This is a genomic window from Campylobacter concisus (assembly GCF_002092855.1).
GTDB lineage: Bacteria > Campylobacterota > Campylobacteria > Campylobacterales > Campylobacteraceae > Campylobacter_A > Campylobacter_A concisus_AI.
This window is the reverse complement of sequence record NZ_LVLC01000001.1, coordinates 403,700-519,042: the sequence shown is the minus strand read 5'-3', so window position 1 is coordinate 519,042 and position 115,343 is coordinate 403,700. Positions and strand designations below refer to the sequence as shown.

Genomic DNA, 115,343 nt, shown 5'->3' with positions numbered 1-115,343 from the left:
GAAATCACAGTTACCAGCTATTAGGCATGCAATGTATGAAGTGGCAAATCACCCAAGAGGCACGGCAAATAGGCATTTTATTGGAAGCTTAGTTAAAGTTGCTGCAAAGACCGGTACTGCCCAGGTCGTTGGAATTTCTCAAACTGAAAAGAAACGTATGAAAGAAGAGGATATGGCGTATTTACAAAGATCTCATGCGTGGATGACTACATATGCGCCTTATGAAGATCCGCAATATGTCATTACAATGGTTATCGAGCATGGTGGCCATGGTGGAAGTGCGGCTGGGCCAAAAATCGCTCAAATTTATAATAAACTCGTTGAAATGGGATATATAAATTTAGAAAAAATCCAAAGCGATCAAAATAAGAAACAATACGATAAGAAAAAATAAGATCACTAAAAAGTCGTGGTAGTGACCACTCACTTAGAAATTTTTACCTTGTGCTTGGTACGTTTTTAGCTAAATTTATTAACTACTTTTTAATCCTCTTTATTAAATTTTGGTAAGTTTGACTGAGAATTTATGTTTTTAGTAGCTAGCAAGAGTCTAAGCGTTGATATATCTTTAAATTCGTTAAATGCTCTTGCTTAATAATTTGCCACTTTTAGAGGCCCATAAGGAAAATTTTTGATTTTTATATGCGATTTTATCAGTAGCGTTTGCCTTTTTAAAGCCATTTAGCCTTAGCCTACAACTATCACAAAGTCCGCATGCCTCGTCATCGCTTTCGTAACAGCTCCAAGTAAGCTCTAGTGGCGAGCCAAGCTCAAGCGACTTTGCTACGATGTCAGCCTTGCTTAAATTTACAAGTGGAGTAATTATCTCACATGAAAAACTAGGCGATGTGCCTAAATTTATAGCCTCGTTTATGCTTTTTATGAAGCTTTCTTTGCAGTCAGGATAGCCTGAACTATCTTCTTCTACGACACCGATATAGATAGCTTGTGCATTTTCTTTTTCCGCAAGGGCGGCAGCAACCGAGATAAAAATACCATTTCGAAAAGGCACATAGGTATTTGGCACATCTTTTTCCACTCCATCTTTTCTTATTTGCAAGCTTTCATCAGTTAAAGAATTCCCGCCTATTTGGGCAATAAAACTAACATCTAAACTCATCTTTTTTGTAATGCCTAGTCTTTCGCAAATTTCGTTAAATGCACGTTTTTCACGTTTCATCGTTCTTTGGCCATAGTCAAAATGAAGCGCTACGATATCATATCCAGCCCTTTTTGCCATTACAGCACAAAGCGTGCTATCCATACCGCCACTCATTATACAAACTGCTTTTTTCATATTTTGCCTTTTATTTTTGCTAGAATTATACAAAAAGTTACTAAGGAAAGAGCCTAAAATGATACTTTGCGAAGAGAGCTATCCAAAAATTTTAGATGAAATTTGCGAATATTTGACACTAGGAGAAATCGAGCTAGTCTTTGTTGATAAAGAAGAAATGAGAGAACTAAATAAAACTGAGCGAGGCATTGATAAAACGACAGATGTTTTAAGTTTTCCACTTGAGCTTGTCATTCATGCCCCACTTGGTTCAATCGTTATAAACAAAGATATGGTAAAAGAGAAAGCTGCTGAGCTAAATCATAGTGAAGAGGCCGAAACCGCACTACTTTTTACACATGGATTACTTCATATCTTGGGATTTGATCATGAAAAAGATGATGGCGAAATGAGAGAAAAAGAGTGCGAGGTTATCAAGAAATTTGAGCTGCCTAAAAGTCTAATCGTAAGAAGCGAGGATGTTAGGCTAATTGATCTTATAAATAATAAAAATTTAAAAGAGTAGATTTTCTTCAGATATTTTGTGAAGCTCTTCTAAAAGCTCCTCTTTTCGGCATAAAATCAATATATAGATAAAATTTTTAAGCTTTTTTATCTCACTTAAATTTTGAAAGTAGATTGCGTTTTGTACTTTTAACAGAGAGCCTTCTGGCAAACAAATTTTTATCTCATCAGGGCTAAATTTTTTATTTAAAAATATACTTTGGCTTATGAATAAATCTTCATCACTTTCAGTAATTATGGCTCTAAAGCTATTTCCAAAACTAGTAGGAATAAAATTTTTATCTATAAAAATCGGGTCAAAATGCCCGTGAATCCTACCTTCGTAAGGTTTAAATGAAATTTTATTACTATCAAGAAATTTTAAAAGCCCATAAAACATCCCAGCAAAAACTCGTGGTATGTTTAAGTTTTGATAGTATGTTTGCTTAAAGACTGTGTTTGTAAAAAAGATCGAGCTTGGATTTATCTCGTGCATAGTTGTATCTGTGTAAATGGTCTCAAAAAGAGGCGATATTCGCTGAAGTGTTCTTGTATCATTGCCGAAAAAGATATCAAAGACTTTTGCGTGAAAAATTTGATTAAAAAGCTCAGTAATATTTTTTGACATGACGTGTGCGTTAGAGCCAAGCTTTGATTTTTCTAAAAAGTCATTTATAAAAGGATTTACGGCGCAAAATTTTAGATCTTTGTGAGTAGCCTCAAATCTCATGAGCTTTATCATGGTAGTTTGCAAGCTACTAACTTTTAAAAAGGCGATCTCTTTGTCGATAATTGGCACATTATCTTCGCTAATTATGGCATATGCACCTTGTTTAATCGCTGTTTCTATGTCACTATCGTTTGCGTTTAAGCAAATATACGCAAAGCCACGTCTTACATACTTTAGCTCGAAAACAAACTCGCTTACGCTAGTTATCGTCGGTGCGTTTAGAGCCTCGGCATTTATTAGACGAGTTAAATTTTCTATTGTCATTTAGCCAACGATCGCGCCGTTTTTAACTTTGCCTTGCGTACCAAGAAGCGTTAGCGAGCCGTCTGATGCGCTTAGGATCATGCCTTGAGAGACATATTTTTTCATCATCGTTCGCTCTTTTAAATTTGCTAAAACGCAAACTTGTTTGCCCACAAGCGAGCTAGGCTCGTAGTATTTGGCGATACCAGAAAGAATTTGACGTGGCTCATCTTCACCAAGATCTATCTTAAATTTAAGCAGCTTCTCGCTACCTTCAACCCTCTCGCACTCGAGCACTTCGCCTACTTTTATCACTACCTTGGCAAAGTCATCAATGCTAATAATTTCGTCCTCTTTTTTATCCTCTTTTGGCTCAGCTTTTGCCTCAACCTTTGGCTCATTTGCCTCGCCCATTAGCTCTTTTTCTATCCTTGGGAAAAGTGGCTCGGTAGCTTTTGCCACAAAATTTGAAATTTCATTTTTTAAGACAAGACTTTCATAAGAAGCCGTATCTATGCTAAAACCAAGTGTGTCAGCTATCTTTTCACAAGTTTTTGGCATAGCTGGACTAAGTAGCGTCGCCACTTTTGCAAGCAAATTCGCGCAAAGTGCCACAAGTGCATTTGCCTCGTCAATTTTGCCAGCTTTTACGAGTGACCATGGCTCATACTTCGCAATGGCTGCGTTTGCTAGGGTTACGACCTTCCAAAGATCCTCTAAATAGCGGTTTGTTGCTAAATTTTCTAAATTTTTTATAGCTTCATTAAGATAGCCCTTTGCCTCGTCAAGTTCAGCTTTGTGAAATTTGATCACGTCTTTTGAACCAATTTTATAGTCGCTATACTTTGCGCTCATGCCAACAATGCGGCTTAGCAGGTTGCCAAGTCCGTTGCCAAGTTCTGAGTTTATACGCTCGATCAAAGCCTTTTGGCTGTAATCGCCATCTTGTCCAAACGGCACCTCTCTAAGCAAAAAGTATCTGAAATTTTCAAGTCCATAAGCGTTTGCAACCTCTCTTGGGTTTATGACATTGCCCTTGCTTTTGCTCATTTTTTCACCATTTATCGTCCACCAGCCGTGAGCTGCTACGTGTTTTGGTAGTGGTAAGCCAAGACTCATCAAAAATGCCGGCCAATAGACCGCGTGAAAGCGTAAAATATCTTTGCCAACGATGTGAGTAGTGTATGGCCAAAGATTCATTCTAGCGTCATCTCTTGAATATCCTAGTGTTGTTAAGTAGTTTATGAGTGCATCAAGCCATACGTACATAACGTGCTTTTCATCGTTTGCGCTTTTTGGTAGCTTTATGCCCCAGTCAAAGCTCGTTCTCGTTACCGAAAGATCTTTTAGTCCACCTTTTACAAAGCTTACGACCTCGTTTTTCTTACCTTTTGGGATGACGCAAAGCTCGTCATTTTCGTACCATTTTAAAAGCGCGTCTTCATATTTTGAAAGCTTGAAAAAGTAGCTCTCTTCTTTGACTAAAGACGTCACGCGGCCACAGTCTGGACAGTGATTGTCTTCTAGCAGGTCTCTTTGATTAAAAAAAGTTTCGCAGCTAACGCAGTAAAAGCCTTCGTATTCGCCTTTGTAAATATCGCCATTTTCTTGCATCTTTTCAAATACATTTTGTACGGTTTGCTTGTGCTCTTCGTCGGTCGTTCTTATAAAATGATCGTAGCTTATCTCAAATTCATCCCAAAGTGATCTAAATTTCGCACTGATCTCGTCGGCGTACTCTTTTGGAGTCTTGCCTCTAGCACGAGCTGCCTGCTCGATCTTTTGTCCATGCTCGTCTGTGCCCGTCATAAAATAGGTCTCTTTGCCTTGCAAGCGGTTAAATCTAGCAAGTGTATCAGCGATAATGGTTGTATATGCATGGCCAATGTGTGGCACGTCATTTACATAATATATTGGGGTCGTTATATAAGCTTTTTCTTTCATATTTTTCCTTTAATTTTAAAAATCAAATCCGCCATCGCTGCCAGTATTGCCTTTTGACATCGAGTTATAGCAGCTATTCACGTACTCTTTTCTTGTCTCGCAGTCAAAAAATACTTCGCAGTTAAAACAGCTTTTTTGCCCTTTTTGGCTTTGGCACTCTTGCAAAATTTTTGCTTTTTGCTTTAAGGCTAGTTCAAATGCGTCAAGTGACTCGCTTGCTTGTGTTTCTTGCATTATTTTTGCTCGTAAAATTTATGTAAAAGTGAAATTTCATCACGTGAGCCAAAAAAGCATGGCGTTGTTTGGTGAATTTTTTCTATTTTTATATCAAAAAGCGTTCGGTTTTTGCCGTCTGTCGTTGCGCCCTTTGCGTTTTCATATATAAAGGCAAAGGGCAACACTTCAAAGACTACTCTTAGTTTGCCATTTGGATGATCGCTCGTTGCTGGATAGCTAAAAAGACCGCCACCTTTTAGCAAAATTTGATGCAAATCGCTCACCATCGCACCTGAGTATCTTAGTCTGTGGCCTTGGTTGAATAGCTCATTTATGAAATTTCTATGCGTTTGGCTCCAGCCCTTTTGCGTGGCTCCCGTGGCATTTAGCTTGCCTTTTTCTTTTAGCTCAAGCTCTTTTACAAATTTAAACTCGCCATCTTTGCCAAGTCTATAAAATTTAGGCAAAGCGCCCTTTTTCTCAGCAATTACAAGCTCAAGCCTTGGACCATAGATGCTGTAAGCTGCGGCTATTAAATTTTCTGGTTTTACTTCGTTTTCGTAGATACCAAAGATCGAGCCAACGGCAAAATTTACATCAACTAGGCTTGAGCCATCAAGTGGATCGTAAGCGATTATAAATTTAGCATTTTTATTTATCTCAAGCTCGTCCTCTTTCTCTTCGCTAATTAGTGCTTTTACGCATGAAAGCTGCTTAAATTTAGCCGTGATGATCTCGTCGCTTTTGACATCAAGCTTTAACTGTGTGTCGCCTGTTGCGTTTTCGTGAGTTGTGTAGCCAAGATCGGCGTATTTTATCACTTCGCTTATCTCTTTTGCGATCTCTTTTATAGTGTTAAAAATTTGATTTAATTCTTGCATTATACAGCCTTTGCATTTTTGATTATCCACGCACAAATAGCGTCTATATCGTCTAAATTTATATTTTTTATCTCGTAAGGAATTTGTTTTTTATATGTTGCGATCGCGTCTGAAAAGCTAAGATAAGATTCGTCGATCTCGCCTTTAAAAACGCTTAGTCTTGGCAGTGGAAGCGTCTTTAGTCCTTCAACCAAGAGCATGTCAAACTCGCCGAGCATTTTAATAACATCGCTAATTTCTTGTGAATTTTGTGAAAAATAAGTTGTTCTAGTTGGACTCATCACAACAACGTCGGCCCCAGTTTGTGAAAATTTAAAACTATCTTTGCCTTCGACATCAAATCTTGCCTTATCGCCAGGGTCGTGTTTTACTATCGCAACCTTTAAACCATCTTCTATAAATTTCTTTGCAACTTTTAAAATAAGGGTCGTTTTTCCGCTATTTGAAGGACCAGAAAAAGCGATAGCAAGTCTTTTCATAAGAGCCTTTTTTATTAAAATTTCTTGCGATTATAGCTTATGTTGGCTTTAAAATTTATGAGTGAAATTTAAAAATTAAAATGCTAAAATGCAAGAAATTTTAAAAATTTAAGAGTTTTTATGAGTAAATTTATATCATTTTTTGTGCTGATTTTGATGATGTTTGGCTGTGCTGGTGAAAAAGTAATCGTGCATGAGCCATTAAAAAATGAGCTTTTGGCTTACACAAGTAAGAGCGAGATCATTGACGGCACCGATAGAACGCTAGTTGTAGCAACTTATCTAAATCCTATTTATAACTCAGATTTAGATGCAAGCAAAGAGCACTTTTTGGTGGCCATAAATCCAAAAGAGCACGCTAGTGAGCTAAATAATATCAAGGTAAACAACGACTCAAATGCCACAAATGCAAGGCTACTTGATGAAAATGACGAGATGCTAAAATTTGCTGGGTTTTCGATGCCTTGGGCGCTCTATTATGAAGTGACCGCACCAAGCAAGCAAAGCGATGATCTCACTCTTAGTTTCGAAATTTATCAGTCAAGGCCGGTTTTGTTAAATTTTCGAAAAGTTGCGAAATCTTTATATTGGAACCAGTAAGCGCCATATAGATCACGTAGTTGGCAAGCACCTTTTTGCCGTAGTTTCTAGTCTCTGCGACTGGGACAAGCTCGATCGATAAAAATGGCTCAAATTTTCCCTCTTTAAACATATCATCTCTTGTGATGAGCTTTTTGGTAAAGCCGATACCGCCATTATATGCGTAGGCTGTAAATAGCGGGTGATAGAGAAATTTATCAAGATAGTTTAAGTGGTGATTTGCAAATTTAAATGCAATATCTGTTTTAAAAAGATCATCCTCATCAAAATTTGGGATTTTTAGCTCTTTTTTACCGATCGCATTTGCTAGAAATGGCATAAACTGCATCATGCCAAGGGCGTATGAAGTAGAAACCACGCTTGGGATAAAGAGACTCTCTTGTCTAGCTAGGGCGTAGATCATCGATTTTCTTTCGTTGCTGATACCATTGAGCTCAGGAGAGCTTGGCATCAAGAAGTATTGCTTCTCCCAGCCATGCGCCTTTTGCATGAAGTATGCATAGGCACCGATACTTTCGTTTGTATAAAATTTCTTCGCAAATTCGCTTGCTTGCGTGGCGTTCATATCCTTTGCAAGGGCTACAGTTTTATTCCATAAAAATGGATCGCTCACATCAAAATTTTCAATGTTTTGTTTGCTTGGTCTTGGCACTATAACCTCAAGCGGCTCACCACCTACCACATCTCTTGCGTAAAGCGAGTAGATATTTGCGTCCTTGCTGGCACTTAGCTCTTTTAAAAAGCTTTCGTTTTTGCTTATCTGGTACTGCCAAAAGGTCGCATTATCTCTTTGCCATGCCCTTTCAAATGTACTCTTGGCTCTTGCAAAAAGACTAAAAGCGATATCGTCTTGTCCTAGTAAAATGGCATTTAATCCAAGCGTAAAAGCATCATTTTTTTCAGTGACAGCTGGATCGATACTTAGCAAATTTCTCATAAAACCTTCATATTTTTTATTAAAAACAATATCGTTTAATAAATTTGTAAAGCCCTTTTGTGAGTAGAGCTTGGTCATAAAATTTGCATCAAAGCTTTCGCTAAAAAGTATACTTTTATTTTGCGGGCTAGAGGCGTTAAATAGCTCTAAAAAGCTCTTTGTATCGTTTAAATTTGCAAAAACTTTAGCCGGATTTGGCTCATTTAATGCGAGTAAAATTTTTGATTTTTCTGGATTTGTCTTTGCAAGATTGGCTGCTAAAATTTCACGAGTATGATTGTCAAGCTTTAGGCTAAAAGCAATAGATGTTAGCAAATTTTGGCAGGTTAGATTTGCCTGGGTGATATTTTTTGCATTTATACCAGGACATTTGCTAGGAGCTGCTTTTGGAGGTAAAATTTTATCGATTGATTTTTGAACAAGGCCTGCTTTTCTAAACACATCACGCGAAAGATCTGCGATCTGCTCTTTTGTGTAACTGCCCTCGTTAATAAGACGGTTGATGTAGTAGTCTTTTGCAAGGCTTTTTGGCTCGTTTTTTAGCTCTTCATAGGTATAAATTTTAGCTAAAAGAGCAACACAAGCAAGAGAGAGAATACTAAAGTGACGCAGCAAAACCAAATAAAAGCCTTATTAAAAATTGATCTAAAAATTGAAGTGCTAAAAGCACAATAAGCGGAGTAAAGTCGATACCACTAAAATTTGTTTTTATGTAGCGCCTAATAAAGCTATAAACTGGCTCAGTTAGCCTATAAAGTAGCTGCACGACTGGCGAGCCAGGATCAGGTCTGACCCAGCTAATCAGAGCTGCTGCGATGACGATCCACGTATAGACCGTGATGATAAGGTGCAAAATGTTTGCGATCGCTGAAAATAGGGTGGAAAGTATCATTTTTGCTCCTAGATTAAAATTTTAGCCAGATCATCTTTGATAAGAGGATAGAGTTCACTAAGCTCAGGACCGTGAAGGTCGTTTGTAAGAAGCGCACGTAGCGGCATGAAAAAGTTTTTACCTTTTAAATTTGTAACGCTCATAAGCTCTTTTTTAAACTCATCAAACGTTTCGCAAGCTTTTAAATTACGAGCTGCTTTTTTGATGATCTCAAATTCGTTTTTGTACTCATCTGGAGCTATTTTTGGTGAGTATATAGCCTCTACTTTTGCTTTTATCTCAGGTACTAGTGAGCTTTCTTGAGTGTAAAATTTAACTAACTCAGCCTTGCTCTCATCTACGCCAAAAATTTCTTTTATGCGCTCCTTTGAAGCAAGCTTGATGTGTTCTCTATTTATCTGCTCAAGTTTTTTCACGTCAAATCTAGCAGGTGAACGTGAAATTTTGGTTATATCAAACCACTTCACCGCCTCCTCGATCGTAAAAATTTCAGTTGGAGTTTTGTTTCCAAGAAGTATCAAATAGTTTGCAATCGCCTCAGGTAAAAATCCCTGCTCAAAGAGCCATTTTACGCTTGATTCGTTCTCGCGTTTGCTCATTTTTTTACCTTCAATATTTAAAAGTATAGGCAAATGGGCGTAGTTCATCTTACCGGTATAGCCAAGGCCCTCGCGTATGAGGTCTTGCTTTGGTGTATTGCTCACGTGGTCCTCGCCACGTATGACAAAGGTTACGCCCTCAAGCATATCATCGACTGCGCAGGCGAAGTTATAAGTTGGTGTTTTGTCTGCTCTCATGATGACAAAGCTATCAACGGCGTCTGGTTCGAAGCTTAGCTCGCCTTTGATCGCATCTGTAAAGCTCATAGTGCGCGTTGGCTTTTTCATACGGATGACAAATGGCTTCTCACAGTTTAAAACTTCAGCATCGCTTAGTCTCTCGCAGGTACCGTCATATCTATATGCCACACCTTGCTCTTTTGCTTTTTGTTTTTTTGCCTCGAGTTCTTCTTCGGTGCAAAAGCAAGCAAAGGCCTTTTTGTCAATGAGGAGCTTTGAGGCTAGCTGTCTGTGGAATTTTAAATTTTCACTTTGGATGTAAATTTGCTCTGGCTTTATACCAAATTTGCTTAAAATTTCTAAGATATCTTTCTCTTTTCCCTTAATATTTCGCTCTTTGTCGGTATCTTCTATGCGTAAAATAAAGCCACTTTTATCTTGCAAAGAACAAATATAATTAAAAATAGCGGCACGTAAATTTCCTATGTGCATATCTCCTGTTGGAGAGGGTGCAAAACGATACATAAGCTCATTCCTTACGTTAAATTTTGAGTTTGGATTATAACACCAGCTTGATAAATTTAAAGTTATGTAATTTGATTTTTTTAGCCGAAGCAAAGCATTTCTTGAATAAAATCCGAACAAAAATTTAACATTTTTAGGAGAAACAATGAGTTTTATAAGCGAATTTAAAGAATTTGCGATGCGTGGAAATGTCATAGATATGGCTGTTGGTGTTGTTATAGGTGGCGCGTTTGGAAAGATCGTTTCATCACTAGTTGGTGATGTCATCATGCCAGTTGTTGGCGTTTTAACTGGCGGTGTAAATTTTACTGATCTTAAGCTTACACTAAAAGAAGCGGTAGATGGCGTACCTGCTGTTACGATAAACTATGGCTCATTTATACAAACAATGGTTGATTTTTTAATAATCGCATTTTGTATTTTCTGCGTTATCAAAGCTTTAAATACACTTAAAAATAAATTACCAAAAGAGGAGCCAGCTCCAGCAGAGCCTGAAACTCCAGCTGACATAGCACTTCTAACTGAGATTAGAGATCTACTTAAAAAATAATTTCATAAATTCAAAGGGAAAATTCCCTTTGAAAATCTATTAAAATTTATCTTATTTTTATATGCTAAAATATTTTTATTTTAAAAAAGCGAGTAAAAAAAGGCGAGTGAAAATATGATAGAGAAAATCCCATTTTTTCAAGGCTTAAACGAAGAAGATTTAGCCAAACTTGAAGCCATAAGTGTTGTAAAAAAGTATAAAAAGGGCGAATTTTTATTTATAGAAGGCGAGGAGCCAAAATGGTTAATATTTTTGATAAGTGGCTCTGTTAAGCTTTATAAAACCACGGCAAACGGAAAAGAAATTTTTATTCATCAGTTAGCACCTATGAATTTTGTAGCTGAAGTCGTAAATTTTGAAAATATTGTCTACCCGGCTAGTGCCATTTTTACCATATCTGGCGAGGTATTAAAGATAAATTATGAAAAATTTGCAGCAGAATTTTTAATAAAACCAGAAATTTGTATGAAATTTTTAAAATCAATGTCTGAAAAGATAAGAATCACAACAAATCTACTTCATCAAGAGTTAATTTTAAGCTCAGAAGAAAAAGTGGCTAGGTTTATTTTAGATCATGAAGATTTATTTAATGAGCTAAAACATACAAAAATTTCATCAATACTTAATATGACTCCAGAAACTTTTTCAAGGATTTTAAATAAATTTAAAACAAATGGTTTGGTTAAACTTGACGAAAAGAACCAAATTTTGGAAAAAGATGTAGGTGGACTGCAAGAAATTTATTCTTATTGAAAGTTAATATCAAATAAATATTTTTATTTACTTAAAGAAAAAATTTATATATTTTTTGATAGTATTCACTTAAAATTTTCGTAAAAATTTACGATATATTGATAAATTCAGGAGGAGATTTTGGCTGAAGTTAAGAAGAAATTTTTTGTTTGGTCATCTGTTATTATCGGCATTGTGATCGGACTTATTGCGTCTATGGGTATTGCTGATGCGCTTCATGCAACTGGTAGCGGCTACATCTGTACCATTTGCCACACTATGGATCCTATGAATGCTGCATATCATGAAGATGTACACGGTGGCAATAACAAGCTTGGCATAAAAGCTGAATGTTCAGCCTGTCACCTAAATCATACAAGTGCCTATACCTATGTACTTACAAAACTTAAAGTATCGATAAATGATGGTTATAAGACATTTTTTACAGATACGGACAAGATCGACTGGCGCAAAAAACGCGAGCATGCATCTCACTTTGTCTATGATAGTGGATGTTTGACTTGCCACTCAAATTTAAAAAATGTTATTCAAGCTGGTAAATCATTCTTGCCACATAGAGATTATTTCGTTCTTGGAAATCCTAATAAAAAATCATGTGTTGACTGCCACGAGCACGTTGGTCACAAGAATTTAGGACTACAAATCGATAAATTTGAAGCAATTAAAAAACAAGAAAACAATAAAACCAAGTAAGGAGGAGAGATGTTTAAAAAGTCGCTAATGTTATTAGCCTGTCTAATGTCTTTTGGCTTTGCCGCAAACATGGATGCAAATAAATCTGATGCTTTAAACCTTAATGTTGTAAAAAACATTAAAGTTGCTCACAAAATGTCAGACTTATCAAAAAGCTGTGTTGAGTGCCACGCTAAAGAGACACCCGGCATAGTTGCCGATTGGAAAAATAGTCGCCACGCTCACGTTGGTGTAAGTTGTATGGATTGCCACTCTGTAAATGCAGATAATCCTATGGCTTCAGTTAAGGTGCATCCAAAAGATTCTAACAACCACGTATCAATGCTAGTTAGCCCAAAAACTTGTGCTAAGTGCCACGAGAATGAGGTTGAAGAATTTGTTAAGAGTGGTCACGCAAGAGGTGCTATGCAAATGTATGCTAACCCTGCGATGGTAAAACTAATGTATCACTATGAAGGTATGGATCATCCAGAATACAAAATGGCTCCAGACGCTACTGGTTGTACACAGTGCCACGGAACCGTCATCAAACTAGACGCTGATCACAAACCTACAAAAGAGACTTGGCCAAACTACGGTATAGGTAATGTTTATCCTGATGGTGGCGTAGGCGGATGTAAATCATGCCACAGCGCACACACATTTAGCATAGCTGAAGCTAGAAAACCAGCTGCTTGTGCATCTTGCCACCTTGGACCTGATCACCCAGATATTGAGATTTATAACAACTCAATGCACGGACATATCTATAATAGCGAAGCTCACAAATGGAATTTTGATGCTGCTCCTGATACATGGGATGTACCAGACTTTAGAGCTCCAACTTGTGCAGCTTGCCACATGAGTGGTGTTGGTGAAACAACAACAACTCACAATGTTTCAAGAAGACTAAAATGGAACCTATGGGGCGTCAGCAGTAAGCTAAGAACAGCTGGTGATGAACAAGCTGCTGTTGTTTACGAAAAAACTGGCAAACTAACCATAGGAACGCCACTTGCAGGTCATCCAAATGGACCAGAAGCAGCAAGAGCTGAGATGAAGCTAGTTTGTAAAGCTTGCCATACATCAACTCATACAGATAACTTCTTCATTATGGGTGATAAGCAAGTAGAGCTTTATAACGTTTACAATGCTGAAGCAACTAAGATGCTTGAAGAGTTGAAAGCTAAAAACTTACTACTCGCAGACGCTTGGGAAGATGAATTCCAAGATGTTTACTATCATATGTGGCACCACGAAGGTCGCCGTATGAGACAAGGTGCTTTAATGGGTGGTCCTGACTACTCACACTGGCATGGAGTATTCGAAGTTAAAAATGATATTAGAAAACTTCGTGAGATACACAAACAAAGAATGGAAACTGGTAAAGTTAAATAATTCTTTATAAGGTGGGTTTTCTCCCACCTTACTTTCTTAAATAACTATTAGATTTACTCAACTTAAATCATTTTTTATACGTTCAAAACTATACAATTTTTAAGACTAATAACATTAAAAGTAAGATATTAATTTTTATAGTACAAATTTAAAAATATAAAATATAATTTTTTATTTTTACAAGGAGAATTTTTGGGACTTTTGAGAATTATTATTGGAGCATTTATATTTAGTTTTCTTATAAATTTTTATTCATATAACCGTTTCATAAAAAAGGTTTCATTTTTTATACCACATCTTGCAAAAATCAGGATACTTTTATATGTTATTTGTATTCTTGAGTTTATATTTGTTCTTCAGATCAGGTTTTCATTCTTAAGCATTGAGCTTTATTTGATCGCTGGTACGCTCATAGGATTTTCACTATTTTTGTTTGCTGTTAGTCTATTTTACGATATTTTACGTAGTATTTTTTCTAAGAGTAATTTTAGTCCAACAAGACGAAAATTTATAAAATTTTGTTTTGATATTACATTTGTTATTTTTGTAATTGCTTGTTTTTTAAAAGGTATTTTCAATGCTTTAACACCACCAAAGATCAGACAAGTAGATATAAAAATAAAAAATTTACAAAGCACCCTAAAAATAGCCATGATAACAGACGTGCATATAGGAGAATTTCTGCAGAAAGATTTTATGAAAAAACTCGTCAATGACATAAATTTGGTAAATCCTGACATCGTAGTGATAGTGGGCGACTTAGTTGATGTAAATGCTGCTTTTATAGGAGATTTTTTGGAACCATTAAAAAGCCTTAAAAGCACTTATGGGACTTTTTATGTCCCTGGCAATCATGAGTATTATCACGGGATAGATGGTATTTTGGAAAAGATCAGTTCTCTTGGCATAGAAATTTTAGGTAATAAAAACAAAAAAATCGCAAACATTAATCTAGCTGGCATTTACGATTTGGCTGGCATTAGGTTTAAACATTTGGAGCCAAATTTAGATGAAGCATTGACAGGACGTGACCCATCGCTACCTACTATCTTGCTCTCTCATCAGCCAAAATTTATAAAATCAATGCAGCAAGACGTTGATTTGGTGCTTTGCGGTCATACGCACGCTGGTCAAATTTTTCCTTTTGGTCTTTTGGTTTTACTTGATCAGGGATTTTTACATGGCCTTTATAAGATTAATGATAAAATGCAAGCTTATGTTAGCAGTGGTGCTGGATTTTGGGGGCCTCCTGTTAGAATTTTTGCTCCAAGTGAGATTGCAATATTAAACTTAAGTAAGGAATAAAATGAATAAAGACAATATGTTTTCTCAAATTTTTGGAAAGGTTGCAAGGATTAACTTTTACAAGCCACTTCAAGAGGCCATAAATTCTTTTTACATAAAGCTATTTAAGATAGATATGAGCGAGTTTAAGCCAGCAAATAAATATAAAAATTTAAATGAGCTTTTTACTAGAAGGCTCATAAAACCAAGAGATTTTGATGCAGCAGATGAGATGTTTATAAGCCCAGTTGATGGTACTTGTCTTAGTTTTGGCAGCACAAAGGAGTTAAGGGCCTTTAGCATAAAAGGCATGGAGTATAGTGTAAGTGAGCTATTGGGGCAGAGTGAGTTTGAGGGTGAATATGACTTTGCAAATATCTATCTTAGCCCAAAAGATTATCATCATTATCATGCGCCTTGCGATATTGCCATTAAAAAAGCCATATATATTCCGGGTAAACTTTACAGCGTGGCTACAAAATGGCTTGCAAAAGTGGATAGTCTTTATACAAAGAACGAACGCGTAGCGCTATTTTGTGAGATGAAAAATGGTAAAAAACTTTGGCTTGTTTTTGTAGGTGCGTTAAATGTCGGAAAGATGAAATTTTGTTTTGATGAGCGTATACAGACAAATGCGATGGCAAATTTTACACAAATTTACGAGTATGAAAATTTACATATCAAAAAGGGCGAACGCCTTGGGAATTTCGAGCTTGGCTCAACTATCGTGATACTTAGCGAAAAAGATGCGATCGAATACAATCTCTTTGAAAATAAAGAGCTTAAATTTGCTGAGACCATTGGAATAATAAAATAAATATGCTAGGCATATAAGTAAAATTTTTATACCTTACTTGGTTGGTGTCCTATTTGCTTAGATTTTAGTGGTAAGTTCTATATGGTCTTTAAAAAAATATTATAGATTTAAAAGTTTGTAAAAGATGATGAATACATTATTTTATCTATCGAAATTTCTCTCGACTTAGTACTTTGTCCTAAGATTTAATTGGCTTACCCATAAAATCCATATTGATATCACAGAGCTGATAGCATTTACATCATTGCTTGTATAGAGAAGCTTATGTATCAATAAAGATATTAATAAGGCATAAGATAACTTAGTATATTTTTTAAAAGAATTTTTATTAACTATAATAAGGAAGTTTAAAATCGTCTTACAACCCAAGACTTAAATATTTTTATGTGTAAATTTTGACTATTTAGCCCAAAAGAGGGCTAAATTTAGACATTAAACCTAAAGTGCATCACGTCGCCATCTTGCACGACGTAGTCTTTGCCCTCAAGTCTCATCTTGCCAGCCTCTTTGGCTCCGTTTTCGCCGCCATGTGCGATGTAGTCCTCGTAACATATCACTTCAGCCCTGATGAAGCCCCTCTCAAAGTCATTATGAATGACGCTTGCTGCTTTTGGCGCTTTCCAACCTTTTGTAATCGTCCAAGCCCTTACTTCCACGACGCCAGCGGTGAAATAGCTTATCAAATTTAGCTTTGCAAAAGACGTTTTGATGATCTTTTCAAGTCCGCTCTCGCTCGTGCCAAGAGAGGCTAAAAACTCGTGCGCCTCTTCGTCGCTTAGTCCGATTAGCTCCTCTTCTACTTTGGCGCAAAGCTTGATCACCTCGTGGTCTGAGGCTTTTGCGTACTCTTTTAGTGCTTTTACAAATTTATTATCTTCACTAAGTCCTTCTTCATCGACGTTCGCACCATAAACTACCTCTTTGGCGCTTAAAAGTCTTAGCTCTCTATTGAGTGACAAAAACGCCTCACTATCTCTTTGCTCAAAGCTACTTGCGCTTTTGCCCTCATTTAGATGAGCCAAAAGTAAATTTGCTATCTCAAGTGCCTCTTTAGCACCTTTTGCATTTGCCTTCGCCTCTCTTGTGAGCTTTTCTATCTTTTTGTTTAGCTGCTCGATATCAGCTAGTATGAGCTCGGTTTGGATGATCTCGATGTCTCTTACTGGATCGACACTGCCCTCGACGTGAGTGATGTTTTCGTCCTCAAAGCAGCGAACTATGTGCAAAATAAGCTCGGTCTCTCTGATGTTTGATAAAAATTTATTGCCAAGTCCCTCGCCAGAGCTCGCCCCTTTTACAAGGCCAGCGATATCGACAAATTCGATGGTTGAATACTGAATTTTATTAGGATTAACTATCTTTGCAAGCTCATTTAGGCGCTTATCAGGCACTGGCACAATGGCTTTGTTTGGCTCGATAGTGCAAAACGGATAGTTTGCGCTCTCGGCATTTTGCGCCTTTGTAAGTGCGTTAAATGTCGTTGATTTGCCCACATTTGGTAGGCCTACGATTCCAACTGAAAGTCCCATCAATTCTCCTTGCTAAGTGCTTGTAAAAAGTATAAATTCATCCTAACGCCAGCTCCACTCGCACCTGCTTGGTTATATCCCCAAGCCTTTTCACGGTACGCTGGACCTGCGATATCAAGGTGTAGCCACTTATCTTTATACTCATCTTTGATAAATTTGGCCAAAAACATGCCAGCCGTGATCGCGCCGCCATATCTGCTTGAGGCGCAGTTGCTAACGTCTGCGATCTGGCTTTTGATAAGCTCGCTAAGATAAGGGTTAAAATCAAGCATAGTCGCTAGTTCGCCACTATCTTTTATCTTGTTTTTAAACTCACTTTTTAGGCTCTCGCTGTTGCCCATGATGCCAGTTGTGTACTCGCCAAGTCCCACGACGCAAGCGCCAGTTAGGGTCGCCATGTCGATTAGGATGTCTGGTTTAAAGTCTTGTGCATAGCTTAGGCAGTCAGCCAGCACCAAACGTCCTTCTGCGTCGGTATTTCTAACCTCTATGCTAACGCCACTTCTTGAAATAAGCACGTCGTCTGGCTTATAGGCGTTGCCACCGATCATATTTTCGGTGGCACCCAAAATGGCATGAATTTCAAATGGTAAATTTAGCTCCGCTGCACCTTTTATGATGCCAAGTGCTGCTGCCGCGCCGCTTTTGTCTGATTTCATCGTTAGCATATAATCAGCCGGCTTTAAGCTAAGGCCACCGCTATCGTATGTTAGCCCTTTGCCAACAAAGATGATGCGTTTTTTAGACTTTTTAGGCTTGTAGGTTAGATGGATAAGCCTTGGTTTATGCACGCTTGCGCGATTTACCGCCAAAAATGCGTTCATATTTTCTTTTGCTAGAAATTTCTCGTCATAGACCTCGCACTTTATGCTTGCAATATTTTTGGCTAAATTTTGCGCATCCTCGGCCATCTTTTGTGGTGTATAAATTTCTGGTATTTCATTTACGATATCTTTTGCGAAATTTGTAGCATTTGCTATTATCTCTGCTTCTTTAAAGCCCTCATTTGCAGCTTTTAGATTGACCTTTTTGCCAGCAAATTCTTCAGTAGAAAAGATGATCTCTTTTAGGGTGTATTTCTCTTTTTTCTCTTTATATTTATTAAATTCATAGCTTCCAAGCAAAAAGCCCTCAGCTAGCGCCTCAAAGCTTAGTTTTTGACACTCTGCTACGTAAGAAGCTAGCTTTATGCTCTTAATGTTTAGCGATTTTAGCGCGTTATAAGCTTTAGCAGCAGCAAGTCTAAGTTCATCAAGATCAAGCTTAGAAAGTGGCACGTAAGCCCTTTTTACCTCGCTTAGAACAAGGACGCTATCGCCTTTGTAATTGTTAAATTTAATAGCCTCTTTATCGCCTATAAATTTATGTTTTAACTCCTTATCTACTACGAAAATTAGTTCAATATCAGCTTTTATATCTTTTAATTTTTTATCAACTATTTGAAACTGCATGTCTTCTGTCTCTCCTTTCGTTTAAAATTTTATTTTCGATGCGCTTAAATGTATAGATCAAAAGCCCCATAAATATGGCAACCACTGGGATAGCGACATACCAGTGCTCTTTTGCTTTTTGAAGCAGCACTAATATATGCTCACCAAGTATCCAAGCAGGTATGGTGGTGATCGCCGCCCAGCACCAAGCGCTGATCAAATTTATAAAGGCGTATTTTTTAGCATCATAGCCGGTAAGTCCTATGCAAAGCGGTATGATGACACGAAAGCCATACATATAGCGTTGCAAAAAGATGATCGGCCAGCCGTATTTTTTCAGCATTATGTGCGCCACTGCAAATTTTCTCCGCTGCGTGTGAAGCCTTTTTGCGATGTATTTTTTATTGTAACGGCCAAGGTAGAAGTAAATTTGATCCCCTACAAAGCCTCCAAGTCCAGCCACAAAGATAGCAAGTGCGATGTGCATGTGCGTGGTGTGAGCGAGAATTCCAGCCATTATTAAGGCCATCTCGCCCTCCATGATACACCAGACAAAAAGTATGATGTAGCCGTACTCTTTAAGCAGTTCTATAAAAAACTCTTCCATTCTAAACCTCTAAAACGCTGTAAATTTTAGTAAGCGACTTTAGCTTTTCGCTACCTTTTAGATCGACTAGATCTATGAGAAAGCACGCTTCTACGCAGGTTGCGTTGGTTTGATTGATAAGCTCAACTGAAGCCTTTGCAGTGCCTCCAGTGGCTATGAGATCGTCCATCAAAAGCACTCTAGCGCCCGATTTTTCTCCAAAAGCATCGATGTGAATTTGCACTTCATCGACGCCGTATTCTAGGCTATATTTTTGAGAAAGCGTGATAAAAGGCAGTTTTTTTGGCTTGCGAATAGGCACAAAAGGTAGCCTAAGTCTTGCTGCAAGCGCCGCGCCAAAGATAAAGCCTCGTGACTCGATGCCAGCGATGTAGTCGATATTTGCATCCTCATATCTAGCCACCAAATGATCTATCAAAAAGTTAAATGCTTCTTTGTTGTTTAGTAGTGTCGTGATGTCACGAAAGACTATGCCAGGCTTTGGAAAGTCATTTATGCAGCGAATAGAGTTTAGTAAAAATTCTTTGCCTTTTTGATCTAAAATTTTCATAAATTTCCTTAAATTTGATGTTAAAGTAGCGCTTCGATCTTGCCTTCAAGCTCACGGATGCGTTGTCTTAGCTTATCGTTTTCTAAGCGGTACTGGGAATTTCTTGTGCGAAGTGAGGTCACGTCGTTTTTGGTCTTATTTAGCTCGTCTGTCAAGATGTCGATGTTACCGAGGCTTCGCTGAAGTTGGATCTGAAATTTTCTTATGACGACCTCGGTGTCTTGGAGGTTATTTTTCATAAAATCTTTTGTCGCACGCTCTTTTTTTAGAAGCGTTTTAAAGTAAAAAACCATTACAGTTAGGTAGATCGCAGCACAAACAAGAGCGGTAAAAACGATCCACTCGCCTATCATTTGCCTGCCTCAAGCTCGATTTTTTTGACTCTTCTTTCGTGTCTGCCGCCTGCAAACTCTGTTTTTAAAAATGTTTCAAGTGCTGCTGTAGCCATGCCTGCACCGATAACTCTTGCGCCAAAAGCAATTACATTTGCGTCGTTGTGTTCTCTTGCAAGTCTTGCGGTAAATTCGTCGTGACAAAGGGCACACCTTACGTTTTCATGCCTGTTTGCAGCGATTGAGATGCCAATGCCTGTGCCACAAATGAGCACGCCATAGCAGTCAGGCTCAAGCTTGCTCGCTAGCAAATGCGCATAATCAGGGTAATCAACGCTATTTTTGTCATTCGTACCAAGGTCAATGACTTCATAACCAAGCTTTTTTATGGCTTCTTTTAGCTCTGCCTTAAGCTCTACTCCAGCGTGATCGCAAGCGATAAAAATTTTATCTATTTTCATGAAAAATCCAATAAATTTTTTGCAGATTATAGTGAAAGTTGCATTAAAATAAAATTTTGCTTGCATATGATAAAAGGCTATAATTTGTGAAATTCTTAAAAGGGAAAAATATGGAAAAGACGCTCTTTTTAATGGCTTCAGTGCTAGCCTTTGCAAATGAAAATTTGATAGAGATCTATACAGATCAAACCATAATCACTCAAAAATTTAGCGACGCAAATAGCTCTTTTAGCGCCTTTGTGCCAGAAGGTGTGCAGAGTGAGAGCATCACTATAAATGGAGATTGTGACGCGAATGCTTATCTAAAAAAGATCAGCGAAGAAAATAGCCAAAGTTACATAAAATGGAAGCAAGAAGTTGCAAATTTAAATAACAAGCTTGAGGCGCTAAATGCAAGAGGTAGGTTTATAGAGCAAGCTTTGATAGGAGAAAATAAAAGTAACGATGTGACAAAAAGAGCTGATGAGTTTTATAAATTTAGCCTAGAAAATATCGAGAAAATTTCAGCTGCTAAAAGTGAGCTTGAAGCGCTTAAAGAAAATGAGCCAAAGAGCGAGATGGCTGGATTTTTGCAACTTGATATGAAATTTGCTTGCGACCCAAAAGAGGCGACGCTTTCATACATGGATGATGAGGCGCCAAAGACGCTAAATGAAATTTATGTAGACACAAAAAACAAAAATATCTTGATAAAACAAGAAATTTTGCTTACCAACCCATTTGCAAGTGAAGTTAAAAATTTAAAACTCGCTATCTATCCGACCAGATATCAAAAAGCGCTTGCTCCAAGCAAGTTTTACCCTTGGTATGAGGAGAGCGAGGCAGAGGCTGATGGTTACGGCACTTCAAAAAATATGCTAAGAGCTGCGAAAGTCACTGCTGAGGTCGCTGATATGCGTGTGCAAAGAGATGAGAATGAGTTTGCCAAAATTTGGAAGATAGATGGGATAAATTTAGCAAAAGGCGAGAGCAAATATATAACTTACGACACGCAAAAAATGGATGCAAATTTTAGCGTTTTTGCTGATTTTTACGGCTCGCTAAAGGCATATAATGTGGCCAGTTTTAAGCTAAATGACGATCTAACTCCAACTAAAACGCAGTTTTACGTTAATAGCGTGAGTGTTGGTAGTCCAAGCGAGTTTGAGATGAAAGCAAAAGATGAGCCCTCTCAGCTATTTTTAGGACAAAACGAGCTAATCGAGCTTAAAAAAGAGCGCTTAAATAAATTTAAAAAGAGCTCGCTTCTTGGCAAAGACCGCATAAGCGAAGAGGGTTATGAGATAAGTGTCAAAAATAACTCAAGTAAGAGCGTTGATATCACTTTGGTGGAGCGTGTGCCAGTGTCTGCTGATGAGGCAGTAAAGGTCGAGGTAAAGGGCTTTGACAAAAAAGATATCAGCAAAGATGGCAAGGTGGAGCTTAAATTTAGGCTTACGCCAAAAGAGGAATTTAAAAAAGAGTACTCTTATAAGATCACAAAGCCAAAAATTTAGAGCAAATTTGCTCTAAATTTAGTCATTTATAAAGGCGCTTGCGATATCTAAAACGTATTTTATTGGATACAAGATATTATCTTTTAACGGCGAAACGAGGATGATGATAAGGATGACAAAGCCATATCGCGAGATGCCCTCAAGCTTCTCTGCCAGTGCGTGAAAGCCAAAATTTCTAAGCGCGTACTCGAGTGCGTGAAAGCCATCAAGTGGCGGGATCGGATAGAGGTTAAAGATAGCTAACATCAAATTTAAAAGCGCAAGCGTAAATAAAAACTGAAGTAAAATTTCAAAGGTTTCTATATTTAATAAAGCCTTTAGCACAAAAAGCGATAAGATGCCTAAGATGACGTTGTAGCAAATGCCAGCTAGACTTACGTAGATAGCTGCCTTGTAGCCGCCATTTCGCACAACTGTGTAGGTATTTACAGGCACTGGTTTTGCCCAGCCAAACATCATGCCAGTGCTTAGATAAAGCACCAGTGGCACGATGATAGTGCCAACAAGATCGATGTGTTTTATAGGGTTTATGCTAAGTCTGCCAAGATTTTTTGCGGTGTTGTCGCCAAATTTATAAGCTACATATCCGTGAGCGATCTCGTGGCCGACGATGGCGATTATTAAAGAGATGACGATAGTGGCGACTTTGACTATGTCTATGTTATCAATGAAGTCCATCTACTTCGCCTTCTTTTAGAGCTTTGTTAGTGAAAAATTCGTCATTTTCTATCGTATCTACAAAGCGTCCGATACGCTCCCAGCGCACATTGTAGTTTTTATCCCAACTAAAATATATAAACCAAGGCTCTCCGACTATGTCCTTGTAAGCCACGCTTCCCCAAAAACGGCTATCATTTGAGTGATCGCGGTTGTCGCCTATCATAAAGTACTCATCCTTTGGCACTTTGACGTAAAATGCATTAAAGTTAAAATTTGGATTTTGCGGCAATGAGCTAAATAGCACTGGCTTCATAAAAACACTATCTTTATTTGTATTTAGCATGAAAATCATCTGCTCAAATAAATTTACATTTTCATCATAGTGGATGCCGCTAAACCTATATGGCTCTTTTATGAAAAGTTTGCCATCAAGCTCGGTTATATCGCTACATGAGTAGCCAAATTTACTCTCTTTACCATTTAAATTTTCACGGCAGTTTGCCTTTATAAAATCATCTCCCTCTTTTGGGCGTAGATATAGGGCTTTTTCAGTAAAGACGATCTCATCTTCGCTTGTGGCAAAGCAGCGTTTTACAAAGTGGGTCTTTTCATCTTTTGGATAACGAAAGACGACTATATCGCCTCTTGCCGGACCATCGCCTGTAATAAGATGCCCATTGTCATTTAGCTCGGGTAAAATTTTTACCTCAAGCCATGGAATTCTTGGTGTTGGTATACCATAAACAAATTTTTTTGCAAATAAAAAATCACCAACCAAAAGCGTGTTTTTCATCGAACCAGACGGGATAACAAAGGCTTGAGCTATGAAAAATATAACAAAAAGCACGATGATGACTGTGCCAGTCCAGCTCGAGCAAAAGTCATAAAATTTAGTAAAAATTTTTTTCATTATTACGCTCTTTTGTGGCTAGCTATCTTAGCTTGGGCTGCAAGGATTGTGTTATTTAAAAGCATCGCAATCGTCATCGGACCCACGCCTCCAGGAACTGGCGTGATGTATGAGCATTTTGGTGCGACCTCGTCAAAATCCACATCGCCTACAAGTCTGCCATCATCAAGTCTATTTATGCCCACATCAACGACCACTGCGCCATCTTTTACCATATCAGCCTTTAAGAAAAATGGCTTGCCAATAGCTGCGACGATGAGGTCAGCATTTTTGCAAATTTCTTTTAAATTTTTAGTTTTGCTGTGAGTGATCGTAACGGTTGCCGAGGCGTTTAGAAGTAAATTTGCCATAGGCTTGCCAACAATGTTGCTTCTGCCGATCACCACCGCGTTTAGTCCAGCCACATCAATGCCATACTCTTTTAAAATTTCCATCACGCCAAGTGGTGTGCAAGGCACAAAGCCATCTAGCCCACTAACAAGTTTGCCAACATTTACAGCGTGAAAGCCATCTACATCTTTTGCTGGATCGATCGTTGCTAAAACGGTATTTGTATCTATATGTTTTGGAAGTGGCAACTGCACTAAAATTCCATGGATACTATCGTCTAAATTTAGCACATTTATAAGCGCTAGAAGCTCTGCTTGGGTTGTATTTTCGCTTAGACGGTGAGCTACGCTTTTTATGCCGTATTCGTTGCAGGCTTTTTCTTTGGCTCTAACGTATGTTTGAGATGCTTTATCTTCGCCTACTAAGATAACAGCTAGGGTTGGCTCTACGCCAAATTTTTTTAGTTCTTCAGCTCTTACTTTTACGCTTTCTTTGACCTTTAAAGATACGGCTTTGCCGTCTAAAATTTTCATATTGGATCCTTATTTAAAAGCTTTTTTAATCACAAGGGTGGTATCATACCTAAAATTAAATTAAATTTTTAAAAGAGAGGTTTATGCGGTCTGTTTTTTTGTTTTTGCTTTTTTGTGTGGCGATTTTTGGTGCTGATTTTATCACAAAGACCGAGTACGCCAAGATGCTCTACCTAAATCCACGCGGCATAGGATGTGACAAGTGCCACGGCACAAAGGGTGAGGGCAGTCTAATCTCTAAATACAAACACTTTGACAAAAAGGCAAACAAAACGGTTGACGATGAGCTTAGAGCACCAAAGATAAATGATATAGATTTTGAAAGCTTTAAAGCCGCTCTAACTAAGCCAAAAGGTGTCATGCCAAGCTATTTTTTGACAGACGAGGAGACTACGATTCTTTATGAGTACATTACAAATAAGATAAATACTCCTTCAAAAGCAGCAAAAGCGCAAAATTTAAGCAAGCCAGTTTCCACTGATACGACGCAAAAACAGCCAGAGCAATCTGCCAAAGCCGCCCCTGCTACAAAACCAGCAGAACCAGCTAAAACTGCACCAGTAAAACCAGCTGAGTCAGCAAAAACTGCTACTACGCAAGCACCAAAGTCGCCAGTAAAACCAGCTACAAACCCAAAAGATAATCAAAAGACAAATTTAAAAACACAAAATCAAAAGGATAAAAAATGACAAATAAAGAGGCATTTAGCGAAGCCAAAAAATATATCCCAGGTGGAGTAAATTCACCAGTTCGCGCATTTGGAAGCGTTGGTGGTGAGCCTGTAATGATCGATCATGCAAAGGGCGCTTATCTATACGACATCGAGGGTAAAAAATACCTTGACTTCATCCAAAGCTGGGGACCGCTCATCTTTGGTCACTGTGACAAAGATATCGAAGAAGCGATCATCTCTGCTGTAAAACAAGGCGTATCTTACGGCGCGCCATCTCCAAAAGAGACCGCTCTAGCAAAGCTAATATGCGATGAGTTTAAACAAATAGATAAAATTCGCTTCGTTAGCTCTGGCACAGAGGCTACCATGAGCGCTATCAGAGTGGCTAGAGGATATGCTAAAAAATATGGACTAATAAAATTTGAGGGCTGCTACCACGGACACAGCGATGCACTTCTTATCAAAGCAGGAAGTGGCGCTACGACATACGGCAACGCTTCAAGCAGTGGCGTGCCACAAGATGTTGTGAAAAACACCTATTTGGCAGTTTATAACGATATAGAAAGCGTAAAAGCCATTTTTGAAAATAATAAAGACAAGATAGGCGTCGTCATAATCGAGCCAATTGCAGGAAATATGGGGCTTGTGCCAGCTAATAAGAAATTTTTAGAAGAGCTTAGAGCGCTTTGCGATAAATTTGGCGCTGTGCTCATTCTTGATGAGGTTATGAGCGGCTTTAGAGCTTCTCGCCTTGGCTCATATCCATTTCACGAAGTGGACGCTGATCTCATCACATTTGGCAAGGTTATAGGCGGAGGTATGAACGTCGCTGCATTTGGAGGTAAGGCTGAGATAATGGACTGCTTAAGCCCAGATGGCGCTGTCTATCAAGCAGGCACGCTAAGTGGCAACCCAGTAGCGATGAGTGCTGGCATAGCGGCGATTTCAAAGATAAATAGTGATCCAAATTTATACGCTAGACTCGAAAAGCTTGCCCTAAAACTAATGGCTGGCTTTAAAGAGGCTGCAAAGAGTGCTGGTATCACCATCCAAACTGATGTTCGTGGCTCGATGTTTGGCTACTTTTTTACAGATCATGCCGTGAAAAACTACGACGATGCGTTAAAGAGCGACACAAAGCTCTTTGCTAAATTTCACCAAGCGATGCTTAAGCGTGGAATTTATCTTGCACCTAGCCAGTTTGAAACTGGATTTGTCTGTGATGCGATGAGTGAAGCAGATATCGATCTAGCGGTAAGCGCAGCCAAAGAGGCATTTTTGGAGATAAAAGCCTAATGGCAAAATTTAAGATAAAAGATATCGTAGCGGGTGCTGAGCAGCTAAGCCTTGGTGTTTCAATCGTAGTTGCGATCTTGCTTGGCACTGGGCTAGGGTATTTTGTAAAAAAGGCTACAAATTTTACACCAGCTCTTTGGATAGGCTTTGCTATTGGCATCGCAGCTGCTATTTTAAATGTCTATAAAGCTTACAAAGCGCAGATAAAAAGCCTAGATGAGCTAAAAGATGAAAGCAGATACAAAGGCTACACAAAAGACGATGATGAGGATGATTAGTAGGCTTTTGATTTGCTATTTTGCGCTTTGGCTAGCTCTTAGCGCGGTTGGCAAATTTATATCAAATCAATTTTTCATAAGCTCGCAAATTTCATTTTTTGCCTCGCTTATTATCTTAACGGCTAGTTTTTTTGCCTACAAAAACCGCATAAATTCTAGACTAGAAAATGCTAGAGATGAAATTTTAGCCAAGATAGAAGAAGAGGACGAAGAGGAAGAAGAAATTTTGCCCCAGAATGAGGCAAAAGATTTTAGCTTAAAGGATGAGAAAGCAAGGCTAAAAAAGCAGAGATTTTCATTTAAAGATAAGAGTTTTGTGGCAGCCTTTATGCCTTACCGCTTGGTGGCTTATGCGATACTTTTTTTTGGATTTATCTTTTTAAAAAATGAAAATTTACTAAATGTGTCTGGTTTTTTAGTTGGGCTTGCTCCGATGCCTATTGGCGCATTTATTTTTGGGCTTATGGAGAATAAATTTAATACCGCAAAGGATACTGATGGCAAGTAGCTTTAGGATCATCCGCTCGATGGGACCGCTATTTTTGGGCATGAGTTTGCTTTTTATCGGAAATGGCCTAGTCATCGCATCTTGTAGCGCACTTCTTAAGCAAAATGGAGTGGGTGAGCTAGAGATTGGATTAATCAATACAGGCTTTTTTGTAGGCGCGTTAATTAGCACCATTACAGCTCACAGAGTCATCTCAACTACTGGCCACATAAGAGCCTTTGCCATCTTTTCAGCTATTTTTGCAGTCTCAGCTATGCTTCATGCGGTAAATCAAAATTTAGTATTCTGGGCGATATTGCGTGCATTTTTGGGATATTGCTATTACGCACTTTTGATGGTTATAGAAAGCTGGCTAAATGCAAAAATTCCAAATAAAATAAGATCTCGCGTGATAGCCTTTTATGAAGGCGTTTTTTACACAAGTTTTGGACTTGGCATTTTGATCTTAGCGCTTAACCTTAATATCTTTGAAATTTTCATCATAAGTGCAGCTTTTATCATGCTCTCAAGCATTCCATTAAATTTGATCCGTATAAATCAGCCTCAAATCCCAGAGCGTCAGCCCATAAACATCCCAAAAATTTTTGGTATCGTCCCGCTCGCTCTTGTTGGTGCGCTCATTGCAGGCTTAGCAATAAACGGCTTTTTTTCGATGGCAAGCCTTTTTGTTTTGCTTCAAGGATACGGCACAAAAGAGGCGTCATTTTTTATGACGGTTGCGATGATCGGAGGCTTTTTAGCTCAAGTTTTTATCGGTAGTTTCTCTGATAGATATGGCAGAAGGCCAGCTATTTTGCTTTGTAGCAGCGTGGCTTTAATAAGTGCGGTTTTGTTTTTGCTAAATGGCAAAAATTTAACGGTTGAATATCTACTTTCATTCTTTTTTGGAGCTGGAATTTTTTGCACTTATGGGCTTTCTTTAGCTAGGGCAAATGACGAGATCACAGACAAGACAAAGAGCGTGCAAGTCGCACGTGCTTTACTATTTAGCTACTCTTTGGCTTCGCTTTTCTCGCCGCTTCTTATGAGCTATGCGATGAAAATTTTTGGAGCATTTGGCTTTATCTATGTTTATTTGGTGCTTTTTGCTGGACTTATTTTATTTGCACTAACGCAAAAGACAATACCACAGCACATGAGAAAAGAGTATAACGATAGGCTCGTTGCAAGGACGGCTGGCATAGCTACTATTGAGCAAAATGGAAATTTTGCCGATAGAAAAAATAAAAAGTAAAAAATGGACGTAGGAAATTCTTTGAATATATCAAATACTTCGGTTCAAACCGGGCAAAATACTGCTCAAAATGTGCCAGTTCGTAAAAATGAAGGCTCGCTTTTTAAAAATCAGCCAAGCGTACAAACGCATAGTGAGCAAAGCATTTCAGAGACACTTGATAATGTTGGAAAACTCGTTGCAAGAGTACTTGATGATCTAAAAAGTGCTTCAAGTCTTAGCAAGGCTGAACAAATTTTATCTCAGGCAAAAGACACGAAAATCGCTCCAAATTTAGCAGGTGAGCTATCAGACCTTGCAAAAAGCTTAGAATTAGAAGCAACCCAAAATGAAAGCCCTGAGATAAAGAGCCTTGCACTAAAGCTAAAAGAATTTCTAAAACCAATAGCCGATCTAAAAGCTGGCTCACTAAATGATCAGATCAAAAACTCAGGTGTAATGCTTGAAGCAAATTTAAAAGACGCACTTAGTCCAGAGAAGCTTCCAAGCTCGGTTCAGAAGCTACTAAGCGATATAAAAAATCTCTCAAGCGGGAATTTACTAAATCAAATTTTAACCCTAAATGATGAAAAATTAGACAATCAAAATTCTTTTTCAAAGCTTGCTTCTATACTTGAAAAAGCGAGCAATGACGCAAAAAACATCCTTGATAACTCAAATATAAAAACCCTTTTAAAAGATGTTGATAAGCTTGATAGTGTGGTTAAATTTTTAGATAAAAATTTTTCAAAAGATCAAAATGGTGAGCTAGTAAAAAATCAAATAGGCAAAATGCAAAATTTCATCTCAAATTTAAGTGAAAAAGTCGCAAGCCTGGCAAATGAAAAGCTAAATCAAAATTTTGGTTTTAGCCAAAATCACAAAGAGCTAAAAACTATCCTTGATAGCATAAAAAACGATCTAAAAACGCTAAATAATATAGGCGATGAAGCAGGGCTTGTAAAAGCGTTTAATGAGATGAGCGATGTTTCAAAGGATGGTAGCTTGCAAGATAAGCTCCAAAGTGCGGCGAGACGTCTTGCTCATAGCCTAAGTCTTGCTGATGCTAAGGCAAGTTTGGCTAAAAATGAGCTAAGTGAGAGCAAGGCGCTTTTAAAGCAGTTAAATCTCGCTACAAACGATATAAATAACATTACGATTAAAAATAGCAGCGAAATTTCAAAAGTGCTAAGCCAAGATATAAAAAGTACGCTTTTAAACATCAGTGAAAAGAGTCAAAACCCACAAAGCGTAAATGCTGCAAATAAGATGATTTCGCAGATCGAGATGCATCAAATGATATCAAGCCTTCAAGGCGGGATTCAAACTTATATGCCTTATATTTGGGACGGCGTTGAGGGTGGAAATATCGCATTTAAGCAAGGCAAAAAGGATAAATTTTACGCTCAGATCGATCTAAATTTTAAGAAATTTGGACAGATAAATGTGATGGTTGGACTTATTGATAAAAGGTACATTGATCTTTCGGTAGCTACGCAAACAAATGAGTTTAAGGAGCTAATCCTCTCAAACTCTAGCGAATTAAAACAAGCAATATCAAAGCTTGGACTTATAGTTTCAAACTTTAATATCAAAACTTTGTCAAAAGTGAAGCTAAATGATAGATTTAAAAAATTTGGTGGCCTTGATGTGGGCTTTGATAAGAAAATTTAATGCAAGTAAATAAGAAAAAAGCAGTAGCTCTTGGCTACAACAGATCTAAAGATAATGCTCCAAGAGTGCTGGCTAATGGCGCTGGTGAGATAGCAAATAGAATAATTGATCTTGCAAAAGAGCATGATATACCGATCAAAGAGGATCCTGACCTTATTGAAATTTTAAGCAAGGTTGAAGTTGATCAAGAAATTCCACCAAATTTATATAAAGCTGTTGCTGAAATTTTTAGCTTTTTGTATAAGATCACAAAGAAATGATCTATAAATTTGCTTAAAAATTAGCAAAACATATAAAGAGTAGTGGGGGTATTGACGATATACAAAAAGTGGTGTAAGCTAAATATTAAATTAAAAATTTAAAGGCTATTTGTGGCACAAAAATTAATATTAATAGGGGCGTCTACTGGCGGGCCTGGGCATTTAAAAAAGTTACTAAAAAACGTAAAACTAAATGGAGCTATCATCGTGATAGCCCAGCACATGAATAAAATGTTTATAAACTCTTTTGCTATGCAAATCGGAAAAGAGTGTGGCTTGGATGTTGAAATTTTAAATGAGAGGAAAATTTTAAAAGAAAATACCGTATATGTCTGCGAACAAAATGTAGTGGTGTCGCCAAATTTACCAATTAGCGCAAAGCCAAATACAGAAGAAAAGACTATATATACGCCAAATGTTGATGTGCTGTTTAAATCTGGAGTTGGAATTTGTAAAAGCGCAAATGTCCTAGCCATCTTGCTAACTGGTATCGGAGACGATGGTGCGGCTGGGCTTGATAAGCTTTATAAGGCTGGAGCAAAATGTATAGCTGAAAATGAGGAGAGTGCGATAGTGTATGGTATGCCAAAACGTGCAAAGGAGCTAAATCAGAGCCTAAAATCACTAAACCTAACCATGATAAAAAAAGAGATGGAGGATTTTTTAAATGCTACTAACTAATAATGCAAAAGATATAAAAATAGCACAAACAGATACTCCGCAAGATATGGATGGTTTTAATGATTTTATGAATGTGATCAAGACTCTTTGCGGAGTTGATCTTGAGCCAAAAAGAGATATTACTTTGCAGCGAATTACCATTTTTATTAGAGATCGCCAGATAAAAAGCTTTAAAGATCTTGTTTCGATGATAAAATATAACTCAAGCTTGCGACAAGACATTTTAAATCTAGTAACTGTAAATGAGACTTATTTTTATAGAGAGTTGCCTCAACTTAAAGACGTGATCTATTACGCAAAGGAGCTTGGAGGAGCTAGAATTTTGTGTGCTCCTTGCTCCACTGGAGATGAGTCATATTCGCTTGCGATGCTTGCTTATGAGATGGGATTTAAACAGCATGAAATTTCAATCGTAGGTATAGACATAAACTCAGAAGCCATAGCAAGCTGTCAAAACGGCATTTTTAGTGAGAGGAGCTTGCATAGGTTAAGCGATTTTCAAAAAGAGAGATTTTTTACAAAAGTCGATGATAAATTTAAGATAAAAAAAGAAATTTTACCAAGGTGTGAGTTTAAAATTTTAAATGTTTTTGATGACGCTATTTTTAATCTAGGAAAATTTGATATCGTGCTTTCAAGAAATATGATGATCTATTTTGATGATGATTTTAGATTAAAATGTGTTGAGAGGCTTCATAAATTGCTTAAGCCAGATGGTAGGCTTTACGCTGGACACGCTGATCTTGTGCCTTACACTCCAGCTTATGAAAAACGCTTTTCAAATGGAACTACCTACTATCTAAAAAAATAAAAATTTGCCAAGTCGCCTTTTAACTTAGGCGACTTAATTTAAAAACAATCACCTTATTTTGTAGCTTTTTAATACGATGTGATAGTAAAAAGCCCCTACAAAAAAGAGGCTTCCCATAAAACTCGCAATCATCTCAACGCTAAATCCAATATCATAAAGCAGACCAATGATAAATGAAATGAGAGCGCTAAAGCCAAGAAAAACCATATCGTTATATGCAATCACTCGGCCATAAAATTCTTTTTTGCAGTTTTGCTGAAGCATCGTATAGGTGTAGCTCCAAAGACTTGATGTGCAAAATCCAGCGAAGATAATGCCAATAAGCGATAGATAAAAATTCCAAAGCGATAAAGCCCAAATAATGATACCAAGGCCTTGACCGATATATACGAAAATAAGCGTATTTTTATTTATAAATTTACTAAGTATGGCTGGAGCAAACATAAGTGAAATGGATCTTGAAGTATTTAATAGTCCTATAATTAATGATGTCGAGAGTAAATTTGCATATTTGTAATCAGCCAAAAGTGCGATCAATGCGTCATAAGCGGTAATGCCAACAAAGGCGTGTAAGAATATAAGATGCACGATGAGTCTATTTTCTTTTAGATATTTAAGCCCATTTTTGAGCATTTTTAGAGGCTTTTCTATAAATTCTGGCTTTAGGCCTTGTAAATTTAAAAAATATAAAAATCCAAAGCTAAGAATGTATAGTATGCCATCAAGTAAAAAGGCGCTTTTAATACCAAAAAAGTGTATATAAACTCCAGCCAGCCCCATGCCAGCAGTGTATGAGACCGCCCAAATGATAGAGTGGATCTCATTTGCGAGTTTGAGATTTTCTTTGCTTAAAATTTTTGGCAGTACGCTCATCTCTACTTGAAAATACATTCCACCAGTGCCATTTCTAATAAAAATGATAAGTAAAAGTAGCCATAAAAAATCAAGTGAGTCTATAAAAAGAAGCATAAAAACGCTTATCGTCTCAACTGCCATCATGATGACAAGCATTGGTTTTGGGCTAAATTTATCAACTAAAATTCCACTAAATGGAGCTATGACAACACCTGGGATAAATGCCATTGCTGCACTTAGTGTGATAGCCCAGACAGGAGCGTCAAGCTTGATAAGAAGGGTAAAAATACCTGTGTGCGAAAACCATACGCCAAAATAGCATATAAGCTGAATGATGCTTAAAAGGCGAAAATTTCTCTCTTCTTTTAAAAGTTTAAGATATTCTTTCAACTTATTGATTCCACATTAGCGTTATTTGCTCTATCTTTGTTTCATCTGGTATATCGTTTAGGCTTGTTATCTCTTTGGCAAGTGTATTTTTTAGTGTGATTAGCATATCGTGGCTATCTATTTTTAGATAGATGTTGCTTTTATCACTACGAAATTTAGAAATGACAAGAGAATTTTTTATATCTTTGAAATTTGATTTAAGGCTGATATTTTCTGGAGTTTTAAACTCGTTTGAATAAATTTCAATGCTTGTGATAATGCCATTTAGTAAGGTGTATTCAAAAATTCTTTCATTTTTATTTATTACGATGTAGCTGTTTTCTTTTTTTGTGTTATCACGTTTTATGTTTTTTGAGCCGTAAATTTTTATCACATCTCTATTTGCTGATTCGTTTGTCAGCTCTGCAAAAAAGCCTTTACCAAAGAGATTTTTTTGATCTTTATCTTTTTTATATCGTCCGCTTATGTGAGCATTTTTACAAATTTTATAGTTTGCTACTAGAAAAATTGCATTATTTATTCTGTGTATGCTTAGGGCGATGCCTTTTTCATCTAAAAGGTAAAAAATTCCCTTGTCGTAAAGTAGCTCAGAGCTAAACTCGCAAAGTGGCAAGCCATTTTTTAATGATGAATAAAAACTTATTTTTGCACCATTTTTGCTTGGTACGATTACGATATCTAAAAAGTTATCTTTGTTTTTAAATTTATAAAATTTAGCAAAAAAACTATCTTTGTAAGCTTTATTTACCGGTTCAAAATTATAAATTTGAGCTAGCACGCCAACTCGCTTATTTTTCTTATCATCAAGCTGAAGAAGTGAGTTTTTATTTGGTGCAAAATAGCTAAGATTGCCATTTTCATCTTTTAAAATGATAGCACTATCATCAACATCAAATGTACCATTTTTTTCAACCAAGCTTACTTCTTTATCCATAGTAAGCATTGTTTTTGTGTAGGTTTTGTCTTTATTTAGCGTAATGATGGTTTTTATGCCTTCACAGTTTGGGCAAGGCAAAATAGTGTGAAAACTACTATAAATTGAGTTTGGAAGTATTAGCTTTTCTGACTTTTTGGGTGTATTTGCCTGAACTAACGGCTTGTCTTCTTTTACTGTATTTTGTGTGCTTTGTTTTGGCTCTAAATTTTCATTTTTTGCGCAGCCAAGGATGAAAAATGAGATAAGTATGGCAAAAAGATATTTCATTTGCAACTCCTTAAAAATTGCAAAATTATATCATTTTGCCTTTAAAATTTATTTTACGCGTTTAAAGATATATTTATCTTTTAGCTCGCCAGTGACCTCTTTTTGATCCATATCTAGCATTTTTAGGTTCTCGCCTTCTATTTTATAAAAGCTCTTTTCTTTATACTCGTCAATCGTTGTTATCACACCATTTTCGATTGAGTATTTGCCTTTACTAACGGCTTTGTAGTTGTCTTTTGACTTGTAGTTCATCACACTTTCAAATGTGCCGTCCTTTTTTAGTATAAGGGTTGAGTCTATACCCATGCAGCTAGCGCAAGGCAAAAATGCTTTATAAGTGCCCTCGATGCTGTTAATTGGAGCTTCGCAGCTACTTTTTACTTCACATTTGCCTTGTGGGACGTTTGTGTTTTGGCTAGATGATGCACAACCTGCCAAAAGTAGAGCCGCACTTAGTGCAAATATAAAATTTTTCATGCTAATCCTTTTTGAAAATAAAATTTAAAATGTATTATAATACTTAAGAAAATAACAAATTATAAATTAAAGGAGTAAAAATGCAAATCGAAGCATTTGGCGTTTTAGTCGTAGTTCTGGTTATCTTTGCGTTCTTGTTTTTAAAGGCTGGCATCAAGATCGTCTCACAAGCTGATAATCTACTCATCGAGCGACTTGGTAAATTTCACAAGGTGCTTGATGGCGGATTTCACATAATCATCCCATTTGTCGATCAAATAAGAGCGATAATCACCGTAAAAGAACAACTTGTTGATATCACAAAACAGCAAGTCATCACAAAAGATAACGTTAATATAAGCGTTGATGGCATCGTCTTTTTAAAGGTCTTTGACGCAAAAATGGCGGTTTATAATGTCGATAACTACAAGCGTGCCATTGCAAATTTAGCCATGACTACGCTTCGTGGCGAGATAGGCGCGATGAATCTTGACGATACGCTAAGCTCACGTGACCGCCTAAATGCTGCACTTCAAGTGGCTCTTGGCGACGCTGCTGGCAACTGGGGCGTAAAGATCATGCGTGTAGAAATTTCTGAAATTTCTGTTCCACTAGGCATCGAAGAAGCGATGAATATGCAGATGAAAGCTGAGCGCGAAAAACGTGCGATCGAGCTAAAAGCCTTAGCTGAAAAAGAGGCGTTAATCCGCAATGCAGAGGCGCTAAAACAAGAAAAAGTGCTTCAAGCAGAGGCTATAGAGCGTATGGCTGATGCAAAAAAATACGAGCAAATCGCCATTGCAACGGCTCAAAAAGAGGCTATGGATATGATAAATGATAGTATGAGCAAAAACGCAAATGCGGCTGAATTTTTGCTCGCGCGCGATAGAGTCGGGGCATTTAGTGAGCTGGCTAAAAATAGCTCAAAAGATAAAATTTTAGTTCCTTATGAGGCGACTGAGCTTATTGGTTCACTTAGCGTTTTGAAAAATTTCCTAGCTAAGGATAAGGCGTGATCAGCCCTTTTATAATGATAGCAATCGGTGTGGTTTTGTGCATCACCGAGTTTATCTTTTTCTCATTTTATTTGCTATTTTTTGGCATAGCTTTTATCGTAGTTGGAGCTATAAATTTTGGTTTTAGTTTTGCTTGGAGCTATCAAATTTTAATTACAGCAGCGATTGCGATCGTGCTCCTTGTGCTTTTAAAAGCGCCGTTGAAGAGTAAATTTATGTCCAGAAAAGAGAGTTTTAACGAGGAATTTTTAGACGAAGCCGGAGTTGGCGAGATCAGAGAAAATATGGTCTATTTCAAAGGCACTCTTTGGAAATACGACGGAAATTTAGCTAATGGAGAGAAGGTGACGGTTCTTGGCACCAAAGGTGACAAGGTGATATTAAAATAAAAGTGCCTTTTTGGCACTTTTACTATTTTGCGTGAGCTGGGCAGCCTTGCATGTCGCCGTGCATTGAGCCTTGCATCATGCAACCTTGATGGTGGCAACCTTGTTTTTGCATATCACTTTTTGTCTCTTTGTGATGAGGGCAACCGCAACCTTCGTGGCTTGCTGGCTTTGGCTCATTTTTAGCACAACCAACTAAAAATAGGCCTACAACTGCGGCTAAAACGATCTTTTTCATATTTACTCCTTCAAAAAGTTTCCTATTCTATCTTTTAAAAATTAAAATTTGGTAACGACATGATTTATCATATTTAAAAGCATTTTTGGCTAAACTCTCGCCCAAAAATAAGCAAAATAAAAGGTTAAATTTGAAAAGACTTAGTGTAAATGAGGCCATCGATCTTATAGAAAATGCACCGCTTCACGAGCTTGGCAAGATGGCATTAGCTAGAAAAAAAGAGCTTCATCCAGAGGGCATTACGACCTTCATTGTAGATCGCAACATCAACTATACAAACGTCTGCTGGGTGGATTGTAAATTTTGCGCATTTTACCGCCACGCAAAAGAAGAGGACGCTTATGTGCTAAGTTTTGAGGAGATCGGCAAGAAGATCGAGGAGCTTATCGCCATTGGCGGCACGCAAATTTTATTTCAAGGTGGCGTTCATCCAAAGCTAAAGATCGAGTGGTACGAGGAGCTTGTAAGCTACATCAGCAAGCACTATCCAAGCATCACGATACATGGCTTTTCTGCCGTTGAGATCGACTACATCGCAAGAATTTCAAAAATTTCTACAAAAGAGGTATTAAGACGCCTAAACGAAAAGGGCTTATACTCGATGCCAGGGGCTGGAGCAGAGATTTTAAGCGACCGCGTTCGTGACATCATTGCCCCTAAAAAATGCGACACCGCAGACTGGCTTCGCATACACAAAGAGGCGCACGAGCTTGGTATAAAAACGACTGCGACGATGATGTTTGGCACGGTTGAGAGCACTCGTGAGATCGTGGAGCACTGGGAGCACATCAGAAATTTACAAGATGAAACGGCTGGATTTAGAGCCTTTATACTTTGGAGTTTTCAAGGGCTAAATACAAAGCTCATGCAAGAATTTCCAGAGATCAAAAAGCAAAGCTCAAACGTCTATCTAAGGCTTCTTGCGGTTTCAAGGCTCTTTTTGGATAACTTTAAAAATATCCAAAGCAGCTGGGTCACGCAGGGCAGCTACGTTGGTCAGCTAGCGCTTCTTTTTGGCGCAAACGACCTTGGTAGCACAATGATGGAAGAAAACGTCGTAAAGGCCGCAGGGGCTAGCTTTAGGATGAATCAAGACCAGATGATCGAGCTTATAAAAGATGTCGGAGAAATTCCAGCCAAGCGTAACACGAACTACGATATTTTGGAGAAATTTTAGATGAAAATTTTAGATATCAATGTAAAAAATGTAAAAATTCCAGTCGTTTTTGAAAGCTCAAAAGCGATGCCAGTAGTGAGCCTTAGACTTGTTTTCAAAGCAGCTGGTAGCTCACAAAATGGCAAGCTCGCAGGCCTTGCAAGGCTAAGTGCAAATTTGCTAAACGAAGGCGATATGAAGCTAGGCTCGGCTAAATTTGCCAAAGAGCTTGAAGTAAGGGCGATTAGCCTAAATGCAAGCTGTGGCTTTGAGACATTTTGCATAGATCTAAACTGCCTAAAAGAGCACTTTGCCTTTGCGTGCGGCAAGCTAAAAGAGCTTATAAGCGCTCCAAATTTGACAGAAGAAATTCTAAATAGGTGCAAAACCGTCACACTTGGCGAGATCGCAGCAAATGAAAACGACTTTGACTACGTGGCAAGGCAGGGGCTTTTTGAGCTTTTATACCCAAAAAGCGTGCTTGCCCAGCCAAGCATCGGCACTAAAAAGAGCATAAAAGCGATCATGCTTGAAGATGTGAGAAAGTTTTTAAACGAGCATTTAGACCTTTCAAATTTGCTTTGCGTGCTAGGCGGCGACATCGACGAGAAACAGACAAAAGAGCTCGCTAGTGTTTTAGAAATTTTAAAACCTGGTAAAGCACGAAAGTTAGAGCACTTTAGCCCAAGCGATAAGTGCGAAAGCAGCGAGATTATCAGGCAAAGCGAGCAGGCCTACATCTACTTTGGCGCACCATTTAACGTGAGAGCTGAGGAGAGATACAAGGCTGCAGTGGCGACATTTATCCTGGGCGAGGGTGGCTTTGGCTCGAGGCTCATGGAGGAGATCCGCGTGAAAAGAGGGCTTGCTTATAGCGCCTACGCTAGAAATTTGCTAAATCTCTCTTACAGCCAGCTCTACGGCTACATGCAGACAAAAAATGAGAAAAAAGATGAAGCGATCGCCGTTATAAAAGATGAAATTTTAAAATTTAGTAAAAAAGGTGTTAGCAAGGCCGAGCTTGAGCAGGCTAAAAAATTCTTACTTGGCTCGTTACCACTTAGACTTGAGACACTATTTAAGCGCCTTGATATCGCACAAAGCGAGTTTTATGAGCATGGCGAGCTTGGGGCATTTTTAAAGGACCTTGATAAAATTTCAGCCCTTTCGCTAAATGAGCTAAATAACTTCATAAAAGCCCACGCAGAGATCAATCAGCTAAGTTTTTGCGTCTTAAAAAATGAAATTTGAAGCAAGCGACAGAGCAAAACTTCTAAAAATAGGCGTGCTTAGCCTACTTGACCTTGCTCTCGTGCTGCCAAAGGGCTTTGAGGATACGACGATCGCTAAGAGCCCAAGAGAGGGGCAGGTCTGCATAAATGTAAAGATCACCTCACTCGCCTCGCGCCCTGGCATGCTAACGGCACTTGCCTTTTGCGAGCAGTGGCAAAGTAGCGTAAAGATCGTCATTTTTAACGCAAAGTCTTGGCACTACGGCGCTTTTAAGATGGGCAAAGAGATGGCGATATATGGGCTTTGCTCCTATGCCTTTGGCTCGTGGCAGATAATAAATCCAAAAATCACCACAAAAATAGGCCAGATTGTGCCTAAATTTAAGACCGAGCTAAAAGACGATGAGGTCAAAAAACTCGTTTTAAAATATATAAATTTACAAAATTTATTAGCCGAGGGCTTAAGTGAGCGAGAGGCTAAATTTCTAGCTGAGCTGCAAAGACTAGACGAGCAAAGTGTACAAATTTTATACCGCCTAAAAAACGATAATGAGGGCGTGCACATTTTAAAATTTGTAGAAATTTTTAACTACATAAAAAAGCTAAGTGCTAAAAAAACCTACTTTAAAAGCCCAAAAATCAAGCTTTTTGATATAAGCTCTTGGCTTAAAAGCTTACCATTTACGCCGACAAATGACCAGCTAAATGCGATAAATGATATCAGAGACGACCTTAGTGCTGTGCAGGCAAAAAGACGCGTCATAATGGGCGATGTGGGAAGCGGCAAGACACTAGTGATCCTAGCATCAGCACTCAGCGTATATCCGCAAAGTGCCATTTTGATGGCGCCAACAAGTATCTTAAGCGAGCAAATTTACAATGAAGCAAAGAGGCTATTGCCGCCATTTATGAATGTGATGTTGGTTCAAAGTGGAGAGAAAAAGATAGACTTTAGCGGGGTAAATTTGATCGTTGGCACGCATGCGCTGCTCTTTCACGAGCTACCAAACTCACCGCTAGTCATGGTCGATGAGCAGCACCGCTTTGGCTCAAACCAGCGCAAAAAGATAGAGGAGCTGGCCTCAAACGAGGACGAGCGAGCAAATTTTGTGCAGTTTTCAGCTACGCCCATACCAAGGACGCTAAGTTTGATCCAGTCATCTATCGTAAATTTTAGCTTTTTAAAGCAGATGCCGTTTAAGAAAAATATAACGAGTCAAATTTTAGGCGCTAGTGAGTTTGGCTTTTTACTAACCCACATCAAAAAGCAGCTAGAAAACGGCTTTCAAGTAGCCATCATCTATCCGCTAGTTGAGAGCAGTGAGAGCTCAAACTACCAAAGCCTAAATGAGGCGCAAGGCTTTTGGCTAAAGAATTTCAAAAATGTTTTTGTCACGCATGGCAAGGACAAAGAAAAAGAGGAAATTTTAAGGAGATTTAGAGAAGAGGGTGAAATTTTGCTTTCAACCACTGTTGTTGAGGTTGGAATTTCGCTACCAAGGCTAAATACGATAGTGATCGTAGGCGCTGAGAGGCTAGGACTTGCCACGCTTCATCAGCTAAGGGGCAGAGTAGGGCGAAATGGCGGCGATGGATACTGTTTTTTGTTTACTAAGCTAAAAGAGACGCCTGCTAGGTTAAAAGAATTTTGCGCGACAAATGACGGCTTTAAAGTGGCCGAGCTTGATCTTAAAAACCGCCAAAGCGGCGATATACTAAATGGCTTTTTCCAGCATGGAGCGACATTTAACTTCTACAACTACGAGGATGATATCACGCAGGCTGCAAAGGCTAGAGTGGCGACACTTGCTAAAAATAATGCCTAGTTGCTTTTAATTTAACTTAAATTTTTGATTTGATTTTGTTGGCTTTAAAATTTAGCAGAGTAAATTTTAATAAAATTATTTTTCTACTCTGCGTTCTTTGCATACATTCTCGCATGGTATGCCGTCACGATCGCGATCAAACCCACTGCGTCCGCATTTTCTTAAATAGTGATATGCTTCTTCGCAACTTTTCATCTCTTTGCAGTAGCGTTTAGAACAATCAAATTTATCCGCCGCGTTTGCCATCAATGCAAAAAATAAAATCAAAACTACTTTTTTCATTTTTACTCCAAAGGCAGTATTAAATAAGAAAAATAATACAAAAAGCGCTCAAAAGAATTTCTCTTTTGAGAGTATAAATTTAAAGAGGATATGTTAAACAGCACTCTCTTTTTACTTCGTCGATGTAGCTTACGTTTAAGCTTAGTCCGTAAAGCTTGCTTAAATTTTCGCTTCTTATGATCTCATTAACTGTACCAAACTCAACATTTCCATCACCTTTTACAAGTGCGACATATCCGCCAAGAAGTACGGCAAAGTCAGGGTTGTGAGTGGTTAGCACGACCGAGTAGCCAAGCTCTTTTAGCCACTTGAGCGTGCGTAAAAATTTATACTGGTTGCCAAAATCAAGCGCGCTCGTTGGCTCGTCAAATATAATCATTTTTGGCTGTGCAGCCATCGCACGAGCGATCATACACATCTGCTTTTGACCGCCACTCATTTGAGTGATAAATTTCTCTTCAAGGTGCTCGATCTCAAGCTTTTTGGTGTAAATTTTAGCGATCTGCTCATCCTCTTTGCTAGGTCTTGCAAAGATGCCAAGGTGCGCCGCACGTCCCATCGTGATGAACTCAAGTCCAGTGTATTCATACTCGGCAACCTCGCTTTGAGCCACATACGCCATGATTTTAGCACGCTCTTTGTTGCTTAGGCTATCTACGTTTTTGCCATCAAGAAAAATTTCTCCTGAAACTGGCTTTAGTGAGCCACTTATTAGCCCAAGAGTGGTTGATTTGCCAGCTCCATTTCGACCAAGTATGGTTAAAATCTCACCTGCGCCTATCTTTAAATTTACATTTTCTAGTTTGCCAGCCCCATTTGGGTAGCTAAAGTTTAAATTTCTGACTTCAAGCATCACGCAACCTTTTTATTTCGCCACAAGACCCAGACGAAAAATACCGTACCGATAAAGCCAGTAAGCACGCCAAGAGGCACTTCGCTCACACTTATGCTACGCGCTAAAGTATCAACAAATAGCAAAAATATCGCACCCATAAATATGCTTGCAGGCATGCTTCTTATGTTATTTGCGCCAACTAGCATGCGCGCTAAATGAGGTATGAGAAGTCCCACCCAGGCCACTATACCGCTTATGCAGACGCTACAAGCCGTAAGAAGCGTGGCGCAGATGATGATGATAGAGCGCTCGTAAGCTACATTTACGCCAAGTCTAGCTGCGCTCTCGTCGCCAAGAGAGAGCAAATTTATACGCCAGCTCATTGCGATTAGCAAAATGGCGCAGATGATCATCACAGGTGCTATATATTTTAAATTTTCACTATCAAGCTTTGCTAGGCTTCCAAGTTGCCAATAAACAATGTCAGGCAGCTTCGTTTCAGGGTCAGCGACATATTTTAAAAAGCCGATCACTGAGCCCATTAGTCCGCTTACGATGATACCAGAAAGAACTAGCATAAGCGTGCTTGAGCGGCCCATCATCTTTGGTATTGCTAGCGTGATAGCAACGGCTGTTAGACCAAAGCCAAATGCAAAAGCCTGCACCCAAAATAGCGATAGATCAAAGATGATAGCAGTGGCTGCTCCCACGCAAGCACCAGCTGAGACGCCAAGAAGATCGGGGCTAACTAGCTGGTTTTTAAAGACGCCTTGATAGGCCGCACCACTCACGCTAAGAGCGGCTCCGACAAGTATAGCTGCGATGATGCGCGGGATGCGTAAATTTTCTATCACGTTTGCAATGTTGCTAGCTGCGCCATCTCCTAGACCAATGCTATGAGCTAACACGCTAAATACATCGCCAAATGATATGTAAAATCTGCCAACGCAAAGTGCGACAAAGGCGCAAAGAAGCGTTAGCAGAGCTAAAAAAATGGTAACTAATGAAAAATTTGCGTTTTTCATATATTATTTTTTGCTACCGTCTGGGTTTAGACCTTTTAGGATATAGCCATACTCTGTATCGCTAAGATCGTGGTTTAAGAACTCTTTGTAAAACTCTTTTGTCTTAGCTTTTACATCTACATCTTTAAATAGATCTGGTTGGATAGTCTTTGCTGCCCATAAAATTTGAAGAGCGCTCTCTGCGCCGTATCTATCCCAGCCAAAAACGCCTTTTGGGTTGCCATAAACTTTGCCGTTTTTAACAGCATTTGAACCTGAATATGCAGGATTTTCTTTTATACTTTTGATCTGTGCGTCTGTATCAGCACCACCAACGATGATGATATCAGGGTTTGCGTTGATGAGCTCTTCAGCTGTTAGCTCGATCATAGAGCCCTCTTTTGAGACTGCGTTTTTGCCGCCAGCTAAATTTATCCAAGTGTTTATGATAGTTTTTGTGCCATCAACCTTTAATAAATTTGCTCCGCCAAGCAAGTGAAGCACTTTTGGACGTTTAGCATCAGGGATGTTTTTTGTTCTATCAGTTACAAATTTAGTGTTATCTTGGATATTTTTTGTAAGTTTATCAGCCATAGCTCTAGCCTTGTCAGTGCCGATCACTTCAGCTGTTGCGTAGATACTTTTCTCCATATCTGGGTAATCTCTAAAGATCAAATTTACAGCGCTAAAGCCGTTTTTGCTAAGCTCGTCTTGATAGTTTTTGCTTGAGACTACGACAACATCAGGAGCAAGCTTAACAAGCTCTTCGATCTGAAGATCTTTGCCATCAAGTGCGGCTGGTAAATTTTTAAGTCTTGGATAGACGAGGGCAAACCACTTGTTTTTCTTGATCTGATCGGTTGTAGCTACAACTTTATCCATACCGCCAAGCGCTAGGATGATCTCGTTGTTTGCGTGCCAAAGAGCAGCGATCTTTTCAACCTTCTCAGGCACGCCTACTTTGACGCCTTGCATATCTGTTATGCTTCTAGCAGACTCAGCTGCGTTTAGGCTAAGAGCCATAAAAAGTGAAGTAACAAGGCTAAATTTAGCCATTTTTTGCAAAAAAATTCTTTGCATATTTTTTTCCTTTACTTTAAAAATATAAAGTTGTATATTAATAATTTTTAGGTTAATTCTATGTAAAATTCCGCCAATTTCATAAATTTTTTAAAATTTTTATTAAGACAATATATATCTTTTATTGACATATATCATTAGCTGCTTTTTTAAAATGAGATAAACTTCGCCTTAAAATTTTTAAAAAAGGAGAATCAATGCGTGAATACAAAAAGTATTGGCTAGCACTTGTTACAGTACTAGTAATTTGCTTTAGTATTTTAGGCTACTACGGCGTTGAGGTTTATAGAAGCTCGCCACCAGTTGTAAATTTTACAGATGAGAATGGCAATGTCGTTATCGACAAAGAGAGCATCTATAAAGGTCAAGAGGCCTGGCAAAGCATAGGAGGTATGCAAGTTGGCTCTATTTGGGGACACGGTGCATATCAAGCACCTGATTGGAGCGCAGACTGGCTTCACAAAGAGTTAGTTATATTTTTAGAGTTAAAAGCAGATGAAATTTATCACTCAAAATATGCTGACTTAAATGATGAGCAAAAGGCAAATCTAAAAGTTCTACTTAAAAAAGAGTACCGAGAAAATGGCGTAAAAGACGATAAAATCGTACTTAGCAGCGATAGATTAAAGGCTATGAAACAAGTAAGCCAAGAGTATTCATCACTTTTTGGAAATGACCCTAAGTTTAAATCTTTAAGAGAAGCTTATGCGATGAAAGAAAATACTCTTCCAAATGCTTCTGATAGAGATGATCTTAATAACTTTTTCTTCTGGTCAGCCTGGGCAACCGCAGCAAATAGACCTGGCAGCGATGCTACATATACAAACAACTGGCCACACGAGCCACTAATCGATAATGTACCAACAAGCGAAAATATATTTTGGTCAGTTGCAAGTGTTGTAATACTTATTGCTGGTATTGGATTTCTTGTTTGGTTTAGCTCTTTTTATGGCAAAAAAGATGATGAAAAGTTGGAAGCTATTAGCGAAGATCCGCTTAGTAAATTAAGCCTAACTCCATCTCAAAAAGCTCTTAAAAAATATCTTTTTGTAACTTTGGCTCTTTTTGCATTCCAAATTTTAATAGGTGGCTTTACAGCTCACTATACAGTCGAAGGACAAGAATTTTACGGTATAAATTTATCAGCTTATATTCCTTATTCACTTGCTAGAACATGGCACATTCAGGCTAGTATCTTCTGGATTGCGACAGGATTTTTAGCAGGCGGTCTTTTCTTAGCACCTATTATAAATGGCGGTAAAGATCCAAAATTCCAAAAGCTTGGCGTAGATTTATTATTTTACGCACTACTAATCCTTGTAGTTGGCAGTTTTGCTGGCGAGTATTTAGCGATCGCAAATATTATGCCTATAAATTTAAGCTTCTGGTTTGGACACCAAGGATATGAATATATCGAGCTTGGACGTGTTTGGCAAATTATTTTATTTGTTGGTCTTGTCATTTGGATGCTACTTTTACTTCGCGGATTTATTGGCGGATTTAAGAACAAAGGTGATAAAAATTTACTTGCTATCTTTGCAGCTTCAGCCGTTGCAGTTGGATTATTTTACGGAGCAGGATTATTTTATGGTCAAAGAAGTCCACTTCCAGTGATGGAATACTGGCGCTGGTGGGTTGTACACCTTTGGGTTGAAGGCTTTTTTGAGGTCTTTGCTACCGCTTCACTTGCTTTTGTGTTTGTTAGTCTTGGTCTTGTTTCAAAGAGATTTGCTACGTTTTCAACACTTGCGAGTGCATCACTTTTCTTAGTAGGCGGAATTCCAGGAACTTTCCACCACTTATATTTTGCGGGCACTACTACACCTATAATGGCAGTTGGCGCTAGCTTCTCAGCACTTGAGGTAGTTCCTCTTGTATTGCTTGGAGCTGAAGCTTATGAGCACTACAGACTTCAGTTTGCTCAAACTTGGGCTAAGACATTAAAATGGCCACTTTACTGCTTTATCGCAGTTGCTTTCTGGAATATGCTAGGCGCTGGTGTATTTGGATTTTTAATCAATCCTCCGATTTCACTATTTTATATCCAAGGCCTAAATACGACTCCAGTTCACGGACATGCTGCGCTATTTGGTGTTTATGGATTTTTAGCACTTGGATTTGTTTGGCTAGTAGCTACTTATCTATTCAAAGGTCAAGAATTTGACGAGAAGCTTATGAAAGTAGGTTTTTGGGGCTTAAATATAGGCCTTATGCTAATGATCGTGCTTTCACTACTTCCAATAGGAATTTATCAAGCATTTGCAAGCCTAGAGCATGGTATGTGGTATGCAAGAAGCGCTGAGCTTTTACAACAATCACACTTGCAAAATTTAAGATGGGTAAGAATGATTGGTGATACGATTTTAATAATCGGTGGAATCAGCTTCCTTGCACAACTTCTAAAATTTATGCTTAATAAAAAAGCTTAAAATTAAAGGGGTGTTTTGCCCCTTTATTAAGCTATCTTTTCATAAAATAACGCAAATTTAAAAGGAAAGAAATGATTACATTTTTTAAAAGAATTTGCATTATTTTTATCGTGCTTTTACACTCTTTTTTGGCTCTTGTAGTTGATTATTCATTTCCACACTATGCAAATGTACAAATCACAGGTGGCGATCTCAAACGTATGGACAAAGATGGCATTATCGATGATAAAAATCCAGCTGATGGCCTTACTAGAGATATTTATCTTATCTATACTAAAGATTCTAATAATCCAAATAAAGTTATGGCTTATAGAAATGAAGATACCGCATGGGGATTTCCGTTTTATTTTAAATTTAACTCAGCTGATGTACAAGCCAAGGTTCAAGGTTTTGCAAATAGCGATAAAAACGTTACTGTAAAATATTATGGATATAGAATTTCTATGCTTCAAGAGTTTAGAAATATTATATCGCTAAAAGAAAACTGCAATGATACTAGTTGGCCGGTAGCTAGCTATGTATTTTACTTTATTTTGTTTATCTCGCTAATCATTTGGATAAGAAAGATAAATAAGGCCTTTAGACCAAAAACTAGTGAAAATTTAGAGAAATAGATAGCATTTGTTTTAACTATTTGATATTTTAAAAATCAAAAAGAGAGCTTTGTCTCTCTTTTATCTTTAAAAAAATTCTGACGCCATCAGGTATTCTTAGTTCATTTGCTCTACTATGCTATTGCTGTATTCCTCTACGCTTTCCCAGTCCATAAAAAAATTCCATATCTTGATGCTTGCAATTATTTTTTAAAAAATACTTACTTTTTTACAGCACTTACTTCTTTGCCGTGCTCTCCACCAGCTGTAACTTAGTTTATGTCGTTTTAATTTAGTTCGCCAAGATCTTCTTAAAATGGCTTACGGGGAATCCTTCTTGTATCTAGATCTATCTTATGTAGGGATATCTATTCTATAAAATTTTAGGCACTTTTTGATTTTAAAGCACTCTTTCATTATGTTTGGACGTTGAGTTAAAAACCAAAATTGATAATTTGATAAGGTTTTTATAACTCTGATAATCTAATCAACAAAGCTAAATAAAAATTACTCATAAAATTTACAAAAATATAGTTGGATTTTTAACGCTTAAAGGATCGCTCAAACGCTTGGGTAAATTTTAAATTTAAAGCCATTTTGCTGGCGTAGCAGTCTTTGTAAGCAGGGTTTTGGACTATAGGAAGAAATTTATAGTGGGTCGGTATAAATTTTAGGGGCAAAGCTGCCCCTATTTTTAGTATAGACCAAAAGTTCCGTCTGTTCTTTTGTAGATCACACGCATTTTTGCGTCAACATCGTTAAATACGTAAAATTGTTTATCACTTGATTTTAGTTTCTCAAGTGCTTCTTCGACTTCAAGTGGTTTATAAATTTCAAGCTCCATAGGCACGATCTCCTCGACACCTTCGATCTTTTCTTCGCCTATTCTTGAGCGAAATTCTTTATCGTCAGCCTTGCCTTTAACAGTAAATTTCTTATCATGCTCTCTTCTTAAAACTTTTGATGCTTTTTCGATGGCAAGATCGATCGCAGCGTAAAGATCTTTATCTTTTTGGCGAACGACTATGGTGTCTTTATGGGCCATATTTAGAGAAAATTCTGCATTAAAGCCTTTTTTTCCTTGTTTTTCATCGGCTGCTACAACACATCTTGCTGAGATGATGTCGAGATTGTATTTGCCAAGCGTATCAAAAGCGTCTTGGATATAGTTTTTGATTGGCTCTGTTAGCTCAAATTGTTTTCCTACAATGCTTATGTTCATCGTAATCTCCTTTATAGAAAGTAAGATGATTATAACACGCTAAAACTAAAAACAAATTAAACTAAAATCTTTATAAAATTTTAAAGTTTCTGAAGAGTTCGTTTGTGAAAATTTATAGGATTTGGCGTTTTTTTATCTTTTGATGTTACAAAAACATCAAAGATCATGTTGCCAGTACTTGCGACTCCGTTTGTTCCTGGCATGATGGTCGGTGGAGTGCATATACCGATATCGCCAAAGTAAGTTATTTTTACTTTAAAGTCGAACATATCGTTAAATTCTCCATTTACTTTATCTAAGCATTTATTTGAAAAATCAGTTCTAAAAATTTCAAACATCGCATACTCTGCTGCTGCTTGAGCAACGAGCTGTGCTTGCTCTCTTAGATAAATTTCACTACTTTGTCTAGCTGATGTGCTAGCTATCGAAAGAGCAAGAGTACTGATAGAAGCTGCCACAACTAGAAAAAATATCGCCGCTATTAATGTAAATCCTTTTCTCATTAATAAACCGCCTTTGACTTGCAAATGGTTATTTCTGATTTTTCTGCTTTAAGGCAAAGCTTTAGCGCGATGACACCATTTTTTTCTGTAAAGACAAATCTTGTTACGTGTTTAGCTAGCGTTGCACTTTCGGCTTTGATATCCTTTGTAGATGTTGGGCTAAATTTTTTAAAGCTTTCATTTAGCCATGGTCTATAGTTGTAGTAAATTTTAAGGTCAAAAGAGCCATTTTGTATATCCTCGGCACTTTGCTCAGCTGGCGCTATGGCAATGGCTGTATAAGCTAGCTTATACTGTTCTGAAATTTTTTTATTTTTAAAATCACTTGAAATTTTAAGCGTATCGATTGATTGTATGCCTACTTTTGCGATATCTAAGTGCCTTTGGTCTAAATTTTCTTGATAGCCAAAGCTGCTACCAACTCTATAAAGTATGCTAGAAAATATCGCTACTAAACCACCATTTTCATTATCGGCGTTTATACACCTAGAGCCGCTATTTACATCTTCTTCATTGCTATCATTTTCGCAGGTCAAGTCCATTACGCCATTTCTAAAAGCATCATTAAATTTACTTCCAGGGCTTTTTAATCCATTTGCAACAGAGCTATTTGCAAGATCTACATATCCGCTATATATGCCTTCTTCGATGATAGGATCTCCGTTAGTATCATCTCCTTTATATTCGTTTATGCCATTAAATAGCTCATAAGCAGCTGGGATAAATTCTAAAATTTCAAAGTCACTACTTAAATTTACGCCACTATCATTTAGAGCTAGATAATCTCCATTTTTTTTCCTGGCGATAACGCTTTGTTTGATTCTGTGGCTAAGTAGCATTGAAATTTGCTCTAGAGCGATTTCGCTTTGTGTTTCTAGTTCGTTTATTACTTTGCTTTGAAAATAGTTTTGATATAAATTCATAAGCGTGTTAAAGCTCATAAGTGAGATAACGCCAAGCACGGTGATGACTATTATTAGCTCAATTAACGTAAAAGCTTTTTTTGTTTTTTTCATTTCCATTCTTTTACACTTAAAGTGCTGCTTTCACCTATGTTAAAGGCATATCCATAAAGTACGCTTTTGCTCTCTTTCGTAGTTTTCATAGTCGTATCTAGCTTTATCTGTAAAACGTCACTATCGTTTAAAGGAGTGCTAACTACAAATTTATCAGCTCCATTTGTTATGGTTGGAGTCGTTTCTGTATCTATGATAAAGTCGCGTTTAGTAGTGCTAGCAGTTGGTGAGATAGATTTTTGGGTATTGAAATTTTTGATAGATTTTACTTTAAAATTTACGCTTTTGATTGATTCTGGAAGCTTTGAATCAATAGGCCTTGTGGCACACGCAGATGAATTTTGCACTGGATATGCAAGTATCCTATGCCCTTCACCTTTTACTCCACTTTTTTCATAAAAATCTGGATTTGCCCCTTGCTCGCAGATAATAAGGGGAAAAATTATAGCCTCTTGAGTGGTTATAGATGATGGCATGGTATTTTTGCCAGCTATTAATACTTGATCGCTAAATGGTGCTTTTAATATTAATGACATATAGGTTTTAGCATTCATTAGTCCTTCTTGCATTAAGGACTGCTCGCTTAAATTTGAAGTAGTTCTTACCGCTAGTGGCAGGCTTGCACTTACTATGGCTACTACAAGCACTGACAAGATAAGCTCTATCAATGAAAAGCCACCTCTTTTTACCACTCTATTCTCCTGTTTGTCTTATCGCTTATATCTAGGTTATTATCACTATTTGATTTTACTCCTATAAAACCTCCAACTGCACTGCTTGTCTTATCCTCTATATTATTGCTCTTTAGGACTTTACCAGCCCATTCGCCATTTGGTACTAGAAAATTTAGATTGAAATTATTTGTTTCAGTTTTTTCATCAAATTCACTATAAAGAAGCCAACTAGGTGCTCTCATTTTAGCTACATCAGTAACCGCTGAAGGGTTTCTTATAAAAATTATCTGCTCGCCATTGCTTATACTACTTACATCATTTCTTAAAACAGTGCCGCTGTAAGTGTTTGTAAAGCTAAAGTCGTGATAGTTAAGTACTCCTGCGTTATGTTTTGGATTGGTAGCCCAAAATGGTGCAGCTGGAAAGTCTTGCCACAGTTTGCCATTATCTTTCATATAGATATTTTTATTGCATCCATCGCAGTAGGCACCATAATAAATTTTGGCATAAAAGCCACTATAAAGCCCTTCATAAAATGGTGCATAAACCCTACCAAAGTAAAATTTTGCTGTCGTTTCTGTTGCTGGTTTTTCATATTTTTTTACTGTATCGGTGCTATCTGACATGCCGCTAAAGCTAAAATCATTACTTGAAATAGTAAAAGGATTTTTGGCATGATTTACTTTTCTTTCAAAATTAAAATATACTTCACCTTTACCTACGCCATTTACAAAAGTATTTTTCTCTACATAAAATGTTGATTTTGTAGCACTTGGATCTATTGCTTTTCTAGTATTTGAGCCAGGAATTTCAAAAAATAAAATTTCTTCATTTGCTTTTGCTAATGTACCGGCATTGCCATCATTATCTGTAAAATTTAAAGGAACTCTATCTAGTTTTATATCAAAGTTCATATTTTTTGCATAGCAATCTTCATTATAAAGTTTTGCAGGGTCATCGTTAAACAACCTAGCAGTTACTTCAAAGTCAAGCTTTGCTTTTTGTATGCCTTCATTATCAAGGTATGTTATATCGCTATCTTTTGTTATCTTTAACTTGCTTATTTGTATATCTTTTGGCCTAAATAGATAATCTCTATTACCTTCTAGCTTTATACTACATCCGATCCTTCCTTCTTGAGCAGTATCTTGTGATGGATCGTTGCTAATTGAGTTTTTTACACAATCATCAGCTCTTGATGGTGTATGTTGATCAGTTATTGTATAGTCTTTGTCTAATACATAAAAATATGTATCGCCTATATCTGAGTAAGAAAAGCCAACAGGTCCACTCGATGTGTGACGGAAAATTTTACCCAATGCTTTATTTGGATCGTTAAAATCTACGCTTAGTTTGTTCTCACTCTCTATAATGCTAGGATCACAAGTCGCACTATATGCTGGTACAAGTTTTATCTCTCCATTTGAGCCACTTATGTTGTTTATATAGCCATTTGCTAAGCCACTATCAAGAGGTTTCATAGCCGCAAGAGCAATGTTATTATAAACTTTGCCACCTATTAAAACATTGTTATTATTGATCGTATTCTTGTCAGTATCCCATAGCCTAAAGTGACTTGGTCTTATAGTAAAATCATCTAATTTTTCACATTCAACCTTTGTAGTATTTGTCACTGGATCAAGATGAGAAATTCTAAATTTTACGCTTTTATAGGCTCTGTCAATACTAATGCCTGATAACAAAATATCAGTTACGCCATTAAATGTTATATCTTGTTCATATAAATTTGTTGGAGCACTGCAAGACTCGACCAACTCTACTTTTACATCTACTGGAGCATCTGGTACTTTTTTGTTGCCATCTGTATCATAGTTCGTGATATAGACATTAAATGGCGTAGAAACGATTTTAGTTAGAAGTCTATTTTTAAATTTAGTTTTAAAAGCTGCTGAGCCATCGTCTTGTCTATTGCTTGCGACGAAATTATTTGGACTGGCACTAACACCTAAAGTAATGTTGTAATTTTGATTGCTACATCTTCTTATATATGTGTCATAGGGCTGTAAATTTATATCAGCATTAGCAACTGTGGCTTTGTAACTATTTGGCTCAAATTTAGACTTAAGGGTAGTTTCATATATAGCATAAGCGTAGTTGCCTTGATGAATTAGCATTTCTCCACCCTTATTTGCAGCCGCACCTTGTCCTAAGTAAAAAGTTAAGTCATTTCCGCTTAATTGCTGCAAGCCTGTGTTGTCGTTATAGTGTACCTGTCCTGACATAGTAAGCAGATCACTAGGCCCTTGCGATGCTTTATCTGCGTATATGTAAGTTGAGTTTGGATTATAAATTTGGCTTGGATCTATTGTGGCTTTTAGTGCAAAGTCTTGGGCGGCTTCATTTGTATTATTTGTAACTTCAACGAAAGTTTTTAAAATAGTATTTGCTGGCACTACCGTTGGTGTATTTTCTTGCACCTTTGTAAAAGTACTATCGCTAGGTTTTTTTGCATAAATATACTCCATATAGCAAACATCTGGTTTGTATATACGAGAAGAAAAGCCAACTAGAGCTAAATTTATACGGTCAGCACTTACGACATTAGCACCGCCTGAGCTTTTAATCGTTGTAACTGTAAATTTTATATCCGCTTCTTTTTGAGCATATGACATTTTGTCCGATATATCAAATATATCTAAGTCTGTTTGAGAGTGAAATTTTTTACCTGGATTTATAAGTTGTCCAAATTTTGTCATAGTTGAGTTAAACTGATCGCCTTGCGCGTTATATCCGCTGGTGATACTCTGATAGCTGCCACCTTTTTTTATCTTAATATCTTCACCCTTTGTTTCTGGCTTGCCGCCAAATGAAAACATTGTGAGCGAAGCATCTATATTTCCTGCTTTTGGTGTGTAGATATTTTCAAATTTTACATCTATGGTTGAGCTCTTTACAGTACCAAATGGATCGCTTGACTTCATCCAGTCTGCTGCAAGCCTTTCTAGTCCATCAAATATACTAACAAGCTTTGGCTCTATATTGTTTGCTGCAGCGGTTTTATCATCAAAGTCATAAATGATGACCAAACTCCAAGCTGCAAATTGTGGTGCAATGGATTGTATCCAGTAACCATTTTGCCCTTGAACTGGTGAGAATAGTAGCGTGCCGTATGTTTTTTTTAGTTTTCTATTAGTAGAGTTGTTTACCTTATATGTGCCATCATTTGGGTCTATAAATTCATCACTAAAGGGAATCGTAGTGGATCTGATATTGCCAGCATAAAATGTCCTATCTGACTCACTAGTGCCAAGAGAATCTCTAACTATATCTGTTACATCAGCGCTTGCTACATATTGGTAGTTTATTCCAGCCTTTACATAGTAGCTATTAGACTCGTTTTGATTGTATGATTCAAGAGTCATTGATTTTGGTTTATACTCACTAAATGAACCAAACCAAAAGACATCTTTTGGATCAGCATCTATTGTGATTGCATTTTTTCCAGGAGCTTTAAAATCAATCCTGCTATATCCTTTTATGTAATTTAAAGCACTTACATATAAATTTGACCCAAGATTTTTTATTGCCCAGTTTTGATAAAGAGAGCCACCCCAATAAAGCCTGGCATAGACTACGTTTTTACCTTTTAAATTATTTTGTATAAAGGTATTTTTCTCACTAAAATCAAACGTGGAAGAGGATGAATTTTTACAATAAGGATGCTTGCTAGGATTATAAATATATGTTGTTTGACAAAGTGTGTAATTACTAGACGTAAAACTACCAGTATCTAAAAATATTCTATCGGCTGTAGATGATGTTCTTGTTACGTTAGATGGATCTGGAACAAAATTATATCCAGCGTATTGTGGAATCATAATAGTAGCACCAATGGTAGCTATATCTCCATTTACTCTGGTATTTAGATTTCCATTTATTGATCTTTGTCTTAAGCCTTTAGAGTGATCATCCCACATACCTATTAATGATCGTTTATTCCATGGAGAAAATTGCTCAACGTAAATATGATAGTGATCTTGTGCTAAGCCTGAAAAAAAGCTATTGGTATCTATCGTCCAGGTTCTATCAGATTTTCTTATGCAATGTGGGATATTTTTAGAAGAGTTGTCTTGGTACTCTTCAGCGTCTATAAAGCAAGAATAATTTGCTCCACTACAACCAATAGATGCTGCTTCTGCTGTCGTACAAGCTCTGGGTGCACAAAAACCAAACGTGACAATAAGACAGAGTAAGTATACTATCTTCACAACAAATCCTCTAAATAACAATAAAAAATCTCTCCTTAGATTTTCTAAAAGCTTTTAGCTACTATTTTTGTATAAAATTTTCTATCATTTCAGCTTGCCCGTACTGAGGATATTTGGCAATGTCTAAAACGACTTGAGATAAGGTCATATTATCCATATTGCAAACGATAGGAGCTATAAAATTTACAGTTGATTTTTCAAGCGGGAGTGCAACAACGATAATGTTATAAATTCTGAGTTGAGAGCTTTCTTTAATCTCCATAAGATCTTCATAATAGCTTGGAATATCGAATTCGTAGCTTCTTAATGCAAAAGGATTTATCATTGTAAAAGATGTCTCATCATCTTTGCTTGCTAGCTTAACAAAAAATTTATCAAGTTCAATTAACTCCATCGTCTTGATATGCTCAAAGCCTAAAATAGGGCTTTTAACGCTAAAAATCATACTAACTCCTATTTTGTAAAGTTACCGTATTTTATCATAGTTTTAAAAAATTTATACAAAAATAATAGCAAAAAATGTAGAATACGAGGATTTAAACTTTTTAAGGAAAAGCATGAAAAGATTTTCTAAATTTCTAGCAGTTGTAGCTCTTTTAGGGCTTTTTAGTGGTTGTGCTGAAAAATATACCGAGCTTTACAATCTAACTCCTGATGAGTGGTATGCTCAGGTTATCGCTGATATAAAAGATGGTGATCTTGAAGCGGCCGATAAACACTATGTCTCAATGGCAAGCGAACACGTAGCAAGCCCACTTTTGGAGCAAATTTTACTTATCCTTGCCCAAGCTCACGCAAATGACGAAGAGTATCTCATGGCAAATCACTATCTTGACGAGTACATCAAAAGATACGGCGATAACGGCCCAAAAACAGAATTTGCTCAATACCTAAAGATAAAAGCAAATTTTGACTCATTTACTCAGCCAAACCGCAACCAAAAGCTTATGGAAGATAGCGTAACAGAAATCGAGAAATTTCTTTATATGTATCCAAATACTGAATATAAGCCACTTATCGAGACTATGCTTATTAAATTTAAACTTGCACTTTATTTCCTAGATATGCAAATAGCTGATCTTTACAATAGGACTGGTCGTGATGTTTCGGCCAAAATTTACGAGCAAAAGCTAGAAGAGTCGCCGTTTAGAAACTCAGATCTTATCAAACCTGATGTAGCATGGTATAGAAAACTGTTTGAATAGGAGAAATTTTGCAAATAAACGAAAATAAAGGCTTCCCAACTGAGATCCCTATCATAGTTGAGGACGAGCTATTTTTATATCCATTTATGATAACGCCGCTTTTTTTAAGCGACGAAGAAAATTTAAAAGCGCTTGAGCTTGCCATACAAGGAGAGACACCGATCCTTGTCGTGCCTACAAAACCCCAGCAAGACGGCGCTAGAGACTTTGACGGCATCTATGACGCAGGCGTGATCGGCACGATAATGCGCCGTGTGCCGCTACCTGACGGACGTGTAAAAGTATTATTTCAGGGCATCGACAAAGGTAAAATTTTAAAACAATCAGGCATAAACCCACTCCGTGGCATTGTCGATATGCTCCATGTCAAGCGCCCATCACAGGTCAAAACTGACGCGCTAATCGTAGTTTTAAGAGAAAAAGTAAGAGAGCTTTCGCAGTTTAGCCACTTTTTCCCGCCTGATCTTTTAAAAACGATCGAAGAGAGCGCTGAAGCGATCAGAGTTTGCGACCTAGTTTCAAGCGCGCTTCGTCTAAAAAAACAGATTGCTTATAGCTTTTTTGTTGAAGAAAATTTAGAGCAGCGCCTACTAAAGCTCATCGACTACGTCATTGAAGAGATCGAGGCAAACAAGCTCCAAAAAGAGATCAAAAACAAGGTTCATTCAAAGATCGACAAGACGAACAAAGAGTACTTTCTAAAAGAGCAGCTAAAGCAAATTCAAGCTGAGCTTGGAGCGGATACGAGCCGAGAAGAGGAGCTTGAGGAGTACCGCAAAAAGCTTGATGCGAAGAAGAAATTTATGGCTGAGGACGCCTATAAAGAGATCAAAAAACAAATAGATAAGCTCTCTCGCATGCATCCAGACTCAGCAGACGCGAACACCTTGCAAAGCTACCTTGACTGGGTACTTGAAATTCCATTTGAAAACATAGCTAAGAAAAAGTCATCTATCGCCGAGGTGAGCAAGCACCTAAATGCCGACCACTACAGCTTAGAAAAGCCAAAAGAGCGCATAGAGGAGTATTTTGCCTTGCGTGAGCTTTTAGAGCTTAGGGGTGTTGGAGAAAAGGTAAATAACGGCGCCATTTTATGCTTTGCAGGCCCTCCAGGCGTAGGCAAAACAAGCCTTGCAAACTCGATCGCAAAGGCGTTAAAGCGCGAACTAGTTAGGATCGCACTTGGCGGACTTGAGGACGTAAACGAGCTAAGAGGTCATCGCCGCACCTATATAGGCGCTATGCCAGGCCGCATCGTGCAAGGGCTCATAGAAGCCAAGCAGATGAACCCAGTGGTTGTTTTAGACGAGATCGACAAGGTTGGCAGAAGCTACAGAGGCGATCCGACTGCGGTTTTACTTGAAATTTTAGATCCCGAGCAAAATAATAAATTTAGAGACTACTACTTAAATTTTAACATCGATCTTAGCAAGATCATCTTCATCGCCACAGCAAATGACGTGAGCATGATCCCGGCCGCACTTCGCGACAGGATGGAGTTTATCGAGCTTAGCTCATACACCCCACAAGAGAAATTTGAGATCGCTAAAAAATATCTCTTGCCTCAGGAGCTTAAAAAGCACGGGCTAAAACCAAGTGATGTGAACATCAGCAAAGAGGCACTTGAGCTAATCATCAGCGACTACACAAGAGAGAGTGGTGTGCGAAATTTACGCCGCAGGATCGCTGATATACTAAGAAAAGTCGCCAAAAATATCCTCACCAAAAAGAACGAAGGCAAGATCAGCGTCACGGCTAAAAATTTAAAAGAATTTTTAGAGAAAAAGGTCTATGAGATCGAGCCGGCAGATAAAAAAGATCAGATAGGTCTAGTAAATGGCCTTGCGTGGACTAGTGTTGGTGGTGACGTACTAAGGATCGAGGCTATCAGGATCCAAGGTAAAGGCAATATGCAGATCACCGGCCAGCTAGGTGACGTGATGAAAGAGAGCGCTCACATCGCATTTAGCGTCGTTAAAGTGCTAATAGACAACAAGAAACTAAAAGTGCCTATGACAATCGTGCCAAAATTAGATGACGATAAGCGTAAGCTCGAAGCTAGCGATGTTTATAGACGCTATGATCTTCACTTACACGTACCAGAGGGCGCTGTACCAAAAGACGGCCCAAGTGCTGGCATCACGATGGCAACTGCGATCGCATCGATACTAACTGATACAAAGGTAAGACACGACATTGCAATGACTGGTGAGATCACATTAACTGGTAGAGTGCTACCGATCGGTGGTCTAAAAGAGAAGCTCATCGCCGCACACAAAGCTGGCATCAAAACAGCTCTAATACCTCGCAAAAACTATGATCGCGACCTTATCGACATCCCAGCTGAAGTAAAGGCTGATATGAAGATCATCGCAGTAGATACGATCGATGATGTGCTAAAAAATGCTCTTGTAGCTAAAAAATAATCCAAAACCTAGCCCCATTTGGCCTCACTTTGGGCTAGGAAATTTTCATAAATTACTACGAAGTAAAAATTTAGGCTAGCTTGTTTACTCTATTTAGAGCCGTGATATGCTCGTTTGTAAATTTTAAAATTTACCGGACTTTTATTTTGCTGTAAATTTTTAGCTATTTATGCTTTGCTTCATGCTCTAAAAGCCAGATTTTAGTTGGCAAGCCATCTCCACCCGAGTATCCGCCAAGCCCACTGCTAGCTAGCACTCTGTGACAAGGAACGATGATAGGCACTGGATTTTTAGCATTGGCTGATCCTGCTGCTCGGTAGGCATTTTTGTGGCCTGCAGCAAGTGCAAGAGCTGCGTATGTAGTCGTTTCTCCGTATGGTATTTTTTGTAAGGCCTCGTAAATTTTTGCTCTAAAATTAGTTGTTTTTATATCAAGCTTCACACTAAATTTTTTAAGCTCACCATTAAAATAAGCCTCTAACTCATCCAAACAAAGCTTTAAATTTTCATCTTTTACTGCAATTTTTTCAAATTTATCTACAAAATTTATCTCACAAATTCCATTTTCGCTAGCGATGATCTCCAAAATTCCGATAGGCGATTTTAGGTAAGCTTTTGACACATTTGCTCCTTGAAATTTGAAATTTTGGGCAAATTTTACTTTAGTTTGTTTTGCTTTTTGATAAAATGCAAGCAAAACTAGCGATTTTAGACTAAAAATAACGAGCAAAAACCACAAAGGAATTTCATGAGCTTTTTTACCGACTACGAAAAACACGTGAGCGAGCGAGAAAAAGAGGGCGTGCCACCGCTTGCGCTAAATGCCAAGCAAACAAGTGAAGTTTGCGAGCTAATAAAGTTTGCTAGCAAGTCTAGTGGTGACGAAAAGACGCAAAGCGAGCTAAAATTTCTTATAAGTTTGCTTGAAACTCGTATCAATCCCGGCGTTGATGACGCAGCGAAGATAAAGGCAAACTTTCTTGGCGAAGTGATAGATGGGCTTGCTGTTAGCGGTCTTGACGCTATGCGTGCTATTAAAATTTTAGGCAAGATGCTTGGCGGATACAATGTAGAAATTTTGGTGCGAGCTCTAAAAAATAGCGATGAAAATATCGCGCATGCTGCGGCAAATGAGCTAAAAAATATCATCCTAGTGCATGAATATTTTGACGAGATCGCAAAGCTAAGTAGCAACAATAAATTTGCAAAAGAGGTGCTTGCTTCTTGGGCAAATGCTGAGTGGTTTACGCATAAAAAGCCAATCGAAACCTGTACAAACGCAGTCGTTTTTAAAGTACCTGGTGAGACAAATACTGACGACCTAAGTCCAGCGAGTGAGGCCTATACAAGGGCCGACATACCACTTCACGCAAAAGCAATGCTTGTTAAAAAGATGCCTGAGGGTCTAGAAATTTTAAAAGAACTTAAAACTCGTGGTAAAAAAGTGGCGTATGTTGGCGATGTGGTTGGCACTGGCAGCAGTAGAAAAAGCGGTATAAACTCGATCCAGTGGCACCTTGGCGATGAGATCGAGGGCGTGCCAAACAAAAAAACTGGCGGTATCGTGATAGGCACGACCATAGCTCCGATATTTTTTAACACCGCGGAAGACAGCGGCGCACTGCCGATAGTTGCAAACGTAAATGAGCTTGAGATGGGCGATGAGATAGAAATTTATCCATTTAAAGGCGAAATTTATAAGCTTATTGGCACTGAGAAAAAGCTCGTGGCAAATTTTAAACTAAACCCAAACACTCTAAGCGACGAGATAAGAGCGGGGGGCAGGATACCACTTATGATAGGGCGCCAAGTGACCAAAAAGGCCAGAGAGGCTCTAGGGCTTGGCGAGGAGCAAATTTTTATAAAGCCAGATCAGCCAAAAGAGCAGGGCGGTGGCTATACGCTGGCTCAAAAGATGGTTGGCAAGGCTTGTGGTGTAGCTGGCGTTAGAGCTGGGGCATACGTGGAGCCTGAAATTTTGACCGTTGGCTCGCAAGACACCACTGGGCCGATGACTAGAGATGAGATCAAAGAGCTTGCTAGCCTTAGTTTCGGGGCGGATTTTGTTTTGCAAAGCTTTTGCCACACGGCCGCTTATCCAAAGCCAAGTGATCTTGTGATGCATGAGAGCTTGCCAAAATTTATAAATTTACGTGGCGGTGTGAGTCTAAAACCAGGCGATGGCGTCATCCACTCTTGGCTAAACCGCATGGTACTGCCTGACAGCGTGGGCACTGGTGGCGATAGTCATACGAGATTTCCTATTGGTATCAGCTTTCCGGCGGGCAGCGGCCTAGTGGCGTTTGCAGCGGTACTTGGAATGATGCCACTAAATATGCCAGAGTCGGTTTTGATCAAATTTAAAGGCGAGCTAAAAGAGGGCGTGACGCTTAGGGATCTTGTAAATGCGATACCTTATTTTGCTATCAAAAAAGGGCTTTTAAGCGTTGAAAAGAAAAATAAAAAGAACATTTTTGCGGGCAAAATTTTAGAGATCGAGGGGTTAGAGGGCCTAAAAGTGGAACAGGCGTTTGAGCTAAGTGACGCTTCGGCTGAACGCTCGGCTGCGGCTTGCGTGGTAAATTTAAGCGTTGATAGCGTTGTGGAGTACGTTCGCTCAAACGTTGCGCTAATTGACGCGATGATAAAAGCTGGTTACGAGAGCCGTGAGACCCTGCTTAGACGAAAAGAAAAAATGCAAAAATGGCTTGAAAATCCAACTCTTTTAAGAGCCGATAAAGATGCAAAATACGCTGAAATTTTAGAGATCGATTTGTCGCAGATAGATGAGCCGATTTTGGCGTGTCCAAATGACCCAGACGATGTGGCAACGCTAAGTGAAATTTTAGTTGATAACAAAAGAGTGCATAAAATAGATGAAGTTTTTGTGGGAAGCTGTATGACAAATATCGGCCATTACAGAGCACTAGCTAGAATTTTGGAGCACGAGAGCAAGCTTACAACTAGGCTTTGGATCGCACCACCGACAAAGATGGATAAAAGCACGCTTGAAAATGAAGGCGTTTATGAGATATTTAAGAGGCTGGAGGCTAGGACAGAGGTGCCAGGCTGCTCGCTTTGTATGGGCAATCAAGCAAGAGTTAATGACAATGCCGTTGTCTTTTCTACATCAACCAGAAATTTTGATAACAGAATGGGCATGGGCGCGAAGGTCTATCTAGGAAGTGCCGAGCTAGCCGCCGTTTGTGCACTACTTGGGCGTTTACCAAGTGTAGATGAATATAAAAAGATAGTAAAAGATAGTCTTGGCTTAAATAAAGATGAAATTTATAAATATCTAAAATTTAATGAAATAAGCGAGTTTAGTATATAAATTTGTTACAATATCGCGAAATTTTAAGGAGCTTTGATGAAAAAAGTAGTTTTTTTTCTCTTTTTTAGCGTTTGTTTTTTGATAAATTTACACGCTTTAGAGTGCAGTGATCTTGCCAAAAAAGAGAACTTTAAAACTACTCCAAACGATCTTGCTTACACGAATGAGGGGCTATTTTACTGTGATGGCTCACTTTTAAACTTAAAAGAGGTAAAAGAGCTTTTTGATGCGAGTGTGGCTGTGAGAAGTGAGTCTCAAAGCTGCGTTGGCGATAGAGTTTATAAAGAAAATTTAAACAAGCTCAGATGGCTTTTGCTAAAAGCATCATTTGCGCCTGAGCTTTACCAAAAAGAGCTTGCAGAGCCAAAGGTTGCTGAGAGAGAAAAAGACGCCAGAATGGAGTATCTTAGGTACTGGGCAAACGAGAGTTTGTTTAATTTTTTAAAATATAAAAAATTTTTAGAAGCCTATAAAAATGTCCAAACTCCGCTTGTAAAATTTTATGAAAGCCTTGGGCTTGATACGCCAAGTGCTGTGTATTACGCGACTAGCGTGGTAAATGAGTTTTTGACTTTTGGTGTCGGTAAAAGTGTAAATAAAGCTAAAATTTTAACACCTGAGCAAAATATAATGGCTCAAAGGATAAATTCCGATGAGCTAGCAAATTTGCTTTACTCAAAAAATTTCAGTACCGCTGAGCTTACAAATTTACTTAATATCGCGCTTTTAAACGAAAAAAGTAGTGATATGATAAAAGAGATCATAAGGCGTGGGGCCGATGTGAATTTAGGCGATGAGACACCGCTATTTTTTGCTTTAAAAAATATAGAAAATGTAAAAATTTTACTTGCAAATAAAGCCGATGTAAATCACAAAAATTTCTTTGGAAAAAGTGTACTTTTTTATGCTGTGCAGTTTAGCGATAAGCCACTTTGTGAGCTTTTGCTAAAAAATGGTGCCAATGCAAATGAGAGTTACATAGACGAAAATGCCAAGATGAATATGATAAATTTGGGTATGACGCAAGTTGAAGATACATGCGGTCTAGAGCATACAAACAGAAGCGTTTTTATGCATGCAGCAGCTCATGCAACGCCAGAAATTTTAAAACTTTTGATAGATAATGGCGCTGATATCAACGTTACTGATGATGCTGGATTTAACGCGCTTGACTATGCCATGAAAGAACAAAACGAAAAGACGATCAAATTTTTAGAAAATTTGGGCTTAAAGCCAAATTTCAATTAGGAAAAATCATGAAAAAGACAGCTTTTGTAACCGGTGCAACATCTGGATTTGGCGAGGCGATCGCCAGAAGACTCTCAAAAGAGGGCTACAAGATAGTCGCTCTTGCAAGGCGAGAAGATAGGCTAAAGAAGCTTGCAGCAGAGCTTGGCGATACGCATATTATCGTAGCTGACATACGCGACAAAGAGGCTGTTTTTAAGGCGGTAGAGAGCTTACCTGATAAATTTAAGGATATCGAAGTGCTTGTAAATAACGCTGGTATGGCTCTTGGACTTGAAAAGACGATAGATGCGAAGGTGGAGGACTTTGAGGCGATGATAGACACCAACGTCAAGGGTCTTATCTACTCAACAAAGGCGGTTTTGCCGCTACTTTACAAACAGGAAAAGGGCTATATATTTAACCTAGGCTCGACAGCTGGCTCATGGCCATATCCTGGAAGTAACGTTTATGGTGCCACAAAGGCCTTTGTAAAGCAGTTTAGTCTAAATTTAAGAAACGATCTAGTTGGCACAAATATCAGGGTGACAAACATCGAACCAGGGCTTTGCAAGACTGAATTTAGTGAGGTTAGATTTAGGGGAGATAAGGCAAAGGCGGATAGCCTTTATGAAAATACAAATTTCATCACATCTGAGGATATCGCGACTATTTTGGTAAATTGTCTAAATATGCCCGGAAGTGTTAATATAAATAGAGTCGAAGTCATGGCAAATACGCAGACTTGGGCTGGGCTTGCGATAGAAAAATTTTAAGGAGTTCTTGTGAGACAAATTTTATTATTACTTTTTTTAGCATTGCGCTTTTTGGAGTTGATCCAGAAGTGGCAAAGAGAAACGCTGAAATTTATGGTGTATTCACGCTTATACCGCCAGTTGTGGCAATAGCACTTGCCTTTATCACAAAAGACGTCATCTTGTCGCTATTTATAGGTGTTTTTAGCGGAACGTTTCTCATAAATATCATCAATGAAAACTTCTTTATGGGTATCGTAAAAGGCTTTACAGGTATCGTTTCAAGGGTCGTTGAATCAATGGCTGATAAGACTGATTCAGGAATTTTACTTCAAGTGCTTTGTATCGGTGGTGTGGTCGCACTCATTACAAAAATGGGTGGTACAAAGGCAGTTGCTCTTTGGCTTAGTAAAAAGGCAAAAAGCGGCATTTCAGCTCAAATTTCAACATGGCTCATGGGAATTTTTGTATTTTTTGATGACTATGCAAATGCTCTAATAGTAGGTCCAATCATGAGACCAATAAGCGATAAATTTAAAATAAGCCGCGAAAAGCTAGCTTTTATCATAGATGCTACTGCGGCACCGATCGCTGGTATTGCTATCATCTCGACATGGGTTGGCCTTGAGGTTTCACTCATCGAAAAGGGCTATGAGCTAGTTGGAGAGACTGGCATTAATGCTTATTCTATATTTATCGAGACAATTCCATATAGATTTTACAACCTCTTCATCTTATTTTTTATAGTCTGTACAGCCTTGATGCAACGTGAATACGGACCAATGCTATTAGCTGAAAGACGCGCTAGAAGAGGCGAGCTTCACTCGGGCAAAACTCAAATCCAAGATCTTGAAGATAAAACACTTGAGCCAAAAGAGGGTGTAAAACTAAGTGCTGCAAATGCTGTTGTGCCACTTCTTGTGTTGGTTATTGGCGCATTTACTAGTTTTTACTTTAGTGGTCTTGCTGCACTTGAGGGCGATACTCTTAAAAATGCACTTGCTAATCCGCTTTCATTTTCTACATTTAAAGATACTTTTGGCGCAGCAGACTCAGCTACATCGCTATTTCAAGCAGCGTTACTTGCTAGTATCGTAGCTATTACAATGGGCGTTTGGCGTAAAATTTTTGACGTAAAAGAGGCTATTAGCACATGGGTAAAGGGCTGGAAGACTATGATTATCACGGTTGTCATTTTGCTTCTTGCGTGGAGCCTTAGTGCTGTTATCAAAGAACTTGGCACATCAAGATATTTGGTTGATCTATTAAGCTCTTCTACACCTAAATTTATCCTGCCAGTTGCTGTTTTTATTCTTGGTTCGTTTATTAGCTTCTCAACTGGAACAAGCTATGGCACAATGGGTATTTTAATGCCTCTAGCTATCCCACTAGCTTATGCTGTCGGCAAAAACTACGGCCTAGAGGGCGATGCGATGCATGCATATATGATCGTAAATATTTCAGGCGTGCTTACAGGCGCAATCTTTGGCGATCACTGCTCACCGATATCGGATACTACGATACTTTCATCAATGGGCGCAGGATGTAATCATATCGATCACGTATCGACTCAAATGGTCTATGCGCTTAGCGTTTGTGCAGTTTGTGTGCTAGTTGGTTACTTGCCGGTTGCACTTGGTCTTAGCGTTTGGATCGCACTTCCTTGCGGATTTTTAGCGATTTGGGCACTAGTTAGATTTGTTGGAAAGAAAGTAGAAGCATAAATTTGGATTGCAATTATCTAAAAGAGTGTGGCTCTTGCACTCTTTTTACTCCTTATGATGAGCAAATTTTATTTAAAACTGATCTTATAAAACAAAATTTTTCAGAGTTTTATGATGGTGAGTTTGATGTTTTTAGCTCAAAACCAAAACACTACCGTACAAGAGCTGAGTTTGGTATCTGGCACGAAGGCAGCAAGCTTTGCTATACTATGCATGCAAGCGAAAAGGGCAAAAAGGTCTTTATAGATGATTGTCCAAAGGTCTGCGAGCAAATTTCAGATCTCATGCCAAGCTTGCTTTATGGCTTACAAGAGAACGAAATACTGCGCGCAAAGCTTTTTGGAGTGGAATTTATCTCTTGTAAAAGTGGTATTTTGGTTACACTTCTTTACCATAAAAGGCTTGATAACGAGTTTGAGGCGGCTATGAAAATTTTAGCTAACAAGCTTAATGTCACCATACTTGCTAGATCTCGTGGGCAAAAGCTGCTAAGTTGTGAGCTAAATTTGATTGATGAGCTAGACGTTGGTGGTGAAATTTATAAATTTAGCCTAAGTGAGAATGCCTTTATCCAGCCAAATAGAGCCGTAAATGAAAAGATGATAGCTTGGGCAAAAGAGTGTGTGCAAGGCGGTGCTGACCTTCTTGAGCTCTACTGCGGACATGGAAATTTTACTATTCCGCTTTCATTTAAATTTAAAAACGTTCTTGCCACTGAAATTTCAAAAAGCTCGATCGCAAATGCCTTTAAAAACTGTGAGCTAAACAAGGCTAAAAATATCAAATTTTTACGAATGGATGCTGACGAGCTTATGAGCGCATTTGCTGGCGTTAGGGAATTTAATAGACTAAAGGATATAAATTTAAGCAACTTTAACTTCTCTCATATTCTTGTCGATCCGCCTCGCGCAGGATTAAGCGAAAGTGTCATAAATTTCATCAAAAATTTCAAAAATATCATCTATATCTCGTGCAATCCAGAGACTCTAAAAGAAAATTTAAAAGAGCTTTGTAAAAGCCATGAAGTGATAAAATTTGCCATTTTTGATCAGTTTGCAAATACTCATCACATCGAGTGTGGCGTGCTACTAAGGGCAAAAGAATAATTTAAAAAAGGAAAAATAAAAAAATGGTTTCACTAAATAAAATCATCCAAGCAAAGATCACGATCGGTCATTTCGTAAATAAAACTCCATTTGCTTTGAGTGCGAAACTTAGTAAAAATTTGGGAGCAAGCATCTATCTAAAAGAAGAAAATTTACAACGAACTGGAGCTTATAAGATAAGAGGTGCTTACAATAAAATAGCTAGCCTAAGCGATGAAGAGAGAAAGCGTGGCGTAGTAGCCGCAAGTGCTGGCAATCACGCTCAAGGCGTAGCGATAAGTGCGAAAGAATTTGGCGTACACGCTTGTATCATCATGCCAGAATCAACCCCACTTCTAAAGGTTGCTGGTACGAAAGACCTTGGTGCAGAAGTTATTTTAAAGGGTGATAATTTTGACGAGGCGTATGCTTTTGCGGTTAATTACGCCAAAGATAAGGGTATGACTTTTGTTCATCCATTTAACGACGAGTACGTCATGGCGGGGCAGGGCACTGTTGGGCTTGAGATGCTTGATGAGATAAGTGACCTTGATATAGTCATCGTTCCAGTTGGCGGCGGCGGATTAGCTAGTGGTGTGGCAAGCTGTATAAAACAAGTTAATCCAAAGACAAAAGTAATCTGTGTCGGTGCAAAAGGCGCTCCAGCGATGTTTAATAGCTACGGCGCTAAAAAGAGTATAAACTCAAAATCAGTCCGCACCATAGCAGATGGCATCGCTGTGCGTGATGCGAGCGAGATCACACTGGCAAATATTATTGAGTGTGTTGATGAGTTTGTGCAAGTTGATGATGAGGAGATCGCAACTGCGATTTTGTTTTTGCTAGAGACTCAAAAGATCGTTGTAGAAGGAGCTGGCGCAGCTGGCGTGGCAGCACTTATGCATGATAAGATCAAATTTAAAAAAGGCGCAAAGATAGGCGTGGTGCTAAGTGGTGGAAATATCGATGTTCAGGTACTTTCTATTATTATCGAAAAGGGTCTTATCAAGTCTCACCGCAAGATGACCTTGCAAATCACACTTGTGGATAAGCCAGGAGCGCTCATGAGCCTAACAGATAGTCTCAAATCAGCAAACGCAAACATCGTCAAGATCGACTACGATCGCTTCTCGACAAGGCTTGATTATGGCGATGCAAGCATTACGATCACGCTTGAAACAAAGGGTCTTGAGCATCAAGAAAAGATCAAAGAAGTTCTTACTAAAAATGGATTTTCTTTCACTCAACTATTTTAATTTAATGGCTCGCTACTATTTAAAGTAGCGAGCATAACTTCTATTAAAACAAAATTTCAAATTTCGCATTTACGCTGTTTGACTTCACGTCTTTAGCAAAAGCACCTGTGTAAGATAGGCCTAAATTTATATTTTTATAAACATTCGCCTTTACACCAAGGCTAGCTGTGCCAAGATCGCGTACCTCTTTTCCTTCAAGTTCTAAGTATCCAGCATTTGCGATATTTACGCCGATATTTGGTCTTGTATCGCCAACTAGTCTATTGTAGGCTAGATCAGCTTCAAATTTCATCTTTGTACTACTAAGACTAAATGGTACGCTAGGGTTTAGACCTATGCTAAATACACCTAAATTCCTAGTTTTTTCATCAACGTCCATTCTGAAAATTCCTACATTTTGGCTAGTACTATCAGTTTTCATGCGTAGATAGCTTGCGCCCACATAAGGATTTAGTGAGAAATTCGCACTGTTAAAGCTAGTTAGTGCCAAATTTGCGTAAGCAGTAAGTGCTTTTTCCTTGCTTTTTACATGCTCATCTGAGTAGAAACTAACGATCGTAGCACCATTTTGCGTTTTTCGTTTAGAATTTGTATATATGAGACCAAGGTCTAGTTTTGTGCTAGCGATCTGGCTTTTTCCGTAGATGCCTATACTTGTGCCTTTTGTTTTATAAGCATCATCGCCATCTTCTTTTACTTTTTCACTGCTAGCACCAAGCACGCCACCAAGTGTGAAAACATCATTTATGCTACCGTCAAATCCAAAAAGCTGAGTGAGTGAGTTTGCTTTTACATCATCAAATTTCATAGCATTAGCCATGGTATTTGACCAAAAATTCATACCACTCGCATCGATTGCTTTTGCACTGAATGGATCAAATTCATGGTTGATAATTGCATTTTTGAGTAAGATGTTTTCTAGTAAAAATGCATTATGTTGAGCTAAATTTGCATTATTTGCAAATGTTTTTAGCGTATCACTTGCTTCTTTTGGTGTAGCGTAGATGAAGTGTCTATATAGATCACTCGTGATGACTGCTGGTCTACTTCTAAACGGCGAAGCAAGGAGTGCTGGTCTGCTAGCTGTACTCTCTATGAGTTGCGCTACTCTTTTTTGGTTATCGCTAGCTGCAATACTTGTTATCGTGTTTTTTGATTTTTTAAGTGTTAATTCTAGCTTGTTGTCACTATAATTTCTACTAAGATCAAAAAATGCATATTTTCTTAAGATGGTGTCATTATAGCCACTAAAATTTCCAGTTACGGTGTAAGTTTTTGCTTTTGAGCTATCATCATATAGTCTTTTCATGATATCTACATCTGGCTTGCTTATATCTATGATAGAGTTCTTTTCAAATTTTAGATTTAAATTTGCTGCATTATTTGAGATGATATAACTACCGCCTGTTTTTATAGTAGCTTTTACTGCGTCATTTGTACTTTTTCTAGTTACGTCTTTAAAAGATAGCTTTTGAGAAAATTTATTTCTATCAATCTCTCTAACACTCATCTCTTTAACAATCTCAAGTGCACCACCATTTTCGACTACTACTTCGCTTGATTTTAGTGATTGATTTAGTGCTGTGATCTTGCCACTTTTTATTATGGTTTTGCCAGTGTATGAGTTGGTGCCTGCTAGTTTTAGAGTGCCTAGACCTCTCTTAATAAGAGTTCCTTCGTAGCCTTCGCTAGCTCTTTGCTCTCTTGCTTTTTCTCTAGCGTTGCCTATATCAAGTTCAGCCCTTTGCTCGGCTGTTAAATTTGACATTTGTTCAAGCTCGGCTTTGCGATTAGCCCAAATTTGTGCCTCTGCTTCATCCTCAGTCTTTCTGTATTTTATGGCTACATCACTGATATTATTTGAGTAAAGATCGTCTGTGTCTAGACTTACATCAAATACGCCTAGTAGCTGTCCTGGTCCAAACATAGCCTTTGACATATCAAGTGCTCCCCAGCCCCAGCGCTCATCAGGTACGCCAAGTGGCGCAGTAAAGCCAGAAATTCTTCTTGTATCGGCTGGCTTTTTAAACTCATCTCTAACTTGTCTTGCGGTAGTTAGTAAAACATCTCTTGCTTGAGAGTTGCTCATATATGGATATCTTTGCATGACAAGACCAAGTGCGCCAGTGACGTGTGGAGCTGCCATTGATGTACCATCCCAGCTATCATAACCAGCGTTTCCATTTTTAGGATCAACTGTGCTTGATTTTATACTTTTACCAGGTGCTGCGATACTCCACCATTTTGAGTGTCCTGCGGTATTAAAATGTTGTGCATCGCCATCTGTCATTCCAGTAACGTTTATCCAGTATTTTTCAGCATCTGGACGAAAATATGGAAGCATTGCTCTTGTGTATGACTCTTTCATGCCATTTCTATTTCCGGCAGTGAAGACTTGAATGATGCCGTATTTTTTGGCGACTTCATAAGCAGCATCTAAGAAATTTTTACCATTTGTGACAAATGGATAGTAGCTTTTATAGGCTGCGTCAAGATCTTTTATATCTAAGCTATTGCCACCATCAAATCCAATTGCTCCCTCATAAGCTTTATAAAATTTTCGGTTTGAACCCCAACTATTATTTATAGCTCTTGCACCAGCTTTAGCTAGTCCCTCATAAGATGCTAAAAAGAAGTTGTAGTCTTGGTTTGGTCCATATGTCATACCATCGGTTCCGCCAGTATTTCCTACTATAAGTTTTGAGTCAAATGCTACACCATGCATCCCTTTACCATCTCTTGAGCCAGCAATTGTGCCAGCTACGTGCGTGCCGTGCGAGTCGTTTACACCAGCGATCCAGTTGCCATCAGCTTCAAATTTATCACCTTTTTTAAAGTCGCCAAAGTCAGCTCTATTTTTATCAGTGCTTCCCTTTTTTAAAAAAGGAGAGTTGCCGTGCTCAGTATCTGGATATTTTTGTCCGTCTTTGTAGTAGCTACCAGAAATTTTTAGTGCGCTTATCCTACCGTCACTAAGTTCAGGGTGGCTAAGTAATGCGCCAGAGTCCATAACGCCAAGCGTCACACCTTTGCCTGTCACTCCAAGAGCATACGCAATAGCTGCATTGATACGCTTTAGTCCCCAGTATGCTTCATATTCAGCGCTCTGCCAGCTACTTATGTCGCCAAATTTACCACTTTCTTGATCGTTGGCTTTTAGCGAATTTGTAAACAAAAGAGCACAACAAGCTGCACTTATAAAAATACATTTTTTATTTAAAATGGATCTTTTCACATCTCATCCTTTTGCATAAAATTTAAATGGATTGTAATATCCTTAAAATAAATTATTAATTAAAATATTAAAATTTATGATAAAAATTTACTTTAATAATCCCTTTTTTACGCTATTTTTACTATAAGATATGAAAAAATAATTAAAATGGTATCACATAAATATTATTAATTACGATTTTATTTTAAAACAATTATTTAAATATAATTTTTAATAAAAGTAGAATTTCATCTCTGCTTTACAAATTTAAGCTAAAATAGCAAGCTTTAAAGGAGAAAAAATGAGCGAATATGCAAATTTGATATTAGCTATCTTATTAGCTGTTTTGGCATTTGCATTTTATAGGTCAAATAAGGCGTTAAAAAAGGCAAAAGATGATAGCGAAAATCTCTCAGTCAGCACTGAAATTTCGCAGCTAAAAAGTATTGGCGAGCTATCTGTTTTTCAAGTTTATAGCAAAGAGATCGTCACAAAGACAGATCATGCGTTTGGAAATTTTGGCAAAGAGTATCTAAGATGGCTTATAAGCGAGAAGAAGCTTTCGATGATATTTGAGTTTGAGATAAATTTCATCTACGATCTAACTAGCCCAAAGCTCGAGATCACGCAGATCGCAAACTCTAGCTATAAGATAAAAATGCCTCCTTGCAAGTATAAATTCTCAATCGCCGATATGAAATTTTACGATGAGAAAAACGGCAAATTTATACCATTTTTACTGCCTGACTCGCTAAATGGCTTTTTTGGTAGCACTTTTACAGAAGAAGATAAAAATAGACTAATTGAAGAGGCAAGAAACGAAGTCAAAAAGATGAGCGTTCGCCTTATCTCACAGCTTCAAAGTAAAATTCATAAATCAGCTTGCGATACGCTTGAAGCGATAGCTAAGAGCTTTGGCGCAAACAAAGTTGAGTTTATTTTTGACGATAATGATGAGCAGATCAGCTCGCAACTAAATTTAGAAAATATTGCATAAAATTTTAAAAAGGAGAAAAAATGAGCGTAAATTCACAAGAAGTCACGCAGACACCAGGCAACAACACAGTCTTTCAAACATGGGTTTTAACAGCTGATAAAAAGGCTTGTAAAGATGGGTTTGCCGAGCTTTGCGCCTTGGTTGTAAATTTAAATAAAACTGCCAAGATTAGATTTGGCGCAAATGAAAATGTAAACTGCGTCCTTGGCGTGGGTCATGATGCTTGGAAAAAGCTTGAAATTTCAAAAGAATTGCCAAAAGAGCTTATGAATTTTAAAGCGATAAAAGGCGATAAACACGAAGCTGTTAGCACAAAGGGCGATATTCATATCCACATCCGCGCTTTAAATGCGCCTGATTGCTTCGATATGGCTCAAGCGATAAAGGCCGTACTTTTTAAATTTGCAGAGCTTACAGACGAGACGCAAGGCTTTAAGTATCATGACGGTAGGGCGATAATTGGCTTTGTTGATGGCACTGAAAATCCTGAGGGCGAGGAGAGAGATTTCTTTGCTAAAGTTGGCGATGAGGACGCTAAATTTAAAGGTGGCAGCTACGTTTTTGTACAAAAATATTTCCATAATATGAAAGAGTGGAACGCTACAAGCGTAAGTGAGCAAGAAAAGGTAATAGGCCGTTCAAAAGAGCTTGACATCGAGATGAGCGAGGATGTAAAACCTACAAATTCGCACTCAGCTGCTGCAAACGTAGGAGATGATAAAAAGGTCGTGCGTGGCAATATGCCTTTTACTGAAGGTAGTAAAACTGGCACCTACTTCATCGCTTATGCGAGCACATTTTCAACGGTTGAGCTTATGCTTAAAAAGATGTTTATCGGCGAGCCAAAGGGCAACTCAGATAGACTGCTTGACTTTAGTACGCCAGTAACTGGTGCCTTATATTTTGTGCCAACAGTTGATATGTTAAGCGATTATGAGGGCTAAATTTAAATGGGTGAGGCAACTTGCCCTTTTAAATTTTAAATAAAAATGCCAGAGTGGTTTATCTACGCGGCTCTTTCAGCTGTTTTTGCTGCACTTACAGCGATCTTTGCAAAGCTTGGCGTAAAGGATATTGACAGCGATTTTGCGACATTTATAAGAACGATCGTTGTCATTTTGATGCTTGTTTTGCTTTTAAGCGTGGCTAAAAAATGGCAACCACTAAGCTCACTAAGCCCCAAAAACTGGCTCTTTCTCATACTAAGTGGCATGGCAACTGGGCTCTCGTGGCTCATGTATTTTAAAGCTATGCAGGCAGGCAAGGTTTATCAAGTGGCTTTGATTGATAAATTTAGCGTTGTGCTGGCTATCATTTTGGCTGTCATCTTTCTTGGCGAGAGGTTAAATTTAAAAGAAATTTTAGCCGTCTGTCTTATCGTGTCTGGCGTATTTTTACTCATTTTTAAATAAAATTTTCTGCATTATTCTTAAAATATATTTTTAATTTTAATTTGTAATTAATCAAAAAGCTCCTAAAATTTGAACGATTTCATTTTGAAGGGAGAAATATGAAAAAAATCATTTTTTCGGCCATCGTGGCTTGTGCAGCATTTGGTGCTAGTGTAAACTACACAGATGTCGTAAAAGACGTTTATGGTGACGCTAGCTCAACAAAAAGTATAGGCAGACTGCTACCAACCAATGCAGTTGAAATTTTACAAACAAGCGGCGATAGAGCGCAGATTAAAGTAAAAGGCTATCAAAACCCAGCCGTTAGCAACGTAGTTTATTTTGCTGATGGCGCGAGGATCATCTCAGTAGCATTTGCAAAAACTGCACCTTTTGATATCAAAGTGATAAAAGAGGGCAAAAATGGCAAATGGAACGAGGTAGAAACGACAGTTTTCGTTCAAAAAGATGGCTTTAGCACCGATGTAAATGCGATGTTTGCAAAAGCTGATAAGATGTATAAAGAGAGCTGTGGCGTTTGCCATGCGTTGCCTCAAACCACACATTTCAACGCAAACCAATGGCCGTCACTTCTAAAATCAATGATCGGCAGAACCGCAATAGAGAAAAAAGACGAGTGGTTGGTTGTTGAATACCTTCAAAAACACTCATCTGACGTAAACCTAGGTAAATAAGCAAAACTTTTGTAGCGGTGAGTAAAAACAAATATTAAAGTTTAGCTTATTCAAAAGAAAACTTAAAAATGAAAGGGAGATAAGATGAACGAGAACAGACGAGAATTTCTAAAAAAAGGTGCTACAGCAATTGCAGCGACACCTTTGCTTTCAAGCGTAACAGCATCAAATTTATTTGCTGATGGCGTAAAAAAGAGTGTTTTAAGAGATAGCGAGGTCATCACAGCTGCCCACTGGGGTATGTTAAAAGTGACAACCAAAAACGGCGTTGCAGTAAAGTCAGAGCCTATCCAAAAAACAAGTGAAATTTACAACCCACTTCAGCACTACACACCAGATATGATCTACAAATGTCGTATCAAGCGCCCAGCAGTTAGAAAGAGCTACCTTGAAAATCCAGATAGTCCAAAGCCAGAGCTTCGCGGCAAGGATGAGTGGGTTGAGGTGCCTTACGAAGAGGCGATCAAGCTAGTTGCAAGAGAGCTTAAAAAGACAAGAGCACAAAAAGGCTTACAAAGTGTATTTGCGGGTAGCTATGGCTGGAAGTCAAGTGGAAACGTGCATAACTCAAGAATTTTACTTCATAGATTTATGAATTTAAGTGGCGGCTTTGTTGGCTCACTAGGTGACTACTCAACAGGTGCTAGCCAGATCATAATGCCTCACGTTGTGGGTAGTATCGAGGTCTATGAGCAGCAAACTAGCTGGCCAGTCGTACTTGAGAACTCAAAAGTCGTAGTCATCTGGGGTGCAAACCCACTTGCGACACTTCGCATAGCTTGGACTAGTACCGACGAGCAGGGCTTTAAGTACTTTGAAGAGCTAAAAAACAAAAAAGATATCAAAGTGATCATTATCGACCCTATCAAGAGTGACACAGCGCAATACTTTGACAACGCTCAGTGGATCGCCCCAGTGCCAAACACCGACACAGCGATGATGCTTGGTATGATGCACTACCTATATGAAAGCGGCAAGTATGATAAAAATTTTATCGAGACCTATACAACTGGCTTTGATAAATTTCTCCCATATCTACTTGGTAAGACAGACAACACTCCTAAAAATTTAAAGTGGGCGAGCAAAATTTGTGGTATCGATAAAGACGTTTTAAAAGAGCTAGCTGATACATTTGTCGCAAACCGCACTATGATAATGAGTGGTTGGGGTATGCAGCGCGCGCATCACGGCGAGCAGCCGCACTGGGCGATGGTGACATTAGCAGCTATGATCGGTCAGATCGGACTTCCTGGCGGGGGATTTGGACTTAGCTATCACTACTCAAACGGTGGCGCACCAACATGCAAGGGCGCAGCTATCGGTGGCATGAATAGCGCAAGTGTGGGTAAATTTAACGATAAAGGCGAGTTTATAGGTACAGATACAGGTGAGTTCGATAAACGAGGTCGCTTCGTTGCAAAGGCTGCTGCAGCAGCAGGTACAGGCCAAAGCTGGCTACAAAAAGCAACCAGCTATGCCTTCCCGGTAGCAAGGATCGCTGATGCGTTATTGCATCCTGGCAAAGTGATAGATCATAATGGCAAAAAGATCACCTATCCAGACATTGACTTTATCTACTGGGTCGGCGGTAATCCACTTGTGCACCACCAAGATACAAATACAAATTTAAAAGCGTGGAGAAAGCCAAGAACGGTTGTCGTACATGAATCATACTGGACACCGACAGCAAAAATGGCTGATATCGTTTTCCCAGTCACTACAGAGTATGAGAGAAACGACATTACCATGACTGGCGACTACTCAAATATGAACATCGTGCCGATGAAACAAGTCGTTGAGAAATACCACGAGGCAAGAGATGATTATCAAATTTTCATCGATCTTTGCAAAGCTTATGCTAAAAATTTAGTCATTGCCTACACAGATAACGGCAAGGATGAGTTTGACTGGATCAAAGAGTACTATGACGCAGCCTACGCTCAGGTCAAGGCTGTGCCAGAGCTAACTACTGATATGAAGCCATTTGAAGAGTTTTGGAACGAGAACAAGCCAGTTACATTTGCCTCATCTCAAGATAGCGATAGTTGGGTGAGATTTGGCGAATTTAGAGAAGATCCTGTGCTAAATGCTCTTGGAACTCCAAGTGGTCTTATAGAAATTTACTCAGAGACTATCGAGAAAATGGGCTATGACGACTGCAAGGCACACCCAATGTGGTTTGAGCCGATCGAGTGGCTAGGCATGAAAGATAAGCCAGCTAAATTCCACATGATAAGTGCTCACCCAACTGACCGCTTGCACTCACAACTAAGTCAAACTTCACTTCGTGACAAATACGCTATCGCAAATCGCGAGCCTATCTGGATCAACGAAAAAGACGCAAAAGAGCTTGGCGTACAAAGTGGCGACTTGGTGCGTGTATTTAATGTACGTGGTGAGGTTTTAGCAGGTGCTCACGTGACTAAAAACATCAAAGAGGGCGTTGTAAAACTAGCTGAGGGCGCTTGGTATGACGGCTTTGATAGTGGAATTTGCAAAAACGGCGGTGCAAACGTGCTAACCATAGATATCCCAACAAGTAAGCTAGCAAACGGCAACATCAGCCACACAGCTCTTGTAAATATCGAGAAATATAAAGGTGGCGAGGCATTAAAGCTTACAGCTTTTGCTGAGCCAAAATTTTCTAAATAATTTCAAAGCAGGGGAGCTATCTCCTGCTTTTGAACTTAAAATTTAAAATAAATCTACTACTCACAAAAGCTTAAATTTATATTTAAAGTCTATAGTTCTATCAATTCTTATTTCGCAACAGATGTTTAGAAGAGAAGCAAATAAGGCTATAGCTATATTGTAAAAAAGTTATTTGGCTGATTATTTTAAAATTTAAAAACATCAATCCAGTAATCTTGGTAATTAGAGTTATACATTTATATCAAGAATAGTATAAATTTAAAGGATGAACAAGATAGATATAAAATTCAAAATATCTTTGACATCTTCTTAGGCTTGATTTTTATAGTTGCGAGTGTATAAGGTCTATCAAGCAGCCTTAGTTGATAAATTTAGCGTTGTGCTTGCTGTTATTTTGGCTGTCATCTTTTTTGGTGAGAGGCTAAATTACAAAGAAATTTTAGCCATTTGTCTTATTATTTCAGGCGTTGTTTTATTGATTTTCAAGTAAAAATTTATACTCTATATCTAACAAAAGAACAAAAATCAAAGCTATCTTAATTTAATGGTATTTTGTGATCTAAAATTTATTCAAAAATTTTAATTATCAAGATATCTTTATTAATTTTTAAAAAGCATTAAATAGAGGGTAAATTTAATACTAATTTTAATTCTTTTTCGATAAATTAAAGCGATTTTAACTTTTTAAAGGAGGAAAGATGAAGTCCATAACTTCAAAGATAGCGATGATTATCATCTCATTGCTAGTTATTTCGTTTGCTGCTATTTCAGCAGTTAGCTACTATACAGCGGAAAGTAAGGTAGTAGAGTTGGTCAGTCAGACCCAGGATCAGATTCTAAGTGACATCAAAGCTACTACGGATTCTTTTTTTGAAGAATATTTAGGTGTAGCCAAAAAGTTAGCTTCAGACATAGAAAATACACCAAATAATGATGACTTGTATATAGAAAAAACAAAAATGCAAAAAGATAACGCTAGCTCGCTAGTTTCTTATGTATTTTATGGACGTGAAAGTGATGGACATTTTTTTCAGTCTGACGGCACTAGAATGACCCCAGCCGACAACTACGATCCTAGAACCAGAGGTTGGTATAAAGCAGCCAAGAGCGCAAACGGTGCTATTTATACTGAGCCTTATTTGGCGGCAACATATAATGCTTTGGTGGTTAGTTTCGCCGCTCCTGTAAATAAAAATGGAAATTTTGCTGGTGTTTTGGGGCTTGATTTAAAGATAGATGCTTTAAGTAAAAAGATTCTCGAAATGGGTAAAACAAAATACGGCTACGTCTATTTAATAAACAGAGACGGTGTTGTTCTTATGCATTCAAATCCTGAAAATATTGGCAAAGTAGTTCCAGCAAGCAAATATTTGGCTGATGAATTTGCGGCTAAAAGATTTGATGAAAATGGACTTATCCCTTATACTAATGATAAAGGCGAAAACGTAACCGCCAAAGTTTTTCCTATAAATGATCAAGGTTGGCTAGCCGTAGTTGCTATCGGAGCAGATACTTTTTCGTCTAACACCTTGCCTTTATTAAAAGCTCAAATAATTCTAGCCGTAGCTTTTATAGTCATACTTTCGGCTATCGTATTTACTCTTCTTAAAAAATCTCTTAGCCCTATTAGGACTATTCAAACCAAGCTTGAAGACGCGTTTAAATTTATCACCTACGAAACCCCTAACGCTCCGGAAAAGCTAGTAGTAACTACGCAAGACGAATTCGGCAGAATGAGTGAATCTATTAACGAAAATATAGAAAAAGTCCTTAACGGCGTTAAAAAAGACAGCGCCTTAATAGACGAGATGAACGGTATAGCAAATCTCATGATAAAAGGCCACATGGGAGCCAAGATCAACTCCGTCCCTAATAATCCGGCTTTAGTTCAGTTAAAAGATCTACTAAATAAATTCTTTACTTCTATTTCCGAGAATTTAAAAGGCATAGCCGTAGTTTTAGCTTCTTATAATAAAAACGACTATACTCCTAGATTAGAGCTAAAACCCGAGCTTGAAAGCGATTTAAGAGATATGATAGTAGGCCTTCAAAGCGCGGGAGACGCCGTAAGCAATATGCTAAGGGAAAATTTAAAAGAAGCTCAGGTTCTAGAAGAAAAAGCTAAAATCCTAGCAGAATCTATGAGAACCCTAACCGACGGAGCCCATAAGCAAGCCGACTCCATCCAAGAAAGCGCGGCTGCTATAGAAGAGATGAGCAGTTCTATGAACGCCATTAGCCAAAAAGCTGGTGATGTAACCAGACAAAGCGAAGAGATTAAAAACATTATCGTTATTATTAGAGATATAGCCGATCAAACCAACCTACTTGCTCTAAACGCCGCTATCGAAGCGGCACGCGCCGGCGAGCATGGACGAGGTTTTGCTGTAGTTGCGGATGAGGTTAGAAAACTAGCTGAGCGAACTCAAAAGTCACTTGGTGAGATCGAAGCTAATGCAAATGTTCTAGCTCAAAGTATCAATGAGATGAGTGAGAGTATCAGAGAGCAAAGCGAAGGCATAAATATGATAAATCAAAGTGTAAGTCAGATCGACAGTATTACAAAACAAAATATTGATATTGTTGGTACAACAAACGAAATTACTGACCAAATAGACGACATGGCTAAGACGATAGTAGCCGATGTTAAAAAGAATAAATTTTAACTTTATGGCTTGATACTTAAAAATTCATTAATATTTCATCCTCAAAATTTGAGGATGAAAATAACTCTATTTTATCTCTAATCTTAAAATTATTTTTTGTTTTATAAATATAATAAAATTTTTAAAAATCATATAATGTTTATAGCTTTATGGTAATATTACTAGTTAAATTTTTATAGATTATGTTTGCTATAAAACTATGAAATCTATTAGAATTTGACTTTGAAATCATCACTATTTCAGTAATGATATAAAAATTTTTAATAATAATATGTGTTACTTTTTTACTCAAATATTTAAAAATAATTTTACTTTATTTTCTTTAGCTTTTTTGATAACTACTCTAAAATTTTTAAATTTTATTAAATAGTATTTTCTTTTAAAATCGTACTTTGTGAGAAAATTAATATTTTTATGTAGAAAAATATTTACATTTTTAGCTTAAGTTTTTTGAAATTTTTATAAATGTAAATCAGTTGTAAATAAGTTTTGTAAGATTAATATCAATTAAATTTGTTTTAAATCTTTAAAGGAGAAAGAATGAATCGACGAGAATTCATAAAAAGTGCTGCGGCTAGTGCTGCTTGTGCTAGTGCTGGTATAGCCGTACCAAGCTCGCTAAGTGCAGCAAGCGAAGCCGAAAAAGGCTGGCGCTGGGATAAGGCCGCTTGTAGGTTTTGTGGGACAGGCTGTGGCATCATGGTCGCTACAAAAGAGGGCAAGATAGTAGCTGTAAAAGGAGATCCAGAAGCGCCAGTAAATCGCGGTCTAAACTGCATTAAAGGCTATTTTAATGCTAAGATCATGTACGGCGAGGATAGGATCACTCATCCGCTTTTGCGTGTAAATGAAAAAGGCGAATTTGATAAAAAAGGTAAATTTAAGCAAGTAAGCTGGAAGCAAGCATTTGATGTTATGGAGGCTCAGTTTAGAAAAGCATACAATGAACTAGGCCCTCACGGTATCGGAGTTCTAGGCTCTGGTCAATATACAATTCCAGAAGGTTACGCTGCTGTTAAGCTTATAAAAGGTGGCTTTAGAAGCAATAGCATCGATCCAAACGCAAGACACTGCATGGCAAGCGCGGTTGTTGGCTTTATGCAAGTTTTTGGTATAGACGAGCCATCAGGCTGTTTTGATGATATCGAACTAACTGATACTATCGTGGCTTGGGGCGCAAATATGGCTGAGATGCACCCGATCCTTTGGGCGCGCGTAAGCGATAGAAAGCTTAGCGATCCTGATAGAGTAAAGGTTGTAAATTTAAGCACCTACTCAACTAGAACATCAAATTTAGCTGACATCGAGATCATTTTTGCTCCGTCATCTGACCTTGCTATCTGGAACTACATCGCTCGCGAGATAGTTTATAACCACCCAGAGATGATCGATGAAGAATTTGTTAAAAAGCACTGTGTATTTACAACCGGTCCAGCCGACATCGGATATGGTCTTCGTCCAGACATTAATCATAAAAAATATGCTCCAAGTGAGCTAGACACTGCTGCTACTGAGAAGTCAAAGGTGCTAAGTGAAGCTGAGGGTGTTACACTTGCATATCTTGGACTAAAAGCTGGCGATACGCTAGAAAATAAAAATGCTGCAAAATCTGGCGCACATTGGCAAATAACATTTGAAGAGTTTAAAAAAGCTCTTGCACCTTACACACTTGACTTTACAGCAAAGGTGGCAAAGGGTGATCCAAACGAAGATATAGAAGAATTTAAGAAAAAACTAAAAGCACTTGCCGATCTTTATATCGAGAAAAACCGCAAAGTTGTAAGTTTTTGGACTATGGGCTTTAATCAACACCAACGTGGTACATGGGTAAATGAGCAAGCTTATATGGTTCACTTTTTGCTCGGCAAACAAGCACTTCCAGGCTCAGGAGCATTTTCTCTAACTGGCCAACCAAGTGCGTGTGGAACTGCAAGAGAGGTTGGAACATTTGTTCACCGCTTGCCAGCTGACATGGTTATTGATAATCCAAAACATAGAGAGATAACTGAAAAAATTTGGAAACTTCCTGCCGGAACACTAAGTGGTGTACTCGCTTCTCACTACGTAAAAATGATGCGTGATCTTGAAGATGGTAAGGTTAAATTTATCTGGGTTCAAGTAAACAACCCATGGCAAAATACTGCAAATGCAAACCACTGGATAAAAGCAGCTCGTGAGATGGATAACTTCATCGTTGTAAGCGATCCTTATCCAGGAATTTCTGCAAAAGTGGCTGACCTTATCCTCCCAACTGCGATGATCTATGAAAAATGGGGTGCTTACGGTAATGCTGAGAGAAGAACACAACACTGGAGACAGCAAGTACTTCCAGTTGGCGAAGCGATGCCTGATATTTGGCAAATGATGGAGTTTAGTAAACGCTTTAAGCTAAAAGATGTTTGGGGTGAGAAAAAAGTAAATGATAAAGTGACACTTCCAAATGTGCTTGAAGAGGCAAAAGCTATGGGGTATAGCGAAGAAGATACGCTATTTGATGTACTTTTTGCTAACGAAGAGGCTAAGAAATTTAGTGCAAACGATCCGATCATAGAAAACTACGACAATACAGAAGTATTTGGCGATAGCAGAAAGGTGATCGGCTCAGATGGCAAAGAATTTAAAGGATATGGATTTTTCGTCCACAAATATCTTTGGGAAGAGTATAGAAAATTTGGCGTTGGACACGGCCACGACCTAGCAGACTTTGATACTTACCACAGAGTAAGAGGTCTTAGATGGCCAGTAGTTGATGGCAAAGAGACTCAGTGGAGATTTAACACTAAATTTGACCCATACGCTAAAAAAGCTGCCCCAAATGAGAAATTTGCATTCTACGGCAACAAAAATGCAGCACTTCCAACAGGCGATCTAAAAGGCGTTACAAATAAAGATAAAACATCTCTTGCAAACAAAGCAAAAATTTTCTTCCGCCCTTACATGGATCCATGCGAGATGCCAAGCAAAGAGTATCCGTTCTGGCTATGTACTGGCCGTGTTCTAGAGCACTGGCACTCAGGCACTATGACCATGCGTGTTCCTGAGCTTTATAGAGCTGTTCCAGAGGCACTTTGCTATATGCATGAAGATGATGCTAAAAATCTTGGCGTAATGCAAAATGAGATCGTTTGGGTCGAATCACGCCGTGGCAAGGTAAAAGCAAGAGTTGATCTAAAAGGTAGAAATAAGCCACCAGTAGGTCTTGTTTATGTGCCTTGGTTTGATGAAAACGTATTTATCAATAAAGTCACACTAGATGCTACTTGCCCAATCTCAAAAGAGACTGATTATAAAAAGTGTGCGGTTAAAATTTACAAAGCATAGGTGAGCGATATGGGATTTTCAAGTAGGCGAGAGGCTTTAAAATTTGGAGCAAAAGTGGCACTTTTGGCTCTTGGTGGAGGCTTTGTTTGGTCGCTTAGCGCCAAGGCTTCGCCACTTATGCTTCTTAGGCCTCCTGGTGCAAAAGAAGAGAAGCAATTTTTACAAAGCTGCATTAGATGCGGGCTTTGCGTAGAGGCCTGTCCATTTGATACGCTAAAGCTCTCATCGCTAGAAGATGGCATAAGCATTGGAATGCCTTATTTTGAGCCTAGAAAAATTCCTTGCTATATGTGTGAAAATATCCCTTGTGTGCCAGCCTGTCCGACCGGAGCTTTGGACGTAAATTTAGTAAGCACAAAAGGCAAACTTGATATAAATAAGGCCAAAATGGGTGTTGCGGTGGTCGATATGAAAAACTGCGTGGCATACTGGGGCATACAGTGCGATGCTTGCTACAGATCCTGTCCGCTCATAGATAAGGCCTTGTATCTTGAGTATCGCCGCAACGAAAGGACGCAAAAGCATGCGTTTTTACTTCCAGTGGTCGATAGCGACATCTGCACCGGATGTGGCCTATGCGAGCGAGCCTGTATCACCAAAAAAGCAGCCATTACCGTGCTAAACCGTGACGCGGTGCTTGGAAAAGTAGGCGATAACTACGTCAAAGGCTGGGTCAAAGAAGATGAAAGACGCATAGACGATGCAGACAGCAAAATAAAGCTTGACATTAAAAAAGCGACTGATTATCTAAATGGTGGTGAGCTATGAAATTTTTAATCTTAAGACGAATAACTCAAATTTCTATCCTAGCACTATTTATCCTAGGAAATTTTTACGGAGTTAAGATACTTAGCGGAAATTTAAGCTCATCTTTGCTTTTTGGAAAAATTCCACTAAGCGATCCATTTGCTTTGGTTCAAATTTTACTTGCAAGCTTTAGTGCCGGCATAAATGCAATTATTGGAGCTGGCATTATCTTGGCGTTTTACGCGCTAGTTGCTCCAAGAGCGTTTTGTTCGTGGATATGCCCAATAAATTTGCTAACTGATATTGCTTTTAAACTAAGAGAGAAATTTGGCTTTAAGGGCGAAAAAGTCTTAAATGTGAGTAAAAATTTACGTTATTACTTGCTGGCTCTTGCTCTTATATTAAGCCTTGCTTTATCTTACCCGGTATTTGAGAGCGTTAGCTATATTGGCATTATTCAGCGTGGCATTATTTACGGCTCAGCTAGTGCTTTAGGCATAGCGGTTGCGATCATTGCTTTTGATATGTTTGTGTTAAAGCGTGGCATTTGCTCGCACGTTTGTCCACTTGGTGCCTTTTATGCCATCATCTCAAAATTTGCCCTAATTAGAGTAAAACATGATGCCCAGGCTTGTACAAAATGTATGAAATGTAAGCTTATTTGTCCAGAGATGCAAGTGCTTGATATGATCGGTAAAGAGAGCCGCTCGGTAAGCTCAAGCGAGTGCATAAGCTGTGGCAGGTGCATTGATGTTTGTGGAGACGGGGCTTTGAAATTTAGTATTAGAAATTTAAGGAGAGAAAAATGAAAATAAAAATAATGATGCTTGGAGGATTGTGCGCTGCGTTTTTTGCGGCATGTACTTTTAATAATCCAAGTATTAGTGATTCGCAAATCGGCTTTAGAAATATCGATTTGCTAGACGATAAAGACGTTGTATTAAAAGATGTGAACTACACAAAAGAGCCAGCTGGCATGTCAAAGAAATTTGATAGGTCTTTTGAAAATGCACCACCATTTATCCCACACGATACTGAGGGTTTAGTGCCTATCACAAAGGATATGAATATGTGCGTAACCTGCCATATGCCTGAGTTTGCAAAAGATAGTGGAGCAACACCGATACCATCATCTCACCTTTATGACATCAGAAATAAAAAAGATCTTGCGGGCAAGCTTGATGATGAAAGATATAACTGCACAACATGCCACGTTGAGCAACAAACTGGCTTAACTCAGCTTGTTGGCAATAAATTTAAGCCTGACTTTAGAGATAAAAACGGTACTCATAAGTCAAACTTGCTAGATGTTTTAAACGATGGTGTTAAATAATGCAAAGCAGGCGAGAGCTTTTTAGTAAAATTTTGGGGGCAAAATCTGCTCCCAAATTTATAACTCCGCCTTTTTTTAGCGGAGAGTTTGACTGCGATAGATGCGATGCTATCTGCGTAAATGCTTGTGAAAAAGAGCTTCTTAGCTTTGAAAATGAAAGAGTAATTTTTAAAGTTAAGAAGCTGGGCTGTGACTTTTGCGAAGAGTGCGCAAAGGCTTGTGAGAGTCTTGGTAAGAAGACATTAAGCCTAAGCTCACCAAAGAGTATAAATGCAAAAGTTAGCATCGATGTTTCTAGCTGTCTAGCGTGGAACGATACGATCTGCTACAACTGCCTTGATGCTTGCAAATTTAAAGCAGTCGAATTTCTTGGCGTTTTTCGTCCTATTGTTAATCAAAACTGCGTAAGTTGCGGCGAGTGCTTTGATGTTTGCTTTAAAAATTCACTTCAAATGGAGGCCTTATGAGAGCTTTGTTTTTTATTTTTTGTCTATTAAATTTTATCTTTGCAAGCGAGATCACCACTCCATATAAGCAAATAGAGGCTAGTGCAAATGTGCTAAGCACAACGCTAATAAATGGCAAACTCTTTATCGCGACTGATGGAGGGACGGTTGAAATTTATGATACTAAAGAGTCTAAATTTGAAGAGATCATCAAAATGGATGATATAAAAACCTACGTTAGTGATCACGAAAGACCAAAAATTTTAAGTATTGATGAAATTGATGGCAAAACTCTTATACTTAGCGAAGGTGATTACGCTATAAAGGTGCTTCATCTAAGAGAAAATGGACAGATGAGAAGCATAAAAATGGATAATCAAGCGATAAAAAAGGCATTGTTTTTAGATGATGAGCATGTTGCACTTGCTTCAATTAGCAATGAAATTTATTTTTTAAACCTAAAAAGTGGCGAAATTTATGATAGCTTTAAAATTTCAATCGCGATGCTTTCAGATATGGAGATAAGCGAAGATAGAAGCACGCTAGCTATCGCTTGCGAGAGTGGGAAGGTCTACTTTTATAACATAAAAGCTAAAAAAATGGATCAAATTTTAGATATTCATACAGATAATATCTACGACATCTCATATAAAAATGGAGTCATGATCAGCGGAGGCACCGACAGGATCGTGGGGATATTTTCAGCTGGAAGCCTAAAAAAGATAAATACCGGCTTTTTGGTCTATGGTGTCGGCCTTAGCGATGATGGTAGAGTAGCAGCTTATATGAGCGATGAGATGAGCGATGTAAATTTAGTTGATAGCAAAAGCTTAGAAAATATCGCAATGCTAAAAACTGGGCAAAGTACGATAAATAGCATAGTTTTTATAAGCGACAATGAAGTCGTAACCTCAGCCTATGAGAATAAAATTTTGTTTTGGAGAATTAAATGAATATTTCAAGTTTAATAGTTTATACGGACAATAAAAATGAAAGTGTAAAAAATGAGATAAAAAAGCTAAAAGAGTGTGAAATAATAACTGACGCAGACGATAGGATCGTGGTGGTAGTTAGCTCAGATAGTATTGAAGATGAGATAAAAAATTTTAAAAAGATAGAAGTTATCAGCGGAGTAGTGAGCGTTGCGATGGTTTACAGCTATCAAGAAGATGCCGAAGAAAATAGGAAAAAACTAGAAGAAAATGGCAAGATAAGTGAAATTTTAACAAGTGATGAGGTAAAGGCTGAGGATATTACTTATGGCGGCAGCGTGCATCATAGAGTGAAATAGTAAAACTTAAATTTTTAGCTTTTGTATTGTGATTAAAATTTATAGTGCAAAAGCCTACCTTTCGTACAGATCTTCTTAATAAATTCGTTGCTAGTACTACTTATATTTAATTAACTTTTTTAGCTTGTAGATTTAAATTTATGTTCAAGGGTTAATAGATTTCGGGTGGAAAATTACTCAGCAAGCATTAAAATCAAAAACATAACAAGTGAATTAAATTTTAGCTTAGAAGATCTTGAGATGATGCTTGCATAAAGAATTTTTGTAGGCCAGTTTTGGCTTACTAATTTTCTAGCCCTAAGGTCTATCTTTGATCAAATTTAATAAATTTTCTCCAATGTTTTCATTTGTTAGATTTGAAATTTCTTTATAAAAATTTCCTTTTTTGTCTATTAAATATATTGAAGAGCTGTGAGCAACAGAGTAGCCCATGGCTGAGTTTTCAAGACGGACTTTTTGAAATTTTACACCATAGGTTTTTGCCACTTCTTTTAAGGCATTTAGTTTTAATCCATCGGCATCTTTATAGAAATTTTTTGCCATTAGAGTTAAATTTTCAGGAGTATCGCGTTCAGGATCAAGTGTAATAAAAAGCAGCTCAAAGTCATCTCTTTTTAGCTTGTTTAGCTCATCGCCAATCAAAGAGAGCGCAGTAGGGCAGACATCAGGGCAAAAAAGATAACCAAAATATATAACTTTGTACTTTCCGTCGTAATTTTTAAGACTTACTTCACCATTTTGCGAAAGTGCCTTAAAATCATACTTGTTTGGCTTTATCAGCAAAAGTGCAACACCTATACAAATTAAGATTATTATTAAGCCCCAAAATGCCTTTTTCATCGTTACCCTCTATAATTTTAGATCAAGATCTACAAAAAAACCAGTTTCTTTTTCGTCATCAAGCACTTTAAATCGATATCTCATAAGCTCAACAACACAAGCACTTAGCACTACTTGAGCAGTTAAGTTATCGCCTCTTGGCTCGAGTCTTGCTTTGATTGATCCCATATTCATATTTATGCCGTCTATCTCAAGACTAGGATTTTTTAGCCCTAAATTTTTACCGTTAATGATTTTAAAGCTAAAAGGCCTCATAGCATAAATAGGTCTTGGCGAGATGTCTATTTTTAGCTTTACGCCTTTAAATTCCATCTCACAAGATTTATTGTTTAGATCACATTTTAAAGGATCTAGCGATGTGTTTACATCGGCAAATTCAGGTGGATATTCCTTGCTTGTTGTCATAAGCTTATAGCCTATCGAAAAAGCACCTAAAACAATAAAGATAAATGAAAAAATAATTATGATTTTTTTCATTATTTAAAGTTTTTAGTTACTCCGATATTATCAAGCTTTATGCTCTCGCCATTGCTAAATTTTAGCTCTAAATCAACTTTATCACCATCTTTTAATGGTTTATTTAGATCCATAAGCATAATGTGTAAACCGCCAGGAGCTAGTTTTGTTTCGCCATTTTTTGGGATCACTGCATCTTCGATTTGAACCATAGCCATCATGCCATCATTCATTTTGTGTGTATGAATTTCTGTGCTTTTGCAAACGCTTGAATGAGCACCGATGAGCTTTACATCAGAATTTGAAGCATTTTTTATATTCATAAAAATTGCACTATTGTTTGTGCCAGGTTTTGTATCTCTAGCTCTAACATTTTCTAGGCTGATATCAGCCGCCATAAGAGCAGAAGCTGCAAGCATCGCACCAAAAACGAATTTTTTCATATTTTTCCTTTGTGATAAAATTAATAATGGTTTTCACATTATACATTTAGGACTACTTAATTTACCTTTAAAATCTAAAAATATAAATTTTTTAGGATATAATTACGGACTAAATTTTACTTTTTGGGATATTTCACTTGAAAAAAATTATATTTTTCTTCATCGCGTTATCGCCTTGTCTTTTTGCCCAAAATTACGAAGAAATTTACTTAAAAAATGGCTCAGCTGCTGTTATTGATGCCATCGAAAAAAATATTTTAAGTAAGGATTACTGGCTAAAAAAGCTTGAGGGCAAGGATGTAAGATATGGGTATTATGACAATGAGATACTTCTAAGTGTAGTTGATAAAACTAAAAAGAAGCTTGAAGTGATCTCTTATAATGGCGGCATTACAAAAAAGCTTTTTAGCTCAAGCGTTATAGTTGGCAAAAATGGTGATAAGCTTCTTGAAGGCGATCTAAAAACACCGGTTGGAGTGTATCAGCTTACACGTAGATTTACGCCAAATGATAGATATCTTGGTCCACTTGCATTTTCGCTTTCATATCCAAATTTGCTTGATAAGCTTGCAAAGCGAAATGGTGGTGGCATTTGGATACACGGCTATCCGCTTGATGGTCAAAGGACAGATGAGCTAAAGACCAAAGGCTGCGTGGCTATGCAAAATGATACTTTGATGAAATTTGATGTTGTAGTGGATCACAAAAAAACACTTGCATTTATCTACGAAGATAAGCGTCCAGAAGCTAGTGCAAAAGATATTGCAGTGATCATTTCTGGACTTTTGGGCTGGAAAAAAACCTGGAGTGAGAGCGACATTGAAAACTATCTTAAATTTTACGATAAAAACTTTGAGCGATACGATGGTATGAGCTTGGAAAAATTTAAAAGTATGAAGCGGGCTATTTTTTCTAAAAAAGAGAAAAAACGCATTAGTTTTTCAAATTTTCTCATCACGCCTTATCCAAATCTTAAAAACGATAGGCTTTTTCGTGTGAGTTTTTATGAGGATTATGTTTCAGATACGCACAAATTTGCTGGGCAAAAGACGCTTTATGTGAAGCTTTATAACGATGATATGAAAATTTTTATAGAGGAGTAAAAGTGGAAAAATCTCAAGAAGTAAAAGAAAAAATCGAAAAAATTTTAGAGGCAAGAGCTGCTTTTTTTGCTGAGCTTGACCGCCAAGTTCCAAAGAAAGATGGTACTGATGTTTTTGATTTTAGCAAAGTAAAAGAGGCTGATCTGAAAGAAATTTACGCTAAATTTTATGCATTTGATTACAACGTAAGAAAACTTTTACCGGATGTTTATACTGCTTTTAATGTGAATTTTAATGTCTGAAATACGCCTAAATAAAGCTTCATATATTCATAACCTCACTCAAATTTGTGCTAAAGCCGGTGGTAAAGAAAAAGTAATAATTGTATTAAAAGACAATGCTTATGGTCATGGCGCAAGGCTTATTGCAAATGAAGCTAAAAAATTTGGTATAGAAATTTGTGCTGTAAAAAGTGAGTTTGAGGCAAATGAAATTTCTGACATATTTGAAAATATTCTCATTCTTTCACATATCCCAACTGGAAATGAAAGCAGCAAATTTATCTATGCGATAAACGATATAGAGGCACTTTTAAAGATAAAAGATGGCTCAAAAATCAACCTTGCAATTGACACTGGTATGCATAGAAATGGGCTTGATATAAGTGAGCTTGATTATGCGTTTGAAATTTTAACAAGAAGGAATTTGGAGCTTCTTGGAGCTTATACTCATTTTCGTGCGAGTGATGAGCTAAATGCTGATTATTTTGTGCAAAGGGAAAATTTTAGGACTGCAAAAGAGAAAATTTTAGCTCTTTGCGATGAGTTTGGTATGAAAAAACCGATCTTTCACTCTCACAACTCAGCTGCGCTTGAAAGAGCAAGTGAAATCGATGATGATATGGTGCGTGTTGGCATCGCTCAGTATGGGTACACTCAGTTTGGTGATAGTTTGAACTTAAAGCCTGTACTTTCGCTATGGGCAAGAAGAGTTAGTAGGCGTATTTTAAAAAGTGGTCAAAGTGTTGGATATGGTGCTAAATTTAGCGCAAAAGAAGATATAAATGTAGCCACTTATGATCTTGGATATGGCGATGGATTGCTAAGATACAATGGATGTGGCGAGCTAAGACTTGCCAATAACGAGCCAATACTAGGCAAAATTTCTATGGATAGCTTTAGCTGTAAAGATAGCGGCGAATGGGTCTGTGTGCTTGAGAATGCAAATATTTGGGCGAAATTTTTTGATACGATAAGTTATGATATTTTAGTAAAACTCTCGCCAAATATAACTAGAAAATTTATATAAAGGTAATGTGTGAAAAAGATCGTTTTATTAGCTCTTGCTAGCCTTGCTTTTGGTGTGCAAGAGAGTGAGTTTAAAATTTATGAGCAAATACTAAATCAGCTTGACACTAAGCAGATCCCAACCTTTGTCGTCCAAACTGCAAAGCCAAATTTACCAAGCAGGGTCGATGAGATGATCACGCTAAAAGATGTAAGTAGCAGTGGGCTAAACATACATGGTGAGTTTGTTTTAAACGAGACCAAGACAAAGAGGATAAAAGGCTACAATAAAGCTCAAATTTTAGCTTTAAAAGATGAGTTTTATAAAAATGGAAAAGATGCGCTTTGCAATTCAGGTATGGCTAGAGCTGTGCTAAATCGTGGTATCACACTAAGTGGTAGTTATGGCTTTGAGGGTAGGCATTTTTTTGATATAAATTTGGATAAAAGTAGTTGCGAGTAGCCCTTTTTTTACTATTTTTTTACTCGCTTGCCCTGGCTCTTACACCAGATATAGCAGCGAAAAATCATGCAACTTACTACAAAAAAAAGCTCCCATTTATCTGTACGCCAACACTTACACTTAATGATATCTTGAATGTCGGTGATACGCTCGTTTATAGATATGCCATCAAACACGCAAGAAAGCAAGAGATCAAAAGGCTTGAGGAGAAAGAGCTTTTAGAATTTATCGAAGCTATCAAAAAAGAGAATTTGCGAACTGCTTGCAAAGATAAAGAGATCTTAAATATGCTAAGCATCGGTGTCACCTTGGATGAGCTTTTTTATTCAGAAAATGGTGAGCTTATTTTTGAGTACACTATAGAAGATCGCGACTGCAAGAAATTGCAGTGAAATTTGGGGCTAAATTTTGGTTTTTGGGTTTTAAATTTAATTTTTAACAAGCTATCTTTGTAAATTTTTAAAACTTCCATTCGCTCGCAAGAATCGACTACTAAAATTTGATTTTGCCCACCGCTTGGCTCAAATTTTAGATCCGAAATTACTCGCTCATAAAATTAAAATTTCTTGTAAATGTCTAAATTTAAAGCCAAAAAAGATGGTAAAAAGAAGAAATTTAGCCCAAATTTTACTAGAACTAAATTTTCTACATGCCTCTTTTTATCTCTTGTTCAAGTCTTTCAAGCTCAGCGATCCTATCGCTAGTGCTTGGATGCGTTCTAAAAAGTACGCCAAGCTTGTTAGTTAGCGAGCCAAATGGATTTACGATAAACATATGAGCGCTTTGCTCGCTTGCGTTTTGCATAACGTAAGAATTTGAGTAGCTCTCAAGCTTTCTTAGAGCGCTTGCAAGCCACTCTGGATGTCCTGTTAGATAGGCTGCACCCTTGTCAGCTTTGTACTCGCGCTCCCTTGAGATCGCCATTTGTATGATTGTGGCAGCTATTGGCATGAGTATAGCAAGTGCTAGCATAACGATGGCATTACCGCCACCTCTTCGTGAACTGCCACTCTGCCCAGCAATACTGCCAATCTTAGCAAAATTTGCAAGCATTGCGATAGCGCCAGCTAGTATGGCAGCGATTGAGCCAGTTAGGATGTCGTAGTGCCTTACGTGGCTTAGCTCGTGAGCTAGTACGCCCTCGATCTCGTTTTCATTTAAAATTTTTAAAAGCCCCTCGGTTACCGCGACAGCTGCGTGGCTTGGGTTTCTGCCTGTGGCAAAGGCGTTTGGTACCTCTTCTGGTATGATGTAAATTTTTGGCATAGGTAAATTTGCCTTTTGTGTGAGGCGAGATACGATCTCATAAAGCCCGTGAGCGTTACTCTCATCGACTGGGATAGCGTTATACCTTTTAAGCACCAGAGTATCACTAAAAAAATATGAAAAGATATTTGTACCAGCCGCTATCAAAAAGGCGATCATCATGCCATGCTCACCTCCAATATATCCGCCAACAGCGATAAAAATTAGCATTAAAGCAACCATTAAAAAAGCAGTTTTAAAAATTTCCATTTTTGTCCTTATTCTTTTATAGCGTTTGGCAAGATCGCGGCATCGATGTTAAATTTTGCAAGCTGTGCTAGCTCGCTTTCATCTTTTATCAAAACAGCTATAAGTGCGTCAAATAAATAACTCTCAGCTATCTTTGCTAGATCTTTTGCAATGTCAATATCTGCGATAATAAATTTTGCTCCAGCCGCGTTTGCGATAATGGCTTCATTTATATTTGTCACAAAAACGCTAAAGCTTGCTCCAGCTTCTAGTGCCCTTTTTATGAAATTTCTATCAAATTTAAAGAGATTTTGCCTGCCGTTTGAAATCTCATCTTCACTTTTGCAAAGAAATAGTGGCTCAAATTTGATCAGCTCATCACCTAAAATTTTCATCTCTCACCCTTTATGCACTCTTTGCAGATGTATTTTCCGTCTCTTAGTACCATTTGATCGATGTCGCTAAAGACGCCGCATTTGCTGCACTCTTCGAAGTTACTGGTGCTTATCTTGTCGCTATTTTTTCTATTTTTAAAAAATATGATGTAAATCGCAACCAAAATCGCTACAAAAAGCAAGTATTTCAACGTTTCTCCCCTTGATTTTTGAGATTAAAATATATGTAGTTTCTGTTTTTTTCATTGTAAATTTGCGCGTCTATGCCTGAAATTTCATCCATAACGCTTGAGCCCTTGTAGATGAGAAATTTAGTATTTTCATCGTAAAATCCCTCGCAAATTTTTATAAGCTCTTTTGTCTTGCTAAGTGCCCTTGAGGTGATGAGATCAGCCGTAAATTTATCTGCAAGCTCGATCTTTTGGCTATGAATTTCTAAATTTTCTATGTCAAGTTCGATCTTAGCGTAGCTTAGAAATGATGACTTTTTGGCTATCGGCTCAAAAAGGTGCCACTTTGTTTGCGGCATCGCAAGCGCTAAAAATATCGCTGGAAAGCCAGCTCCACTGCCCACATCAATCGCCGTTTTAGCACTTAGGTCAAAAATTTCAAGCGGTTTTATGCTATCAAGCACCTGCTCGCTTATATCTTTATAGTTGCTTAAGCTATGAATCTTGTTAAATTTAGCAAAAATTTGAGCGTAAGCCTTTACTTTTTCGTCAAATTCTGCCGGCAAGCAAAGCTCATTTTTCATCACAAGATGTGCCCCATTTGCTCTTTTTTGACCTTTAAGTAGCCTTCGTTAAATTTATTTGGTTTGATGACGATAGGCACGCGTTTTACGATCTTTACTGAGCTTAGTCCATGAAGTTTTAAAGGGTTATTTGTGAGTAAATTTACCTCTTTTATGCCGTAGTGATTTAGGATAAAATCAACCACTTCATACGTCCTCTCATCGGCCTTAAAACCCAGCTGGTGATTAGCCTCAATGGTGTCAAGGCCCTTATCTTGCAGGCTGTAGGCATTTATCTTGTTTAAAAGCCCGATATTTCTGCCTTCTTGACGTAAGTAGATAACCATACCACCATTTTCTTCGATATATTTTAGGCTCGCTTCAAGCTGGTCGCGACAGTCGCACTTTAGGCTTCCGATCGCATCGCCAGTTAGGCATTCGGAGTGAATTCTAAGATTTACCACCTCGCTCAAAGGCTCTTTGTAGATCACGAGGTGCTCTTTTGACCCTTCTTTGAAGGCTTGAACCTTATAAGCGCCAAACCTTGAAGGTAGATTTGCGGCGTTTGAAATTTCTATTTTCATTTTAAATTTACTCCAACTGTGCTAAACTAGCTAAAAACCACGCATTTTAACAAAGAAAAGGCAAAAATATGTTTAAACGTTTTAGAAGATTAAGAATAAATCCAGCCCTAAGAGACATGGTAAGAGAGACTAGCCTTAGCGTAAATGACTTCATCTATCCGCTCTTTGTAGTCGAGGGCAAAGGCGTTAAAAACGAGATCGCTTCGATGCCGGGCGTTTATCAAATGAGTATCGATGAAATTTTAAAAGAGTGCGAAGAGATAGTAAATTTAGGCATAAAATCGATCATTTTATTTGGCATACCAAGCCTAAAAGATAGCGTTGGTAGTGACGCACTAAGCAACGACGGCATCATCGCAACCGCGCTTAGAGCCATAAAAGATAAATTCCCAAATTTAGTAGTTGTCACTGATCTTTGCTTTTGTGAATATACAGACCATGGCCACTGTGGCATAATCGACCACGTGCACAACACCATCGACAACGACGCAACGCTTGAAATTTCAGCTAAACAAGCCTTGATACACGCTAAAAATGGCTCTGATATGATCGCACCAAGCGGTATGATGGATGGCATCATCGCAACGCTAAGAGAGACGCTTGATAGCAATGGCTTTGAGAATTTGCCAGTGATGGCATACTCGACTAAATTTGCTTCAGCATACTACGGACCATTTCGCGATGTGGCACAAAGCGCACCAAGCTTTGGCGATAGAAAGAGCTACCAAATGGACAGCGCAAACCGCCTAGAGGCGATCAACGAGAGCTTGCAAGACGAGGCACAAGGCGCTGATATCTTGATGGTAAAGCCAGCGCTCGCCTATCTTGACATCGTTAGAGAGCTTAGAAATTTGACACTTCTACCACTTTGCGTCTATAACGTAAGCGGCGAGTACGCACTACTAAAAGCTGGCGCAAAAGCTGGCATCATCGATTACGAGCGCGTCATGATGGAGACTTTGATCGGCTTTAAAAGAGCAGGGGCAAATTTGATCATCACCTATCACGCAAAAGAAGCAGCCAAAATTTTAAGGGACTAAGATGAGGCACTTTTTGACGCTAAATGACTTTAGCAAAGATGAAATCGAGCAGATGATAAATTTAGCCCGCAAGATTAAAAAAGAGGCGAAGGCTAGAGAATTTAAGCCATATCTTAAAGACCAAAAGCTTGCTATGATATTTGAAAAAAGCTCGACTAGAACGAGAGTAAGCTTTGATGTGGGCATGCATGAGCTTGGCGGATATGCGCTATTTTTAAGTAAAAATGATATACAAATAGGCCGCGGCGAGCCTATACGTGACACCGCTAGAGTGATAAGCAGGATGTGCGATATGGCGATGCTAAGGGTCGATAAGCACGAGACGCTAGAAGAATTTGCTAAATTTTCAAGCGTGCCAGTGATAAACGGCTTAAGTGATAAATTTCACCCAGTACAGCTCATGGCGGATTATCTTACGATGCTTGAATTTAGTGCAGGCGAGAAGGTCGCGTACGTAGGTGATGGCAACAACATGACTCACTCGTGGCTCATGCTAGCTAGCAAACTTGGACTTGAGCTAAGAGTCGCCACGCCAAAAGGCTATGAGGTGGACGCTGAAATTTTAAAGATGGCTAATGAGAATGCGAAAATTTCAGGTGCGAAAATTTTTATCACAAATGATATAAAAGAAGCGGTAGATGGTGCCGATGTAGTGACTACGGACACTTGGGTATCAATGGGGCAAGAGGCCGAGAAAGAAAAGAGGCTAAAGGACTTTGCTGGATACTGCGTGGATGAAAATTTGATGAGCTTAGCTAAAAAAGACGCGATATTTTTGCACTGCTTGCCAGCTTATAGGGGCTACGAGGTGAGCGAGGCAGTTTTTGAGAAGCACGCAGATGAAATTTTTAGCGAGGCTGAAAATAGACTTCATGCCCAAAAAGGCGTGATGGTCTGGCTGGATGAGAGAAGAAGATGAGCAAAGAGAAAAATATATATGATGAGATAGATGAGATCGGCAATAACCTTGGGCTGAGTAGCCCTGAAAAGACGATCTTTGAGATAGTTTCAACCAAAAATCCAAATGAGCATATTTTAAATTTAAAAAGTGGCTCTTGGGACTCAAAAGAGCCGTGGTTTGGTATTGATGAAAATCAAAATTTACACACGGTAATCTCTGTAAAATCGCTTTCAGCTTTGATTGAAGCCTTAAAAGAGTCGCAAAAAGAAAATTTTGATCTAAGGCTTGAAAAGACGATCTGGCAAAATATTCCGGTTGATTTTAGCGATGTTTGGGTGGTTGCTATGGATGAGATAAAAAAGATCGCAAGCGATAAAAAAAGTAGGCAATTTAATATTGATCTTGACAAACTAGTAAAAAATATCAAAAAAGAGCACCCAAATTTATTTGTAGACATAAAAGAGGTGATTCAAATGGCAAGGAGTAGGGCAGATGATTGATTTTAGTGCTTATGTGAAGTATTCAAGGCCAGGGCCAAGATATACTAGCTATCCGACAGCACCAGAGTTTGGCGATAAATTTAGCTATGAAGCTTATATAAAAGAGCTTGAAAATCGTGATCTCAATCGACCGCTTTCGCTTTATTTACACTTGCCATTTTGCAGAAGTGCTTGTTATTTTTGTGGCTGTAATGTCATTTACACGAGCAAAGAGGACCGCAAAGAGAAATATATAAGATATATAGAAAAAGAGCTTGAAATTTTAGCTCGTCACCTGGATACCAGTGCTGAGGTCTTACAGATGCACTTTGGTGGCGGTACACCAACATTTTATAATGCCGCTCAGCTTGATGAGATCATCAAACTTATCAAAGCTAAATTTAAAAATTTCTCAAAAGAGGCTGAGATAAGTTGTGAGATAGATCCGAGATTTTTGACAAATGAGCAGCTTGATGTGCTCATATCTCATGGTTTTAACCGCATAAGCTACGGCGTGCAAGATTTTGATGAAAAGGTGCAAAAAGAAATTCATAGAATTCAGCCTTATGAGATCACCCAAAATGCTGTAAAAATGGCTAGGCAAAAGGGCATAAAATCAATCAATATGGACCTGATCTATGGCCTGCCGTATCAAAGCCTAGAGAGCTTTAAAAAGACGCTTGAACTAGCCCTCACACTTGATCCTGATAGACTTGCGGTATTTAACTACGCTCATGTGCCATGGATAAAAAAATCAATGCGTAAATTTGATGAAACCACATTGCCAAATCCAGAAGTGAAGCTTGAAATTTTAAAATTTACAGCTGAATTTTTAACTAAAAATGGCTATAAAATGATAGGAATGGATCACTTTGCAAAGCCAAACGATGAGCTTTTTGGTGCTCTTGCAAATGGTACTTTGCATAGAAATTTTCAAGGTTATACGACAAAGGGTGGCGCTGATCTTATTGGTATAGGCGTGACAAGTATCGGTGAGTGCAAAAGGCACTACGCACAAAATCATAAAGATATGGATGAGTATGAAAAGGCGATAGATAGTGGAAAGTTGCCATATGCAAAAGGAATTTATCTAAGCGATGAAGATTTACTTAGAAAGAGTGTGATTATGAACTTAATGAGTAATTTTGGGCTTGATATCAAAGCTATCGAGAATGAATTCCATATAAATTTCTTTGAACACTTTAAGGAAGAGCTTGAGGAGCTTAAAAATTTAAGTGAATTTGTCAATGTTACAGCAGATAAAATCAGCGTAAATGAAACTGGAACACTGATAATACGAAATATTGCAATGTGTTTTGATGAATATCTAAAGAAAATTCCCGAGAATTTAAGGCGTTTTTCTAAGACTATATAAAAATTATTTTTTTGTCATAAGATATTTAAAATGCATTTAATATTTCTTGGTGTATAATTCGTGTCAAAATTTAAGTATAGACTTAATAATAAAAAAAGGTAAAAGGATCTTAGTTATGAAAAAGATATTGGCAATTAGTGCTTTGGCAGCAACTGTACTGTCAGCTCAAGATGTTCCTTATAGGATTTTTCTAGCTTCATTTGCACAAGATGATAATCAGGCTAGAATCGACAGTGCTGTTAATAAAGTCAATAGCAAAATCTCTGACAGCAGACTAACTACAGGTATCTATGAGGTTGGTGGACGAAAATTTTTATATGTTGACACGACTCCAGTCTCTGAGGATGAAGCTAATAGTCTATTAGTTAAAGTTCAAAACGAATCAGGCTATAAAGATGCTTTAATGAGAGCAAAAGCACCTGTAGCTGATACTCAAATAACAAAAAAATCTAATATAGAACAAGCTATATCAGCTGAAGTAAAACCAGTAGCACAAGTTGATGAAGGAGTTTTGACTTTAGATCAAGTTATAAAGACTATTTTAAATGAAAATCCAAGTTTAAAAGCTACAGAATTTAACTATCTACAAGTTGGTAAAGATCTAAAAATAGCAAAAAATGCCTATTATCCAACACTTGACGCTGCTGCTAGAGTGGGATATGAGAAAAAACGTCTTGATGATGGAGTTTCTACAAGAAGAGGAGATGGAAGAATCTCTGGTACATCTCTAACCTTGGTTGAAAATTTATACAATGGTGGTGCTGATAAAAATAGAATAAATTCTCAAAGCGCAAGGCTTGATTCAGCTGCTTATTCGGTAGCACAAGCTGCAGATAGACTTACATTAAATGCTGCAAATGCTTACTTGCAAGTTCTTCAAACTAAGAGAATTTTAGACATTGAAGAAGAAAACGTAAAGAGTCACGAGGAAATTTATAGTCAAATTAAAGATAGAGCAAGATCAGGTTATGGTGTAGCTTCTGAAGAGAGACAAGCTGGATCACGCTATACTCTAGCTCAATCAAACTATACAGCTGCTAAAAATAACTATGAAGATGCACTTTCTACATTTGAGAAATTATATGGAAAAAAAGTTGCAGCTAAAAATTTAGTAATGCCTGAGTTTAGCCTTCCTTTGCCTAGCACAAAAGAGGCTGTTTATAATAAAGCAATTCTTTGCAACCCATCACTTTTGGTTCAAAAATCAAATATTGCTATGGCAGAGTCAGTTGTGAAAGAGAAAAATGCGCCATTCTTGCCAAAACTAGATCTTGTTGTATCTGGTGCGTATGATCATTCAAATGTTTTATATGACAATTATGAAGAACAAACATTCGACGCACTTTTAAGACTAAACTATAACCTTTACAATAAAGGTAATGATAAACTAGATAAAGAAAAAAGCCAACTTGCCGTTCAACAAGAGCAACAAACTTTGGATAATCTTGTAAGAGAACTTAAAGAATCTTTGGAATTTTCATGGCAAAATTATGTTCTTAACCAAGAAAAAATGGGATACTTAAATCAACACGTTGAGTATGCTAAAGCTACACTTGATGCTTATCAGGATGAATTTAGAATCGGTCGTCGCGATCTTATAAACTTGCTTGATGCTGAAAATGAATATAACTCTGCGTTAAAAGAGATTGCTACAACTGAGACAGCACTATCTTATGCAAAATACAGACTGTTAGATAATATGGGAATGATCTCAGATAGCTTTGAACCAGGTTTTGCAAAGAGATACATTCAAGGTGCTTGCAGCATTCAAAACGATTTAAGATAAAAATGTAAAAAGTAATGACCATGAGGGTCAAGACAAATTTTTGGACGCTTATTGTAAGCGTCCTTTTTTTATTATTAGCAAGTGCTATTGGAGATTTTATAAAATCAACAACTATAGCAAAGGTAGCTAAAATTTATGGAGAAGATGCAAGAAGAAGGGCTTCTGCTCTAAATTCTTTAATGACTTCATTGCAAGATGCAACTGAACAAGAGAAATTAATAAAAGTAAATGACTTTTTTAACTCTTTTAGATGGGTTGATGATATGCAGCTTTGGCACAAAAAGGATTATTGGGCTACTAGAATGGAATTTATAGGAAAAGGTGCTGGTGACTGCGAAGACTACGTTATCGCAAAATATTTTACACTAAAGCAGCTAGGAATTCCAACTCAAAAATTATACTTCACATATGTTAAAGCCTTAAGATACAATCAAGCTCATATGGTTTTAGCATACTATGATACACCAAAATCTATTCCATTAATTTTAGATAACATAAATGGTAAAATAAAAATCGCAACTCAAAGAACAGACCTTGTTCCAGTTTATAGTTTTAATGGTGATTCGCTATACTTGGCAAAACAAGAAGGTCTTGGTCAAGCAATACCAGGTGGAAATAAAAAACAAAATCCTAAGTGGATGGAACTAATAGATAGGATAGGAAAAGAGGATTTATGACGCTATTTAAACAAATTATGATCGCCGTGATAACTTTTGGTATCATGATTTTTATGGCTGTTGGCTACTTAAATTTTAAGAGCCTAAATGGATATATTAATGACCAGCTTGGTGAAAACGCAAGACATACAGCAAATTCGCTTGGACTTGCTTTAAAGCCTATTATCGATCCAGATGACATGTCCTTGGCTCAAACAATGATAAATTCTATGTTTGACAGCGGTAGATACAAGCTTATCAAGCTTGAAGATGTTGATGGCAAGGTTCTTATTGAAAATTCTCAACAAACTGTTGTTAAAGATATTCCTGAGTGGTTTTACAAAATAGCCAAGTTTGAAGCGCCAATAGCAGATAGCGAGATTATGACTGGCTGGGCAAAATTTGGCACGCTTTATGTTCAAGGTAGCACCGCACTTGCCTACAATGAGCTTTATACTAACTCAAAAAATATTTTTAATTTTCTTCTTCTAATGATAATTGTCACTCTTGTGGTGGCATATTTCGCTCTAAAAGCTATTTTTAGACCACTTATGAAGGTTCAAGATCAGGCTGAGGCCATACTTGATAATAAATTTATCATTCAAAAAAGAATTCCATTTACAGCCGATCTTAAAAAAATGGTTCTAGCTATGAACTCTATGGTTAGTAAGGTAAAAGACATTTTTGAGAGAGAGGCGGCCACACTCAGTAAATATCAAGAGCTTTTATATAAAGATACAATGAGTGGTACTAATAACAGAAGATTTTTTCAAACTAAATTTAGTGAGTATCTAGCTAGTGAAGAATATTCAAGTGGCGTTACTCTACTTGTTAGTTTTAAAGATCTAATAAATTTAAAAAGTACGCTTGGTTTTGAAAAATGGCAAAGCGTTGTAATGAAAATAGCTCAAATTTTACAAGAAAAATCAATCCATAATGATAAAAATGCGATTGTTGCAAGGCTTAACGATAATGATTTCATTGTACTTTCGTATGGTAGAAATTCATCAAATTTCTTGGCTCTATGTGATGAAATTATGAACGAGTTTAAAAAGCTTTATGCAAATTTTGCGCTAAATGATAGCGAGTATCCAGTAAATGCTGCGATAGTTGAGTATTCACCAAATACTGATATCAAGACACTTCTTACTTCAGCTGACGTTACATTGGCTAGCTCAAGACTTGCTGGAAGCTTTACATACAAGGTATTTAATGAAAATCAAAATACTTTAGTGATTGGTAAAGAGAAGTATAAAGAGCTTATTTTTGACTCAATAAAAGAGGATGAATTTAAATTCGCAGCTCAAAAGGTGATTGATCTTAATTCAAATTTTGAGCAGTATGAGCTTTATTTGAGGCTTGTTGATAAAGATGGTGTATGGCGTATGGCCTCATATTTCATGCCGATGGTAAATGAGCTAAATTTAGGTGCAATGCTTGATCTTCATATCTTAAATAGGGTAGCTAGAATTTTACCGGAGAATATCTTACCAAGTGGTAATTTAGCCATAAATTTAGGAAAAGAGATATTAAACTCAGATGAAAATTTTTCAAAACTTGAAGCTACACTTAAAAAGATAAGCCAAATTTCTAAATATAAAAACTATATAGAAATTCCAAATAAAGACGATATTAGCATAGAAAGTATAGTTAAGCTTACTAAAAAATTAAAAGAACTTGGCTTTGGATTTGGTTTTGACCACTTCGAGCTTAACGCAAAAGGTATCGAGAAACTAAAAGAATTTAACCCTGATTATGTAAAAATTCAGTCAAATGTCTTGATTGACTTCTTAAGTGATAAGTCAGGAGTAAACACAAAACAATCACTTGATGTTGTTTTAAGCTCAAAAGACATTATTTTGATCGCAATCGGCGTTGAAGGCGAAGAACAGAAGAAAAAGTTAATCGATCTTGGCATTAAAAATATGCAAGGAATTTATATAGATGAAATTAAGAACATTGGATGATAGATGCATAGTGATAAGATAAAAGATGAACTGCTTCAATGTTTGGTTATTTTTACCAAGCTTCATAATAATCCATACAGCGCCGATGCTTTAACTATTGGCTTGCCAGTAAAAGATGGCGATGAGATTGAGCTTTTTTCACTTAAAAGCTCAAGGTCTTTATTTTCTCGTGCTGCTTCTCGTGCTGGCTTTGCTTCTACCCTTGTAAGAAAAGATCTTGAACAAATCTCTCCTTTAGTTTTACCTTGCATTTTAATGCTTAGAGGTAAAAAAGCTTGCATCTTGCAATCTTTTAGTAAAGATAAAAAGACAGCAAATATCATAACACCAGAACTTTCAACTGGTACTAGCACGATAGAAATAAGTAAATTAAAAGAAGAATATTTAGGCTATGCATACTATCTAAAGCGCGAGTTTGTTCCAGAGGATACTAGCTCAACAAAGCTAATTGATGCTGGAAATGACCACTGGTTTTGGGGAACTCTAAAACGTTCAAAAAAGATTTATTTTGATGTTGTTCTTGCAAGTTTTATTATAAATTTATTTGTTCTTGCTAGTCCGCTTTTTACGATGAACGTATATGACCGTGTTGTGCCAAATAATGCGGTTGAGACACTTTGGGTCTTGGCACTTGGCGTAAGTGTAGTTTATGGCATAGATCTTTTCTTAAAATTTGTAAGATCATATTTTCTTGAGATTGCTGGTAAAAAGAGCGATATCATAATGAGCTCTATTTTATTTGAGCGCGTTATGGATATGAAATTTAGCAATAAACCAAAATCTGTTGGTTCTTTCGCTAGTAATCTAAAAGAGTTTGATACGGTTAGAAATTTCTTCTCATCAGCCTCATTGGCAGCTATTGTGGATCTTCCATTTGCGATCATTTTCTTGATAGTTACTTATTTTATAGGAAGCTATATCGTACTCGTGCCAATTGTTATTATGATAGCTATTTTATGTTATACGTTTTTTATAAAAGATCCACTTCAAAATGCCATTAAAAGTACATTTGAGGCTTCAGCTATAAAAAATGGAATTTTAATAGAGAGCCTTAGTAGTCTTGAAACCATCAAAACTCTTGGTGCTAGCGGACATATACAATGGAACTGGGAAGAGGCAACCGGAGAGATAGCAAATAGAAGCATTAAATCAAAAATTATCACAACTTCGATAACCACTGTTACATCTTTTTTAGTGCAATTAAATACTATTGCCATCATCGTTCTTGGCGTCTATATGATACAAGATACGCATCTTACAATGGGTGGTCTTATCGCTGCGGTTATGCTTAGCTCTCGTGCTATCGCTCCTATGGGACAGGTAGCTTCACTTGCTGCAAATTTTGAGCAGACAAAAACAGCCTATCAAAGTCTTAGTAAGATTATGCAAATGCCTGTTGAAAGGCCAGAAGGTAAAAAATTTGTTAGAAGAAATTCTTTTGATGGAAAGATTGAGTTTAAGAATGTAAGCTTTACATATCCAGATACCACAAAAGGTTCGCTTGATAGGATAAATTTTGTTATTCAGCCAGGTGAAAAAGTTGGCATTATAGGCAAAAATGGCTCTGGAAAAACTACTTTACAAAAGCTCATTTTGGGACTTTACTCACCAACTGAAGGCTCAGTGCTAATCGATGGTATTGATATTAATCAAATCGATCCAGCCGATCTTAGGCGAAATATCGGCTATGTTCCGCAAGATGTTGTGCTCTTTAAAGGAACGGTTAGAGAAAATATTGTTCAAAAAGCACCATATGTTGATGATATTCAGATTATAAAAGCAGCTAAAGTAAGCGGAGTTGATGAATATGTAAATGCTCATCCGCTTGGATTTGATATGCCAGTTTTTGAAAGAGGCGATGGCATAAGTGGTGGACAGCGTCAAAGCATAGCTGTGGCTAGGGCATTTTTGCTAGATAGTCCTATTATTTTGCTTGATGAGCCAACAAATTCTCTTGATAATACGGTTGAAAATAAGTTAAAAATAAATTTAAAGACAAATACAGCAAATAAAACGATGCTGCTTGTTACACATAGGACGTCGATGCTAGATCTTGTTGATAGACTTATAGTTATGGATAATGGCAAAATTTTATTGGACGGACCAAGAGATGAAGTTTTAGCAAGACTTAGTGGGAAGTGATCATGCAAGAAGATATCAAGAATAAACAAAATGAAAATCTAAAAACTGAAAAGAGATTAATTTCTGAAAATAGTATAAAAGAACAAGAGGAAGCTAGTAATAAAATTTTAAATAGTGTAGATGATATAAAGTCTAATCTTCAAACAAAAAATTATGATGCTTATGATTTGAAATTTATGTCAAGTCTTTCTGAGGCTGTTTTGGCTAAAGCCCCATCTACATCTAAAAAGATACTCTATACGGTTGCTATAACTATCTTTTGGCTTCTTGTTTGGGCTTCCTGGGCACAAATAGATGAGATCACAAGAGGTAGTGGTAAAATCATCCCGTCTGGAAAAAACCAAGCGATACAAAATCTCGAAGGCGGTATAGTCGATCAAATTTTTGTAAAAGAGGGTGATGAAGTCAAGAAAGATCAAATTCTAATAAGGCTAGATAATAAAAATTTTACGAGTAGTTATGGCGAGTCAAAACTAAGACTTGATGAACTTCAAGCAAAATTTATGAGACTTGATGCTGAGGCAAATGATAAGGAATTCGACTACGACGAAGCTAGAGATGCGAACAATAGTAAAGCCATAAGATACGAGCTAAGTCTGCATAATTCAAATATTGATCACTTAAATGAGCAAATAGGAATTCTAACAGAGCAGATCCATCAACGCCAAAGTGAGCTAAATGAGCTTAGAAATAAAATTTCTCAAACTCAAAATAGCTACAACCTTGTTTTAAAAGAAAAAGCTATCATGGAGCCTATCTTTAAAAAAGGTCTTGTTAGCGAGGTCGAGTATATCCAGCTTCAAAGACGCGTAAATGACCTAAAAGGCGAGCTTGACGCATCTGTGCTTGCCGTGCCAAGGGTCGAATCGACCATAAAAGAGGCAAAAAATAAGATAGAAGAGGCAAAGCTGGCATTTAAAAATAATGCAAAAAAAGAGCTAAATGAAGTTTCAGCAGAGATCGCAAGGATAAATGAGTCACAAATCAGCCTAAGTGATAGAGTAGAAAGAACATATGTAAGATCTCCAGTAAACGGTATTGTTAGTAAAATGATGGTTCATACAGTATCAGGAGTTATCAAGCCTGGAGAAAATATTGCGGAGATTGTTCCTCTTGAGGATAAGCTAGTAGCTGAAGTAAAAGTAAAGCCAGCTGATGTTGCATTTTTGAGGCCTGGGCTTGATACGATGGTTAAATTTACGGCCTATGATTTTAGTATTTACGGTGGTTTAAAAGGCAAAGTAACGCAGATTAGTGCCGATACAGAGACTAATGAAAAAACTGGCGAGAGCTATTATTTGGTCAGGATAGAAACTGAGAAAAATTATCTTGGTAGCGAAGAAAAACCGCTTAGAATAAAAGTTGGTATGATAGTCTCAGCTGATATCATTACCGGCAAAAAGACAATACTTGATTATTTATTAAAGCCTATTTTAAAGGCAAAACAAAATGCTTTAACGGAGAGGTAATGGGCAAGATCGCTTTTTATGATAAGAAATTCGGTGAATATGAGATTGAAAAATTTCAAAATTTACAAAATTTCTATCTCATAAAAGATGATCATTACTGCGATATAGTTAATGACGAAATTGAACGATTTAAATTTAGTGATTGTGAAATAGATTTTTTACAATTAGTAGATGTTGCTAGTAGACATAAAAAGCTATTTAAAAATCTAAAAATTTACGATGATATAGTAAGAAGTATTAAAATTTTAATAAAAGGCTATGACCAGAGTTTGGATAAATTTGACTTTGATCCCGGAATTTTAAATTTAAATACCCCTTATAAATATGCTATATCACAAGATTTTTTTGAAATGACTATTTTTTTAGAAGAAAAATCTTCTGTGGTTACTAAATTTTTCTCATCAATAGATTACAAGATACACAAAAACGGCGAAAGTCGTCATATAGAATTTTTTATAAATAATAAAAAAATTTATGAAAGAATCATATAAATAATCCAAGGAAAGGTAATGCAAGTTATTTTATTTACACAAAATAGTGCATTAAACAATATTTGGAGAAGCTATTTTACTGGCAATAGTGATGTGAAATTTATACATAATAGAAAAGAGTTTTTTTCTCATATAAATGATGATGTTGATATTATAGGCATTGATATTGATGTTTTTAAAGATAATATTGATGATGTTATAAAAAATATAATTGAAGAATCACCAAATATAAAAATACTCATACTCTCAAATAGACCAACGATAAACGAAGGCAAGCATCTGCTTACGCTTGGAATCAAGGGCTATGCAAATTCTCACATGAGGAAGACTCACTTTGAAGATGCTTTTGAAACTATTTTCAATGGAAATATATGGCTTTACCAAGAATTTGTTCAGGCAATGATTAGTGAGCTAACCGGCTCATATATTAATAGCGAAAGTGAAAAGGTAGACAAAAAGACCGACCTCTCTGAGCTTAGTTCAAGGGAAAGAGAAATTGCAGATTTAATCTATCAGGGTCTAACAAATAGTGAAATTTCAGAAAAAACAGGTATTACACTAAGAACAGTTAAAGCACATACAAGCTCGATTTATAGTAAGCTAAATGTAAAGGATAGAATAGGGCTTGTGCTTTTGATGAAGCAGCTTGACGCATAAAGTCTTGATTTATTTTTGTGATAAATTTAAGGCCCTTCTTCAAAAACTATAAATTTTTATACATGCGCCCATAAGAAATACATACATAACTTTTACTAGCTGAAGAATATAATAAATATAAAATTTGAAATAAAAAAAGATTTGCTAAAATCTTAAATAAAAAAATTCTAGCAAATTTATCAATAGCCGAGATAAGAAACCAGAAACTTTAGTCTTCCAAATCGATATCTACTTTTTCAACATTTGTTATGATGTCTTTTGTATTTTTTTCGATATCGTGTTTATTTTTTTCAATAAGTGATCTATTTTGTCCAATCAAATCCCTATTTTCTTTAATGCCATCACTATTTTGTTCAATTAATTTGCTAAGAGTTGATATTCTTTTCTCATAACGTATCATTAGAAAATAAATTACATAAATTAGTAATAAAATTATTGCCCAAGGTAAAAATTGCATATTAAATCCTTATATATTTTTGTAATTATAGAAATTTTAGCTTTTAAAAAAAATAAAACCATAAAAATTATACATATTTTATAAATACTTAATGGTGTATTACTGATTTAAATGTAATAAAAATTTGTATTTTTAAATGGCTGTATTTTATGGTTTTAATTTTTATGAATTTTTTTAAAATTTCCCTTGACTTTTACATTGTTTTGATATATAATTGCCACTTCACAAAATAGGTGCTGGTGTAGCTCAGTTGGTAGAGCTACTGCCTTGTAAGCAGTGGGTCGGCGGTTCAAGTCCGTTCACCAGCTCCATTTTTGTAACAGTGTTTGACCAGAAAATACCAAAATAGTTTATTAATGTTTAAGGTGAGATACTCAAGCGGCCAACGAGGGCAGACTGTAAATCTGCTGACTATGTCTTCCGTGGTTCGAATCCACGTCTCACCACCATTGTTATGCGGGAGTAGCTCAGTTGGCTAGAGCATCAGCCTTCCAAGCTGAGGGTCGCGGGTTCGAGCCCCGTTTCCCGCTCCAAAATTTGGGAAAATAAACTGGGAGCTGTATCTAGATTTTACTAAACACAGTTATTCCTTACTTTATTTTCAAAATTTTTAGTTGTTTGTATTATTTAATTGGAATCATCTCTGCCAAGCGTTTTTCGCTCATATGGCTCAGAGGTAGAGCACTTCCTTGGTAAGGAAGAGGTCGCGGGTTCAAGTCCCGCTATGAGCTCCACTGGTTAATATGATTTTATTATGATTATACAAATTTGGTATGAAAAAAGACATATATCACATACGGAGGAAAAGATGGCTAAAGAAAAATTTTCACGTAACAAGCCGCACGTAAACATAGGCACTATTGGTCACGTAGACCATGGTAAAACTACATTAACAGCTGCAATATCTGCTGTTCTTTCACGCAAGGGACTTGCTGAGCTAAAGGATTATGATAATATTGATAATGCTCCAGAAGAAAAAGAGCGTGGTATTACAATTGCTACTTCACATATTGAGTACGAGACAGAGAAACGCCACTATGCTCACGTTGATTGCCCTGGTCACGCCGACTATGTAAAAAATATGATTACAGGTGCCGCACAAATGGATGGAGCTATTTTGGTTGTTTCTGCAGCTGATGGCCCAATGCCACAAACTAGAGAGCATATTTTATTATCACGCCAAGTTGGTGTTCCATATATTGTTGTTTTCATGAACAAAGCTGATATGGTTGATGATGCTGAGTTACTTGAATTGGTCGAAATGGAAATCCGCGAGTTACTTAATGAGTATAATTTCCCAGGCGATGATACACCTATTGTTTCTGGTTCAGCGCTTAAAGCTCTTGAAGAGGCAAAAGCTGGTCAAGATGGTGAATGGTCGGCAAAAATTATGGAATTAATGGATGCAGTTGATAGCTATATTCCAACTCCAGTTCGTGCGACAGATAAAGACCTTCTTATGCCGATTGAAGATGTTTTTTCGATTTCAGGTCGTGGTACAGTTGTAACTGGTAGAATCGAAAAAGGTGTTATAAAAGTTGGTGACACAATTGAGATTGTTGGTATTAAGCCAACTCAAACAACAACAGTTACTGGTGTTGAAATGTTTAGAAAAGAGATGGATCAAGGCGAAGCTGGTGATAATGTTGGCGTTCTTCTCCGTGGTACTAAGAAAGAGGATGTTGAGCGTGGTATGGTTCTTTGCAAGCCTAAATCAATTACCCCTCATACAAAATTTGAAGGCGAAGTCTATATCTTGACAAAAGAAGAAGGTGGTCGCCATACTCCTTTCTTTAATAACTATAGACCACAATTCTATGTAAGAACAACTGATGTTACTGGTTCAATTACGCTTCCAGAAGGAACAGAGATGGTTATGCCAGGTGATAATGTAAGAATTTCTGTTGAATTGATTGCTCCAGTAGCACTTGAGGAAGGCACTCGTTTTGCTATCCGTGAAGGTGGTAGGACTGTTGGTTCAGGTGTTGTTTCAAAAATACTTGGTTAATTTATAAAAATTTGTCAAAGGGAGAACATTCCCTTTGATATTTTGAAAAGGACTTATATGAGAATTAAAATTGGTTTAAAATGCTCTGAAAGTGGTGATATAAATTATACAACAACTAAAAATAGTAAAACTACTACAGATAAAGTTGAGCTTAAAAAGTATTGCCCAAGATTAAAAAAACATACTATACATAAAGAAGTTAAATTAAAAAGTTAATTAAGAAGCTATTAGGGCAATAGCTCCAACGGTAGAGCGCTGGATTCCAAATCCAATGGTTGGGGGTTCGAATCCCTCTTGCCCTGCCACGACTAAGGTTAAGGTTATGGAGAAAATTATAAATTATATTAAGCTTTCTAAATTGGAAATAATGAAGGTTATCTATCCTACAAAAGAACAAATTAGAAATGCTTTTTTTGCAGTTTTTATCGTAGTTGCTGTTGTATCACTTTTTTTAGCTCTTGTCGATGTTATTATGTCCTTTGTTCTATCTAAAGTTATATAATATAAGGAAAAGTAATGTCACATAAATGGTATGCTATACAGACTTACGCTGGAAGCGAAATGGCAGTAAAAAGAGGAATTGAAAATTTAGTAAAAGATCATGGAATAGAAGATCAGCTAAAAGAAGTTATAGTTCCTACAGAAGACGTAATTGAAATAAAAAATGGCAAGCAAAAAATCAACGAAAGAACTCTTTATCCAGGTTATGCTTTTGCATGCTTAGACCTTGATACAGCTCTTTGGCACAGGATTCAATCTTTACCAAAAGTTGGACGTTTTATTGGTGAAGCTAAAAAACCTACACCATTATCTGAAAAGGATATTAATACTATTTTGGAAAAAGTTCAAAAAAGAGCTGCGCCAAAACCTAAGATATTCTTTGAGGATGGTGAGAGTGTTCGTATAACAGAAGGTCCTTTTGCTAACTTTACAGGTATTGTTGAAGAATATGACATGATACATGGAAAACTTAGGCTTAATGTTTCTATTTTTGGTAGAAGCACCCCTGTTGATATTTTGTATTCACAAGTTGAGAAGATAATTTAAGGAGCAAGAAATGGCTAAAAAAGTTATAGGTGAAATAAAATTACAAATTGCTGCAACAAAAGCAAACCCTAGTCCGCCGGTTGGTCCAGCTCTTGGACAAAAAGGTGTTAATATTATGGAATTTTGTAAAGCCTTTAATGAGAGAACAAAAGATATGGTTGGGTTTAATATTCCAGTTGTTATAACTGTTTATGCTGATAAAAGTTTTACATTTATCACAAAACAGCCTCCTGCTACAGATCTTATTAAAAAGGCTGCAGGTATAACAAAAGGAACTGATAATCCTTTAAAAAATAAAGTAGGCAAATTGACAAAAGCTCAAGTTCTAGAAATAGTTGAGAAAAAACTTGTTGATTTGAATACAAATGATAAAGAGCAAGCAGCCAAGATTATTGCTGGTTCAGCTCGCTCAATGGGTGTCGAAGTAGTAGACTAAAGCCTTTACCGTCAGGTTGATTAGCAAAAGACGGAAGCAATATATATGCGGAGAAATTTATGGGAAAAACTAGTAAGAGATTTCAAGAATTGCTCAAAAAAGTAGAGCAAGATAAAATTTATAACCTTAGTGAGGCTATTGATACAGTCAAAACTCTAGCTTCTGCTAAATTTAATGAAACAGTTGAGATTGCATTAAAATTAAATGTTGATCCAAGACATGCTGATCAAATGGTTCGTGGTTCAGTAGTTTTACCAGCTGGTACAGGTAAAACTGTAAGAGTTGCTGTTATTGCTAAAGATGCTAAAGCTGATGAGGCAAAAGCAGCTGGTGCTGATATTATTGGTGCAGATGATTTAGTCGAAGATATTCAAAAAGGCATAATGAATTTTGATGTTCTTATAGCTACTCCAAATTTAATGGGTCTTGTAGGTAAGGTCGGTAGAATTTTAGGACCAAAAGGATTAATGCCAAACCCAAAAACTGGCACAGTTACAATGGATGTTGCACAAGCTGTTAACAATGCAAAAAGCGGTCAAGTAAATTTCCGTGTTGATAAGCAAGGAAATATACATGCAGGCCTTGGTAAAGTTAATTTTACTAAAGAACAATTAAATGAAAATATTTCAACATTTATTAAAGCGATCAATAAACATAAGCCTGCAACTGCAAAGGGTAGATATGTTAAAAATGCTTCGTTGTCTTTGACAATGAGCCCATCTATAGCTCTTGATACTCAAGAAGTTATGGATTTAAAATAAAACTAAAAATTAAAATTTATATCTTAGATTGGAGATAGCCGAGGCCATTGGGCTTAATTGATTCGACCCGCTCTGCTTGAAATTACCGGTCGGAAAGGAGAAAAAGTGACACGTAACGAAAAAACTGAAGTTGTTGCAAAATTAGAGAGTGAATTTAAAACTGCTGAAGCTATTGTAGTTTGTGACTATCGTGGCCTTTCAGTAAAGAAACTTGAAGTTTTAAGAAATTCTGCTAAAGAACAAAATGTAAAAGTTCAGGTTATTAAAAATACTCTTGCAAATATTGCTCTTAAAAATTCTGATAAAGTCGGAATGGAACTCAAAGATACAAATATCTATCTTTGGAGCGAAGATCAATTAGCAGTAACTAAAGTAGCCGCAAAATTTGAAGAGTCTAATACTGATCTTTTCAAAATAAAAACAGCTTATATTGATGGCGAAGTTGCTAGCGTTGATAAAGTTAAAGCTCTATCTAAAATGCCTAGCCGTGATGAGCTTATTGCGATGCTTTTACAAGTTTGGAATGCGCCAATTCAAAATTTCACAATTGGTTTGAATGCGCTTAAAGAGAAAAAAGAACAATCAGCTTAATTTAAATTAAAAAAATAATAAGGATTAAAAATGGCAATTACTAAAGAAGATGTATTAGAGTTTATATCTAATCTTTCTGTACTTGAGCTTAGTGAACTTGTAAAAGAGTTCGAAGAGAAATTTGGTGTTAGCGCAGCTCCTGTAATGGTAGCTGGTGGTGCTGTTGCAGCAGGCGGTGCAGCAGCTGCAGCAGAGGAAAAAACAGAATTTAACATTGTTTTGGTTGATTCTGGTGATAAGAAAATCAATGTTATTAAAGTTGTTAGAGCGCTTACTGGTCTTGGTCTTAAAGAAGCTAAAGATGCAGTTGAGGGAACACCATCTGTTCTTAAAGAAGGCGTTAGCAAAGATGAGGCTGAGGCAGCTAAAAAAGAGCTTGAAGAAGCTGGTGCTAAGGTTGAACTTAAATAATTTTTTATTATTTGAGCTTAATATTTCAAGAGAGGGCAAAGGCTCTCTCTTTTTTAAATTTTAGATGCCTTGTTAAAAGGCTATACTTTTCTTTCAAAATTACCACGAGGTAGATGCAATGTTAAATAGCTTATACTCAGGAAATCGTCTTAGAGTTGACTTCTCTAATGTCGTTAAAGAGATAGACGTTCCGAACCTACTACAACTACAAAAAAAGAGCTTTGATAATTTTTTAAATCTAAATAACAATCAAACTGAAAGCGGTATCGAAAAAGTTTTTAAGTCGATTTTCCCTATACATGATCCGCAAAATCGTTTGACTTTAGAGTATGTTGGCTCAGAAATTGGAAAACCAAAATATACGATCAGAGAGTGTATAGAAAGAGGTCTTACATACTCTGTAAATTTAAAGATGAAAATACGTCTTATCGTTCATGAGAAAGATGATAAGACAGGTGATAAAGTCGGTGTTAAAGATATAAAAGAACAAGAAATTTTTATACGCGAAATTCCACTAATGACTGATAGAATTTCATTTATTATAAATGGTGTTGAGCGCGTTGTTGTAAATCAACTCCACAGAAGTCCAGGTGTTATTTTTAAACAAGAAGAGAGCGCGACTGTTGCAAATAAATTAATTTATACAGCTCAAATAATACCTGATCGTGGCTCTTGGCTACATTTCGAATATGACACAAAAGATATTTTATATGTTAGGATAAATAAACGTAGAAAAGTGCCAGTAACTATATTATTTAGGGCGCTTGGATATAAAAAGCAAGACATCATTAAGTTGTTTTATCCAATACAAAATTTAATTATTAAAAATAACAAATTCTTAACTCTTTTTAATCCTGAAGATTATTTGGGAAGAGTTGAATATGATATAAAAAACGAAGATGGAGAAATTCTTCACCAAGCGGGCAAGCGTCTTACTAAGAAAAAAGCTGACAAGTTGATCGAGGATGGAGTAAAATTTGTTGAATACCCAGTTGAAGCACTTATTGGTAGATATTTGGCAAACCCTGTAATAAATACAGAGAGTGGAGAAATTTTATATGATACACTATCTGCTCTTGACGAGAATAAACTTGCAAAGATTTTAGCTGAGTATGAAAGTATTGAGATTATAAATAACTCTGCTGCTGGTGTTGATGATGCGATTATAAATTCTTTCATAGCTGACAACGATATGCTTAAGGTTTTAAAACAAACTGAGGGCGTGGATGACGAAAATGATCTTGCGGCTATTAGAATTTATAAGGTCATGAGACCAGGAGAGCCAGTCGTTAAAGAGGCTGCAAAGAGTTTTGTAAATGATATGCTATTTAACCCTGAGAGATACGATTTAACAAAAGTTGGTCGTATGAAAATGAATCATAAGCTCTCTCTTGATGTGCCAGAATACGTTACTTTACTAACAAGCGAAGATATCATAAAAACTGCGAAATATCTTATAAAAGTTAAAAACGGACAAGGTCACATTGATGACCGAGATCACCTTGGCAACCGCCGTATAAGGTCAATCGGTGAGCTACTTGCTAGCGAACTTCACCTCGGTTTTGTAAAGATGCAAAAGGCAATCCGCGACAAATTTACAAGCTTAAGTAATAATACCGAAGAAATTATGCCATACGATCTCATTAACCCAAAAATGATTACTGCAACAATTATGGAATTTTTCACAGGTGGACAGTTAAGCCAGTTTATGGATCAGACAAACCCACTTAGCGAAGTTACTCACAAGCGCCGTCTATCTGCGCTTGGCGAGGGTGGCTTAGTAAAAGAGCGTGCTGGCTTCGAGGTGCGTGACGTTCACCCAACCCACTACGGCAGAATTTGTCCGGTTGAGACTCCAGAAGGTCAAAATATTGGTCTTATCAATACGCTTTCAACCTATGCAAAAGTGAATGATCTTGGCTTTGTTGAAGCGCCTTACAAAAAAGTTGTAGATGGCAAAGTGACTGATGAGATAGTTTACTTAACCGCAACTCAAGAAGAGGGCAATGTTATAGCTCCGGCATCAACTAAACTTGATGAAAATGGACACATTGTTGAGGACTTGATTGAGGTTAGAAAAGATGGCGAGATGATGCTTGCCCGTAGAGAAGATGTTGCTTTGATCGACCTTTGTTCTGGTATGATAGCTGGTGTTGCGGCTTCACTTATTCCATTCCTAGAGCATGATGATGCTAACCGTGCTCTCATGGGCTCAAACATGCAACGTCAGGCAGTCCCACTACTTCGCTCAACTGCTCCTATTGTTGGAACAGGTATGGAGAGCGTTATCGCAAGAGATGCATGGGAAAGTGTAAAAGCAAGACGTAGTGGTGTGGTTGAAAAGGTTGATAATAAAAATATATTTATTTTAGGCGAAGACGAAGCTGGTCCATATATCGATCACTACTCTTTGGAGAAAAATTTAAGAACAAACCAAAATACGACTTTTTCTCAACATCCGACAGTTAAAAAAGGTGATGAGATCGTTGCTGGTCAAATAATCGCTGACGGCCCAAGCATGGAAAAAGGCGAGCTAGCTATCGGTAAAAATGCACTAATTGCATTTATGCCTTGGAATGGCTACAACTACGAGGACGCGATCGTCATTAGCGAAAAAATGATACGTGAAGATGCTTTTACAAGTGTCCATATCTATGAAAAAGAGATCGAGGCTCGTGAGTTAAAAGACGGGGTTGAGGAGATAACAAAAGATATACCAAACGTCAAAGAAGAGGAGCTTATGCACCTTGATGAGAGTGGTATTGTCAAAATTGGTACAGAGATCAAGCCTGGCATGATCCTTGTTGGTAAAGTATCTCCAAAAGGCGA

The 115,343-nt window shown here is 37.5% G+C and carries 115 protein-coding genes, 5 tRNA genes and 2 pseudogenes (2 of these 122 running past the window's edge); 79 read left to right on the top strand and 43 right to left on the bottom strand.

All coding sequences use genetic code 11. The annotated features are described in order from the left end of the window. On the top strand, positions 1-394 hold the 3' portion of the coding sequence (mrdA, locus tag A3223_RS02605; protein WP_084108574.1) for a penicillin-binding protein 2. Its footprint begins 1,445 nt before the window's first position; the window shows 394 of its 1,839 coding nt (coding positions 1,446-1,839); its start codon lies beyond the left edge, outside the window; the stop codon is at positions 392-394. A 183-nt stretch (positions 395-577) separates the two neighbouring features. Here the strand turns inward: mrdA and queC are convergent, their stop codons facing one another. Beyond that, positions 578-1,330, bottom strand: coding sequence for a 7-cyano-7-deazaguanine synthase QueC (gene queC, locus A3223_RS02600; RefSeq protein WP_257639224.1), 753 nt, complete (start codon positions 1,328-1,330; stop codon positions 578-580). A 25-nt stretch (positions 1,331-1,355) separates the two neighbouring features. Between queC and ybeY the strand changes: the two genes are divergently transcribed. After that, positions 1,356-1,802, top strand: a complete 447-nt coding sequence (gene ybeY, locus A3223_RS02595; RefSeq protein ID WP_084108568.1) for an rRNA maturation RNase YbeY — start codon at positions 1,356-1,358, stop codon at positions 1,800-1,802. Here the strand turns inward: ybeY and A3223_RS02590 are convergent. Genes A3223_RS02590 through mobB form a run of 5 tightly spaced genes read right to left on the bottom strand, consistent with a single transcriptional unit; the run spans position 1,791 to position 6,273 of the window. Then, positions 1,791-2,774, bottom strand: a complete 984-nt coding sequence (locus tag A3223_RS02590) for a ferrochelatase (protein ID WP_084108565.1) — start codon at positions 2,772-2,774, stop codon at positions 1,791-1,793. The two genes, ybeY and A3223_RS02590, sit on opposite strands and share 12 nt — an antisense overlap. Beyond that, positions 2,775-4,697, bottom strand: a complete 1,923-nt coding sequence (gene metG, locus A3223_RS02585) for a methionine--tRNA ligase (protein WP_084108562.1) — start codon at positions 4,695-4,697, stop codon at positions 2,775-2,777. 15 nt (positions 4,698-4,712) lie between these two features. Further along, positions 4,713-4,931 (bottom strand): hypothetical protein, encoded by a 219-nt coding sequence (locus A3223_RS02580; protein ID WP_021090564.1) that lies wholly within the window; start codon positions 4,929-4,931, stop codon positions 4,713-4,715. Next, the gene (locus A3223_RS02575; RefSeq protein WP_257639223.1) at positions 4,931-5,794 is read right to left on the bottom strand and encodes a class 1 fructose-bisphosphatase; all 864 of its coding nucleotides are present in this window, start codon (positions 5,792-5,794) and stop codon (positions 4,931-4,933) included. The genes A3223_RS02580 and A3223_RS02575 overlap by 1 nt, the downstream gene beginning before the upstream one ends. Continuing rightward, positions 5,794-6,273 (bottom strand): molybdopterin-guanine dinucleotide biosynthesis protein B, encoded by a 480-nt coding sequence (mobB, locus tag A3223_RS02570; protein WP_084108556.1) that lies wholly within the window; start codon positions 6,271-6,273, stop codon positions 5,794-5,796. The genes A3223_RS02575 and mobB overlap by 1 nt, the downstream gene beginning before the upstream one ends. Before the next feature lie 120 nt (positions 6,274-6,393). Here mobB and A3223_RS02565 point away from each other — a divergent pair, with 120 nt between their 5' ends. Next, entirely contained in the window at positions 6,394-6,873 is a 480-nt protein-coding gene (locus tag A3223_RS02565; protein ID WP_084108553.1) for a hypothetical protein, read from the top strand. Here the strand turns inward: A3223_RS02565 and A3223_RS02560 are convergent. Genes A3223_RS02560 through gltX form a run of 3 tightly spaced genes read right to left on the bottom strand, consistent with a single transcriptional unit; the run spans position 6,794 to position 10,006 of the window. After that, the gene (locus A3223_RS02560) at positions 6,794-8,431 is read right to left on the bottom strand and encodes a lytic transglycosylase domain-containing protein (RefSeq protein WP_084108550.1); all 1,638 of its coding nucleotides are present in this window, start codon (positions 8,429-8,431) and stop codon (positions 6,794-6,796) included. The genes A3223_RS02565 and A3223_RS02560 overlap by 80 nt on opposite strands. Continuing rightward, a complete protein-coding gene (locus tag A3223_RS02555; protein ID WP_084108547.1) occupies positions 8,409-8,702 on the bottom strand; it encodes a YggT family protein in 294 nt (97 codons plus the stop codon). Before A3223_RS02555 ends, A3223_RS02560 begins: the two co-directional genes overlap by 23 nt. A gap of 8 nt (positions 8,703-8,710) precedes the next feature. Beyond that, positions 8,711-10,006, bottom strand: a complete 1,296-nt coding sequence (gene gltX / locus A3223_RS02550) for a glutamate--tRNA ligase (protein ID WP_084108545.1) — start codon at positions 10,004-10,006, stop codon at positions 8,711-8,713. Between the two features lie 145 nt (positions 10,007-10,151). Here gltX and mscL point away from each other — a divergent pair, with 145 nt between their 5' ends. From mscL to A3223_RS02520, 6 genes are all read left to right on the top strand, one after another. Continuing rightward, a complete protein-coding gene (gene mscL / locus A3223_RS02545) occupies positions 10,152-10,556 on the top strand; it encodes a large-conductance mechanosensitive channel protein MscL (RefSeq protein ID WP_084040854.1) in 405 nt (134 codons plus the stop codon). 114 nt (positions 10,557-10,670) lie between these two features. Then, on the top strand, positions 10,671-11,309 hold the full coding sequence (locus A3223_RS02540; protein WP_084108542.1) for a Crp/Fnr family transcriptional regulator: 639 nt from the start codon (positions 10,671-10,673) through the stop codon (positions 11,307-11,309). Positions 11,310-11,429: 120 nt separating this feature from the next. Continuing rightward, complete coding sequence (locus tag A3223_RS02535) at positions 11,430-12,002, top strand: cytochrome c3 family protein (RefSeq protein ID WP_009294580.1); 573 nt, start codon at positions 11,430-11,432, stop codon at positions 12,000-12,002. Positions 12,003-12,011: 9 nt separating this feature from the next. After that, on the top strand, positions 12,012-13,379 hold the full coding sequence (locus A3223_RS02530; protein ID WP_084108539.1) for a multiheme c-type cytochrome: 1,368 nt from the start codon (positions 12,012-12,014) through the stop codon (positions 13,377-13,379). A 192-nt stretch (positions 13,380-13,571) separates the two neighbouring features. Next, a complete protein-coding gene (locus tag A3223_RS02525; protein WP_084108536.1) occupies positions 13,572-14,684 on the top strand; it encodes a metallophosphoesterase in 1,113 nt (370 codons plus the stop codon). Position 14,685: 1 nt separating this feature from the next. Further along, a complete protein-coding gene (locus A3223_RS02520) occupies positions 14,686-15,480 on the top strand; it encodes a phosphatidylserine decarboxylase (protein ID WP_084108533.1) in 795 nt (264 codons plus the stop codon). 425 nt (positions 15,481-15,905) lie between these two features. Here the strand turns inward: A3223_RS02520 and ychF are convergent, their stop codons facing one another. The 6 genes from ychF to rpiB are packed head-to-tail and all read right to left on the bottom strand — an operon-like array spanning position 15,906 to position 20,389. After that, positions 15,906-17,009: a redox-regulated ATPase YchF gene (ychF, locus tag A3223_RS02515; protein WP_084108530.1), complete on the bottom strand. Its 1,104-nt coding sequence runs from the start codon at positions 17,007-17,009 to the stop codon at positions 15,906-15,908. Further along, positions 17,009-18,460 carry a leucyl aminopeptidase gene (locus A3223_RS02510; protein ID WP_084108527.1) on the bottom strand — a complete coding sequence of 484 codons (1,452 nt, stop codon included), beginning with the start codon at positions 18,458-18,460 and terminating at the stop codon, positions 17,009-17,011. The genes ychF and A3223_RS02510 overlap by 1 nt, the downstream gene beginning before the upstream one ends. Then, the gene (locus A3223_RS02505; RefSeq protein ID WP_021083652.1) at positions 18,441-19,046 is read right to left on the bottom strand and encodes a DedA family protein; all 606 of its coding nucleotides are present in this window, start codon (positions 19,044-19,046) and stop codon (positions 18,441-18,443) included. Before A3223_RS02505 ends, A3223_RS02510 begins: the two co-directional genes overlap by 20 nt. A gap of 1 nt (position 19,047) precedes the next feature. Next, the gene (gene apt, locus A3223_RS02500; protein ID WP_084108524.1) at positions 19,048-19,596 is read right to left on the bottom strand and encodes an adenine phosphoribosyltransferase; all 549 of its coding nucleotides are present in this window, start codon (positions 19,594-19,596) and stop codon (positions 19,048-19,050) included. Between the two features lie 20 nt (positions 19,597-19,616). Beyond that, a complete protein-coding gene (locus A3223_RS02495) occupies positions 19,617-19,949 on the bottom strand; it encodes a hypothetical protein (protein WP_002939538.1) in 333 nt (110 codons plus the stop codon). Continuing rightward, the gene (rpiB, locus tag A3223_RS02490; RefSeq protein WP_084109263.1) at positions 19,946-20,389 is read right to left on the bottom strand and encodes a ribose 5-phosphate isomerase B; all 444 of its coding nucleotides are present in this window, start codon (positions 20,387-20,389) and stop codon (positions 19,946-19,948) included. Before rpiB ends, A3223_RS02495 begins: the two co-directional genes overlap by 4 nt. Positions 20,390-20,499: 110 nt before the next feature. Between rpiB and A3223_RS02485 the strand changes: the two genes are divergently transcribed. Further along, the gene (locus A3223_RS02485) at positions 20,500-21,885 is read left to right on the top strand and encodes a DUF4139 domain-containing protein (protein ID WP_084108521.1); all 1,386 of its coding nucleotides are present in this window, start codon (positions 20,500-20,502) and stop codon (positions 21,883-21,885) included. 18 nt (positions 21,886-21,903) lie between these two features. On the opposite strand, the gene A3223_RS02480 is transcribed toward A3223_RS02485, so the two are convergent. From A3223_RS02480 to folD, 3 genes are read right to left on the bottom strand one after another with little or no spacing between them, the layout of a single operon-like run. Then, entirely contained in the window at positions 21,904-22,563 is a 660-nt protein-coding gene (locus A3223_RS02480) for a site-2 protease family protein (RefSeq protein ID WP_084108518.1), read from the bottom strand. Beyond that, the gene (gene lepB, locus A3223_RS02475) at positions 22,550-23,455 is read right to left on the bottom strand and encodes a signal peptidase I (RefSeq protein ID WP_084108515.1); all 906 of its coding nucleotides are present in this window, start codon (positions 23,453-23,455) and stop codon (positions 22,550-22,552) included. The genes A3223_RS02480 and lepB overlap by 14 nt, the downstream gene beginning before the upstream one ends. Before the next feature lie 2 nt (positions 23,456-23,457). Further along, positions 23,458-24,318 (bottom strand): bifunctional methylenetetrahydrofolate dehydrogenase/methenyltetrahydrofolate cyclohydrolase FolD, encoded by an 861-nt coding sequence (gene folD / locus A3223_RS02470; protein ID WP_084108513.1) that lies wholly within the window; start codon positions 24,316-24,318, stop codon positions 23,458-23,460. 83 nt (positions 24,319-24,401) lie between these two features. On the opposite strand from folD, the gene A3223_RS09980 reads away from it, so the two are divergent. From A3223_RS09980 to A3223_RS02425, 9 genes are all read left to right on the top strand, one after another. Then, the gene (locus A3223_RS09980) at positions 24,402-25,007 is read left to right on the top strand and encodes a c-type cytochrome (RefSeq protein WP_084108510.1); all 606 of its coding nucleotides are present in this window, start codon (positions 24,402-24,404) and stop codon (positions 25,005-25,007) included. Further along, positions 25,004-26,287 carry a glutamate-1-semialdehyde 2,1-aminomutase gene (gene hemL / locus A3223_RS02460; RefSeq protein WP_084108507.1) on the top strand — a complete coding sequence of 428 codons (1,284 nt, stop codon included), beginning with the start codon at positions 25,004-25,006 and terminating at the stop codon, positions 26,285-26,287. The genes A3223_RS09980 and hemL overlap by 4 nt, the downstream gene beginning before the upstream one ends. Continuing rightward, the gene (locus tag A3223_RS02455; protein WP_084108504.1) at positions 26,287-26,565 is read left to right on the top strand and encodes an AtpZ/AtpI family protein; all 279 of its coding nucleotides are present in this window, start codon (positions 26,287-26,289) and stop codon (positions 26,563-26,565) included. Before hemL ends, A3223_RS02455 begins: the two co-directional genes overlap by 1 nt. Beyond that, positions 26,516-27,073, top strand: a complete 558-nt coding sequence (locus tag A3223_RS02450; RefSeq protein WP_257639222.1) for a hypothetical protein — start codon at positions 26,516-26,518, stop codon at positions 27,071-27,073. Before A3223_RS02455 ends, A3223_RS02450 begins: the two co-directional genes overlap by 50 nt. Further along, the gene (locus A3223_RS02445; protein ID WP_084108498.1) at positions 27,063-28,307 is read left to right on the top strand and encodes an MFS transporter; all 1,245 of its coding nucleotides are present in this window, start codon (positions 27,063-27,065) and stop codon (positions 28,305-28,307) included. Before A3223_RS02450 ends, A3223_RS02445 begins: the two co-directional genes overlap by 11 nt. A 21-nt stretch (positions 28,308-28,328) precedes the next feature. Beyond that, positions 28,329-29,960, top strand: a complete 1,632-nt coding sequence (gene fliK, locus A3223_RS02440) for a flagellar hook-length control protein FliK (protein WP_180378688.1) — start codon at positions 28,329-28,331, stop codon at positions 29,958-29,960. Further along, the gene (locus tag A3223_RS02435; protein ID WP_084108494.1) at positions 29,960-30,220 is read left to right on the top strand and encodes a FlhB-like flagellar biosynthesis protein; all 261 of its coding nucleotides are present in this window, start codon (positions 29,960-29,962) and stop codon (positions 30,218-30,220) included. The genes fliK and A3223_RS02435 overlap by 1 nt, the downstream gene beginning before the upstream one ends. A 111-nt stretch (positions 30,221-30,331) precedes the next feature. After that, the gene (locus A3223_RS02430; RefSeq protein WP_084108492.1) at positions 30,332-30,901 is read left to right on the top strand and encodes a CheB methylesterase domain-containing protein; all 570 of its coding nucleotides are present in this window, start codon (positions 30,332-30,334) and stop codon (positions 30,899-30,901) included. Continuing rightward, complete coding sequence (locus A3223_RS02425; protein ID WP_084108490.1) at positions 30,888-31,712, top strand: CheR family methyltransferase; 825 nt, start codon at positions 30,888-30,890, stop codon at positions 31,710-31,712. The genes A3223_RS02430 and A3223_RS02425 overlap by 14 nt, the downstream gene beginning before the upstream one ends. A gap of 48 nt (positions 31,713-31,760) precedes the next feature. Here A3223_RS02425 and A3223_RS02420 read toward each other — a convergent pair whose 3' ends face one another. Genes A3223_RS02420 through A3223_RS02410 form a run of 3 tightly spaced genes read right to left on the bottom strand, consistent with a single transcriptional unit; the run spans position 31,761 to position 34,638 of the window. Continuing rightward, the gene (locus A3223_RS02420) at positions 31,761-32,957 is read right to left on the bottom strand and encodes an MFS transporter (RefSeq protein WP_084108488.1); all 1,197 of its coding nucleotides are present in this window, start codon (positions 32,955-32,957) and stop codon (positions 31,761-31,763) included. A gap of 1 nt (position 32,958) precedes the next feature. After that, complete coding sequence (locus A3223_RS02415; protein ID WP_084108486.1) at positions 32,959-34,161, bottom strand: copper resistance protein NlpE; 1,203 nt, start codon at positions 34,159-34,161, stop codon at positions 32,959-32,961. 48 nt (positions 34,162-34,209) lie between these two features. Then, on the bottom strand, positions 34,210-34,638 hold the full coding sequence (locus tag A3223_RS02410) for a copper resistance protein NlpE (RefSeq protein WP_084108484.1): 429 nt from the start codon (positions 34,636-34,638) through the stop codon (positions 34,210-34,212). 80 nt (positions 34,639-34,718) lie between these two features. On the opposite strand from A3223_RS02410, the gene A3223_RS02405 reads away from it, so the two are divergent. Beyond that, positions 34,719-35,633, top strand: a complete 915-nt coding sequence (locus A3223_RS02405; RefSeq protein WP_054196349.1) for an SPFH domain-containing protein — start codon at positions 34,719-34,721, stop codon at positions 35,631-35,633. Then, positions 35,630-36,022 (top strand): NfeD family protein, encoded by a 393-nt coding sequence (locus tag A3223_RS02400; RefSeq protein WP_021090625.1) that lies wholly within the window; start codon positions 35,630-35,632, stop codon positions 36,020-36,022. Before A3223_RS02405 ends, A3223_RS02400 begins: the two co-directional genes overlap by 4 nt. 22 nt (positions 36,023-36,044) lie before the next feature. Here A3223_RS02400 and A3223_RS02395 read toward each other — a convergent pair whose 3' ends face one another. After that, positions 36,045-36,257, bottom strand: coding sequence for a hypothetical protein (locus A3223_RS02395; protein ID WP_084108482.1), 213 nt, complete (start codon positions 36,255-36,257; stop codon positions 36,045-36,047). A 130-nt stretch (positions 36,258-36,387) separates the two neighbouring features. Here A3223_RS02395 and A3223_RS02390 point away from each other — a divergent pair, with 130 nt between their 5' ends. The 3 genes from A3223_RS02390 to recG are packed head-to-tail and all read left to right on the top strand — an operon-like array spanning position 36,388 to position 40,471. After that, positions 36,388-37,434, top strand: coding sequence for a dehypoxanthine futalosine cyclase (locus A3223_RS02390; RefSeq protein ID WP_084108480.1), 1,047 nt, complete (start codon positions 36,388-36,390; stop codon positions 37,432-37,434). After that, entirely contained in the window at positions 37,435-38,664 is a 1,230-nt protein-coding gene (locus A3223_RS02385) for a M16 family metallopeptidase (protein WP_084108478.1), read from the top strand. After that, a complete protein-coding gene (gene recG / locus A3223_RS02380) occupies positions 38,654-40,471 on the top strand; it encodes an ATP-dependent DNA helicase RecG (protein WP_084108476.1) in 1,818 nt (605 codons plus the stop codon). Before A3223_RS02385 ends, recG begins: the two co-directional genes overlap by 11 nt. Positions 40,472-40,546: 75 nt before the next feature. Here recG and A3223_RS02375 read toward each other — a convergent pair whose 3' ends face one another. The 4 genes from A3223_RS02375 to A3223_RS02360 all read right to left on the bottom strand — a co-directional run bounded on the left by A3223_RS02375 (position 40,547) and on the right by A3223_RS02360 (position 43,648). Next, the gene (locus tag A3223_RS02375) at positions 40,547-40,753 is read right to left on the bottom strand and encodes an excalibur calcium-binding domain-containing protein (protein WP_072594813.1); all 207 of its coding nucleotides are present in this window, start codon (positions 40,751-40,753) and stop codon (positions 40,547-40,549) included. Between the two features lie 79 nt (positions 40,754-40,832). Beyond that, positions 40,833-41,606, bottom strand: coding sequence for an ABC transporter ATP-binding protein (locus A3223_RS02370; RefSeq protein ID WP_084108474.1), 774 nt, complete (start codon positions 41,604-41,606; stop codon positions 40,833-40,835). Further along, complete coding sequence (locus A3223_RS02365; RefSeq protein WP_084108472.1) at positions 41,606-42,613, bottom strand: FecCD family ABC transporter permease; 1,008 nt, start codon at positions 42,611-42,613, stop codon at positions 41,606-41,608. The genes A3223_RS02370 and A3223_RS02365 overlap by 1 nt, the downstream gene beginning before the upstream one ends. Positions 42,614-42,616: 3 nt before the next feature. Continuing rightward, positions 42,617-43,648 carry an ABC transporter substrate-binding protein gene (locus A3223_RS02360; RefSeq protein WP_180378692.1) on the bottom strand — a complete coding sequence of 344 codons (1,032 nt, stop codon included), beginning with the start codon at positions 43,646-43,648 and terminating at the stop codon, positions 42,617-42,619. A 221-nt stretch (positions 43,649-43,869) separates the two neighbouring features. On the opposite strand from A3223_RS02360, the gene A3223_RS02355 reads away from it, so the two are divergent. Both A3223_RS02355 and A3223_RS02350 read left to right on the top strand, forming a co-directional pair. Continuing rightward, positions 43,870-46,101, top strand: coding sequence for a nitric-oxide reductase large subunit (locus tag A3223_RS02355; protein ID WP_084108467.1), 2,232 nt, complete (start codon positions 43,870-43,872; stop codon positions 46,099-46,101). A gap of 71 nt (positions 46,102-46,172) precedes the next feature. Then, positions 46,173-46,715 carry a DUF1523 family protein gene (locus tag A3223_RS02350; RefSeq protein WP_084108464.1) on the top strand — a complete coding sequence of 181 codons (543 nt, stop codon included), beginning with the start codon at positions 46,173-46,175 and terminating at the stop codon, positions 46,713-46,715. Between the two features lie 673 nt (positions 46,716-47,388). On the opposite strand, the gene hpf is transcribed toward A3223_RS02350, so the two are convergent. From hpf to fliW, 6 genes are all read right to left on the bottom strand, one after another. Then, on the bottom strand, positions 47,389-47,916 hold the full coding sequence (gene hpf, locus A3223_RS02345) for a ribosome hibernation-promoting factor, HPF/YfiA family (RefSeq protein ID WP_021090930.1): 528 nt from the start codon (positions 47,914-47,916) through the stop codon (positions 47,389-47,391). An 80-nt stretch (positions 47,917-47,996) separates the two neighbouring features. Next, positions 47,997-48,419 (bottom strand): hypothetical protein, encoded by a 423-nt coding sequence (locus A3223_RS02340; RefSeq protein ID WP_072594818.1) that lies wholly within the window; start codon positions 48,417-48,419, stop codon positions 47,997-47,999. Beyond that, a complete protein-coding gene (locus A3223_RS02335) occupies positions 48,419-49,435 on the bottom strand; it encodes a type II secretion system protein (RefSeq protein ID WP_257639221.1) in 1,017 nt (338 codons plus the stop codon). The genes A3223_RS02340 and A3223_RS02335 overlap by 1 nt, the downstream gene beginning before the upstream one ends. Then, a complete protein-coding gene (locus A3223_RS02330) occupies positions 49,432-50,127 on the bottom strand; it encodes a type II secretion system protein (protein WP_084108458.1) in 696 nt (231 codons plus the stop codon). Before A3223_RS02330 ends, A3223_RS02335 begins: the two co-directional genes overlap by 4 nt. Then, on the bottom strand, positions 50,121-54,338 hold the full coding sequence (locus A3223_RS02325; protein ID WP_141081788.1) for a hypothetical protein: 4,218 nt from the start codon (positions 54,336-54,338) through the stop codon (positions 50,121-50,123). The genes A3223_RS02330 and A3223_RS02325 overlap by 7 nt, the downstream gene beginning before the upstream one ends. Before the next feature lie 61 nt (positions 54,339-54,399). Further along, positions 54,400-54,783 (bottom strand): flagellar assembly protein FliW, encoded by a 384-nt coding sequence (gene fliW / locus A3223_RS02320; RefSeq protein ID WP_054196362.1) that lies wholly within the window; start codon positions 54,781-54,783, stop codon positions 54,400-54,402. Positions 54,784-54,895: 112 nt separating this feature from the next. Here fliW and A3223_RS02315 point away from each other — a divergent pair, with 112 nt between their 5' ends. Together A3223_RS02315 and lon are read left to right on the top strand one after the other, a co-directional pair. Further along, positions 54,896-55,543 carry an outer membrane protein assembly factor BamD gene (locus tag A3223_RS02315; protein ID WP_072594822.1) on the top strand — a complete coding sequence of 216 codons (648 nt, stop codon included), beginning with the start codon at positions 54,896-54,898 and terminating at the stop codon, positions 55,541-55,543. A gap of 8 nt (positions 55,544-55,551) precedes the next feature. Next, the gene (gene lon, locus A3223_RS02310; protein ID WP_084108452.1) at positions 55,552-57,969 is read left to right on the top strand and encodes an endopeptidase La; all 2,418 of its coding nucleotides are present in this window, start codon (positions 55,552-55,554) and stop codon (positions 57,967-57,969) included. A 163-nt stretch (positions 57,970-58,132) separates the two neighbouring features. Here lon and A3223_RS02305 read toward each other — a convergent pair whose 3' ends face one another. Further along, positions 58,133-58,591 carry a methylated-DNA--[protein]-cysteine S-methyltransferase gene (locus tag A3223_RS02305; protein WP_084109261.1) on the bottom strand — a complete coding sequence of 153 codons (459 nt, stop codon included), beginning with the start codon at positions 58,589-58,591 and terminating at the stop codon, positions 58,133-58,135. 126 nt (positions 58,592-58,717) lie between these two features. On the opposite strand from A3223_RS02305, the gene A3223_RS02300 reads away from it, so the two are divergent. From A3223_RS02300 to ilvA, 6 genes are read left to right on the top strand one after another with little or no spacing between them, the layout of a single operon-like run. Beyond that, on the top strand, positions 58,718-61,303 hold the full coding sequence (locus tag A3223_RS02300; protein ID WP_084108449.1) for a bifunctional aconitate hydratase 2/2-methylisocitrate dehydratase: 2,586 nt from the start codon (positions 58,718-58,720) through the stop codon (positions 61,301-61,303). A 36-nt stretch (positions 61,304-61,339) separates the two neighbouring features. Further along, entirely contained in the window at positions 61,340-62,551 is a 1,212-nt protein-coding gene (locus A3223_RS02295; protein WP_084108446.1) for an ankyrin repeat domain-containing protein, read from the top strand. An 8-nt stretch (positions 62,552-62,559) separates the two neighbouring features. Further along, on the top strand, positions 62,560-63,306 hold the full coding sequence (locus A3223_RS02290) for an SDR family NAD(P)-dependent oxidoreductase (RefSeq protein ID WP_084108443.1): 747 nt from the start codon (positions 62,560-62,562) through the stop codon (positions 63,304-63,306). A gap of 23 nt (positions 63,307-63,329) precedes the next feature. Next, positions 63,330-65,009, top strand: a complete 1,680-nt coding sequence (locus A3223_RS02285) for a Na+/H+ antiporter NhaC family protein (RefSeq protein WP_141081791.1) — start codon at positions 63,330-63,332, stop codon at positions 65,007-65,009. A gap of 2 nt (positions 65,010-65,011) precedes the next feature. Continuing rightward, on the top strand, positions 65,012-66,115 hold the full coding sequence (gene trmA / locus A3223_RS02280) for a tRNA (uridine(54)-C5)-methyltransferase TrmA (protein WP_084108440.1): 1,104 nt from the start codon (positions 65,012-65,014) through the stop codon (positions 66,113-66,115). 23 nt (positions 66,116-66,138) lie between these two features. Beyond that, on the top strand, positions 66,139-67,350 hold the full coding sequence (gene ilvA, locus A3223_RS02275; RefSeq protein ID WP_021090937.1) for a threonine ammonia-lyase: 1,212 nt from the start codon (positions 66,139-66,141) through the stop codon (positions 67,348-67,350). 43 nt (positions 67,351-67,393) lie between these two features. Here ilvA and A3223_RS02270 read toward each other — a convergent pair whose 3' ends face one another. Next, complete coding sequence (locus A3223_RS02270; protein ID WP_084108437.1) at positions 67,394-70,585, bottom strand: S8 family serine peptidase; 3,192 nt, start codon at positions 70,583-70,585, stop codon at positions 67,394-67,396. A gap of 280 nt (positions 70,586-70,865) precedes the next feature. On the opposite strand from A3223_RS02270, the gene A3223_RS02265 reads away from it, so the two are divergent. The 15 genes and pseudogenes from A3223_RS02265 (at position 70,866) to A3223_RS02200 (ending at position 86,103) form a co-directional block, all read left to right on the top strand. After that, positions 70,866-71,561 (top strand): DUF4230 domain-containing protein, encoded by a 696-nt coding sequence (locus A3223_RS02265; protein WP_084108434.1) that lies wholly within the window; start codon positions 70,866-70,868, stop codon positions 71,559-71,561. A gap of 20 nt (positions 71,562-71,581) precedes the next feature. After that, the gene (locus A3223_RS02260; RefSeq protein ID WP_084108432.1) at positions 71,582-72,505 is read left to right on the top strand and encodes a Dyp-type peroxidase; all 924 of its coding nucleotides are present in this window, start codon (positions 71,582-71,584) and stop codon (positions 72,503-72,505) included. Positions 72,506-72,550: 45 nt separating this feature from the next. Beyond that, positions 72,551-72,973 (top strand): EamA family transporter, encoded by a 423-nt coding sequence (locus tag A3223_RS02255; protein WP_084108430.1) that lies wholly within the window; start codon positions 72,551-72,553, stop codon positions 72,971-72,973. A 98-nt stretch (positions 72,974-73,071) separates the two neighbouring features. Continuing rightward, entirely contained in the window at positions 73,072-73,647 is a 576-nt protein-coding gene (locus A3223_RS02250) for a cytochrome C heme-binding protein (RefSeq protein WP_021090680.1), read from the top strand. A gap of 84 nt (positions 73,648-73,731) precedes the next feature. After that, positions 73,732-76,299, top strand: coding sequence for a molybdopterin-dependent oxidoreductase (locus A3223_RS02245; protein WP_084108428.1), 2,568 nt, complete (start codon positions 73,732-73,734; stop codon positions 76,297-76,299). Between the two features lie 334 nt (positions 76,300-76,633). Continuing rightward, positions 76,634-76,789 (top strand): EamA family transporter, encoded by a 156-nt coding sequence (locus A3223_RS02240; RefSeq protein ID WP_257639248.1) that lies wholly within the window; start codon positions 76,634-76,636, stop codon positions 76,787-76,789. Positions 76,790-76,997: 208 nt separating this feature from the next. After that, positions 76,998-77,783 (top strand): annotated as a pseudogene (locus A3223_RS09975) (cache domain-containing protein); the annotation flags it as partial. A gap of 810 nt (positions 77,784-78,593) precedes the next feature. Beyond that, positions 78,594-78,965 (top strand): annotated as a pseudogene (locus A3223_RS09970) (methyl-accepting chemotaxis protein); the annotation flags it as partial. Between the two features lie 540 nt (positions 78,966-79,505). Beyond that, complete coding sequence (gene napA / locus A3223_RS02230) at positions 79,506-82,286, top strand: nitrate reductase catalytic subunit NapA (RefSeq protein WP_084108419.1); 2,781 nt, start codon at positions 79,506-79,508, stop codon at positions 82,284-82,286. A 9-nt stretch (positions 82,287-82,295) separates the two neighbouring features. Further along, positions 82,296-83,054 carry a ferredoxin-type protein NapG gene (gene napG, locus A3223_RS02225; protein ID WP_103605019.1) on the top strand — a complete coding sequence of 253 codons (759 nt, stop codon included), beginning with the start codon at positions 82,296-82,298 and terminating at the stop codon, positions 83,052-83,054. Then, on the top strand, positions 83,051-83,842 hold the full coding sequence (gene napH, locus A3223_RS02220) for a quinol dehydrogenase ferredoxin subunit NapH (protein ID WP_084108414.1): 792 nt from the start codon (positions 83,051-83,053) through the stop codon (positions 83,840-83,842). The genes napG and napH overlap by 4 nt, the downstream gene beginning before the upstream one ends. Then, the gene (locus A3223_RS02215) at positions 83,839-84,366 is read left to right on the top strand and encodes a nitrate reductase cytochrome c-type subunit (protein ID WP_084108411.1); all 528 of its coding nucleotides are present in this window, start codon (positions 83,839-83,841) and stop codon (positions 84,364-84,366) included. Before napH ends, A3223_RS02215 begins: the two co-directional genes overlap by 4 nt. Further along, complete coding sequence (locus A3223_RS02210) at positions 84,366-84,833, top strand: hypothetical protein (RefSeq protein WP_021090640.1); 468 nt, start codon at positions 84,366-84,368, stop codon at positions 84,831-84,833. Before A3223_RS02215 ends, A3223_RS02210 begins: the two co-directional genes overlap by 1 nt. Continuing rightward, positions 84,830-85,765: a WD40 repeat domain-containing protein gene (locus A3223_RS02205; RefSeq protein ID WP_084108408.1), complete on the top strand. Its 936-nt coding sequence runs from the start codon at positions 84,830-84,832 to the stop codon at positions 85,763-85,765. Before A3223_RS02210 ends, A3223_RS02205 begins: the two co-directional genes overlap by 4 nt. Further along, entirely contained in the window at positions 85,762-86,103 is a 342-nt protein-coding gene (locus A3223_RS02200) for a chaperone NapD (protein ID WP_054196381.1), read from the top strand. The genes A3223_RS02205 and A3223_RS02200 overlap by 4 nt, the downstream gene beginning before the upstream one ends. 297 nt (positions 86,104-86,400) lie before the next feature. Here A3223_RS02200 and A3223_RS02195 read toward each other — a convergent pair whose 3' ends face one another. The 3 genes from A3223_RS02195 to A3223_RS02185 form a co-directional block, all read right to left on the bottom strand. Continuing rightward, the gene (locus tag A3223_RS02195) at positions 86,401-86,943 is read right to left on the bottom strand and encodes an SCO family protein (RefSeq protein ID WP_054196383.1); all 543 of its coding nucleotides are present in this window, start codon (positions 86,941-86,943) and stop codon (positions 86,401-86,403) included. 9 nt (positions 86,944-86,952) lie between these two features. After that, positions 86,953-87,348: a hypothetical protein gene (locus tag A3223_RS02190; protein WP_180378687.1), complete on the bottom strand. Its 396-nt coding sequence runs from the start codon at positions 87,346-87,348 to the stop codon at positions 86,953-86,955. Positions 87,349-87,419: 71 nt separating this feature from the next. Next, complete coding sequence (locus A3223_RS02185; RefSeq protein ID WP_084108403.1) at positions 87,420-87,842, bottom strand: copper chaperone PCu(A)C; 423 nt, start codon at positions 87,840-87,842, stop codon at positions 87,420-87,422. A gap of 137 nt (positions 87,843-87,979) precedes the next feature. On the opposite strand from A3223_RS02185, the gene A3223_RS02180 reads away from it, so the two are divergent. Genes A3223_RS02180 through A3223_RS02160 form a run of 5 tightly spaced genes read left to right on the top strand, consistent with a single transcriptional unit; the run spans position 87,980 to position 91,026 of the window. After that, the gene (locus A3223_RS02180; RefSeq protein WP_084108400.1) at positions 87,980-88,945 is read left to right on the top strand and encodes a L,D-transpeptidase family protein; all 966 of its coding nucleotides are present in this window, start codon (positions 87,980-87,982) and stop codon (positions 88,943-88,945) included. Between the two features lie 2 nt (positions 88,946-88,947). After that, entirely contained in the window at positions 88,948-89,187 is a 240-nt protein-coding gene (cmeU, locus tag A3223_RS02175; protein WP_021091016.1) for a CmeU family protein, read from the top strand. Next, on the top strand, positions 89,180-90,193 hold the full coding sequence (locus A3223_RS02170) for an alanine racemase (protein WP_084108397.1): 1,014 nt from the start codon (positions 89,180-89,182) through the stop codon (positions 90,191-90,193). The genes cmeU and A3223_RS02170 overlap by 8 nt, the downstream gene beginning before the upstream one ends. 9 nt (positions 90,194-90,202) lie before the next feature. Then, complete coding sequence (locus A3223_RS02165; protein ID WP_054196386.1) at positions 90,203-90,634, top strand: hypothetical protein; 432 nt, start codon at positions 90,203-90,205, stop codon at positions 90,632-90,634. Further along, positions 90,625-91,026, top strand: coding sequence for a flagellar protein FlaH (locus tag A3223_RS02160; RefSeq protein WP_084108394.1), 402 nt, complete (start codon positions 90,625-90,627; stop codon positions 91,024-91,026). Before A3223_RS02165 ends, A3223_RS02160 begins: the two co-directional genes overlap by 10 nt. Positions 91,027-91,279: 253 nt before the next feature. Here A3223_RS02160 and htpX read toward each other — a convergent pair whose 3' ends face one another. From htpX to ribA, 5 genes are read right to left on the bottom strand one after another with little or no spacing between them, the layout of a single operon-like run. Further along, entirely contained in the window at positions 91,280-92,149 is an 870-nt protein-coding gene (gene htpX / locus A3223_RS02155; protein WP_084108391.1) for a zinc metalloprotease HtpX, read from the bottom strand. A gap of 8 nt (positions 92,150-92,157) precedes the next feature. Then, the gene (locus A3223_RS02150; RefSeq protein WP_084108388.1) at positions 92,158-92,523 is read right to left on the bottom strand and encodes a hypothetical protein; all 366 of its coding nucleotides are present in this window, start codon (positions 92,521-92,523) and stop codon (positions 92,158-92,160) included. Continuing rightward, positions 92,520-92,714, bottom strand: a complete 195-nt coding sequence (locus tag A3223_RS02145) for a hypothetical protein (RefSeq protein ID WP_084108385.1) — start codon at positions 92,712-92,714, stop codon at positions 92,520-92,522. Before A3223_RS02145 ends, A3223_RS02150 begins: the two co-directional genes overlap by 4 nt. After that, the gene (rsmG, locus tag A3223_RS02140) at positions 92,711-93,277 is read right to left on the bottom strand and encodes a 16S rRNA (guanine(527)-N(7))-methyltransferase RsmG (RefSeq protein WP_084108382.1); all 567 of its coding nucleotides are present in this window, start codon (positions 93,275-93,277) and stop codon (positions 92,711-92,713) included. The genes A3223_RS02145 and rsmG overlap by 4 nt, the downstream gene beginning before the upstream one ends. Then, the gene (gene ribA, locus A3223_RS02135) at positions 93,277-93,840 is read right to left on the bottom strand and encodes a GTP cyclohydrolase II (protein WP_084108379.1); all 564 of its coding nucleotides are present in this window, start codon (positions 93,838-93,840) and stop codon (positions 93,277-93,279) included. Before ribA ends, rsmG begins: the two co-directional genes overlap by 1 nt. Positions 93,841-93,908: 68 nt before the next feature. Between ribA and hemB the strand changes: the two genes are divergently transcribed. The 11 genes from hemB (at position 93,909) to A3223_RS02080 (ending at position 106,803) form a co-directional block, all read left to right on the top strand. Next, positions 93,909-94,880, top strand: a complete 972-nt coding sequence (hemB, locus tag A3223_RS02130; protein ID WP_084108376.1) for a porphobilinogen synthase — start codon at positions 93,909-93,911, stop codon at positions 94,878-94,880. 1 nt (position 94,881) lies between these two features. Beyond that, on the top strand, positions 94,882-95,799 hold the full coding sequence (gene argF / locus A3223_RS02125) for an ornithine carbamoyltransferase (RefSeq protein WP_084108373.1): 918 nt from the start codon (positions 94,882-94,884) through the stop codon (positions 95,797-95,799). After that, positions 95,796-96,281, top strand: a complete 486-nt coding sequence (locus tag A3223_RS02120; protein ID WP_084040706.1) for a DUF2603 domain-containing protein — start codon at positions 95,796-95,798, stop codon at positions 96,279-96,281. Before argF ends, A3223_RS02120 begins: the two co-directional genes overlap by 4 nt. Further along, the gene (gene hemN, locus A3223_RS02115; RefSeq protein WP_084108370.1) at positions 96,274-97,635 is read left to right on the top strand and encodes an oxygen-independent coproporphyrinogen III oxidase; all 1,362 of its coding nucleotides are present in this window, start codon (positions 96,274-96,276) and stop codon (positions 97,633-97,635) included. Before A3223_RS02120 ends, hemN begins: the two co-directional genes overlap by 8 nt. Before the next feature lie 115 nt (positions 97,636-97,750). Further along, a complete protein-coding gene (locus A3223_RS02110; protein WP_084108368.1) occupies positions 97,751-99,421 on the top strand; it encodes a TolC family outer membrane protein in 1,671 nt (556 codons plus the stop codon). A gap of 20 nt (positions 99,422-99,441) precedes the next feature. Continuing rightward, on the top strand, positions 99,442-100,098 hold the full coding sequence (locus A3223_RS02105; RefSeq protein ID WP_054196396.1) for a transglutaminase-like cysteine peptidase: 657 nt from the start codon (positions 99,442-99,444) through the stop codon (positions 100,096-100,098). Continuing rightward, positions 100,095-102,044: a bifunctional diguanylate cyclase/phosphodiesterase gene (locus A3223_RS02100; RefSeq protein ID WP_084108365.1), complete on the top strand. Its 1,950-nt coding sequence runs from the start codon at positions 100,095-100,097 to the stop codon at positions 102,042-102,044. The genes A3223_RS02105 and A3223_RS02100 overlap by 4 nt, the downstream gene beginning before the upstream one ends. A gap of 3 nt (positions 102,045-102,047) precedes the next feature. Continuing rightward, complete coding sequence (locus tag A3223_RS02095) at positions 102,048-104,186, top strand: type I secretion system permease/ATPase (protein WP_084040698.1); 2,139 nt, start codon at positions 102,048-102,050, stop codon at positions 104,184-104,186. A gap of 2 nt (positions 104,187-104,188) precedes the next feature. Further along, positions 104,189-105,655, top strand: coding sequence for an HlyD family type I secretion periplasmic adaptor subunit (locus tag A3223_RS02090; RefSeq protein WP_084040696.1), 1,467 nt, complete (start codon positions 104,189-104,191; stop codon positions 105,653-105,655). After that, positions 105,655-106,146, top strand: coding sequence for a DUF5416 family protein (locus A3223_RS02085; RefSeq protein WP_084108362.1), 492 nt, complete (start codon positions 105,655-105,657; stop codon positions 106,144-106,146). Before A3223_RS02090 ends, A3223_RS02085 begins: the two co-directional genes overlap by 1 nt. Positions 106,147-106,164: 18 nt before the next feature. Beyond that, positions 106,165-106,803, top strand: a complete 639-nt coding sequence (locus tag A3223_RS02080; RefSeq protein WP_084108359.1) for a response regulator transcription factor — start codon at positions 106,165-106,167, stop codon at positions 106,801-106,803. 208 nt (positions 106,804-107,011) lie between these two features. Here the strand turns inward: A3223_RS02080 and A3223_RS02075 are convergent, their stop codons facing one another. Further along, positions 107,012-107,260 carry a hypothetical protein gene (locus tag A3223_RS02075; protein ID WP_021090800.1) on the bottom strand — a complete coding sequence of 83 codons (249 nt, stop codon included), beginning with the start codon at positions 107,258-107,260 and terminating at the stop codon, positions 107,012-107,014. Between the two features lie 235 nt (positions 107,261-107,495). Here A3223_RS02075 and A3223_RS02070 point away from each other — a divergent pair. The 14 genes from A3223_RS02070 to rpoB all read left to right on the top strand — a co-directional run. Beyond that, a tRNA-Thr gene (locus tag A3223_RS02070) sits at positions 107,496-107,571 on the top strand. A gap of 53 nt (positions 107,572-107,624) precedes the next feature. Continuing rightward, positions 107,625-107,709: transfer RNA gene (locus A3223_RS02065), tRNA-Tyr, on the top strand. A 7-nt stretch (positions 107,710-107,716) separates the two neighbouring features. Continuing rightward, positions 107,717-107,793, top strand: a tRNA-Gly gene (locus tag A3223_RS02060). A gap of 126 nt (positions 107,794-107,919) precedes the next feature. Beyond that, a tRNA-Thr gene (locus A3223_RS02055) sits at positions 107,920-107,994 on the top strand. A gap of 74 nt (positions 107,995-108,068) precedes the next feature. After that, entirely contained in the window at positions 108,069-109,268 is a 1,200-nt protein-coding gene (gene tuf, locus A3223_RS02050; protein WP_021090663.1) for an elongation factor Tu, read from the top strand. A 57-nt stretch (positions 109,269-109,325) separates the two neighbouring features. Then, a complete protein-coding gene (gene rpmG, locus A3223_RS02045; RefSeq protein ID WP_035167196.1) occupies positions 109,326-109,484 on the top strand; it encodes a 50S ribosomal protein L33 in 159 nt (52 codons plus the stop codon). A gap of 13 nt (positions 109,485-109,497) precedes the next feature. Next, positions 109,498-109,573, top strand: a tRNA-Trp gene (locus A3223_RS02040). A 17-nt stretch (positions 109,574-109,590) separates the two neighbouring features. Continuing rightward, positions 109,591-109,770 (top strand): preprotein translocase subunit SecE, encoded by a 180-nt coding sequence (gene secE / locus A3223_RS02035; protein ID WP_072594862.1) that lies wholly within the window; start codon positions 109,591-109,593, stop codon positions 109,768-109,770. Between the two features lie 14 nt (positions 109,771-109,784). Next, positions 109,785-110,315 (top strand): transcription termination/antitermination protein NusG, encoded by a 531-nt coding sequence (gene nusG, locus A3223_RS02030; RefSeq protein WP_054196403.1) that lies wholly within the window; start codon positions 109,785-109,787, stop codon positions 110,313-110,315. A 10-nt stretch (positions 110,316-110,325) separates the two neighbouring features. Beyond that, positions 110,326-110,751 (top strand): 50S ribosomal protein L11, encoded by a 426-nt coding sequence (rplK, locus tag A3223_RS02025; protein WP_021091067.1) that lies wholly within the window; start codon positions 110,326-110,328, stop codon positions 110,749-110,751. A 59-nt stretch (positions 110,752-110,810) separates the two neighbouring features. Further along, positions 110,811-111,512 (top strand): 50S ribosomal protein L1, encoded by a 702-nt coding sequence (rplA, locus tag A3223_RS02020; RefSeq protein ID WP_084108356.1) that lies wholly within the window; start codon positions 110,811-110,813, stop codon positions 111,510-111,512. Between the two features lie 105 nt (positions 111,513-111,617). Continuing rightward, positions 111,618-112,103 (top strand): 50S ribosomal protein L10, encoded by a 486-nt coding sequence (gene rplJ / locus A3223_RS02015; protein ID WP_084108353.1) that lies wholly within the window; start codon positions 111,618-111,620, stop codon positions 112,101-112,103. Between the two features lie 30 nt (positions 112,104-112,133). Next, the gene (gene rplL, locus A3223_RS02010; RefSeq protein WP_021090592.1) at positions 112,134-112,514 is read left to right on the top strand and encodes a 50S ribosomal protein L7/L12; all 381 of its coding nucleotides are present in this window, start codon (positions 112,134-112,136) and stop codon (positions 112,512-112,514) included. Between the two features lie 118 nt (positions 112,515-112,632). Further along, on the top strand, positions 112,633-115,343 hold the 5' portion of the coding sequence (gene rpoB / locus A3223_RS02005; RefSeq protein WP_084108350.1) for a DNA-directed RNA polymerase subunit beta. 1,435 nt of this gene lie beyond the right edge of the window; 2,711 of the gene's 4,146 nt are visible here — the first part of the coding sequence; it begins with the start codon at positions 112,633-112,635; its stop codon lies off the right edge, out of view.

Excerpts from the sequence above, each read along its gene's own strand:
- ybeY (WP_084108568.1), top strand. The coding sequence starts at position 1,356 with ATGATACTTTGCGAAGAGAGCTATCCAAAAATTTTAGATGAAATTTGC.
- A3223_RS02590 (WP_084108565.1), bottom strand. The coding sequence starts at position 2,774 with ATGACAATAGAAAATTTAACTCGTCTAATAAATGCCGAGGCTCTAAAC.
- metG (WP_084108562.1), bottom strand. The coding sequence starts at position 4,697 with ATGAAAGAAAAAGCTTATATAACGACCCCAATATATTATGTAAATGAC.
- A3223_RS02580 (WP_021090564.1), bottom strand. The coding sequence starts at position 4,931 with ATGCAAGAAACACAAGCAAGCGAGTCACTTGACGCATTTGAACTAGCC.
- A3223_RS02575 (WP_257639223.1), bottom strand. The coding sequence starts at position 5,794 with ATGCAAGAATTAAATCAAATTTTTAACACTATAAAAGAGATCGCAAAA.
- mobB (WP_084108556.1), bottom strand. The coding sequence starts at position 6,273 with ATGAAAAGACTTGCTATCGCTTTTTCTGGTCCTTCAAATAGCGGAAAA.
- A3223_RS02565 (WP_084108553.1), top strand. The coding sequence starts at position 6,394 with ATGAGTAAATTTATATCATTTTTTGTGCTGATTTTGATGATGTTTGGC.
- A3223_RS02555 (WP_084108547.1), bottom strand. The coding sequence starts at position 8,702 with ATGATACTTTCCACCCTATTTTCAGCGATCGCAAACATTTTGCACCTT.
- gltX (WP_084108545.1), bottom strand. The coding sequence starts at position 10,006 with ATGTATCGTTTTGCACCCTCTCCAACAGGAGATATGCACATAGGAAAT.
- mscL (WP_084040854.1), top strand. The coding sequence starts at position 10,152 with ATGAGTTTTATAAGCGAATTTAAAGAATTTGCGATGCGTGGAAATGTC.
- A3223_RS02540 (WP_084108542.1), top strand. The coding sequence starts at position 10,671 with ATGATAGAGAAAATCCCATTTTTTCAAGGCTTAAACGAAGAAGATTTA.
- A3223_RS02530 (WP_084108539.1), top strand. The coding sequence starts at position 12,012 with ATGTTTAAAAAGTCGCTAATGTTATTAGCCTGTCTAATGTCTTTTGGC.
- A3223_RS02520 (WP_084108533.1), top strand. The coding sequence starts at position 14,686 with ATGAATAAAGACAATATGTTTTCTCAAATTTTTGGAAAGGTTGCAAGG.
- ychF (WP_084108530.1), bottom strand. The coding sequence starts at position 17,009 with ATGGGACTTTCAGTTGGAATCGTAGGCCTACCAAATGTGGGCAAATCA.
- A3223_RS02510 (WP_084108527.1), bottom strand. The coding sequence starts at position 18,460 with ATGCAGTTTCAAATAGTTGATAAAAAATTAAAAGATATAAAAGCTGAT.
- A3223_RS02505 (WP_021083652.1), bottom strand. The coding sequence starts at position 19,046 with ATGGAAGAGTTTTTTATAGAACTGCTTAAAGAGTACGGCTACATCATA.
- apt (WP_084108524.1), bottom strand. The coding sequence starts at position 19,596 with ATGAAAATTTTAGATCAAAAAGGCAAAGAATTTTTACTAAACTCTATT.
- A3223_RS02495 (WP_002939538.1), bottom strand. The coding sequence starts at position 19,949 with ATGATAGGCGAGTGGATCGTTTTTACCGCTCTTGTTTGTGCTGCGATC.
- rpiB (WP_084109263.1), bottom strand. The coding sequence starts at position 20,389 with ATGAAAATAGATAAAATTTTTATCGCTTGCGATCACGCTGGAGTAGAG.
- A3223_RS02485 (WP_084108521.1), top strand. The coding sequence starts at position 20,500 with ATGGAAAAGACGCTCTTTTTAATGGCTTCAGTGCTAGCCTTTGCAAAT.
- A3223_RS02480 (WP_084108518.1), bottom strand. The coding sequence starts at position 22,563 with ATGGACTTCATTGATAACATAGACATAGTCAAAGTCGCCACTATCGTC.
- lepB (WP_084108515.1), bottom strand. The coding sequence starts at position 23,455 with ATGAAAAAAATTTTTACTAAATTTTATGACTTTTGCTCGAGCTGGACT.
- folD (WP_084108513.1), bottom strand. The coding sequence starts at position 24,318 with ATGAAAATTTTAGACGGCAAAGCCGTATCTTTAAAGGTCAAAGAAAGC.
- A3223_RS09980 (WP_084108510.1), top strand. The coding sequence starts at position 24,402 with ATGCGGTCTGTTTTTTTGTTTTTGCTTTTTTGTGTGGCGATTTTTGGT.
- hemL (WP_084108507.1), top strand. The coding sequence starts at position 25,004 with ATGACAAATAAAGAGGCATTTAGCGAAGCCAAAAAATATATCCCAGGT.
- A3223_RS02455 (WP_084108504.1), top strand. The coding sequence starts at position 26,287 with ATGGCAAAATTTAAGATAAAAGATATCGTAGCGGGTGCTGAGCAGCTA.
- A3223_RS02450 (WP_257639222.1), top strand. The coding sequence starts at position 26,516 with ATGAAAGCAGATACAAAGGCTACACAAAAGACGATGATGAGGATGATT.
- A3223_RS02445 (WP_084108498.1), top strand. The coding sequence starts at position 27,063 with ATGGCAAGTAGCTTTAGGATCATCCGCTCGATGGGACCGCTATTTTTG.
- A3223_RS02435 (WP_084108494.1), top strand. The coding sequence starts at position 29,960 with ATGCAAGTAAATAAGAAAAAAGCAGTAGCTCTTGGCTACAACAGATCT.
- A3223_RS02425 (WP_084108490.1), top strand. The coding sequence starts at position 30,888 with ATGCTACTAACTAATAATGCAAAAGATATAAAAATAGCACAAACAGAT.
- A3223_RS02415 (WP_084108486.1), bottom strand. The coding sequence starts at position 34,161 with ATGAAATATCTTTTTGCCATACTTATCTCATTTTTCATCCTTGGCTGC.
- A3223_RS02410 (WP_084108484.1), bottom strand. The coding sequence starts at position 34,638 with ATGAAAAATTTTATATTTGCACTAAGTGCGGCTCTACTTTTGGCAGGT.
- A3223_RS02405 (WP_054196349.1), top strand. The coding sequence starts at position 34,719 with ATGCAAATCGAAGCATTTGGCGTTTTAGTCGTAGTTCTGGTTATCTTT.
- A3223_RS02395 (WP_084108482.1), bottom strand. The coding sequence starts at position 36,257 with ATGAAAAAGATCGTTTTAGCCGCAGTTGTAGGCCTATTTTTAGTTGGT.
- A3223_RS02385 (WP_084108478.1), top strand. The coding sequence starts at position 37,435 with ATGAAAATTTTAGATATCAATGTAAAAAATGTAAAAATTCCAGTCGTT.
- recG (WP_084108476.1), top strand. The coding sequence starts at position 38,654 with ATGAAATTTGAAGCAAGCGACAGAGCAAAACTTCTAAAAATAGGCGTG.
- A3223_RS02375 (WP_072594813.1), bottom strand. The coding sequence starts at position 40,753 with ATGAAAAAAGTAGTTTTGATTTTATTTTTTGCATTGATGGCAAACGCG.
- A3223_RS02370 (WP_084108474.1), bottom strand. The coding sequence starts at position 41,606 with ATGCTTGAAGTCAGAAATTTAAACTTTAGCTACCCAAATGGGGCTGGC.
- A3223_RS02365 (WP_084108472.1), bottom strand. The coding sequence starts at position 42,613 with ATGAAAAACGCAAATTTTTCATTAGTTACCATTTTTTTAGCTCTGCTA.
- A3223_RS02360 (WP_180378692.1), bottom strand. The coding sequence starts at position 43,648 with ATGGCTAAATTTAGCCTTGTTACTTCACTTTTTATGGCTCTTAGCCTA.
- A3223_RS02355 (WP_084108467.1), top strand. The coding sequence starts at position 43,870 with ATGCGTGAATACAAAAAGTATTGGCTAGCACTTGTTACAGTACTAGTA.
- A3223_RS02350 (WP_084108464.1), top strand. The coding sequence starts at position 46,173 with ATGATTACATTTTTTAAAAGAATTTGCATTATTTTTATCGTGCTTTTA.
- hpf (WP_021090930.1), bottom strand. The coding sequence starts at position 47,916 with ATGAACATAAGCATTGTAGGAAAACAATTTGAGCTAACAGAGCCAATC.
- A3223_RS02340 (WP_072594818.1), bottom strand. The coding sequence starts at position 48,419 with ATGAGAAAAGGATTTACATTAATAGCGGCGATATTTTTTCTAGTTGTG.
- A3223_RS02335 (WP_257639221.1), bottom strand. The coding sequence starts at position 49,435 with ATGAAAAAAACAAAAAAAGCTTTTACGTTAATTGAGCTAATAATAGTC.
- fliW (WP_054196362.1), bottom strand. The coding sequence starts at position 54,783 with ATGATTTTTAGCGTTAAAAGCCCTATTTTAGGCTTTGAGCATATCAAG.
- A3223_RS02315 (WP_072594822.1), top strand. The coding sequence starts at position 54,896 with ATGAAAAGATTTTCTAAATTTCTAGCAGTTGTAGCTCTTTTAGGGCTT.
- A3223_RS02300 (WP_084108449.1), top strand. The coding sequence starts at position 58,718 with ATGAGCTTTTTTACCGACTACGAAAAACACGTGAGCGAGCGAGAAAAA.
- A3223_RS02295 (WP_084108446.1), top strand. The coding sequence starts at position 61,340 with ATGAAAAAAGTAGTTTTTTTTCTCTTTTTTAGCGTTTGTTTTTTGATA.
- A3223_RS02290 (WP_084108443.1), top strand. The coding sequence starts at position 62,560 with ATGAAAAAGACAGCTTTTGTAACCGGTGCAACATCTGGATTTGGCGAG.
- ilvA (WP_021090937.1), top strand. The coding sequence starts at position 66,139 with ATGGTTTCACTAAATAAAATCATCCAAGCAAAGATCACGATCGGTCAT.
- A3223_RS02265 (WP_084108434.1), top strand. The coding sequence starts at position 70,866 with ATGAGCGAATATGCAAATTTGATATTAGCTATCTTATTAGCTGTTTTG.
- A3223_RS02260 (WP_084108432.1), top strand. The coding sequence starts at position 71,582 with ATGAGCGTAAATTCACAAGAAGTCACGCAGACACCAGGCAACAACACA.
- A3223_RS02255 (WP_084108430.1), top strand. The coding sequence starts at position 72,551 with ATGCCAGAGTGGTTTATCTACGCGGCTCTTTCAGCTGTTTTTGCTGCA.
- A3223_RS02250 (WP_021090680.1), top strand. The coding sequence starts at position 73,072 with ATGAAAAAAATCATTTTTTCGGCCATCGTGGCTTGTGCAGCATTTGGT.
- A3223_RS02245 (WP_084108428.1), top strand. The coding sequence starts at position 73,732 with ATGAACGAGAACAGACGAGAATTTCTAAAAAAAGGTGCTACAGCAATT.
- napA (WP_084108419.1), top strand. The coding sequence starts at position 79,506 with ATGAATCGACGAGAATTCATAAAAAGTGCTGCGGCTAGTGCTGCTTGT.
- napG (WP_103605019.1), top strand. The coding sequence starts at position 82,296 with ATGGGATTTTCAAGTAGGCGAGAGGCTTTAAAATTTGGAGCAAAAGTG.
- napH (WP_084108414.1), top strand. The coding sequence starts at position 83,051 with ATGAAATTTTTAATCTTAAGACGAATAACTCAAATTTCTATCCTAGCA.
- A3223_RS02215 (WP_084108411.1), top strand. The coding sequence starts at position 83,839 with ATGAAAATAAAAATAATGATGCTTGGAGGATTGTGCGCTGCGTTTTTT.
- A3223_RS02210 (WP_021090640.1), top strand. The coding sequence starts at position 84,366 with ATGCAAAGCAGGCGAGAGCTTTTTAGTAAAATTTTGGGGGCAAAATCT.
- A3223_RS02205 (WP_084108408.1), top strand. The coding sequence starts at position 84,830 with ATGAGAGCTTTGTTTTTTATTTTTTGTCTATTAAATTTTATCTTTGCA.
- A3223_RS02200 (WP_054196381.1), top strand. The coding sequence starts at position 85,762 with ATGAATATTTCAAGTTTAATAGTTTATACGGACAATAAAAATGAAAGT.
- A3223_RS02195 (WP_054196383.1), bottom strand. The coding sequence starts at position 86,943 with ATGAAAAAGGCATTTTGGGGCTTAATAATAATCTTAATTTGTATAGGT.
- A3223_RS02190 (WP_180378687.1), bottom strand. The coding sequence starts at position 87,348 with ATGACAACAAGCAAGGAATATCCACCTGAATTTGCCGATGTAAACACA.
- A3223_RS02185 (WP_084108403.1), bottom strand. The coding sequence starts at position 87,842 with ATGAAAAAATTCGTTTTTGGTGCGATGCTTGCAGCTTCTGCTCTTATG.
- A3223_RS02170 (WP_084108397.1), top strand. The coding sequence starts at position 89,180 with ATGTCTGAAATACGCCTAAATAAAGCTTCATATATTCATAACCTCACT.
- htpX (WP_084108391.1), bottom strand. The coding sequence starts at position 92,149 with ATGGAAATTTTTAAAACTGCTTTTTTAATGGTTGCTTTAATGCTAATT.
- A3223_RS02150 (WP_084108388.1), bottom strand. The coding sequence starts at position 92,523 with ATGAAAATTTTAGGTGATGAGCTGATCAAATTTGAGCCACTATTTCTT.
- rsmG (WP_084108382.1), bottom strand. The coding sequence starts at position 93,277 with ATGAAAAATGAGCTTTGCTTGCCGGCAGAATTTGACGAAAAAGTAAAG.
- ribA (WP_084108379.1), bottom strand. The coding sequence starts at position 93,840 with ATGAAAATAGAAATTTCAAACGCCGCAAATCTACCTTCAAGGTTTGGC.
- hemB (WP_084108376.1), top strand. The coding sequence starts at position 93,909 with ATGTTTAAACGTTTTAGAAGATTAAGAATAAATCCAGCCCTAAGAGAC.
- argF (WP_084108373.1), top strand. The coding sequence starts at position 94,882 with ATGAGGCACTTTTTGACGCTAAATGACTTTAGCAAAGATGAAATCGAG.
- A3223_RS02120 (WP_084040706.1), top strand. The coding sequence starts at position 95,796 with ATGAGCAAAGAGAAAAATATATATGATGAGATAGATGAGATCGGCAAT.
- hemN (WP_084108370.1), top strand. The coding sequence starts at position 96,274 with ATGATTGATTTTAGTGCTTATGTGAAGTATTCAAGGCCAGGGCCAAGA.
- A3223_RS02110 (WP_084108368.1), top strand. The coding sequence starts at position 97,751 with ATGAAAAAGATATTGGCAATTAGTGCTTTGGCAGCAACTGTACTGTCA.
- A3223_RS02105 (WP_054196396.1), top strand. The coding sequence starts at position 99,442 with ATGAGGGTCAAGACAAATTTTTGGACGCTTATTGTAAGCGTCCTTTTT.
- A3223_RS02100 (WP_084108365.1), top strand. The coding sequence starts at position 100,095 with ATGACGCTATTTAAACAAATTATGATCGCCGTGATAACTTTTGGTATC.
- A3223_RS02095 (WP_084040698.1), top strand. The coding sequence starts at position 102,048 with ATGCATAGTGATAAGATAAAAGATGAACTGCTTCAATGTTTGGTTATT.
- A3223_RS02090 (WP_084040696.1), top strand. The coding sequence starts at position 104,189 with ATGCAAGAAGATATCAAGAATAAACAAAATGAAAATCTAAAAACTGAA.
- A3223_RS02085 (WP_084108362.1), top strand. The coding sequence starts at position 105,655 with ATGGGCAAGATCGCTTTTTATGATAAGAAATTCGGTGAATATGAGATT.
- A3223_RS02080 (WP_084108359.1), top strand. The coding sequence starts at position 106,165 with ATGCAAGTTATTTTATTTACACAAAATAGTGCATTAAACAATATTTGG.
- A3223_RS02075 (WP_021090800.1), bottom strand. The coding sequence starts at position 107,260 with ATGCAATTTTTACCTTGGGCAATAATTTTATTACTAATTTATGTAATT.
- tuf (WP_021090663.1), top strand. The coding sequence starts at position 108,069 with ATGGCTAAAGAAAAATTTTCACGTAACAAGCCGCACGTAAACATAGGC.
- rpmG (WP_035167196.1), top strand. The coding sequence starts at position 109,326 with ATGAGAATTAAAATTGGTTTAAAATGCTCTGAAAGTGGTGATATAAAT.
- secE (WP_072594862.1), top strand. The coding sequence starts at position 109,591 with ATGGAGAAAATTATAAATTATATTAAGCTTTCTAAATTGGAAATAATG.
- nusG (WP_054196403.1), top strand. The coding sequence starts at position 109,785 with ATGTCACATAAATGGTATGCTATACAGACTTACGCTGGAAGCGAAATG.
- rplK (WP_021091067.1), top strand. The coding sequence starts at position 110,326 with ATGGCTAAAAAAGTTATAGGTGAAATAAAATTACAAATTGCTGCAACA.
- rplA (WP_084108356.1), top strand. The coding sequence starts at position 110,811 with ATGGGAAAAACTAGTAAGAGATTTCAAGAATTGCTCAAAAAAGTAGAG.
- rplL (WP_021090592.1), top strand. The coding sequence starts at position 112,134 with ATGGCAATTACTAAAGAAGATGTATTAGAGTTTATATCTAATCTTTCT.